We start from the raw sequence: 94,178 nt of genomic DNA, 5'->3' as shown, positions 1-94,178 counted from the left end.
ACAAGATGTGCTGTTTGGTTTGACACCAATCGAACTTCGTCGTGTGGCTGCATAAAAAAACTGAGATATGAACATGTTCATATCCCAGAGAAAAATTTATTTTATTCAACTGTAAACTTAAGTGACATCAGGTCACTCCACATCAGACAATATTTTATTTATTTCTTTTTTTGCTTCTTGGTTATGTCCTACATCACCATTCGTCCACCAAGTCCAACTTGTTGCACCATCTGACTCACTCAAATATTTTTTCAATCTTGGACGTGAATCACCATTAATACCAAACCAAATCCTTCCTTGTTTTCTAAGGTTTACAAATTCTTTTTCACTTATCGCCCAACATCTATTGGAAGGAGGAGATATTATCGTACCGTTTGGGAGTGTGACATTGTAAAATTGGCTTTTAGTTGCATGTCCTGTTTGCCCTGTCATATCTACAGAGACCCAAGGGCCATTTATATCATTATCTGGGTTTTTGTATTCTGAAATCCTCTTTTCTGACAAAGGAACTTTATTAATTGTTGGTTTGAATAAATTAATATCTTTTGCATAGACTAATATATTATCGTGCGCAGCTCCTAAAGAGATTCTAGAATCAGGAGAGGTTCTTTTTTGCCAAACTATATTAGCAACAAAATTGTTTCTACCATATATTTCATCCATCAATATTTTTGCGTAATGTGACTCATTATCATCGATATTAATCCATATAGAACCATCAGGACTCAATAGTTCTTTGGCGGCTTCCAACCGATTTTTCATAAATACCAACCACGTAGAATGGTTGAACTGGTCATTATATTTAAAACTATCTCCACCAGTATTGTAAGGTGGATCTATATAAATTAACTTTACTTTCCCCGCGTAACGTTCTCTCAATGAATATAATCCAATAAGATTATTAGCTTTTAGAATCAAATTATCTTTATCTGAGAATTTATCTAAATTCGTCTCTTCGTTTTTAGCATATTTGATAATATTAGTTAGAATTTTAGGAGCTAAAAGTGTATCAATCTCTTCTTTGGCTAAGGTGTTATGATAATAAACTTCGTCTTTCCCTTTTTCTTCTGTCGTCATTCCTCCTTCTAAAACACCATCTTTGTGCGGAAAATCTAGAACTACATCAGAATTATACTTAAAATACTTATTTTCACTGGTGAGACCAATTTCATTTGTATATTTTGTGTAGCTGTTATCCCAGTAGTTTTTGAAACGTAGCATACTGATGAACTCTTCTATCTTAAAAACTAAGCCCGACGGTAGCTCGAGGGAATATGTATCTCTTATCGATTCGTTCGATAGAAGAGCTTCTATTAATTTTTCATTGTAAGAACGTATATCTTCAATCAACTTATTCTTCAATAATATATCTTCATGCCAATATTCAGGAAATACTTTTAGAACATTATTTATCTCTTGCTGGAGCTTTGTTTCCATAAAATCATTTCTCTCCGATCTTTTTCTCAGACTTGCTATTAATCATGTTATAGATGGTACCTCTTGATACCCCTGTCATCCTGATGATTTCATTTATTGTGTATTTCTCACTCTCATACAGAGAAATGACCATTTCCCTTTTATCTTTCGGAAATTTAGGCCTTCCTCCCATTCTACCTCTTGATCGAGCAGATTCTAAACCCTTTTTCGTTCTTTCACTCAATAGATTTGCTTCGAGCTCTGCAAAAGCACTCATCATAGTGAAGAACATCCTCCCCATTGCATCTTTGGTATTAATATTCATATCTATTATTTCCAAATCTATATTCTTTTCATCGAGGTATTGAGATAGTTCTATTAATTGTTTCGTCGTACGTCCGAGTCGATCTAACTTTGTGATTACTAAAGTATCCCCTTTACGTAGGTAGTCGAGACATTTGTCAAGCTCTGTTCTTTTATATTTCTTGCCACTTACCTTTTCGGAAAATATTCGATTACAACCATATTTATTTAAGACATCAATTTAACTATTTAAATTCTGATCTCTCGTACTGACCCTGGCATAACCAACTTTGCTCATAATTTTTCCTCCTTATGTTTCTCTTAGTGGGGGGTTATATGTATTCTATACTCTAATTAGCATTCATAAGCTTTGGCTATAGTACAAAAACTCAATAAGTTTTTAAAATATTGTACAAAGATAATTGTACGGGTTTTTGTACTTTCAATCTATAGTAAAATCAACTATGTTTGTTCTCTTCCTGATGTTCCAATAAACGGTCGTTTTTTAAACTTAATTTTACATGTAGTTTTTGTCATATTAAATACTCATTTTATGCACGGATTCTCGAAAATTATAATCTAGTCTAATACATAAAGGAATGACAAGTTCTTTATTAAAAGTAGAAAGAAGGGATTGTAAAGTATGAGAAAAAAGAACCTATTGATAAGCTTGTTTTCTCTGATGATGGTCATTGTTTTATCAGCTTGTACAAGCAATGACGGAGAAGCATCTGTAGAAGATACTAACAATGGAAAGGATTCAAATGAACAGATGAATATGAATGAGGACAATGAAAATTCTATGGAAGAAAATATGAATAACTCCTCCAGTGAAGGAGAAATGAATAATGGTTCCATGGGTAATGGTCATATGGATCATGATGATGTGGTAAGTCTAATTGATTCGACAGGAGAGAATGAACTGAATATCCCCCCTGTACTCAAAAGCGACAGCAACAAAGGAACTGAGTATACAATACGCGCGCAAAAAGGAGAAACAGAAATATTTGATGGCGTTCAAACAAAAACATATGGCTATAATGACTCGTTTCTAGGTCCCATGCTTCAATTTGAAAAAGGAGATACTGTGAAAATAAACTTAATCAATGAACTCAATGAAAATACCACTTTTCACTGGCATGGATTGGAAGTGCCAGGGAATGACGATGGTGGTCCACACAATGTATTGGAGCCAGGCGAAGAGAGTACTATTGAATTTGAAGTGACACAGGAAGCTGCCACATTGTGGTTCCATCCCCACCCGGAAGGAAAAACCTCTGAACAAGTGTACAATGGACTTGCTGGGTTAATTTATATCGAGGACCAAAATTCAAAAAATCTCGAATTACCAAGTGAATATGGAGAAAATGACATTCCTCTCATTTTCCAGGACAGAGTCTTTGATGACGAAAAACAGTTGAATTATAAAGCAGCAGCAAATGAAGATGGCACTGTCGGAGATACATCATTAATTAATGGAACATTAAATCCAAAATTAACTGTAGATAAAGAAAAAGTAAGGCTTCGACTTTTAAATAGCTCAAATGCAAGAAACTACACCGTTAAACTAAATACAGAAGATGCTTTTGTACAAATCGCAACGGACGGCGGATTTTTAAATGAACCGGTCTCAATGCAAGAAATCACACTCACGCCTTCAGAACGGGCCGAAATAGTCATTGACTTCTCACAAGTTAAAACTAATGAAGAGATTGCTTTAGTAAACGAAGAAGGTACCACGCTCTTACCTTTTGAAATCACAGATCAAACAGGTAAAACCATAGATATACCTGATGAAATGAATGACTTTTCAGTTACGGAAGAAGAAAAGAATTTACCAGTAACAAAAGAAATTGAACTTTTCGGTATGATGGATCAGGTAACGATAAATGGTAAAAAATTTGACTCTGAAAGAATTGATTTTACGCAGGAACAAGGTGTCACCGAAGTATGGGAAATCTATAATAAACCAGACATGATGGGCGGCATGATTCACCCGTTCCACATCCATGGTGCTCAGTTTAAAATCCTTTCCAGGAATGGAGAAGCACCACCTGAGAACGAAAGAGGCTGGAAAGATAGTTTTTCCGTTGCCCCGGATGAGACTGTGAAAATTGCCATTCAGTTTAAAAATAAAGGCATATATATGTTCCACTGTCACATACTTGAACATGAGGACAATGGGATGATGGGACAGGTTAAAGTAGAATAAGATCCAAATCTTCAATCTAATAATAAAAAAGGAACTATTTTTTGATTTTTCTAGGCGAATTACATTATTGAATAAGTGGAGAAGGACAATCATCATTAAAATTATGTGCATTTTCTATGGAGTTTACCAATATCGGTTTATATGCGAAATGGATGGGAATTCAATTAATGCAAGCGTATTTAAATCTATAGGAGGTATTTACAATGGCTCATGAACAACACCAACAACTGATTCAGACGTTACATGAATGTATGGAAGCCTGTAACCACTGCTACGATGCGTGTTTGAGAGAAGAGGACGTAAATATGATGGCGGAATGCATCCGTCTGGACCGTGAATGTGCAGATATCTGTGCATTTCTGGAACAAGCATTAATGAGAGGTACACCATTTGCTTCTGATTTAGCAGCAGTATGCGCCAAAATTTGCGAAGCTTGCGGAAATGAATGTCAGAAACACGACCACGAACACTGTCAGAGATGTGCAGAAGCGTGCTTTAAATGTGCAGAAGCTTGTAAGGAAATCGCTTAAAATAAAACTTATATAGAAAAAACGCCATGTCAGATAATAATTCTGGCATGGCGTTTCTTATTAATAGAACAAAAGCAATCAGTCTAACGTTCTAATATTGAAAGTGTTTTTTAATTTTTAATCCATTTGTAACCAACGCCCCACACCGTGTGAAAGTAATCATCGATAGGAAAGCCGACTTCCCGAATTTTTTCCCGCATATTTCTAACATGGGAATCCACAGTACGTCCTTCCGTTTCAGAATGCATGCCCCACACTAAATCAATCAATTGATTTCTAGAAAATACCCTTCCTGGATTTTTCATGAGTAATCCAATGATTGCAAATTCTTTTGGTGTTAATTTTACAAGCTGTTTTTTATAGGATAGTTCAAATTGATCTTCGTCCCATAACAGTCTTTCGACTTCAATCCGGTTGACAGGTCTTGTTCTTCTTAGTAATGCATCCATTCTTGCAACCAATTCTTCTTCATTAAAAGGTTTTGTGATATAGTCATCTGCACCCAGCTTGAGTCCTTTTACAATATCTTCTTTCTGCTCACGTGCAGTCACCATGATAATAGGTACATCTGAGTATTGCCGTATTTCTCTGCATACTTCCCATCCATTCATTTCAGGCATCATGATATCCAGTAGAATAAGATCAAACTTCTCTTCTTTAACAAACTTAAGCCCTGCTTTTGCACCTACTGCTTTTCGACAAAAATAAGGGTAAGGTTTCAAGTATAATGTCAACAGTTCGAGCATTCTCTCTTCATCATCGATTAACAGCACTTTATTCATTTACATTCTCCTTCTTTAAAGATATGACGAAAACAGTCCCCTTGCCGAGTGTACTTTCTACTCCAATCTCGCCACCATGCAACGCCACAATTTCTTTAGCGATTGTCAGCCCGAGACCAGACCCTCCGCTTACCCGGGATCTAGACTTTTCAGAACGATACAGTCGATCGTATATAAAGGGTATATCTTCTTCTGGGATTCCTTCTCCTGTATCTGAAATAGTTGTTAAAATTTCATTTTTATTTTGAATCACTTCCATTGTGATATGACCTTTCTCGGGAGTATACTTTATTGCATTATCTAATATATTCAATATAACTTGTTGAATTCTTTCGGGATCTGCCATAACAACCAAGTTGTCCGGACAATGAAAGAAAAGCTCTATCTTTTTTTCATTGAGCGCTGGATAGATTCGTGCTAAAACCGTCTCAATCAAAGCGCTAAATACTACCCTCTCTTTTGTGATGGCAAATTCATTATGATCGATTTTAGCTAATTCAAACAGATTTTTTATCAGGTCTGCTAAATGCTCTGTTTCTTCCTGAATGATTTTAATGTATCTATTCCTGTCCGTCGTGGATATTTCTTTTCTGCTAATAATATCCGTATACCCTTTCATATAGGTTAAAGGTGTTCGTAGCTCATGCGATATACTCCCTAAAAATTCATTTCTCTCGTTTTTTAAACGTTCCAGATCTTGCGACAGCAAAGTAATCGAAGTCGCCAAATCTCCAAGCTCATCTTTTCGATGTGTATACAATTCCACGTTATGATTGCCTCTACCTAATTGTTCTGTCGCTTTTTTCATCCTCAATACCGGTTGGGTAATAACTCTGGAAAGAATAAACACCGTTATAACAGTCAGAAGTAAAGTCAATAGACCCACAAGCCAAAACTTATGGCTGAGATGATCAATAATCCGTTCGATGCTATCACTTTCAGCAAACATAAAAACATGCCCGCTATGAGTTTCGTTAAAAGTTAGGGGGCTGTCTGTAGAGACATATTTTTCTTCTGACCAATTTGATTTCAGGATAACTCCTTCTTGTGGTATTTCACCATAATCAGTATGTTCAATAACAGTTATCATTTCTGGTTCAACCGGATCAGAATTGGTGATTATCTCTCCATTCTCATCTGTTATCACCACAATAAAATCTGATTCTGACTCCATAATCGCAACATGTTCCAATGTCGTGGTTGTATAGTTTTCTTCCAATACGTCTCTGTGTGTATTCCCCCGGGCCAATAAATCCCCCATCACTTCCTCCACACGATCAGCGACCAGATTTGTATATAGGATATAGAATAATATGATTTCAATAATAAGAATCACCAGAAAAAACAAAAGTCCGATTTTTAAAGCTAATTTATTGAACATAAAAGCCTCCTCAGTTTTCTGCAACAGCATAAATCGTAATAGATCATCTTATCATTTTGTTCATTAGTCATATTATATAGAAAAGTAGTATTTTTATTATGAATAATTCAGCTTATTTTACTTTGCCCACAACTAAAATTTTCTTCCACTGTTCTTATGAGCTGTCATTAGACACATAACTATTTCTGCTTATAGTCTAGATTGCTAACTCATCTTCGTTCTGTGGATTGATTGCAACATACAAAATACCATCATCTTTCATCTCCAGTATCTTTCGATAAAAATAATCTAGCAGAGGTAGCAGCTGCAACGAAGTTTTAGTCTGAAAAATGTATGACTAAGTATAACACCTGACCGTCAAAACTTTTTAAATTTAAAGGGTAACTCGAAGTTACATGAGTGATTTTACCGCATCCCGCTAAAAATATAGATGATAATATTATAGTATTAATTATTAATTTTCTTGGTATCATGATTCGCTACTCTCTTTATACATTTTATTATTTAAATATCGATTTTTCGTGCAGATTTGAAGGAAGCGCTGAGATATCATCCACGGTTAATAAACCTTTAAATTGAAATCCAATATGTCGAGTCGGTAATATTATTCTTGATTAAATACATTTATTTTTCATTGAATCTGCACGTAAACTGCAAAAGTTATGGGTAGAGTTATCAGTAGAACTAATAAAATGGAGGGTATATACATGGTTAAAAACAAAATATTATTAGGGCTTCTTTCCATATTCGCTGTATTTTTAATGGCTGCCTGTGGTAATGGGGAAACTCAGCCTAATGAAGATGAAGAAAGCCAAAGCACTGAAACAGAGTCCAGATCTGAGGAGGAAATGGACATGGAATCAGATTCCGGAGGTCATATGGAACATTCAGCTGATGAGATGTCCAGTTCCGGTGAAGTACCTGAAGACTTGAAAGAAGCAGAAAATCCAACTTATGCAGTTGGAAGTCAAGCGATTATTGAAGCAGAACACATGCAAGGTATGGATGGTGCTGAAGCAACAATTTCCGGTGCTTTTGACACCACTGTCTATACTGTCTCATACACACCGACGAACGGCGAAGAACTGGTAGAAGATCATAAATGGGTCATTCATGAAGAATTGGAAGAACCGGGAGAAGCCCCATTAGAACCAGGCGATGAAGCAGTAATGAATGCATCACACATGGAAGGCATGGAAGGTGCAACGGCTACGATTGATTCTGTTGAAGAGACCACTGTCTATATGGTGGATTTCGTTACAACAGATACTGAAGAAGAAGTTCAGAATCATAAGTGGGTTACAGAAAGTGAACTGGCACCTGTGGAATAAATTAGTGAATAGTAATATAGGATAAAAGCATGGATTCCTGATTACAAAGAAAAAATCCGGCAAATCTTGAATTAAGATTTGCCGGATTTTTTATCTTGGTCTCTTTCTACAATTATTATATAGAATCAATATGACATAAAAAAATGATACTCTAAATTCTTAAAATCTTTTGTCATTAACTAGCTGCAGCATGAACACGCAGAACCATCTTCTTTATCAATATCCTCTTTAATCTCGTAGCCGGTATTTTGAATAGCACCTTTGATGTCTGCCAAATTAATTGTACTGTCATTAAATGTTACATCTACTTTACCTTCAGGAATTTGAACTTTAACTGATTCAACGCCATTTAATTGACCGACGCTCTCTTCGACTTTATTAACGCAAGCCCTACATGACATACCTTCTACATTAAGTGTTACTTTTGACATATAAATTTCTCCTTAAAATTTTATTATATTATTTTATACGAAAGTTTCAATATACCCATGGTAGGTATTTTACCCTTTTTCATTTTTTATTTAACAAATCAATTATCTGTCTTAATTTATTAATTTTGTCTACTGCTGATTAACAATTACATTGACCTGGAACACAATTGCATGGCACTACGTCAACTGCATCCTCTTTTTTCATCTCTAACACTTTTTCCAACTCTTCTATATCTATATAGCTTAATGTTGATTTTGAAATTAAATCTGCAATAATTTTTCCAATGTCTTTATTACATATATTATCGAAAGTTTGTTCAAGTGTACTTTTGAGAAAGTCACTTTCTTTTAAATTAGTTGAATAAATGTATTTGTTGCCGTCCTTTTCTGTGTTTAATACACCTTTATCAACAAGTCTCCCAATAAGTGTTTTGGTCGTGGCCGGTTTCCAATTCTTTTTATTTTCTATAATATCTCTAATATCTTTACTCGTAGTTTTGTTTTGTGCCCAAACGACCCGCATCACTTCCCATTCGGAATCTGTGATATTTGAATCAATTGCTTTGGTCATATTTTCACCTCTAATTTTTTCAAGTATTTTTAAGATGTCTTTCATATTTCATACAGTAAAGAATTAAAATACCGACTATCCTTAAGTAAGGATTTGTCGGCATTTATTTTATTCTACTTCAAATCTATGAAGTAACTGCGCATTGATTGCAACGATGATTGTACTGAGACTCATCAAAATCGCACCTACAGCCGGACTGAGTATTATCCCCCAAGGCGCCAGTACTCCTGCTGCCAATGGGAGAGCAATCACGTTATATCCGGTTGCCCAAATCAGATTCTGTACCAGTTTATTATATGTTTTTTTAGATAGGCTGAATATTGCAAGAATATCTTTCGGATTACTGTCAACGAGAACGATGTCTGCACTATCCATCGCGATATCTGTGCCTGCACCCACTGCGATACCAACATCTGCTTTAGTCAATGCCGGTGCGTCATTGATTCCGTCACCTGTCATTGCAACAACCAAACCACGTTCTTGGATTTCTGTCACTTTATCTGCTTTCTCATTGGGCATTACTTCAGCATAGACTTCATCAATCCCAATTTGTTCTGCGACATAATTTGCGACTTTTTTGTTATCTCCGGTCAACATTATAGCTTTAATATTTCTCTTATGCAGCTGTTCTATTGTCTGCTTAGAACTTTCCTTAATCTTATCTGCCAGTGCAATGGCACCTGCTAATTCTTCGTTTACCAAAAGAAAAACTACCGTCTTACCTTGTTCTGACCATTTATTAAAGTTCTTATCGTCAAAATCTATTTTTTGTTTACGTACATATCCCGGACTCACTACTTTGACTTGTTTATCATCAATCGTCCCTTCAATTCCTACACCAGTAATTGAATTGAAATTTGACATTTCAAGCAATTCAAGTTCTTTTAACTTGGCTTCATTGAGTATACCTCTCGCAATAGGGTGTTCCGAGTCATTTTCTATTGTTGCTGCATAACTTAAAAGGATATTTTCGTCAATATTATTGAAAGTCTGTATATCTGTAACACCAAATTTACCCTCAGTCAAAGTACCCGTCTTATCGAAGATCACAGCGTTAATTTTACGAGCCTTTTCAAACTGTGGACGTTTTCGAATTAACAAACCGTGCTTTGCAGCAAGTGATGTAGATACTGAAATAACCAACGGTGCTGCCAGACCTAAAGCATGAGGACAAGCAATAACCAAAACTGTTACCAATCTCATGATAGCAGTATCTATAGTTGCTCCAATACTTATCCAAACGATAAATGTGATAATACCGGCAGCTAAAGCGATATAGAATAACCATTTAGCTGCTTTATTAGTTACATCCTGAGTTTTCGATTTAGTACGTTGTGATTCTCTAACCATATCTATAACTTGTGTCAGATAAGATTCATTCATCAGTTTCTCTACTTCAATAGTGAGAGAACCTTCTCTGTTTATTGAACCTCCAATGACCTCGTCATCAACGGATTTTCCAACTGGAACAGATTCACCCGTTAACATTGATTCATCAACTTGCGACTTTCCTTTAACGATTTTACCATCCAGCGGCATTTTTTCTCCGGGTTTTACTAATAGTAAATCACCCGCTTTAATATCATCAATCTGAACTTCTTCTGTTTCACCATTTTCAGTGATACGGTTTGCCGTATCAGGCATTAATGATGCGAGGGATTCCAGAGCCTTGGAAGCATTGTTAATAGCTCGCATTTCAATCCAATGTCCCAGAAGCATGATTAATACAAGAGTTGCCATCTCCCAGAAAATTTCTTCCCCATTGAATCCAAAAACAACTGCCATACTATAGAAGTAAGCGACAGAAATCGCCATTGCTATTAATGTCATCATGCCTGGTTCTTTGTTTTTCAATTCATCGTAAGCGCCCTTAATGAATGGCCAACCCCCGTAGAAATAAACGAACGTGGCCAACGCTGCCACAATATAACTATCTCCAGTAAATTGCCAATCCACACCTATGAAATTTTGAATCATCGGAGATAGAAGTACAATTGGAATTGTGAATATCAGGATAATGAAGAATTTATTACGAAAATCTGTCACCATATGCGCATGATGATCGTGTCCGCTATGATTATGGGATTCGTGGCTCTCCTCATGGTTATGATGATTTTCTTCATGCTCAGCATGATTATGATTACCTTCTTTATTCATTTTTTCCCCTCCTACATTATAATAAGACTACAACTGTAATCGATTTATTAAATTAAGTTTACGTCTGTAATCGTTATTTGTCAAGCTGTTAATTTACTAAGTTTATTATAAAAAATATATGTGCAGAAACTATCCACTACATGTATTTAAAAACTAAGTAAAAATAAATTAACTGCTACTCTGAGATTTAACATTGAATTAAAAATGCAGATTCCACGACACTAAATAGCATTGGGTAATCTGCATTTAATAATATTATTTAAGCTGTAAATCTGTCAGACAGGTGCTGTCATTCTCAAAAGTTGAAAAATTAGATTCAACTTTTTTTCCATCATAATTAATTTCTAAAGAGTAATTTTTATCTCTTGGCAGCCAAAAATCCAAGAAACCATTCTCAAGGGTAGTCAACTTCTCATCAACGTGAACTTCTCCATCTTCATCTGTAATTTTTACATCCATCTCTTCATTCATCAGCTCTCCCTGACAACCTGTTAAGCTATGAAATTCACAAGGATGTGTATATGAGATGTATGGTGCAATAGATACAAAAAATTCATCGTCTGGCAAAGTATAGACATTCTCATCTCCACTATCTTTAACAATAAGTGTTTTATCATTTATAGATGCTGATTCTACAATATTACTAGCGCTTAATTCCGAAACCATTTCTTTAATATTTGATTCGTTCGATGCTGAGTCATCACTACAACCTGTTAAAATAAAGATTACGCCCATCAAAACTGGCATTAAATATTTTTTCATCCAGATTCCTCCTTGATATTTAATTTTAACAATAATTTTTAAACAAATTTTATAATAATATATCATTTCTATGAAAGTTATATAAACAAGTCATTTAATGTATTCATAATTAGAAGCCTTGAAAATCTCCAAAGTACGGCTGCAGCCAAATGATAATCTGAGTCAATCCATCAAAATACAGAAGTACACCCATTAATATCATGATGACCCCACCAACTTTCATAATCGTATTCGAGTATTTCAGCATCCAGCGTGTACGAGATACGAAAAAGCTCAGTATAAAGAATGGAATTGCAAAGCCCAGACAGTAAATAACCATTAACATTAAAGCATCGTTTGGTGCACTGGCACTCATTGCGAAAATAGCTCCGATAATCGGTCCATTGCACGGCGTCCATCCGGCACCAAAAGCCATACCTATTAAAGTTGAACCTAAAAATCCTGACGGTCTATTTTTGAATTGTATTTTTCTCTCTTTCATCAGGAAATTAAAATTAAGCACACCGGTAATGATAAGCCCGAAGATAATAATCAGGATTGAACCTAGTTGTCTAATCAGGTTCGCATGGTCAATCAATATTCCACCTAAAAAGGCCGTGCCAAACCCTAATGCTATATAGAACAAACTGAATCCCACAAGAAAGAAAATTGTGTGGAATATTGCGCGTGCATTGAATTTTTGATTTTCTACTTCATTATAACTCATTCCTGTTATGTAAGAGATAAAAGCAGGAAATACTGGAAGCACACAAGGTGAGACAAAACTTAAAAAACCAGCTCCAAATGCAAGAAAGAAAGTCATTTCACTACCCAAAAAAACACTCCATTCATATTGCATCTTTTAAATAATCCGAACGAATTTCTTCCACATTTTATTTCTTTCAATCCTATAAACTCTCATCCTATTCAGAAGATGATTGTTCTACAAATCTATAAATATCATCTACAGTTAACTGATATTCTTTCTTCTCCACAACAATGCCGTTTTTATTGATTGCTATTGTCGTTGGCAGTGGGCCTACTTGATACGCTTTAGTCACTTCTCTATTGCGATCCAATGCAACTGGAAAATTAAGTTTTTCATCTAAACTGGATAAGAACTGATTAATCTGCTGCTCATCCTCAGAAACATTTACTGCAATGATTTCATAGTCTTCATGTCCTTCATTATAAATTCGGTTCATATCAGGCATTTCTTCACGACACGGCTTACACCAAGTCCCCCAGAAATTCAAAATAACACCTTTTTCTGAATTGATATCCGATAATTGTATTGAATCACCATTTAACGTCTCCAATTGAAAATCAATTGATTCATCGCCTACTTGTAAGGCTTTTGTATCAGAAGTTAAGTTGAACCATAAGGTCACACCTAACAAAATAATGACACTCAGTATAATACTGATTCTTAGAATCTTCCTTGTTTTTTTCTTCATACTCTTACACCTCCAGTAGCAATTACTTTCATCTTGCACCTCATACATAGTTAATTTTGAAAGATAATTTTCAAACAAACTTACTATTCTATTAGAATAAGAAATCATTCGTACACTAGTCTTATTACCAATTTTAGCTATTAAAAAATTCCCCTCTAATTATTTAGCTTAAATCAAATTTTTAAAGAAACTGTGCATTTTATTAGTATTTAATGTGACATTTCAAATTATGAATAAATTTAAATTCAACACTAAAATAAGCCAGATAAATTTGCTTATGAAAATCGGATGTTTTGAGTAGATCCTTATTATACAAATATTGATTGCTGTGACTTTTGACTTTATTTTGCACTAAAATTAAGCCGATATCTCACATTAAAAGAGAGATATCGGCTTATAAAATTTTCTATTAAAATAGGAATGAGAACAGAGCGTTGAATGTGCCATTTTCAAATAGGATATAAATTCCTAATCCTATAAAGACGATTGGAACGATCCATCGTTCATATTTTTCGATTTTATCTGAAACAAAATTCAAGGAAGCCAATCGATAGCTGATTAGACATAGAACACCAACCATGATCATGAAAACAATGACGGCAATAATGATTTCCATCATATTTAAAGTCGTAAAGTACGGTATATAGATAGCGAAATCATCCGCACTGGAAGCCAGTACAATGAAAGTGACCGTTATGAATAATTGATTGAATCTGCCTGAAGAGAAAAGGGAGAGAATGTTGCCTTCATCTTCGTCTTCTTCACCTTGAATCCATATTTTTATACCCAGGTAAAGGGGCAGGAGCCCAAGCAAACCAATCATCCATTGTTGGGGAACCAGATTGGCAACCCCCAAAGCGACCAGAAGGCTCACACCAATGATAATTGCCGTTCCTATATACTGACCGATCCAAATATGCTTTATCTGATCCTTTTTCACTTGTGAGAACAGAAGAATCAATATAATAAGGTAATCGATGCCTGTTGCTACGTAAACCGCAGCAGCTGTAAATGCCGTTACAATCATTCTTCCATCTCCAATATTTTAAAATTTCGATTCAAAGTGAAGAGATTCAAAACCTATTCATCTTCCTTCACACGCATGAGTCTCAAACCATTGAGTGCGACTAATACCGTGGCACCCATATCTGAGAGGATCGCAATCCAGAGTGTCAACCAGCCTGGAATCACCAACAGCAGAGCAATAAGCTTGATTCCAATGGCAAAGGCGATGTTCGCTTTGATGATGTTCAACGTTTTGCGGCTCAGTTTAACGGTGAATGGCAATTTTTTTAGATCATCGCCCATTAAAGCAACATCTGCTGTTTCAAGGGCTGTATCTGTACCGGCCCCACCCATGGCGATGCCAACTGTGGAAGCTGCCAATGCCGGAGCATCATTAACACCGTCTCCGACCATTCCTACATGATTATATTCGGTTTTCAATTGTTTGATTACATCGAGTTTATCCTGTGGCAGCAATTCAGATCGAACATCTGTGACACCGACATGTTCACCGATGGCATTGGCGGTACTATGGTTGTCACCTGTAAGCATGATCGTTTTTTTAATGCCTGCCTGATGCAGTTTCTGAAGCACTTCTTTACTTGATTCGCGTACTTCATCGGCAACCGCAATGATTGCTTGGACGGCATTCTCTGTGCCCGCAAGCATGACCGTTTTCCCTTGTTTCTGAAGCGTTTTGACATCCTTTTCAATTGTATTGCTGAAATTGGCTGCCTGTATCTCTTTAAACAATGCCGGGCTGCCAATGTAATACATCTTATCATTGATCTTACCCCTTATCCCTTTGCCCGTAATGGAAGAAAAGTCTTCGACGTGTATATCGGAATAGGGAACATTATTGCTATCCGCTTTCTTTATGATTGCTGATGCCAATGGGTGTTGGGAACGATATTCCAATGCTGTGATGACTGCCAGCATTTCCTTTTCATCAATTGCATTGTCGATTAAACGATAATCAGTTACAACCGGGACGCCTTTTGTGAGTGTGCCGGTCTTATCAAATGCAATGGCCTTTAATCCACCCATTTCTTCGAGGTAGACCCCGCCTTTTACAAGGACTCCCTTCTTGGCAGCATTTCCGATTGCTGAAACAATGGATATCGGAGTAGAAATGACCAATGCACAAGGACAACCTACAACGAGAACCGCTAACCCTTGATACACCCAAGTGGACCAGCTCGCACCGAAAAATAACGGCGGTACAATCGCAACCAGCACTGCGACACCCATAATGATGGGTGTATAATATTTTGCGAATTTATCAACGAATGCCTGGGCAGGAGCACGCTCACCTTGTGCTTCTTCCACCAGATGAATGATTTTGGCAATGGTCGTATCTTCAACCAATTTAGTGATTTTAACTTCCAGTAAGCCTTCTTCGTTCAGTGTCCCTGCAAATACTTCATCATCGATCGATTTTTCAACCGGCACTGATTCACCTGTGATTGCTGCCTGGTTGATTGCAGAGTAGCCATTGACAATTACGCCGTCCATAGCAATTTTCTGTCCAGGCTTAACAATCATGATATCGCCCACAGCAATATCATTGACGTGCACTGTCATTTCCTGTCCGTTGCGTCTGACAAGTGCCTCTTTAGGAGCAATATCCATCAATGAACTGATGGATTGCCTTGCTCGATCCATCGAGAAACGCTCCAACGCTTCGCTGATGGCAAACAAGATGACAACAATGGCGACCTCGGCCCATTCTCCGATGATGACACCGCCAATCACTGCGACTGTCATCAGGGTTCGCATATCAAATTCAAACCGGACTAAATTCTGGAGACCCGTTTTCAGCATTGAAGCCCCTCCGACAATCATGGAAGTGATGAATAGCAGTGGTGTAAGAATATTGTCATCACCATTCACCAACATTGAAATGAAGCCAAAAGCGATAAACAGTAGCGAATAGAGCAGAGTGCTGTGCTTTTTATAAAATGGAATGGTTACTTCCTTTTCTTTTTTGTCTTGTCCACTTTCTTCCCGGGATTTCTCAGGCACCACTTTGAGATTTTCAAATGCTCCTGCTTCTTCCAGTTCCTCAACCGTTGCAGAACCATATACAGAAATTTTTGATGCGCCAAAATTCACCTTCGCATCTTGAACTTCAGGTAGTTTCTTCACATTGTTCTCAAATTTCCCTGCACAGTTCGCACAGGAAAACCCCTGAACACGGTAAACTTTTTTTTCTTCTTCAGTCAGCTCTGCAATCCCTTCAGACATTGGTTATCACTTCTTTCCTATGTATTAATGCAATCGTCATGATTTCTTTAATATGCTGATCTTCCAGTGAATAGAACGCGAGTTTCCCTTCTTTCCTGAATGTAACGATGCCTTCTTTGTAGAGCATGCGTAAATGATGAGATGCATTTGCTACAGTCACACCGAGTATATTTGCGATATCACAGACGCATAATTCCTCTTCCTTGCATAAGGAGTAGGTGATTTTTGCCCTATTCACATCGGCAATAGCCTTAAGCATCTGTGATATACCGGCAATATCTACAGTTTGTAAATTCTCTTGCATCCGGTTAACCTTTTCTTCGTCATAACAAAAAACTTCACATGTTTCTTTCTTATTCATACATACACCTCATCATTCAAATATTTGTTTGAATATAGCATAACATCTTGTTTTTCTTTATTCAAGCAGATGTTTGAATAATAATAAATTTGTATAAGTTTTTCTCGACATAGAAAGAATTTTCTGAAATAAAGCTGAAAGAAATTACGATATCGTAAGTGAACTTTATTGTGACTTTCGATGTTATTTTGCACTGATTTAGGCGATAACTTGCACTATAGTTAAAAAGTCCAGAGCTTATCTTTTCAAGAAGACAGCTCGTTTTAAAGTCAGTTATGCAGAATAAAACTTAAAATATATGCAATTTATCTTTAAAAATGACAAACTGAAAATATAACTACCTAAAATGTTTCAATAAACGGTCGTTTATTGGAAGAATAGAATGTATGGTTCTTAGGACGATAAAAGTTGTACTTTTATAAACGCGATGCAATTTCTTGTTACAGAAAAAGGTCAGATAAGTGTACTTCGGTATGTATTGGTGGAATTGAAACACGTATTGTTTTTGGGCAAGATGGATCGAACCGTGTGAACCAGCGGAGTCTAAGTTAATAGGAGTTATTTAAAGTCTCTAAATTCATAATAATTCAAAGGGAAGTTAGACTCGATGCTCTGCTTCCTTAGTAATAGTATGATTACTATTTCTTGAAGTAATCCCGTCAGGAAAATGCAGATTTACAACGCTAAGCTTATTTTCCCGACGGGTTCATTTATGTCACTATTTAAAGGAATAACAAATACAATCAAATGGTGATTTGACTATAATGTTTGAGTAGATCACAATAATAACCAAGTGGAGTTGATAGGCTCCCTTAAAGTACAAGCAAGACACTTGAAGAAGAAAAATGTATTATACTTGACCGCGTACTATGGTACGCGGTTTATTATTATTTAGAGGTGAACTATGTGAGTTATCGTATTACTGCATTTGCAGAAAAATGTGGGGTAAATAAAGAGACGATTAGATATTACGAACAAAAAAATTTATTACAAGAACCTTCCCGAACGAAAGCTGGTTATCGGATATATTCAGATGATGATGTTAAGCGTGTATGGTTTATTAAACGGATGCAAGAGCTTGGTTTTTCTTTAAGTGAAATCCACAAGTTGCTTGGTGTTGTAGATAAGGATGATGTGCGGTGTTCGGATATGTATGAGTTCGTTTCTCAAAAAGTTGATGAAGTACAACAACAAATTAGAGATTTAATGCGTGTTGAGAATATGTTGAATGATTTAAAAGAATGTTGTCCGAATGAAGAATATTTATATTCTTGCCCTATTATTGAGAAAATGTTTGAGGGTTAAAATCAACTTTTTAGCAGGTGATGTAAATTGACTGTACAAAAGCGAAAAAATGTAAAGGATAATGATAAATTATTGTTTTTAGGAATACCAGCATTGTTGGTTCTATGTTGCGCTTTACCAATCCTTTTAATTGCAATTGGATTGAGTTCTATGGGTGCTTTCTTAATAGGAAAAGAAGTTTGGATATTTGGTGCTGTTTTGTTAATTGTCGGACTGATTATGTTGGTAAAAAGAAGAGGTAGTCGTAATACATGTCAGTCGGATTGTTACCATTCTAAATTCAATGAAACAGAAGAAAAAGGGGGAGAGTGATTTGAAATCAGTATTGTTCTTTAAAAAAATTTTATTACCAGCTCTCATTATTGTAAGTCTCTCAGCATGTGGAATATCCAATGGAACCAACACGATAAACAATGAAAAAACACAACCAATAAGTTCCGAGAAAATAAGTTCCGAGAAGCCAACACTCATTTATTTCATGGCATCTTGGTGTCCGACTTGTGTAGCAGGGGAAAAGGTATTTAAACAGATTCATAATAAATATGGAAACAATGTTCAACTTATAACTGTTGATATGGATCCCCAACGAGATACAGAACAAGATTTAAAGGATTTCCAACGTCAATATGGTGGAGAATGGACACATTTAATCGATAAAGAATATGAACTCACTAAAAAGTATCAAGTAAAACAATTGGAAGAAGTTTTTTTGATAGATAGCAATCAAGAAGTTATATATCACGCGGTTAACCCTTCTTTTGATGATTTACAAAAGGAACTAACACGTATTGGAGTGAGTAGTTCATGACGGTTCCCTTTATTTTTATTTTTTCAGCAGGAATGGTTGCTGCGTTTAATCCTTGCGGGATTGTTATGTTGCCTTCATATATTAGTTATTTAATTGGTGAAGGAGAGGTTGAAACGAGGCGTTCCTTAATAAGGACAATCTCAAAGGGGCTATGGTTAGGATTGTCTATGACGTTGGGATTTCTAACTATTTTTGTGATAGCCGGTTTTCTATTATCGTTATTAGGTAGAGCTTTAATCAATGTTTTTCCAATTTGGTCATTTCTAATGGGCGTACTTATCTTTCTTTTAGGACTAGGGATGTTGCTTGGAAAAAAAGTTTCTCTACCTTTAAGAGTTAATATTAAACAAGGTAAACGATCAGTTTATTTCTATGGTATTGCTTATGGAATCACATCATTAAGTTGTACGTTGCCAGCCTTTTTATTTGTACTCACTGAATCTATGCAAGGTAATTCGTTATTGATGGTTATACTTAAATTTATTGTGTACTCAATCGGTATGGGTGTTGTCGTTACTTCCATAACCATTGTTTCTTTGGTTTCAAAAAGATATGTCCAACAATTACTTTCTAAAAATATGGCAATGATCCAATTTATTTCCTCCATTGTTATTTTAATTTCAGGAATTTATATTTCTTATTATTGGGGAATTGGTCCGGGTGGCATATTTCGATAATTAAAAGGAGTGTTAAAAAATGACTAAGAAAATCAGTATGAAAGTTAGTGGCATGACTTGTATGGGTTGTGAAGAACATGTAGCAGTTGCACTTGAAAATATTGGTGCCAAGAATGTAGAAGCTAGTTTTCGTCACGGTGAAGTATTATTTGAATTACCCGATGATATTGGGATTGAAAGTGCAAAAAAGGCTATTGATGAGGCGAAATATCAACCTGGAGAAATAGAAGAAATATCATCACAAGAAAATGTGGTGTTAGGTAATGAAGGCGATTATGACTTACTTATCATTGGTTCCGGTGGTTCGGCTTTTTCAGCTGCGATCAAAGCTGTTGAAAAAGGGGCTAAAGTAGCCATGGTTGAGCGAGGAACCATTGGCGGTACATGTGTCAATATAGGATGTGTACCTTCTAAAACAATGCTTCGTGCCGGCGAAATCAATCACTTGGCAGGAAAAAACCCTTTTGGTGGTTTGAATACAAAAGCCGAATCAGTGGATATGGCTACATTAACTGAGAATAAGGATAAACTCGTTGAGGGTATGAGACAACAAAAATATGTAGATCTTATCGATGAATATGGTATTGATTTGATTCGTGGCGAAGCCTCATTTATTGATGAGAACACGGTTGAAGTGAACGGTCAAAAATATATAGCAAACAAGTTCCTTATTTCAACGGGGGCATCCCCATCTATTCCAAATATTTCTGGACTAAAAGAGGTGAACTTTCTCACAAGCACAACGGCTTTAGAGTTAAAGGAAGTTCCGAAAAAGTTAGCCGTTATCGGTTCTGGATATATTGCGATGGAGTTAGGACAACTGTTTCATAACTTAGGCTCAGAAGTTTCGTTGATGCAACGAAGTGAACGACTTCTAAAAGAATATGATCCTGAAATCTCAGAAGCCGTCGATGAAGCATTAACCAAACAAGGGCTAAATTTTATCACCGGAGTCACCTACAAAAAGGTTGAACAAAACGGTAATATGAAAAAAGTCTATATTGAAGTGAATGGTGAAGAACGAGTCATTGAAGCCGATCAGTTATTGGTTGCTACTGGAAGAAGACCGAACACAGGATCACTCAATTTAAAAGCTGCAGGTGTTGAAATAGGTAAAAGAGGAGAAGTTGTTGTCAATGATTACCTACAAACGAGCAATCCAAACATCTATGCAGCAGGTGATGTGACATTAGGCCCACAATTTGTTTATGTGGCAGCATACGAAGGTGGAATTGTTGTAGAAAACGCACTAGGAGCTGCCAATAAGAAAGTGGATCTACGCTTTGTACCGGGAGTAACATTTACTAACCCATCCATTGCCACAGTTGGTTTAACTGAACAACAAGCCAAGGATCAAGGAAATGATGTAAAGACTTCCGTACTTCCACTAAATAGTGTACCTAGAGCACTAGTAAACCGTGAAACTAATGGAGTCTTTAAACTGGTTGTTGATAACCAAACTAAGAAAATCGTCGGTGCACATGTAGTTGCCGAAAATGCAGGTGAAGTGATTTATGGGGCGACATTAGCTGTTCAGTTCGGTCTAACAGCTGATGATTTAAGAAATACGATGGCTCCTTATCTAACGATGTCTGAAGGCTTGAAACTTGCAGCCTTAACATTGGATAAAGATGTAAGTAAATTATCTTGTTGTGCAGGGTAGAGATTCAGGGAGGGAGAAAATCTCTCCCTTTTTGAATACTGAAAAAAGGTATTATCATGTATGAATTTTTGAATTTCGATAAGTCAATTGCTGTATGATCCACCTTATTTATTCAAGTTCAACAAATAGTCAGAATTATTTTAGTAATTATAGGAATTTTAGATATAATAATGTACGGGTCGTTTAAAAGAAAGGATGATTAACATGGCTGGATGTTGCTCCATTGATCCATATATACATTTTGAGACCATCATTATTGGAGATGGTCCACTTGAAATAGCAACCGCCTTTCATCTTTCGTCATATGGAGAGCTTACTGCATTAGTTCTAAGTGAGTTTTCTCGAAAAAACATTAGACAATTCTTCGATAAGTTCCAGTCTTTTATTGAAGAAAATAGTGAAATGCCTTGGAACATAGAGGAATTGGGAGACGATATGCACCTCATTCTTTTTAATGGACATATCATTTCCAATCATAACAATGTGGTTACAATTGACGATAAAGAAATTTACGGGAAACGAATTTTTTCAGAGTTTGACACGCTGAAAAAAATAGGATTCATAAATAAACCCTTTCATATCGATTCAAAAAAGGAACTGTATACAAAAGCATCAGAAAGATTATGGCTGTTACATCCAATAGATGGTCAAAACCACGAAACAATATGGAGAGGAGCAGAGGATTTTGCAAGAGATTTTGTGAATGGTGAAAGATAGAATAGGCGATTTAAATAAAGATATATTTCCTAGTGTATTCATAAAATTTACACCTCATTAAACTAAAATGGTTTAAAGTATAAAATTATCCTTGACCTTACCCTAAGGTTAAGGTTATATAATCTATTTAGTCCGCTGATGATTTAAAGAAAGGGGGGAGGAAGTGGAGTGTTTTACGATTGGTCAACTAGCCCAACAAACAGGAGTCAGTCGAAAAGCCATTCGATTATATGAAGAAAAGGGATTGATCCTACCTTCCATTAAGCGAAGCGAGGGCAATTACCGCGTCTATAATCAAGAGCATGTATTTTGTATCAATGGAATTAAACAACTCCGTTCATTAGGCGTATCACTAGAGGAAATGAAAGATTTGATCGTGATTTTTGAAAAAAATACGGTAGATGTAGAACCTCATCTTCAACATTTATTAAAAGAGAAACTTATTGAAATAGATGAGCATATCAAGGATCTACAAAAATTACGTCAACATGTTGCATCGTTTCTTGATACACCGAATGAGGTATTCAATCATATGGAGGGAGTTAGACATTAAAGAATTAAACACAATACAAAGGGTTTTACTGAGATCACTTCGTAAAATTCTAACTATAGACAGGAAATTTTTTGAATATAACATCGGGAACAATAATGAAGATTAAACAAAAATGCTAAGGAGGAAAAAGATATGAAAAATGAAATTAAACAAATAGCAACCCGAATAGACCAACAGTCTGACCAAGGGGAAGCAGGCTCCATGAAGTGGCTCTTCCACCCGTTGTTACAAATGCTAGCAGAGGGGGAGCCGGTGACTGTTGAAGATATCGCTTCTGCGACCGGGAAGCCTGTCGAGGAAATGAGAAAGGTTCTTCAGACCCTACCAAGCGTGGAACTAAACGAACAGCGTCGTGTCGTTGGTTTTGGTCTCACCTTGGTCCCTACCCCCCACCGATTCAAGGTAGATGGGAAGGAACTATATACATGGTGTGCCCTTGACACACTTATGTTCCCAAAACTCATCGGACGCAAGGCCCAAATAGAGTCGCCTTGCCACGGCACCGGCAAGCCTGTAAAGTTGACGGTGGAACCTGACCGCGTTATAAGCGTGGAACCTTCCACATCTGTTGTCTCGATAGTTACTCCGGATGATATGTCGTCAATTCGCTCGGCATTCTGCAACGAAGTCCATTTTTTCAGCTCAGCGAGTGAAGCGCAGGACTGGCTTAACCAACATCCAGGGGGAAAGGTGTTATCTGTTGAAGATGCCTTTGAACTTGGAAATCTTATGGGGAAGAGTTACGAGGAAGTCGACCCTACCAATGGGTCTTGCTGTAACATTTGAAAATAGATACGCTTATCGTTATGTTAGCCAAAAAGCCGATGCATCCTAATAGGACATCGGCTTTTTGTATATTGAAAAAAAATTCAACCAAGATAAATTGAAAAAATTATCGTATGCTTAATTTTGGTTAGCATCTTTTTCTTTGAGTAATTATTGTTAACAAATAGGATTGATATACATTGTTAACGACATTAAAAGCACATAAGGCACACATAGTCATCATCATCATCATTTTCATCCAACGAAACATGATTATCACACCTTTATTTGCTGCTCAATATTGTTACAACAACCTTGTATCTCTTTAACTTGATGACTAATTTCTTCAGGCGAATTGGTACTCTCAATCTTATAGCAACATTTATCAATTCTCTTCTCCTGTTGTTTTATTTTATTTGTTGCCATAACATTCACCTCCTTAACCACAACAGCTTTCCTGGTATCCTTTGTCAGCGGAGATGGCAGTACCAATAACGGCTTCTGAAATACTCGGATGAATAGATATAATCTCTGAAAGATCGGTTATAGTCAATTTGCCTTTCATGGCTATGGCAATTTCATGAATCAATTCCTCTGCTCTTGGTCCAACAATGTGAGCACCAACAAGGTGTTTGGACTTCTTGTCACTGATTAACTTAACAAATCCTCTTGTTTCTCCTAATACCACTGCTGGTCCAACATCTGCAAAATCTAACCGGTTCGTATCAATATCCATTCCTTTTTCAATCGCCTCTTGTTCTGTTAAACCTATACTAGAAATAGGCGGGTGAGTGAATGTCGTCCGTGTTACTAAGCTATAATCGACATTTTCAATGTTATTTTCAATGGCATTTTTGGCAGCAACTCTTCCTTCATAAGATGCAACAGGAGTTAACATATATCCTCCAATGCCATCACCGCCAGCATAGATGTGTTCCACTGTTGTCTGAAGATATTCATTTACTTGGATTCCTGTTTTTTCGACTTTAACGCCAATTTGTTCTAAAGCAAGTCCACTGACATTTGGCACACGTCCAGTAGCCAATAACACCTGATCTACTTCAAAAGATTTCTTTCCATCTAGCGTTTCGACCTCAATGATTTTCCCGTCATTACTTTTGAGGACTTTCTGAACTCTACTGTTTAACAAAATTTCTATGCCTATTTCTTTTGAGATTGCTTCAATGGTTTGTGAAGAGTCATGATCTTCACTGGCCAACAAGCGATCTCCCATTTCTATTACAGTCAAGTCCACACCTACACTTGCAAAAATATGAGAAAATTCCATCGCAATAACGCCACCACTAATAATCGCCATTTTCTTCGGCAACTCACGGAGATTTAACGCTTCTGTACTGTTTATCGTGTGTTCGATACCTTCAATTGGGGGTGTGGATGTTTTTGATCCCAAAGCAAGCACAAACTTATCCGCTGAAATCTCCATGTCATTGACCTTGATAGTCGTTGAGGATATAAACGATGCCTCTCCACGAATTAAATCAATTCCTCGCTCTTTTAGACCTTTTTCTTTATCTTCCTCAAAGGACTTAATAATTTTTTCTTTTCGATCGATCACTTTGTCCCAAAGCAAAGATGCGTTTTGCACCACTATTCCAAATTCCTTTGCATTGTTAACTAAATCCCAAACTTCACTAGACCTTACCAAGGCCTTTTTGGGGATGCACCCCCTGTTAAGTCAGGTACCACCAAGAACATCATCTTTTTCAATTAGAGCTACTTTGGCATTGAGTGCAGCCCCTTGTTTCGCAGCTTGAATACCGCACATACCGCCACCGATGACTATAAGATCGTAATTAGTCATTAAGAATTCTCCTTTACAAAATAATGGTTCTACTTATATAAAATGCACACGACGCACTGTTATTATTCGAATAAAATGTTTTAGAAATGAAAATGAATTTCCTATATTTTAGACTTATTATCCTCTTTTATTTCAAAACGGAATGCATTAATCTTCGAATTTTGGTTAACAATAGCTTTGTAAAAAATTTAGATAAAGGAGCTGTTTTTTAAAATGGAACAAGTTAAAGGAAAAGCTTGGTTACGGCCACAAGATTTTACCACTTCTGCCATCTTTCTTACCACTAAATGACATAGTATTTACCACACCCTGCCAACAAGCTTACCAATACATATAAAAATTAATGGTAATCATATGTTGAGAAAGAATTGATGTCTTTTTTAGTCAGTAGTGCCAGACTAGAAACCACCTTCCAAGCCATGACGTTCACGCATAGAGATTTCTCCGTCAATTAATATCTGATAGGAGTCATGGATGATCCGATCTAAAATGGCTTCGGCAATTGTTTCATTACCCAGTTTCAAATGCCAACCACTTGGGTCAATTTGAGAACAGAAAATGGTTGAAGATACCTTATGACGGGCTTCTGTAATTTCCAAAAGCATACTTGCTTCTTCAGGTGTTAAATCAGTGAGTAACCACTCATCCAGTACTAGAACGTCCACTTTTGTATATTTTTTAATACTTCTTCGGTAACTTCCATCTGCGGATAATTTGGCCAGAGATAATTCATCTAATAGCTCGGGTAAACGAATGTACTTCACTTTGTACAATTGACGACATGCCGAAATACCGAATGCGGTGCCTAAAAATGTCTTACCTGACCCTGTGGGTCCTTTTAATATGATGTTGTGCGCGTGATGAATATAAGTGCCACTCGCTAGTTTTAAAATCAAATCTTTATCCAGTCGACGATCTGCATGATACTCAATATCTTCAACACTGGCATTTGAGTTAACGAATGTCGCTGCTTTAATCAAGCGCTGCAGACGATTATTTTTACGACGGGAATGTTCCAAGTCGACCAGTAAAGAAAATCGGTCTTCAAAACTCATCTTTTTAAAATCCTGATTCATCGCTTGTTCCTGGTAGGCTTCAGCCATGCCATTTAATTTCATTTCGTGTAATTTAGTTAAAGTCTGATCATTCATCATTTATCCTCACCTCCATAATAAGATGCGCCACGGGTGAAGCCATAGTTGTTTTCGGTCATTTCTGTATTCTGTTTCAGTGTCTGTTCGGCATCATTCTTCTTATTATTTTTTAAGAGGGTTTGAATGCTTTTGACCGTCGGTCGTTGAGTGAGGGAAATTACCATTTTACACGCTCGTTCAATCTCATACTTTGTATATTTACGTTCTGATCTTTTCAGTGAAAATATCGATTGGAGGGCTTGTTTTTCAATTTGAGCCGTATCCAATATATATTCGATGACCTTCAGAGTACATGAACCAATACTGTTTGCCCACTCAATCGCAGCTTCCGGTGTCTGGTCTACAAATAATTTATGATTATCTGGCATATGGTCCCGCATAGTAGATAGTTGTCCAAATTTCCCATATAATCGTTTGTGAGAGGCCACTCGCATATGATTGAAATAAACTTCTACCAGGGTCTCTGAGAGTCTGATGTCAACTTGCCGATTAATGTACTCATAAGGCACAGAATAAAACATACTTTCGACAGAGACATGGTAGTCTGGACGGACTTTCGCTGTTCTCCATACAGAAAGTTTATACGGTGTGGCAGGCAGAGGGGAAAGCGCAAATTTCTCCTCTGTTTCAAATGCTGACAGTCGGTTCCCTTGTTTACGTGTAAATGCACGTTGATTGAAGTCAGCCAACTTTTGTTCAATTGCTTCATTTAATTCATCGATACTGAAGCACTGAGTATTTCTGAGTGCGGCAATAATCCATGTAGAAACCGTACTGACTGAGCCCTCAACACTCGACTTATCTTTAGGTGCCCGCACACGTGCTGGCATGACGACTGTATTATAATGCTCAGCCATTTCTCTGTATGTTGGGTTTAAAATAAGCTCTTGAGACGTGTGCTTTGTCACGCTCGCTTTCAAATTATCTGGAACAATAATCTGTGTCGTCCCGCCAAAGTAAGCATACGCATGATTGTGTACTCGAATCCATGACTGTAAGTCCATCGACAAGGTCGCCTCTGCATAAGACAATTGACTGCATGGTAGAGTGGCGACAAATACATACGCTTTTAACTTTTCACCCGTATCTCGATCAATGATAAAAGCTGTGGATCCTGCCCAATCCACCTCCATGATTTCCCCTGGTTTTCTACGGATGCGTAAAGTGGCTTTATGCTTATCTGCATACTTACTGTAGTGCCGGACAAAGCTCCGATATGAATACGGTATTTTTTGATTCGTCCGACACTCCGCCTCATATTCATGATGAAGGAGTGAGAGCGTCACATTGGGTTTCGCTAATTCCTGATGAATATAATCAAAATCTAACGGTTGTCTGCCTGATGCCTCCAATGTCTTTTCCGGATATAAAAACGCCTCAATCCATACATCTGTCATTATTTCATCTAATGGACAGACTAATTCTTTCTTCTCCGCCAAATCAATAATTTCTGTCACTTTTTGTCGAGAATGATTCGTACTGGTCGCGATGCCTCTAAGACTGATGCCTTCAGCACGTAATTCTAATATCTTTCGATAATGAATCATAAAAATACCTCCGATATAAAATGTCACACCTATTGGTGTGCGCATTAATTATATCGGAGGTAGTGGTAAACATACTGACATGACTTGGTACATTCCTTGTCATTTAATGGTAAGAAAGATGGCAGAGGTGGTACATTTTTCTGGCCGTAATCACCGCTCGATTTCTTTGGTTTTTTGAACGGTAAAGACGTACATATCTTTACATCTCTCCCCATCTTGATCAACTACACCAAACAACAGGTGGATTTCTTTTAGCGAGAAGTCCAATTCCTTCATTCGTTTAATAAACCGTATCCGATCTGCTGTTTCCTCTGAATATATTCGATACCCTGATTCGTTTCTGGGAGGTCCGGCTATCAATCCTTTCCGCTCGTAATACCGAACGGTTTCTTTATTCACATTACACGCTTTAGCCAATTCACTGATTTTCATCCCCATATTGTCACCTCAATAAAAGTATAAACTCTGTACCATAGTACACGGTTAAGTCATACATTATTTTTCTTTTATAGAATAATCTTATAAAACAGATCAGATAAAAAACCTTATTTATCAATTGTTCACATAAGTTTTTTAGAAGTTTAAGAATAAAGCTATCTGCTCTTCACGCCAAGAAGCCACATTCTTCCGTTGAAAAATGCGGCTGTCAAAAAAGTTATTTTCTTTTTGATTCTAAGATCATATAACAAGATTAGACGATAAAGTGGTTTATAAACATCTCACATTACGTAAACTTACACCATGTGGGCAATGTCCGAAGCTGCCGTTGGATAGGCAAATATCATTTGTTTCAATTCTTTGGTTGAAATTCCAAAACGAATGGCTGTTGCAAAATGATTAATCAGTTCATCGGCTTCATTACTAATCAAATGAGCACCGACAATTTGATCATGATCTTCGTCAATCAGCACTTTAAACGCAGCAAAGTCTTCATTTGTCCGTTTATACGTAAACCAGTCGGAGATGTTTTTCTGCTTTACTTTAATACTCCGGTCAGAGTTTTTGGCTTCCTCCTCGCTCATACCTACCGATGCCATTTTAGGTACGGTAAATACAGCAGATGGAATCACGGGATATTCAATTTTTTTGCTGTTCCCTTTCAATAAATTAGATGCTACGACATGAGAATCTGCACTGGCTACAGGTGTGAGAGGCAAGCCATCCGTTGCTGCAGCATCTCCGGCTGCATAGACATTCGGGTTACTTACACTTTGCAAATACTCATTAACATGGACACCATGTTTTTTCCTTTCTATATTCCCTTTTTCAAGATTCATATCTAAGGCAGGGACCCGTCCAGCTCCATGAATAACAATGTCTGCTTCAAACCGAGTTATATCCTCTTTTTTTCGAGCGTACACATGAAACTTACCTTGTTTTTTTCAATGGATTCAACGGAATGTTGAAGATGTACCTGTATGCCAATCTGTTTCGACTTTTCTAAAAGGATATCTACAAGATCTATATCAAAATTCTCCAAAGGTTTTTGACCTCGATGGATAATATGAACTTCTGATCCAGCACGTGCCGCGATGTGAGCAAATTCAAACGAAATATACCCCCCACCAACAAAGACGATTCTTTGTGGTAATTCATCCAACTCCAAAAACTCATCACTATAAGTAAGATGTTCTTCTCCTTGTATGGGCAAAGGGGTAGGTTTCGCACCACTAGCGATCAAGAAATGACCCCCTTCGAGCACTTCTTTATTCACTTCAAGTTTGTCCTCACTCATGAAAGATGCATTGCCATGATACGTATCGATTCCCTGTTTATTCAATGCTTGCTCTTTTTTTTCCGGGACATGATCTGTAAAGGTTCGTTTAAAGCTCATTAGATCTTTCCAGTTGATGGAGACTTCAGATGGTACTCCGTTCCTAACCATTCGTTTGTTCCAATCAATAAGCTCGGCAGCACCATGTAGAACCTTTTTTGGGTCACATCCACGTAGTGCACACGTGCCCCCAAGCGGCCTGTCATCTACCATAGCTACATTCCAGCCGGCTTTATTACATTTTGCTGCTGTAATGGAACCAGCAGAACCTGAACCAATCACAATAAGATCGTATTTCTTTGTCATCATTATCCTCCTCATAGAAATCACTCTGTAATACGTTTGCCTTGTTTCTATCTAATGAAACCCCGTACCTTGTCCAAGGTTGAAAAAATCCACCGTATTTAACTAAACGGTGGATTCATTTTGTTGTTATCCCGCACAACATTGTTAAATATATAGCAAGACTTTCTTTTAAATCTTCTATGGTTAAGCAAATTAACGGCTAATGTCATCGTGTAAATCACATTTCATGCATTTTCGGATACAAGATGAGCCCCTAACACCTCAATATTTTTGTATCTGCCACTAACTCCATCCTTTTCATGCATTAAAAAATCGGCCCGTGTGTCAAATAAATAAGCAAGTAAACACCGGATAACAAGATGATAAATGCCACCAATGTCTGCATGATTGGCATGAATTTTCGGATTCATTTCTGGGCAAGTGTGCGCGACCCTAAAGGAAATATCGTAATGATAGTAATCGCTAACCTCATATCTATTGAGAAAAGCATAAAATTTATGACTATACTTTAGTATCTAGGCGTCTGTCATGGATTGGGAAACGACTATATAAGTTGAATTAAATATTTTACAGTACCATTAAGGTTCATAAAAGTACACTTTTAAGAACGGTTTAAAAACATTTGAAATAGATCAAAATAAACGTTCTTAAACATATAAAAATAGTTTACGAACGTTCAATATTTTCCATATACTTTTACGAACGTTTTTCATTTATAATTAGAAAAGTAATCTTCTGGTTAAACAATTTGTAGATGTGTGTCATTTTTGACGATAAATTGCATATATTTTAAGTGTTATTTTGCATAACCAACTTTAAAGCCTAGCTGTCTTTGTGAAAAGATTAGCCGGGTTTCTTAACTATAGTACAAATTATCGCCTAAATCAGTGCAAAATAACATCGAAAGTGACAGTTGGAACATAAAAGGCTGTGTTCTACCTTTTTTCAAATGTGTTATAGTGCAAAATAGCGCTTAAAAACAGGCGTAAAATAGCGTCTTAAGTGACATCTGTAACCATAAATATTATTCTCAAATCAAACATGTATCATTCTCCTGTTCAAACTATCATATTTTATATAGCAATGATATCACTTAAACAATTAATACAATGTTTGCTATAAAAGTTGTAATGAAATCGTCAAATATATCGTAATGAAACGTGCTAAAAAAGCTGCCAGAATATAATGACAGCTTTTTTACAATCCAATATATTCTACTGTTTAATGTTCATGCTCCGGATTTTCATCCTTGCACATTACAGAATTTTTATGAGGATGATTTTCACTTTCCATCTGAATAGTTGCATGCCCAATATTCTCGTCTTCCAACTTTTGTTCAATTGTTCTCAGTATTTCTTCGCTTTCCTGAATAGGAATGGTGCCATCCACTACCACATGGCACGAGAGTGCATTTTGACCACTTGTTATACTCCATACATGCAAGTCATGCATGTTATTTACACCGGGAATGCGCTCTATGGTTCTAATCACTGCATCGATCTCAACATTTTTGGGTGTGCCTTCCATCAGTACATGAATGGAATCTTTTGTCACACGCCATCCGCTTATCAATACAAGCACTGCAACAATCACACTCGCCAACGGATCTGCCCAACCCCAGTTGAAGAAGATGATCATCAGCGCCGCAATAATGGCTCCTACTGAACCAAGCAGATCGCCCAGCACATGTAAAAATGCTGCACGTATGTTCAAGTTTTCCTTTGTATCTCCTCCTCGCATGAGGAGCCATGCTACAAGTATATTTACCAATAACCCAATGGTAGCAATTATCAACATGCCAGTAGAGGCCACTTCAGGTGGATTCGCAAAACGTTGATATGCCTCATAAAAAATGTAGATAGCAATCAGTACCAGAGTAACGCCATTAAATACTGCTGCAAGAATTTCAAATCGTTTGTATCCATATGTTTTACTATAATCGGCCGCTTTTTCTCCAAGTATAAAAGCCAACAATCCCACACCCAGCGAAATTGAATCACTTAACATATGTCCCGCATCAGCTAGTAAGGCGAGACTATTTGTCAGGAATCCTCCAATTGCTTCAATAATCATATAAACTGTGATAATTATGAAACTGATCATCAAGGTCTTTTTGTTCGCACCATGTGTATGGTCATGCTCCTGACTCATCCAATCCCCTCCTCTGAATATTTGCAGATCGATATATTAAATCGATTTATATATATAGTTCTTTCATATTTCTTTGGTCAGTGATGACAAGCGTGATCAATTGTTTCTTTCAACATGTTCATTACATGTGCATCGTCATGGGAATAATATAGAGTCGTCCCCGCTCTTCTATATTTGACCAAGCGTAAATTCTTCAAAAACCGTAATTGGTGGGAGACAGTAGATTGTCTTAAATGTAAGTTTTCAGCGATATCATTTACGGAATATTCTTTAAGAAACAGCAAATTTAGTATTCTGATTCGCGTCGGGTCACTTAATGCTTTAAAAGTCTGGGAAACAACAAATAAAGTTTCTTCATCAAGATCTTTATGATTAACCACTGTTTCGTTTTCTTCCATGTCTTTTATGATTACTCACCTCTCCCTATTTAAGTAGGTCTAATATTAATATTGGTATATCTATATATAGTCATATATTAAAAATATCTAGCATTATTGTCAAGCCTCTCATTCTAATTGATACACAATCGCAACTATCTTTTTCCTATCAATTATATTTATATTTTTTGATGTTATGTTATTAACGTCTATTTATGGTAGACCCTAAATAGACATTACAAGGATATTATTTTCACTGGTTTTTCAGTGTATGATTAGGGTGTATTTTAATTATATTCAGAAAAGATGGTTATATGAAAATAGGCTACGCTCGAGTGTCGTCATTGGATCAGAATTTGAATAGACAGATTGAAGTATTAGAAGAATTTGGTGCAGAAAAGGTTTTTAGAGAAAAGAGATCTGGTGCCACCGTAAATGAGCGCAGTGTCTTCAAAGAAGTCTTAGACTTTGTGCGTTCGGAAGACCAACTCATTGTAGAATTTATTGACCGATTAAGAAGAAATTACGATGAAATCATAGATACAGTTAATTTCTTAAAGCAAAAAGATGTTCAATTGGTTATCACAAGTTTGCCTATTATGAGTGAAGCGATCGGCAATCCACTGTTGGATAAGTTCATCAAAGATCTAATCATCCAAATACTAGGCATGATTGCAGAACAGGAGCGTTCGGAATCAAAGCGTAGACAAGCCCAAGGTATTAAATTGGCAAAAAGTAAAGGAATCTATAAAGGCCGACCGATACTTTACTTTCCAAATGCGAAAGATCCTCAAAAGCGACTCGTGTATCATCGTGTCGTTTCTCAGTTGAAAGAAGTCATTGCCATATCCCAAATTGTGAAAGAAGTAGGAATTACACGACAGACTATATATAGAATTAAGAAAGAAATGAAATAGTGTTTATCAACAGAAATGTGACGTATAGTATCAAGATAAGAAGAAATCAAAATTATTTAGGCACAAAATAATAAAAAAGATCTTTCTCAAAATGTTTTTCTAAAAATTCTTTTTGATTCAATACTGTCTCTTTTAGTTTTACAACCTCCATACTTTTTGGTTCAAAACTTACAGTGACATGAGATTCACCATAAACATGACCCATTTGTCTTAATACATAACCTTCTTCATAAACATCTCCAATTTTATTTTCATACGAAACTATTATATAAATGTCAGTATAAAAATTTTTCATCTTACCTTTAAAATAGTGATAAGGAATAGTATTTTTTAATTTTTCATTACTATCTAAATGATATGATCCGTTAGTAGTAAATATTAACCCCAAATCCTTATAACCATTATCTTTATGTTTCATCCAAGTCTCATTTTCTGCATATAAATACAAATAAACCCTCACATTATAAGCAATGTTTTTTGATGTATTTTTAATACTAAAACGATAATCTCCAAAAAGCATAGACACATTCTCAGCAACCCAACTTTCGTTAAAATGAGATTTCTCTTCTGTCATTACATCAGGAAAATACATCACTAAAACAGGTTTAATATTTTCGTTGAATTGCTGTTTTTGTAACTTTAATGTCTCTTCTGAAATTTTCAAAGAATCTAAAGTGATTTCATTACTCTTTTTAGCATTAGAAACAGATTTCCAAGTAATTATTAATAAAATTATTGAGGAAATAAACGCTAATAAATCAGAAATTAAAACAGGTTCATAAGTCACTATTTTTTCGATAAATGATTGTTTATTATCCATCCACTTCTCCATTCATATACTTTTATTTTTTACTAATTATATCAATAATTTTTATTCCAATTTTCTTTTGGTGTGAACCAACGGCAACCCTAAAAACCCAAAAGCTGTAGGTAGGCATTTTTGATACCTCGCGGTATATGCCTACCGGTTTTTTAGTTTATTCAGGGTTGCTTTTCCCACCAAAAGTTTTCTCGGCATAAATGAATCTCCACTGTTTTTTCTAGCACAGGAGAAAAAAGTTATGCAGAAACGTCGATCACAACATATGAGTGCGTCCTCACGGATTATTTTATCCCACACCCCACAATATAACTTTCCTATGATAAAATCAAAAGACGTTTCGGAGAAGCCAGTATATTACGGGCAACCAGTCTAACTGATGCGTCTACATTAAAACACGATCGAATCTTATTGCGGGACATAAAAAATGATACAATATCATAGTCGCCTATACTTCCTGGGCGAACATCGACCAGGAAGGAGGTGAACACCATGGAACTAATTTTTGTTAACATCATTGCCCCAATTATCGTAGGGGGCATTGTTGCGCTCTTTGTCTATTGGTGAGATAAGCGTAACAATAAGTAGGCGACAATAACCACACCAAAAAACCCCCAATCTATACCAGTAGATTGGGGGTTCGGTGATTCCATGGAACTAATTTTTGTTATCTACATTATAACATTCTAATTAATTAAAATCAAAATTCTTGTAATGAAACGTTTTTGATATATTTTTTAGCGATAACTTAAGTATGTTTTGTGGTAATATAAGGAACTATTAATTAGATTATATAGTTGGTATGATGAGAGAAGTGAAAAAGCCAACTTTTTTTATTATAATAAATGGCTATTTGGAGGGAGAGGTTATGGCTTTTAAAAAAGTAGTTGTAGACTTTGATATTGTTTTTGAATTCATAGAAGGTAAGGATTCTAAAGCAGAATACTCAGAAACTGTCGAGTTTCAAGATGGACAGAATAAAAAGGAGTTAGAAGCTATGCTAGAGAGAAAAGCTAAAGAAATTGGAAAAGAGCTAAGAGATACTATTGTAAATAACGACTTTATAAGTGTAGGTAACACTTTTTTTAGAACCAATTTAATTAAATTCGTTTACTGTAAATCCTTAAATTACTAGATTTAGAAAGCTTTTTTTATTTTAATTTTTAAGTGTCTACTTTAGGAGGAGCACATCAGAGATTGAATGAAACATCTTGTGTTTTTTGAATAAACTTTAAGTACTCTAAATAACTGCTATGATTAATTAGGTAATAATACATCGATTCTATACATGACATGCTGCCTTCTTACTTTAAATTAAGTAAGTTTCTTAAATAAGAACCTAGTGGAGTTTTCAGGGCAATAAAAGGGCAAACTATCTGGAAAAGGGCAGATAGTATTGGAATTCTTTTTAAGAAAATAGTTGGAAAACATTGATCTAAAAGGATTTTTATTAACCCTTGTAGGGTGATAATTGGAGTACATCATTGAGTGGGAATAAGAAAGTTGCTTTCAAAGCCGATGTATGTATCTTAAATCATACATCGGTTTTTTTGTTATATAATATTTTATTTTGATAAATCGTAATGATTACGTTATAATGCATTCACTTAGATGAGTTAGAAGATAAAATCAAAAGGAGTGTTTACTTGGCAAAGAAATCTAAAGTAGTTAAAGCACAGAAGCGAGAAAAAATGGTTGCACAGTATGCAGAGTTAAGAAAAGAGTTAAAAGAAAAAGGTGATTATGAAGCACTTCAGAAGTTACCTAGAGATTCATCACCAACACGCGTAAACAACCGTTGTGGTGTAACCGGTAGACCACGTGGTTACATGCGTAAATTTAATATGTCTCGTATTGCCTTTCGTGATCATGCCTATAAAGGGCAGATTCCAGGTGTAAAAAAGGCAAGTTGGTAAAAAGTAGAGCCAGTAATCTTAATTAAAAGATTGCTGGCTCTTTATTGATAAATTATTCATGTCCTATACGATTTTGCAGTACCTGAATTAAAGTCTCAACTGGGTAAAGATGCCAGTCAATATACTCCCCAGTTTTATAATCATTAACAGCCATTTGAACTAGCTTAGCTTCTTCATCTGATAAGCTTTCCATAACAATTTGTCCGGCAGTTTCTTTCGAATAGACCTCACCAGTAGTATAGGTCAGAATCATGCGACAAAAGGTTAAAATGACATTCGTTTCATCACCCTCATAATCACCTATTAATACTCTAGAAGCATCCTCAATCGCTTTTTGTAAGTCGTTCAAAGGAATCTCAGGAACTAGATTTTTGATATTTTTATCCCCGTAAAGTGAAATTGAGTTTGACCTCGCCTGGTAAAGCAAAATAGCGAGATCTGAATTAGTTTTCTTAGTTGGAATTATATTGTTTAAATAATCTTCCCTGAGCCACTCTCCATAAACAAAATCTTCAGTAGGAGGATAGGTCCAAGGGACATTGTCATTGTAATTAAGCACTGTTAACTCGATGTACCTGAGATTACTGTCCGCTCCAATACTTTTGGAAATAGGCATAATTTTAGAAATTAGTTGTTCTTTCTCTTGATATGTCATATCTCTATTTAAAATAACTAAAAAATCAATATCACTATTGGTTTTTAAGCCACTCTCAACATAGGAACCATACAGATAGACCCCTAATAAGTCATTTGTAAACAAGTCTTTCAACTCATTTAAGACATTATCGATTTGAATATTATCCTCTTTCATAATAAGAACACTCCGATTTAAAGCATTATATATAACCTTTATACCATAATGAGACAGTATACTTTTTATGAATAGATTTTAATTTTAATGGTAGATAGAATATAGATAAATATCGTAAGAGGGTGATAAAGTTCTGTTACTAAATGAGAGTCATATAAGAAATGTAGTCAATATGAAAGAGGCGGTTCTGTTGCAAAGTAAAAAAATATAGCTAACCACTAATTTATCATGTCAGTGTTCGCATCAGAGTCAATTAGTGAGACAGAATCAGAAAGCGAATCAATCTCTGAATCAGAGTCAATCAGTGAGACAGAATCAGAAAGCGAATCAATCTCTGAATCAGAGTCAATTAGTGAGACAGAATCAGAAAGCGAATCAATCTCTGAATCAGAATCAATTAGTGAGACAGAATCAGAAAGCGAATCAATCTCTGAATCAGAGTCAATTAGTGAGAAAGAATCAGAAAGCGAATCAATCTTAAATTCCGAATTATTAAGTAGTTCTGAGTCAATCAACGAGGCAGAGTTTGTTTCTGAAGATGATGAGCAAGATATCTTGGAAAATCAATCTGATGTATCGGATAATCACAATGATGGTGACGTTGAGAAATTACCTGATACTGGGGAAGCAAAATCTAGCAGCGGCTTAATCGCAGCTCTACTTGGGTTAAGTGGTTTAGCTTTATTCAGAAGAGGTAAGAATAAAGATGAAGAGTATAATAACAATAACTAGTATAGTAAATTAAAAATAAGCCAAGGATTATCCTTGGCTTATTTTCTATATTATTTAAAAGGTTAGGAGTTTCTAGTATGGTCAATAATAACTATGATCAAGATAATGAATTAGATGAAATCAACAGACAAATTGAAGAGGAATTAAATAATTATAATCCTGAAGAAGATGAAAAACCTAAAAAACAGTTTTTAACAATATCATTTTTAGGTACCCTAATGTTACTAATAATGATACTTTTGGGTATTTTTAAAACAGTGTTTTAAATATGTAAATATGGATGTGATGTATTGACAATTTACAATATTAATTTTGGAATAGGTTGGGCAAGTAGTGGAGTGGAATATGCTCAAGTATATAGAGCTCAAGCTTTAAGAAAGTTAAAAACAGAGTTTAAATTTATTTTCTTAGATTTTATTGGTAAGGAAAATATTCAGACGTTGACAAGTAATATTGGTTTTAAAGATGATGAGATTATATGGATTTATCAATACTTTACAGATATAGAAATTGCTAAAACATCAGTAACAATAGATCAAGTATTGAATTCTCAGGACATAGAGATTAGTCATAAAGAAGTTGACAAAGATAAAGTAAAATATTTTTATGATAACAATAAAAGTTATTTAATATGTTACTTAAAAGATAAGGATGAACCTTATGTAGATAGGGTTGAATATATTTCAAGAGGAAAACTTCTTCGACGAGATTATTATTCCTATACGAAAATATTAAGTGAATATTTTGTCCCAGAAAATAATACTGCCAAATTATATAAACGATGCTTCTTTAACAAGAATGGTTCCATAGCATATCGAGAATTTATAAGTAACAACAATAGTATTTTTGTTTTTAAAGATAGTATTTTTTATTCTAAAGCAGCTTTTGTTGGATATTTTTTAAAATGTTTGTCGTTAAAAGATAACGATATTTTAATTATTGATAGAAACGCCAAGATTGGCCAAGAAATAGTGAAGAATAAGGGAGACGCAAAAGTAGGTGTTGTTATACACGCTGAACATTACAACCACACATACACAACAGAGGATTATATTTTATGGAATAACTACTATGAATATGTTTTTTCTAATGTTGATCTATTTGATTTTTTCATCACTGCGACCGAAGGACAATCAAAAGTGTTAAATAATCAATTTAAAAAGTACTATAATTATTCACCACGAATTTTTACTATCCCAGTTGGGAATTTAAAATCTATTAAATACAGTGAAGAAAGGAAACCATATTCAATAATAACAGCATCGCGTTTAGCTACAGAAAAACATGTAGATTGGCTTATAAAAGCAGTGATTGAAGCGAAAAAAGTTTTACCAGAGCTTACCTTTGATATTTATGGTGAAGGTGGTCAAAAGAAAATATTGAATGATTTAATAGAATCTTATCATGCCAATGATTATATTAAACTTTGTGGACACTTAGACTTAACTGAAATATACAAATATTATGAGTTATTTCTATCAGGATCAAAGAGTGAAGGTTTTGGTCTAACCTTAATGGAAGCAGTAGGATCGGGTCTTGGTATTATTGGTTTTAATGTTAATTATGGCAATCCTACTTTTATTAATCATGGTAGTAATGGTTACCTTGTCGATATAGATTTTAATAACTCTACAGATCAAATGATTATAGAAAAATTGAGGGAAGCGATTATCGATTATTTTAATGATGATTTAGAAAAAATACATGAATCATCATATAGAATTGCTGAAGATTTTAAACTGTCAGATGTAATTAATAAATGGCAAAGACTCACTGAGGAGGTACTATATGATTAATCTTTTTGAGTCATTTAACAAAAAAACAATTCTTTTGTACAAATCATTGAAATACTCGAAAGTAAATAATAAAACTATCATCTTGAAGGATGATGGCTTCCTACCAGATGAAGTCTATAGTCCTTTTTCATTTTTCTCTGAAAATAAAAAGAGTGAAAAAAAACCTCTATTTTTTAATCAAGTTGAAGTTCCTAAAACTTGGGAAATTGAAGGGAATAATAATTTTGCATTAATTAAAGATTCTGGATCTATAAAAGGGAAAATATTTTACAAGGCCAATTATAAAAGAAGAATTGTTGAACGAGTAGAATGGTTTGATTTAAAAGGAAGAGTGCAATTTATAGATTATTATGATAAGAATGGTCTAAAATATGCTGATCTTATAGTGAATCCGGAAACTGGACAAAGAATATTAAAACAATATATTAATGATCGAAATGAAATCTTTTTGACAGAGAATTTAATTACTAATGATATAGAGCTTTTGTTCCAAGGAAAAAGATATCATTTCTATTCAAAGGTTGAATTTTATAAATTTTATTTAATTATGAATGGATGGCAGGACTCTTCTTTCTTTACTAATAGCTATGTATTCACCACTGCAACGATTAATAGTTTAGAGAATGCCACAGGTAACATTATTTTTAATCAACAGCAAATTGATAATAATACAATTAAACATCTAGAGAACCTTCTGAGTAAACCAGGCAACAAATACAGAGCTATGATAAGTGGAGAGAATGATTATAAACAAGTAATGAAATTAATGGAAGATAAATATAGAGATAAAATCTATCAATCTGGATACGTCTATCATTTTGTTCAAGAGAATAAAAAAACAAACAATGTATTAATACTTACCAACTCAGATCAAATTGTAAATGTGAAAGATTTAATCGAAACACATACATCATTAAACTTTCACATCGTTGCGCTAACAGAAATGTCAAATATATTAATGAAGCTAAATCGGAATCCCAATGTGTACCTATATCCAAACGAAAAAATTTCTAAAATAAAAGAACTTTACAAAATAAGTAGTATTTACTTAGACATCAATAAAGGTAATGAAATATTAGATGCCGTTAGAGGGGCATTTGATTATCAGTTACTGATATTAGCCTATAAAGACACCGCTCATAACTTTGATGTCACGGCTTCTGAGAATATCTTTGATATAAATAGAACAGATGAATTAAGCGATGTATTAACAGAACTTAAATCAAAATCAAATCTAATCGATACTCGCCTTCAATTACAACTCATTCAAGGTGCATCTATTACAGAAGAAGTGTTTAGAGATGGTTTTAAAAAAATAAATAATTAGCGATTTCTTCTATAAAAAGCTAAGTTAGAAAAATGCTATGTAATTTTTAAGGTTTTAAATTTTATTGACTTTCCAGTTCAACTTAATACCAATACAAAAAAGAGATAAAATGTGAAGGTTATACTGAATTTAACAAGGCAACAAATTAGGGATTTAAATTCTATAGTAAGCGTTACGGGAGAGAGTTATGAAGAAATATTATTAAGCACTTTTTATGAATATATATAATCCTAATAAAATTATTGAATAGGAGAGACTAAAGGATAATTTAGAAGATTTTGATAGATTTCAAAATTTGCTTAGACATTATATTAATGAAAATATTCGAAACCTAGAGATGTTATCTGATCATGTAGAAATAACTTATAATCCTTATCGATCTATGACGGAAATATATAAAAGATTGTTAAATCATCATTTCTATAGCTCATACATTATCACTGATTTATATAAAGTATCTAATCAAAGCCATAAATATTATTGAATCTAATGAAAAATTTTGAAATTAATGAAATGGATATCAATTTTACTAACATTTTCTTGGAAATCTTTCTTAAAAAAGTTAAAGAATACGGGCTTAAAGGATTTTTTATTTATATTTGCAAAGTGCCAATAGTAGATTTCCATTGAGAGTAAAGAATAGATACATAAATCAATCAATATGTGTATTGTATTGCGTAGATTGTATTTATATATAATTAATTATGAGAATGATATAACGTAAGTATTGGAAGTCATCTAGTTATTGGTATGTCAACAGTATTTTAGACAGTTTTTATAGAGTGCTTCCTTATACTCCTTCGGTGTCATATAACCGAGTGCACCATGTGGTCTAATATTGTTATACCAATTCACATAATCAAATAGTTCAATTTTTAACTGTTGTAGAGATGTAAAATGATACTGTCTAATGAATTCTGTTTTCAGTGCCTTAAATGTCGTTTCAGCAACCGCATTGTCATAGGGGCAGCCTTTCATGCTCAGTGATCTTTTGATACCAAATGTGTCAAGTACATCATCAATCAAATGATTATCAAACTCTTTCCCACGGTCTGTATGGAACATTTGAACCTGTCTTAAATCATGTTTAATGGTACTCAGCGCTGATGACACAAGATGGCTATCTTTATTTGGACCTGCACTATGCCCAACAATCTCACGATTAAACAGGTCAATAAATACACATATGTAATGCCACTTTCCTGACACTTTTACATAGGTTAAATCACTGACGAGCACCTCCATCGGTGCCTGTCTAATGAAATTTCTACTGAGTCTATTCATGATATTCCGTTCATTGTATTGTGAGGAATGCGGTCTATATTTCAATGAAGTATACGATGATACCAATCTTTCTGCTTTCATAATTCGACCGATGCGTCTTCTAGAGACTTTGAGACCAATTTTATTTAACTCATGCTTAATTCTACGTGTGCCAAAACACTGGCGATTCGCATTAAATATCTCAACGACTTTATGACTGATGATATCCTCTGAATTATCAACAGTCTGTTTATTCAATTCATAATAATAGGTACTTCTTGGGATTTGTAGGACTTTACACATTGCTGATACTGAATATTTATCGACATTCTCACGAATGACATCTATTTTCGTCCCATGATCAGCGCTGCTTGCTTTAAAATGTCATTTTCCATCTTAAGTTGCTGGTTTTCTTTTCTGAGTTGTCTCATTTCTCTTTCTTCATCTGTTAAGTTATCTAAATGATTGAAAGAGCCTGTCGCTTGATGATTCTTGACCCACTTATCCAATGATGAGGGGGTTAGATCATACTCACGTACAATTTCAGATTTAGGTTTACCATTTTCAAATAATCGCACCATCTGTAGTTTAAACTCTGGGGTAAATGTTGTTCTTGTCATAAAAAAATCGCCTACTTTCTTTGATTTAACAATAACCTCCCTCATAGGAGTTGTCCAATCAAGTGTAGACGATTCATACAATGCATGTTAAGTGGAGGATTAGAGGTCTTATATACTTAGCTGCAAATGATTTAAAAACAGAACAGGAAATTTATCGGTTACTTAATTTAGAGGAGATATAAAAAATGATATTATACACGGAAGAGTTTGGTGACGGCGAACCTATTATTTTTCTACATACTGGATTGCAGACTGGTCAGACAGAACTCACAGAACAGAAAGATTATTTTATGGAGAAATATAAAGTAATACTGCCAGATTTAAGAGGACATGGTAAATCTGTAGCGGATGATTTAAATGATTATTTTAATTTAACTGCACAAGATTTATTCGAAACTATGAGGCATCTAGAAGTCGAGTCTTCACATATCGTTGGATGTTCTATAGGTGCACTCGTTGGATTGACATTTGCCAAAAGATACCCTAACAACACGAAAAGTCTAACTTTATCTGGAATCATGCCAGAAAAGCCAGATAACTGGGATCAAATCAATGAAGATCAATCAAAGGATACTGCTAAAATTTTAAAAAAACCTACCCTAAAATCCTATTTTGATCAAATACATGAAGGTAATTGGACCAAACTTTTAGGTTTAACAAGAAGTGCTGACTGGTATCCGTTTGAACTTACTAAAGATCTAAATACTATTGGTCCCCCAACACTTTATATTGTTGGTGAAAACAATCCATTAGAAGTATCTGGCGTAATAAAGTACCCTAAAAATAACGAACAAATACATGTGGCAGTGATTCCTTATGCAGGACACAATGTACATTTAGAACAACCTGATATTTATAATGCTATACTGAAATCTTTTTTACATGAGAGGTAAAATTATGGTGAATATTACCATGCACGATAATATTAAAGACCTTGATCTAGACCAGAATTTAAATGGAATTTGCCCATCTACAGGAATGGTGGTAAGTTGCAAAATTAATGATAAATTAATTGCATTATTAACTTATACTAAAAATAATTTCCACCCACATTCTATAATTCTTCATTTTACGTTTTTTAGAGATTTTAATGATAGTGAAATAATGAATACTATGTTTAATAAATTAAAGGCCAAATTACCAACCTCTAATTATATATTGAAACTTGAAACTCAAAGTAGAATATATAATAAATTTATTTCTAATAATAATTTTGCCGAAATAAGAAAAACATATGAACCAGACATATCTATTACTACAATAATAAACTACTTTAAATCTTATGATTCTCAGCATAACTATCATCCATCGAAACTTACTTTGAACAATAACTTACTCACTAAAGTATTTGATGTGTATAAAAGTACTCATAGAGTAAATCCATTAGGGAATATTGATCTAAATACGTGGAGAAACACTGTATCAAAAGACCTAGATCTCAATCATTCCATTGTTATTTACAATGAAAGAAACAAAATTACCGCCTTTTTATTAATTTTTGATTATTTAGAAGATAAAAAAGAAGTAGGATGGATTTATTTTGAAAATGACTCTATGAAAACACAGTTGTTAAACCAATTTGTAAGTATGCTATACCGACTTCAGGAATCTGGTATAACAAGTTTATGTTTTGAAATCGACACTACTGATCTCTACTCTTATGAGTTATTTTCCCCATTTTTGATTAACGAAGCCCCTAGCCTAATTACATATAAAAAAACACATAAATAATGAAGTATAGAGGAGTGAGTTTATGCTTGGATTACCAGATAATAAAGTGCTTCTTGTTAACTATGATAAAGAATGGGAACTTCTGTTTAATCAAGAAAAGCAAAAGATACTTGAAGTCTTTGAAGGTCATAATATTCAAGTTCATCACATTGGCAGTACTGCTGTTAAAAATCTAAAGTCCAAACCTATTTTAGATATTGCTATAGAAGTAGATAGTTTTCAAAATATCAATTACTATATTCATTACTTACAAAAGCTAAACTACACTTCTAAAGGAAGCAACATCCTTCCCGATCGATACTATTTTTTAAAAGGAAACCCAAGAACTCATCAGATCCATCTATATGAGAAAAATAATCACTTTTTAAATCAACAAATAAAGTTTAGAGATATTTTACGAAAACATCCAAACTTAAGGGATGAATATGAATCATTAAAAATTAAGCTTGCCAATGCAAACAAGAATGATAAGCACAATTATACTGATTTGAAAACTGAATACATTAATAGAATACTTAAGTCCTACGACTCACTTAAATAATCAAAAGCAGTCAACATTAGATGATTTTCCAAATACAAAGAATATTAATTTAATCAAAAACTGACACTTGAGTTTTATTCTAAGTGTCAGTTTTTCAATTCTACTCAATACGCCGCAATATGCCCATCTGTTCGATTTTCAGTTCCACCATACAAAATACCCGTCTCTGGATCTCGCCAAATAATTTGGCCACGTCCAAAGCCTGCTGAATCGAGTTTGATTTCTATGTCATGTCCTTTCTTAACCAGTTCTTCAGCGACATGATGTGGAAAGTTTTTCTCTACCCAAATCGTCTTGTCTTTCACCCACTGCCAACGGGGAGCATCAAGAGTGGTTTGCGGATTTAGCTTAAAATCAATCGTATTCATAACGACTTGAACGTGGCCTTGGGGTTGCATGAAACCACCCATGACCCCAAAGGGACCGATGGCATCTTTTCCTTTAGTGATGAAGCCAGGAATAATTGTGTGATAGGAGCGTTTATTGGGTCCAAGTGCATTGGGTGAATCTGGATCTAAACTAAAGTCACAGGCTCTATTTTGTAGTCCAATTCCTGTTCCAGGTACAACTAGCCCTGAGCCAAAGCCCATATAATTACTTTGAATCAGTGACACCATATTCCCCTCTTCATCCGATGTACATAAATACACCGTACCACTTGCTTTTGGTTCACCCGCTTCTGGTTGTTTTGCCTTGTCAGTAATTTCTTCGCTTCTTGTTTTACCATAGGCCGCATCAATTAGTGCTTTACTGCTTACTGTCATATGATCGATATCCGCCACATACTTTTTACCATCAGCAAAAGCGAGTTTCATTGCTTCTATTTGCTTGTGATATGTATCCACTGATTGTTTACCTTCAATATCTAAGTTCTTTAAAATATTTAAGGCTGATAAAGCGATGATACCTTGTGTATTTGGAGGGATTTCCCATATATCATAGCCTCTATAGTTCACAGAAATCGGATCTACCCATTCCGGTTTATATTTTTCCAAATCTTCTTTTCTAATATAGCCATTGTATTGTTTAGAATAGGCATCTATCTTATCTGCAATATTTCCCCTATAAAACGATTCACATTCCGTATCTGCGAGTTCTCTTAAAGAGTTTGCCATGTCTTCGGACTTCCATATCTCACCGACTTTAGGCGCCACGCCATCTGGTGCAAAGGTGTCAAACCAATGATTAAATTCATCTCCATCAAAAGCTTCCTTAAATCGAACTGCAGCCTTCTCCCAAAATCTAGCCAGTACTGGTGAAATTGGATAGCCTTCTTCAGCATATTGAATGGCAGGTTGAAGTAAATCTTTAAAAGGCAATTTCCCAAAACGTCTCGATAATTCAGCCCAAGCTCCTGGTTGGCCTGGAACTGTAACTGGCGTAAAGCCGTATTTTGGAATCTCATCGTAACCTTGTGCCTTTACCTTATCGATAGAAATAGATGCGGGTGATTTACCAGAACCATTCAAGCCATGTAATTCATTGTTCACCCAGACTAAGGCAAAAGCATCCCCACCTATGCCATTGGTCGTTGGTTCTACAACAGTTAAGGCCGCAGCTGTCGCAATCGCTGCATCAATCGCATTGCCCCCCTGCTGCATGATCAAAAGACCCGCCTGTGCAGCTAATGGCTGTGAAGTCGCCACCATCCCCTTTTTACTGACCACAGGATTACGTTGTGAATGATATGGATTAAAAAGTGTGTCGAATTTTATCATGTCTTTTCCCCTTTGTTATGTTGCAATCTTTAATATAAAGATTATCACAGCCTTATCGATGTCACAATTTTTAGATAATATTTTAGTGATACAATTGAAATGATAGATAACACTTTCAAAGTCGTTATGATGAGAAAAAGATTGAGTATAAGAAGGAGGCGTAATTAAAATGAAAAAGAATTATGTAAGATTTCTAGCATTCGGTTACGGCCTCTCTATTGGTGTTTTCTTTTAAAAATTTAAGAATTGGCTCAGTATGTCTAATTTTAAATAATAAAAGAAAATGGAGTGTTTTTATGATAAATACCAATAGACTTGAACTTAGAGTTTTGATTGAACGTGACTTAGAAGATGTTTATGAAATATATAGTGATGAAAAGACGTGTCAGTACTTATTACATGAACCATGGAATGCTAACAACAAAGTGTCAGCTTTTAAAGAAGAGTTGAGTAAAAACGACTTTGATTCAAAAGACGGATTGAATCTAGCCGTGGTTTTAGATAATAAAGTGATCGGTATCCTATCCGCTTGGAAAACTGAAATGAAAGACACTGCTGAGATAGGATTCTCCTTTAACAAAAATTATTCAGGTCAAGGCTATGCTACAGAAGCTGCAAAAGCACTTTTAGACTTTCTTTTTGCCGATAAAAACCTACACAGGGTCACAGCGAATTGTGATGCAAGGAATACCGCTTCAGCGAAGTTGTGTCAAAGAATCAGTATGAGGAAAGAAGCGCATTTCATAAAAGATTTTTGGAATAAAGGCGAATGGACGGATAGTTATATTTTTGCTGTGTTGAAAGCAGAGAGATAAATAATAGCCATATGACCTAATTTAGAGTCATATGGCTATTTCTATTTTATATTCTTTAACACATCATACAGATGGTTTTTAAATAATTCTCTGTCGACCTTTTCACACACTCGAACATTAGGTTTTTTCCCTAATCTTCCATTGATATCAACTAAGCTATAACCCCTAGTTAACTCACCTTTAGTTTCAACGTCTACAAAGTATTTCGTAGACTCACTCATAATTCTTTCGTCAGCGGCTATTGCAACTAACAAGGTATCCGGATGGGTTGTACCCTCTAACTTATGTACTTCCTTATTGAACCTCTTCACTACTCTATTCACATCACTAAAAAACTTAGACCCTTTTGTACCTAGACTTTCAATCTCCTCGTGTTCTTTATCGAACATTAATGAATAATCCGTACACATATCCCAACCGACCATAGTCATGCCCATACCCGATTGTAATACTAATTTAGCCGCTTCAGGATCGACATAAAAATTGTACTCAGCAGCAGGCACAATATTACCGAGGTTGTTATTAGTGCCACCCATAATATATAGATGTTTCACCTTGCTAACAATACTAGGATCTTTCTTGATCGCCATAGCGATATTAGTCAATGGTGCAATCGCCAAAAGTGTAACTTTTCCTGGATTTTCATTAACTGCCTTTATAATAAAATCTATAGCATGAGACGACTCAGCTACACGTTTAGGCTTGGGGAAAAACGAATCCCCCATACCATCTGATCCATGTACATCCTCAACTGTTGTATGTTGTTCTGCATTTCCAAAAATCGGCCCTTCATAACCAGGATAGACAGGTATATTATCAAAACCGGCTACTTCAGTGGTATATAAAGCATTGTCAATCTGTTGGTTGAAATCTACGTTACCACCCGTGATTGTAATACCAAGCACATCAAAATTATGAAGTGCAGTCAAAATTGCAATCGTATCATCCCCAGCAGTATCTGTATCAATGATTACTTTGTTCATTTAATCACTCTCTTTTATGTTATATAATATAAGTATCAGAAATTTTTCTTGAATTAACTTTATCATGAGGACGTGTATTAATGGAAGGTAACGTAAGAAATATCAGCGAATACCTAAGAGGTGCAACGAAGCTGATTATCCCGGTATATCAAAGAAACTATGATTGGAAAAAAGAAAACTGTGAACGATTACTAGATGATTTAGTCACACTACATAAAGATAGTAAGTTAACACATTTTTTCGGAAGCATTGTTGTTAAACCCGGTAACTTTTCACAAGAAGTCATCGTGATTGATGGACAGCAAAGAATCACAACAATCACACTCTTATTCCTTGCTATGAAAAATTATATGCTTGCAGAAGATATCTCTGGCGAAAGAATTAACCCTACCAATATAAATGAAACTTTTTTAATCAATACTTTTTCAAGTGATCCAGATAAACAGAAACTAGTCCCTAACCCTAGAGACTTTGATGCATACAAAAAATTATATGGTGACTCTAGAGTTCATATTCAAACTTCTAATATCACTATGAATTATAACTACTTTTACAACAGACTATCAGAAATTGATATTAGTCTTGATGACTTATTTGAGTCTATTAATAAGTTACAGGTCATGGTTGTTAACTTAAATTCACCGGATGATGATCCACAGCTTATCTTCGAAAGTTTAAACTCAACCGGTGTAGACCTGACTAATGCTGATAAAATTAGAAACTACCTACTTATGAATGAAGATCAAACGACACAAATGGAACTTTTCAGCAATTATTGGGAACCGATTGAAGAACGTACACACTTAAAAATGTCTGAGTTCTTTAAAGACTATTTAACTCTAAAAGAAGGTAAATCCCCTGTTCTTTCTAAAGTTTATGAGTCCTTTGTGAATTTTTATAGTAAACGAGAAGCACAGGCAGAATCGAATGAGATTTTCAAAAAAGAGTTTTTTAAAGAGCTAGCTGAATACTCTATTGTTTACGAACAAATACTTAAGTTTACAACGAATAACAAGAAGATCAATGATTTCTTAAAACGCTTAGAAGAAATTAATATCACTGTAGTTAGACCGTTTATCATGGCGATTTTAAAAGAACTTTCGCTTAATGAATTAGAAGAAAATGAAGTATTGAAGATATTTAATGTCATTGAATCTTACCTAGGTAGAAGAGTAATTGTAGGTATGGCATCGAATGCACTTTATAAGATTTTTGCTAGTCTTTATAAAGATTTAGAGAAACATAGACAAAAAGCAGATGAAACAGTGTCATCTTCAGATATTATTGCCTACTTGATATTACAAAAACAAAGTACTGGTAGAATTCCTTCAAGTATAGAAGTTACGGAAAGTCTGAAATCTAGAAACATGTATAACATCAGCCCTAGAATTCGTACTTATGTGTTTGAAAAACTAGAAAACCATGGGCATGTAGAAAACTTAAATATTTATGAAGGTATCCAAAATCAAGATTATAGTGTAGAACATATTATGCCACAGACACTTACTGCTAAGTGGAAAGAGGATTTAGGAGAAAACTATCAAGAAGTTCATGATTTATATATTAACTCAATAGGTAATCTAACCCTGACTGGCTATAATTCAAAATATAGTAATCGTCCATTTAAAGAAAAACAGACGATAGAAAAAGGATTCATAGATAGTCACTTCTCATTCTTAAATAGATTCCCTGCTCAAAGAGAAAATTGGGGAGAAAAAGAAATCATCGAACGTCGTGAAATAATAATAGATAGAGCTCTTGATATTTGGGAAATGCCTGAGACAAATTACAAACCTGTGACTACTGATCAGGAAATGGTAATTTTTGATGGCACACAAACTTTCATGAGTAAAAAGGTGAAAGGATATACATTCTTGAACGATGAGTATCAATCAGTAAGTACTTGGAAAGAGTTTTTAATCGATATTGTTAGGACTTTAGCTGAGAGAGATATCAATATAATTGTGGACCTGGTAAAATCTATCGAACCCGGCTTGCTAGAGACTAAATTTAGTTCATACCCTAATGACGAAACAAAAGAAATTCTACCTGGTATTCATCTTGTCATTAACTATGATAATTTAACAAAAATGAGGATGATTAATAGACTATTTGAATTGTACGAAATCGATAATGAAGAACTTTCAGTAGATATTTTTAAGAATTAAATGAATAAGCCTGATCCTAATTTTAAGGAACAGGCTTATATCAGTTTTATAATCTTTTATCTAGCTATAAATCAACTTAAATTCTTCAACTACAATCTCTTCATCTTCATTAAATTCATACCCTATTTCCTTGTACAGCCATTCAAAAAAATCAAGGTGAGCCTTTATCCAGTAAGATAAGGTTCGGTCACCTTCACCTTCTTTATACGCAATTTCTTCGTCTACATCAGAAAACTTCATAATGTATACTTTCGTGTTTTCAATAATACACTTCGGTTCATCAGAGTCATTAAGGACAATACTCAGATCACCAACCTCTGGTAATGGTTCATTTTTTACTTTATACTCCCTCAAACTACTACAAGTTAAGGTTTTAGTTCCGTCAATCACAAGCTGAGCCAGTGTATTAGGATCAGCTCCGAATTGGAAAGCTTCGTAAGACTTATTTTTATAGGTGGGATTTTCTTCTATAAATTGGTTCCAATATCTTTCTACACTCATAATATTCCTCATTTCAAAATGTATCTATATCATCATATAACATTTAAATATGAACTGATACAAATGACATGAAAATTTAAAGGATACACTGTACAAAATCACCTTATTAGTTATCATAATTAATACTAATTTTCTTTATTAAACATATATTTACTATAATAAGTGTATTTTGGAAAAAATATATTAAAATAGTATAAATTGCCTGGGAACAGCGACAACTGAATGATGTAGTTAAATTTTCTAAAGGTAAATTTTATAGCAAGAATGATTTAGTCGAGGATGGTAATGAAGTTATCTTATACGGACAACTTTATACAAACTACCAAACTGCAATTAGTTACTCAGATACCAAGGTAATTCCAAAACCAAATTCAGTTTATAGTATAGGGAAAGAAGTGATTATACCATCTTCAGGCGAATCTGCAGAAGACATTTCAATAGCTTCATCCATAATAGCTAGTGGCATAATCATCGCTGGAGATCTTAATATATTAACCCCTTTAAACACCTTAAATAATACTTTTTTGGCTTTAGCTTTATCAAATGGGAAATCAAAAAAGGAGTTATCTAAATACGCACAAGGAAAATCAATTGTACATTTACATGGCAAAGATTTTAGGAAGCTTATATTGAAATATCCAAATTTAAATGAGCAGATAAAGATTAAAGAATTTGTACTTCGCTTAGATAATTTAATTAATCTTCATCAGCGTAAAATTAGCAAACTATTAAAACTCCAACAACAATTTTCAAAATTGCTATTAGTTAAATCATCTCATGATAATTTAAAACTTCGTTTTAAATATTTTAAGTCTAAGTGGGTTTTACACAAATTATCTGAATTAGCCCCTTTAAGGGGAGGATACGCATTTAAAAGTAATGAGTTTCAGCATCAAGGGATACCTATAATTAGAATTTCAAACATTCTCTCAAATGGCAAAATTGATGGTGATTTTGTATATAGTAAAAAACTCTCTAGAGATAATCATGTCACCTTATCAGAAAATGATATTTTAATTGCAATGTCAGGTGCTACGACTGGTAAGACTGCCATTATACAAGAAAATCATAATAGGTTATATTATCAGAATCAACGAGTCGGTTATTTTACAAAACTTGATGGTGTTAGTTATGAATTTATAAATGTATTAGTAAAGTCTGCCCTATTTAATATCCAGCTTAAGAGTGTATTAGTAGCTGGTGCTCAACCTAATATATCTGCAAAAGATATAGATAATTTTGAGTTTTACATTCCTGAGCAGGACGAAGAAAGAAAACTTATCGGTCAATTATATAACAATGTGACTAAAATCATCCAAATATCACAGAAAAGACTAGACTCACTCATGCTACTAAAAAAAGAATATCTAAACAAAATATTTATCTAGAGAGAATTTATCTCTCTAGATTTTTTATTATAAAGTAGCTAGGTGTCTTATAATTTTATCGTTATCCTGGTTATCTAATTCTTTTATAATATGAAGGTATGTTTCTTGAGTAGTTATCATACTAGAATGACCTAAACGACGAGCTACGCTTGCAATAGAGACGCCTGCGAAAAGTAGCATTGATGCGTGAGTATGACGTAAACCATGAATAGTTATTATTGGAATATCTGCTTTTATACACAATGCTCTTAATCGGTTATTTACCATAGAATTATAAATTCTGCCATGAACAAAAATGGGTTTATCTTCATCTAATTCCCTTATCATTTGAGAAAACTGCATAGCAATCTGCCAGTCTAAAATGACCTTTCTATTTGATGATTTATTTTTAGTCTCTTGCATACCACCCTTAGATGATTTGTAATCCCAAGTTTTATTAACAGTTATAGTTTGTTTTGAGAAGTCGAAATCTTTTGGTGTAAGTGCTAATGCTTCCGAGAAACGTAGTCCTGTTTTAGATACTAATAAAATAAACCAGTCCCAATTTAATTCTTCTTTTAAATCTAAATTTTTCAGTAAAGACTGTAACTCAAATTGATTCAGAAATTTAGGCTTCTTTGGTCTAGGCTTTCTCCCTTTTATTATTACCTTTCTAGTCGGATTTTTATCAAGTATCCCCTCATCAACAGCATCCATAATCGCTCCTTTCAATTGATGGTGGAAATCCATCGTCGTTTGCTTCTCATGAGTAAAAGCATAATCATTCAAAATTTGTTGATAACTTTGACGATCCAAATCGTACATTCTTAAGTTCGGTGCTAATAACTCTAGTTTCTGCTGAGTAACATAATACTTGTTCAATGTCACATCACGAACCGCCCCAACTTTGTACAACTCAATCCATTCTTCAAAATACCTGAAAAATAATTGGTTCTCTTTCTTAGATGACTTCATAAAAATACCTCCTAAATAGTTACGTTGATAAAAATCAACATTACTGATTTTAGGAGGTTTACTGTAATTATAAAAACATTTTTTGGAGGTAAGCCTTCTTCAATTTATTTAGTTGATCTACTTTCTTTTTATTAAAAGCAATATAGTTATCTAGTACCATAAACAACTCTGATAATTTAAATTGTTCTTTGAAATCTGAAGGTATGTATATACGTATATTAGACATCGTATTATTCATAAGTTTTGGATTACCTACTTTTGAAACATATTTCCAAGCTACTTTATCTAAAATTTCTGTAATACATTTGTTTGAATAACCTTTTTGAGATAAAAGTACACCATTAACATTAGTACTATAAAATTTACCAGGTCTATAATTAACGGTTCCTGCATTCGCACCATCTGTAGTCCAAGTTATAGCATCCTCAAATAAATAAGAGTCAAAATATCCCATTAACCCGTTATTTTTTGTTTGTGATGAGTATACTGGGTATCTATATTCTTCATTTTTAGTAGTATTGATTAAATTTGAAGATAAAACCTTTCCCCTAGTAATAGTGAAAATTTCATTTATTTTATGTAACTCCCATTCAGAATCAAAATTTTTAAATCTCATTAATGGGTAAGGTAACTCAAGAACTCTAGTTGTCAGACTAATAATGAATTTCCTTAAAGACTGGATTATGATAATTTTTCGCTGATGAAGTTCTGTATAGTTATCTAGGGACTTCAAAAATTCTCCAATTCTTTCTCTCTCGATTTCAATAGGAAGCTTAATCAGAGCACTATTTATGTCTTTTGAGCTAATAGATTCGAAAGTAGAGCCTGTACTCACCTTTCTCCAATAATTATTTAATTGCATTCTTTTTAGTAATTGAAAAACAAATTCATCTCCATCTAATGATGCAATCCCTCGACCAATAACTACTGGGTACAAGGTTTTTCCAACCTGTCCTACTGGTGCACGAACAGACAATAAAATATTACCAGGTTCAATTAATTTTGTTACTTGTGTCGTCCATACACGTGGAGAAACCCAACCATTTGAAATATCTGCGTTACCTTGAACTAGAATGTGATCTTGAGGATTGGATGTATAATTTTCTCCACTGGGGGAGTGCCCCATTGTCACTGAATACTTCGAAGATATTGTACGCTGTTCCCAATCGTCATTAAAGCCTTTAAACCGCAGTTCTGGGACTTTTCTTTCTTCGGTGCTCATCGACGAAACACCTCTTTCGTTGCTTCTATTAACGCCATTCCATCTTCATCGCCTTCTAATTCATCAAGCATTTCCATCAAGCTCTCTTCTGCTTCAGCGATTTCTTTATTGATATCTTTGATTTCAGCATGAAGTGCTTGGATATCGATAGGTTCTTCTTCTTCAAAAGTATCAACATATCTAGGTATATTTAAGTTATACTCATTTTCTTCAATCTCTTCTTTTGAAGCCACATAACTATACTTATCAACTGTTTCACGGTTTCTATATGTTTCTAGAATCTTATTCACATCATCATCTGTTAAGTGGTTCTGATTCTTCCCTTTTTCAAATGACTGAGATGCATCAATAAATAAGACATCTTCTGTCTGTCTTGATTTTTTAAACACTAAAATCGTCGTCGGGATACTCGTACCAAAGAAAATATTTGCAGGTAAGCCAATGATTGCATCGAGATAATTTTTCTCTTCAATAAGATACTTTCTAATCACACCTTCAGCTGCACCTCTAAATAACACACCATGAGGTAGAACAACTGCCATAGTACCTTCTTCATCAAGATGGTGAATCATGTGCTGAACAAATGCAAAGTCAGCCTTAGATTTCGGCGCAAGTTTACCATAATTACTAAAACGTTCGTCTTCTAAAAATGACGGATCAGCGCTCCACTTCGCACTATACGGTGGATTGGCAACTATTGCTTCGAACTTTTGACCCTTGAAAGCAGGTTCTTCCAAAGTATCTCCATTTTCAATAGAAAATGCTTTAAAGTTCACATCATGCAGTAACATATTCATTCGAGCTAAGTTATACGTCGTACTATTATACTCTTGTCCATAGTAATGACGTACATTCGCTAAACGACCCACTCTTAAAAGTAAAGAGCCGGAACCACAAGTCGGGTCATACACACTTCTAATATTTTCACGATTTGTTGTAACTATCTCAGCAAGAAGTTTAGAGACCTGTTGAGGTGTATAGAATTCACCAGCTTTTTTACCAGCAGTAGCGGCAAACTGACCAATCATATACTCATACGCATCACCCAACATATCAATTTCCATATCACTATGTACGAACGGCAATTCAGCCAAGTTAAGCATAACTTTAGAAATTAATTTAGTACGGTTTGCTACGCTATTACCTAATCTATTTGAAGAAAGATCCATGTCAGAGAATAAGTGAATAAAGTCATCCTCACTCTTAGTGCCTAAAGTTGATTCTTCAACTTTACTAATTGCTTTAGATAAATCTTCAATATCAAATTTTCCAGCTTCAATATCCTGCACTAGACTACTGTATAAGTATTTAGGCTCGATAACATATCCTATACGTGTGATCAGCTCATCAGATAGAGCTTCTTGAAACTCTTCATCTTCCCAAGCCTCACTATACGAAATATTATCTTCGGATAGTAACCTCTCCACTTCTTCCTCTATTTTTTCAGATAAGAAACGGTAGAATATTAAACCTAATATGTAGTTACGAAATTCACTCGCATCCATATTTCCACGAAGATCGTTTGCGATACTCCATAATCTTTTTTGTAACTCTGCCTGTTGCTGTCTTTGCTTCTCTGTCACTGTCATCATTGAACTATTTCCTCCAATTTATACGTTTAACAAACCCTCAAGATTTCCTTGAGAGTTTGTTTTACACTCCATATTTCTCATTAACTTCTCGAATGTAGTTTTGAATCTTATCTACCTTTTTACGTCTTATTAAGAATGATCCAGACAAGCCTTCTTCTATGTCTTTTCGATAAATCTGGCCGCTGAATTGGAATTCTGACAGCAATTCATTTAGCTGTTGTTCAGAATAATCATTTGCCTTTGCAAACTCTTTAAGCTCTTTTAACTTTTGTTCTTCTTCAAAGTCTAAATATTCAGCAGCTACATTCGCATTCTTTTCTAGTGTTGGGACAACTGTTGTTAGGAACTCTCTAATCAACTCAGATTTTAGACGTAACTGTTCATCATCAGCACTATCAAGTATATTTCTAATACTCGCAATCTCACGTCGCTGGTTATCCTTATCCTCTAAATCAATGTTTTGAATAAGGTTCACTATATAGCTTACATTGATTTCTTCATTACGTATAATCTCAATCTCGAAGTCAATATCTTCAAGTATAGATACCTTCTCTGGATCTGGTTTTCTAATATATTTGTCATACATATCCACGTATTGACTCTTATAATCTTGATGCTCTTGTTGACTAAGGCCCGTCACTTCTTCTGTAAATTCAAAATCTATGAATGTTTTTAATTTAACTAGAGCTCTAGACAATCTTCTAAACGTTTCAATGAATTTTTTGATTTCTTCTTCTCTTTCAATACTATCCACAGATGCTGGAACGGGTGCAATTCCTTTTAGGGCAAGCAGTGCTTGCTTAAATTCTTTTAGGTATTCTTCATACGGTTTTTGAATAACAATATTCGTATCATCAGTTTTTGAGAATAATCTTATTGCGTCATCAGTCGCTTTTTTCAAGTTTCTGAAGTTGACTATATTACCGTATGGCTTTGTAAGTTTCTCCACCCTATTAGTTCTAGAATACGCCTGTATTAGATCATGATGTTTTAGATTCTTATCAACATATAAGGTATTTAACTTTTTACTGTCAAAACCAGTTAGGAACATACCTACAACAATTAGCACATCAATTTTTTCATCTTTAAGACCTTTTTTAACTCTCTTAGAAATGTCATTGAAGTACCCATCATATGATTCTAATGAGAAATTAGTTCCATATAATGAATTGTAATCTTTTATGACTCTAGCAAGTTGATCTTTAGCTGATTCTCTAATTTCACCATCTCTAGTGTCTTGATTGGCCTCATATGAAAAGATTGTAGCTACTTTTAAGTTCTTACTAGTATTTTCTTCTTCTTTTCTTTTAAAAGCATCATAATACTTCATAGCCATTTCAATACTCTGAGTTGCTAATATTGCCGAGTATTCCTTCTTAACTGTCTTTTTGGAATGAATCTCATATATATGATCTGTAACAAGATTAATTCTCTCATCCGCCAACCATATCTTATTAGCTTCTATTCCAGAGACATACTCATCATCAATTATAGGGTTTTCACCTTTGAATGTATTAATATACTCAACAGAAAAACCAAGTACATTCCCATCTCTGATGGCATCTTTAATTAGATAATAGTGTAGACATTTACCAAAAATATCAGCAGTGGCCCTACCATCTGAACTCTTGTTCTCTTCAAATCTTGGCGTTCCAGTAAAACCAAAGAATTGTGCATTATTAAAATGCTTAGCAATTTGAGTATGCATTTCACCGAATTGCGAACGGTGACACTCATCGATAATGAAAATGACTTTATCAGTCTTGTACTGATCCATCACACTTCTATTTCTCTTCACCGCATTATTCAGTTTTTGAATCGTCGTCACTATCATCGGTTGTGACTTATCAGCTAATTGTCTTTCAAGTTTTGCTGTGTTTTTAGTAAAGTCTACAGAATCCTTTTGGAATTTATTAAACTCAGACATTGTTTGCGCATCTAAATCTTTTCTATCAACTAGGAAAATAACCTTCTGAATTTCCGGTCGTTCAGATAGTAATTGACTAGCTTTGAAAGACGTTAACGTCTTCCCGCTTCCTGTAGTGTGCCAGATATAACCATTGTTATTTGTTTCTAGTGCTTGATTAATCAATGCTTCAGTTGCATACACCTGATAAGGACGCATAACCATTAAATTATGATCCGTTTCATTTACAATCATATAGCGCCCAATCATATTGGCAAGTTGGCACGGTCTACAAAAGCTTTCAAGAAATTCTGATAGGTTATTGATTCTATTATTTTTTTCATCAGACCAATAGAACATCGCACTCTTAAATATTTCCTTATCACTGTTTGCAAAATACCTTGTATTTTGACTGTTACTCACAATGAATAATTGAACGTACTTAAACAAGCCTTTATAGTTATCTCTTCTATAACGTTCGATTTGATTAAACGCTTCATTAATTGCGACACCACTGCGCTTTAACTCAATTTGAGTGACAGGTAGTCCATTTATAAGTATCGTCACGTCATAACGGCCTTTAAATTTGTCGCTTACTGCTACCTGATTAGTGACTTGATAGATGTTATCTCTCCAAGAATCCTTGTTAAAGAATTCTAAATATACCTCAGACTCATCATCTCTTCTAAGGACAAACTTATCCCTTAAAATTTGAGCACTTGTAAATACATTCTTACCATTAATTTGGGTCATTAATCTATCGAATTCACTATCAGTTAATGGTTTTCCATTTAATTTATCAATATGTCGTTCATTCAATATTTTTCTAAAATTTTCTGTTATAGCCTCAATGGAATACAGCTTCACATTTTCAAAACCTTGTCTTCCAAGCTGTTCCATTACTTGATTTTCAAGTGCTGCCTCGCTCTGGTATCCCATATACAACCCTCACTATAAAATATTGGAATTTATACCTATTGTACTATATTCACGCTGAATGTTGGTGATATTTATTCGAATTTAAAATACTCAATTGAATGCTTGTTTACACATAAAAATAATATAGTTTATAAATTTTTACGTAAGAAAACCCCAAAATCTTTCCTGATTTTGGAGCATCTTTTATCTTATTCAAAATCTGTAATTACAAAAGTATTTCCATCTTGAGTCAATGTATAAGTTACTTCTTCTGTTTGTTCACCGTTAGACGTTGCATGAGAATAAGTTCTGTTAGCTGTGATTTGATATTCTGTATCTGAAAGTTGTTCTACATTCGTTATTTCCATGCTGATACTCTGATGATCGGAAAAGTCTCCCGTTTCTCTATTTGCTTGTATTTTCTCTAAGGCATCACCAGTCAAATACCTCATCACATTTTCAGTTTCATTATTATAGTAATCCGCAAGTAATGGTGGATAGGTTTCTTCAATAACTGATATAGCTTCTTCTTCATCCGCTTCAATCATCGCATTATCTTCACCTGGTAATTCATCAAAGATTTCTCTTTTTACAAGTCCAACCATTTCCCCATCTGGTGAGTTATAGGTACTTGCTCCAGTACTATAATAACGACCATCTTCACCCTGACCTTGGTAAACATAAAACGGTAAACCATTCATAGACTCTTCTTCTTCATAAATATCAGGCTCACCTAGAATCTGAGTCAGCTCACCTCCAGTCACACGGGCATAGTACCAAACATACTCTACATAGTTTTCATCTGGATTGATACTAGGATTAGAACTATCATCTTCACCTGTACCATAAGGTGCACGTTCACTATACATTACACCTAAATTCCCGTAGATTGCTGGGCTTCCACCACCTGTTGGAAATGTAAATTCATATGGCCCATATTTCTCTTCTACTTCGGTCTGTGTCATGCCATTGGTGATTAAGTCTTGTTGGAAAGTGCCATCTTCATTACCTTCAGTTGTACTAAACAACTTCTCCTGTACCTCAGCTGAATTCAAATCGAAATATAAATCAGCTTTTGGATCTTCGGAGGCAGTGTCTGTACTTTCTTCGCTTTCACCTTCTGTATCATCCGCTTGTTCTTCGGTTGTTGAATCTTCCTCAGTTGGTTCGTCGGTTGCACTTTCTTCTTCAGTTGATTCATTATCTTCTGTCTCATCGTCTGTTGATTCTGTACTTTCTTCTGTCTGTGTTTCTTCTGCACTATCATTACTTGCTTCTTCATTTTCTTCAGAATTACTGCATGCTGAGAGTACAAAGATCAACACAATAATTTGTAACCACCATAGCCTCTTCAAGTGCTTCACCCCACATTTTTCTATAAAAAAATAATACCACGAATGGTATTATTTTAATCCTTATCTAAATGCTGTACCGAATGGTTTTCCTTTTACAAAGTGTCCCTGACCTTGTTCACCAATATACTTCGCATCTTTAACGACTTGTGTGCCTCGTAAAAAGACTGCATCGCATTCTCCGACTTGGTCAAATCCTTCATAAATAGTGAAATCTACACCATTTAAACTATCTTCTAGTTTTACTTTTTTCTTAACATGAGGGTTATAGATCACAATATCTGCATCATAGCCTGGTGCAAGGTAACCTTTTTTATGGTCAATGCCATTATTTCTTGCAGGTGATGCGGCATAGTACTCAACGAGTTCTGGTCTTGTGATTTTTCCTGTTTCTACACCGTAAGTCCACAGCATCGGAAGTCTATTTTCTAAACCTGGTGAGCCATTCGGGATTTTTCTAAAGTCATCGAGTCCCATCTTCTTCTGTTCTGTTGTAAAACTGCAGTGGTCTGAACTTACTGCATTCAGCCAACCATCTTTAAGTGACTTCCATAGGTATTCTTGGTCATCTTTATCTCTGAGTGCTGGTGAGCATACAAAGTTTGCCCCTTCGAAGTTATCTTTAGCAAGGTATTCTTTATCGAGAAGTAAATACTGTGTACAGGTTTCACCGAATACTGGTAGGCCTTCTTCTTTGGCTTTTTTAATGGCGTCTACTGCACCTTTTGTTGTTACATGGACAATGTAGATGGGTGCTTCTGCAAATCTCGCTAAGTTAATGGCACGTTCTGTCGCTTCTGTTTCGACTATCGGTGGTCTTGTTAAGGCATGATAATACGGATTTGTGTTTCCTTCAGCTATGGCTTTTTTCTGCATCAGTTCAATCAAGTCTGCATTTTCTGCATGGACCATTACAGTGACACCAGCATCTTTTGCCTCAAGTAAGGCATTAGTCACCGCTTCATCATCTGAATGGAAAAACTGTCCCTTATAAGCCATGAATAGTTTTACAGATGGATAGCCCGCTTCGGGGAGATTTTTAATATCTTTAAATGTTTCTTCTGTCGGATTTGTAATGACAGGATGGAAGCTATAATCTACCATTGATATTCCTTCTACCCATTCTTTGTTATAGTCTTCGACTGTTTCAACAAGCCCCTTACCTTGTTCTTGGTTTACAAATTCTATAACAGTTGTTGTCCCACCTATAATCGCTGAATTCGTCGTCTCAAATCCTTTTGTTCTTTCTCCCATAAATTCAAAAGAAAAATGGGCATGCTGATCAACTCCACCAGGTAAGATGTACATCCCTTCAGCATTTATGACTTCATCCGCTTCAACTCTTAAATCTCTGCCAATTGCCTCAATTTTTGTACCTTCGATTAAGATATCTCCTTTAAACTCATGCTCAGATGTGACGATCATGCCATCTTTAATTAGTGTTTTCATGTTTTTCTTCACCCCTAGTTTCTTCAATTAACCAACGCTTGTTCTTATCTTCAAGTGCTTTTGTTTCTCTTTCTTTACGCTCTTTTTTTAATTTTTCAAGCTCTAGTTCCATCGATTTATTCTCTAAAACATAATTCTCTTGTTTGATTTCTTCTAGCTTTCTTCTCTCTTCCATCTCTTTAATTCTAAGCTTTACATCACTCTGATTATACCCTCTTCTCATTGCATACAATGGGATACTTACACCACCAATGGTAAGCACTAGAGCAGTAAAAAATATAAATTCAAAAAATCCCATCTTAACCCTCCGTCTATCGTTCAATTTCTTCCTTCGTCTCTTCAATTAACCAACGCTTATTTTCTTTATTTTCAAGCGCTTCTTGTTTTCTAGCATTTTCTTTTTTAATTCTATCTAATTCAATACGCATAGATTCATTTTCAAGCAAGTAATTTTCCTGTTTAATTTCTTCAAGCTTTCTTTGTTCTTTCATCTTCTTTATTTCTAACTTTTCATCACTCTGATTATAGCCCCTATAGATTGCGTAAATCGGTATTGTTAACGTAAGTATGACTGCTACTAAACCGACAATATCCATACCTGCACCACCTTTATAAATTATCTTCATTTTAACATAAATAGACCGGAACCAATGGTTCCGGTCTATTGCTTAGTTATTCTCTTCATTTCCTTCATTTTCTTCATCAATTTCTGAAGATGTCTTATTGTAATCTTTTAAGTAAGCCACTTGTTTAATGGAATGGTTCTCCACTTCAAGCACTTGCCAGCGGTCAAACTCAGTATCGATATAATCATCTTCTGTGATGTCAGTGTCTTTACTTTGTAGCCAACCACCGATGGTATCGATATCTTCACTTTCATCAAAGACAATATTGAAGTCATCTTCTAAATCATCAAGCAAGACGCGTCCACTAATATGATAGATATTATCGTCTACTTTAACAATATCAAGTTCCTCATCTTCATCGAATTCGTCTCTGATTTCTCCGACGATTTCTTCTAAGATATCTTCCATTGTAATCATACCAGCAGTACCACCATACTCGTCGATGACTAAGGCAATATGGACACTTTCTCTTTGCATCTTAACTAAGGCATCAGAAATACGTGATGATTCAGTAATGACAGGTAGTTCATGAATGTAGTCCTCAGAAGATACATTTTCATCTGACACATGGTTCGTTAAGTATTCTCTAACATTAATGAATCCAATGATGTTATCTTTATCTCCATTACTTTCAGTAACGGGATATCTTGTAAAGTTGTGTTCTTTAATTGTTTCAATGACTTGATCCACAGTAACAGGTTCTTCTAAAGTAATCATTTGAGTACGTGGTACCATGACATCTTTAGCAGTTCGCTCATCAAAAGAGAAAATATTTTGCATATAAGCAAGCTCTGTCTGGTTAATTTCACCACTCTGATAACTTTCCGTCATAATAACTTTAAGTTCCTCTTCAGAGTGTGCTTGTTCTGTTGGCATTTCTTTAATACCGACAATACGTACTATGCCTCTGGCTGCACCGTTCATCGTCCAAATAAATGGTTTTAGAACGACACCAAAGAAGTATAGTGGGCCACTTAGTGATAAGGCCATCTTCTCAGCGTACTGGATTGCAACAGTCTTTGGTGCTAACTCTCCCACTACCACGTGAATAAATGTCACGATGATGAAGGCAGCAGCCACTGTAGCGACTGTTGAAATTGAATCAGGAATGCCAATTAAATGGAATAGTGGATGTAAAATAACTTCAAAAGTCGATTCACCAATCCAACCTAGACCAAGGGCTGTCACTGTAATACCTAACTGACAGGCAGATAAGTAATAGTCAAGATTGTTGATCATTTTCTCGACACGCATTGCCCTCTTATTTCCTTGTTCAACTAGTGCATGTATTCTCGATAATCGGGCTTTAACAAATGCGAATTCTGAACCTACAAATAGCATTGTAAGTAAAATTAATATAATAAATAAAAGTAAATTTCCTATTGTGGATATATCCAATCAGTTCCCCTAGTTTGGGGTTCACCTCCGATAATTTGTGACCGTTAGGGTCGTAAGTTTATGAAATTCAAATTCAGCTGTCAACATATTATTTTTTGCAATTCTTTTCATATACACCTTCCCAAGAACCGTCACCTCCACCAAATTAGTTAAATTAATCATATTATATCACATTAAAAATCGGCTTTCACAGAAATATATCTATGCTATTTATAGAGAATCTTTATATCTATCATAAGCTTCTCTAGTTGGACCAGAATGACTTAGGACCGTATCCACCGAACCTGATTCAATAATCTTTCCATTTTCTAGATAATGAACAAAATCAAATGATTCCAAATGACTCAAATCATGCGTTGCGACAATTAAAGTTTCTTTATTAAATATCGTTTTCCAAACCTTATCTCTAAGTCGTGTGTTTAAACTCGCCGTCGGTTCATCTAAAATCCAAGTACTTTTGTCTTCTAGTATCAGCCGAATCAAATGCATCCGTTTCTTCTCACCCAATGATAGATATTCATTTGAAGTAATATATTCATTAAGTGCAAAATGGTTCAGTTCATATTCCCTTAGTTGTTCGATGGCATTAATCTTATCTAAGGCCCCAAACATTGTTAGGTTTTCTTCCACTGTGGCGTTATAAAAATCGAGGTGTTGAGGCATCACGCCCGCCGAAGATTTCTTAATTAGCTGATTGAGTAAGGTCGTTTTCCCCGAACCACTTGAACCAATAATGACATGTTGCTCTCCCTCATTAATTTCAAGTGAAATATCCTTTACGACATCTCGCTTTGTCTCGGGATATCTGAAGGTCAGCTGGCTTAGACTTAGATCATCTGACCTTTCTCTTTCAATATCTACTTGTTCTGTCGTCACAGCATTGATTCTATCTTTAACAGCCCCATATTTAGAAGCAGGTTTAATGACAGGTATAATCAGTTCAAAGAACGACATAAGTAAGAGAATAATCATCGGTACTAATAATGGCGATTCATCTTTAAATAACAGAATAACGCCTATAATTGCAGCTAATTGAATGAGTAAACTCATCACTTCAATAACCACATCAACTTGACTTTCCTTGTTCTCATTAGCTGTGATTTCCTTATATGTGGCTCTTAGATTATCTTTGGTTTGTTCAGTTTCATTTACAGTATATAAGTTCACATAATCAAAAATATAATGATAGAGTCTACTAAACAAACGGTCTTCACTATCTAATCGGCGATCATTTGATTCTCTTGAAATCCTGCTGATAATCAGCGGCATGATGACTAAGAGCAAGAAAGAAACACCTAAGATTATCATAAGAAGTATTGGGTCCACAATCAGCGACAGGACCGTTAGGATCAAAGCAATAAATACCGCAACAATGTACGGATAGATGATTCTGACATAGTAATCTTCTATATCGTTGAAGTAAGTCGTTAATTTTTGAATATAGCGCACACTGTGAGTGTCCTGATTGCTTTCTACAGAACGCTTAAAATATGCCGCTCTTAAACGACCAATCATCTTAAAAGTCCCATCGTGACTGAGTAAGCGTTCTAGGTACTTGGTCGTTCCTTTTGTCAGACCAAACATTTTAATCACTGCAATAATTAAGATAATTAAAAAGAACGGTGGCTCAAAAAATGACAATGCAATCATGTAACCACTCAGACCAAAGATCGCTGTACCGACCAAGCCACCGATAACACCTAAGACAATACTGTAAAAAACATGGATCTTTTCACCTTTTAAAAACATCATCATCTCTCACCTCGCTTCAAACTTCTTTCACCCATAACATAATGTTCATCTGCAATTTTTAAAAGCTGACGGCGGTGTATTACTGCGATGATGGCATGTTGTTTTTTGAGTTGATTCAAGTGATCCATAACAAGCTGCTCCGTCGTTGCATCTAAAAATTCCGTCGGCTCATCCATAACGATAATAGCAGGAGGATCGATGAGCACTCTTGCCATTTTCAAACGAACAATTTCCCCTCCGGACAATGGAATATTATGATTCACTATCGGTGTATGAATACCTGATTCTAAGTTATCAATACTGTCACTTAGTCTCAGTTTCTCTAGAATTTCTAACACTTTTTCTTCACTTGCTTGTCCCTTAGCTATATAGTCATAGATTGTCGTATCAGAAAAATATACTTGATCGGACACATAACCAATGTCTTCTGTGTAAACTGATAGTTTACCTTGACTCGGTTCATGTAGACCTAAAATTGACCGAAGTAAGGTCGACTTCCCTGCCCCAGATTCACCAGTAATGGCAGTGAGTCCCGTCTTATTAAAAGCGAAATCTATTGGGTCTAGGACTGTTTTATCTCCATGGTTTAATTGAACTTGTTCTGCCAGTACTGCATAACTCGCTGTCGTTTGACGATAATGCGTATTGATATTCTCTTGATTTAACACACTTAAGACACGGTCATAACTGCCCATGGCAAGTTTTCCATTATGAAATTCTGTACCTAACACCTTTAAGGCATTGTAGAATTCTGGGGCAAGAAGTAAGACGAAGAACGCTGTGTAAAAATCAATACTTTGGAAGATAATAATTCGAAGTGCAACTTCAAGTGCGACGAGACCAATACCGAGGATGGTAATGAACTCGAGCATCATCGTCGACTGAAAGGCATACTTTAATATATGCATTGTTTCTTTGACGAATCCCTCATTATCTGACTCCAGACGCTTTGTAACACTTTGTTCTGACTGCGTATTTTTAACAGTATCCTTACCTCTGATTAAATTTAAGAATAGTGTACCGATGTTATCAAAGCGTGTCGCCTGTCTCATCGATTCATCTCTAGTCTGAAGTCCAACTAAGACATAATAGAGGGGGATAAACGGTGCAGTAAATAAGAGTATCAAAGCTGCATATGCATCGATGAAAAATAAAGCACCAATAATTAAAACAACTTTAACAGTCGTCTTTAATATGGTTGGAACAAAGACTGTTTCATAAGAACGATAACTCTCTAAATGCACCATTATGGAGTTGATCATCGTCTCTGAGTCTCGTCTTGATTTGACATCAATTTTTGAAATGAGCGAATTCGCAATGGATTCAATACGCTGATTACCTTTCATAGTCGTATACAACTTATATAACTTGTCGGTGATAATAAAGAGAATGAAAAATACTGCAATATATATCAAACTCTGAGTAAAATTGATTGTCTCACCCATAACAATTGCTTCAAGGATTAGTGACAGGTAATGTCCAAAAGCGATATAAAAACACACACTAACTGTGGCAATTACAACGTATAATAAGACATATTTTTTATCTAGATTTATCTTCATAATCTCTCCTGTAAACAAAAAAACGTGAAGTATCCCCTTCACGTTTTTTATAATTATCCACCAATATATGACATATTAATCTTCTTACGTTTCTGGCGGTTTTCTTCTGTGATTTCAGTTCTGATTTCAGAGTAACGGTCATCACGTTTGTTCCAAACGCCCATAAGCACATCCGTTAACTCTTCGTCGCTGATGCCATCCCGCATCAGATTCTTAATATCAAAACCATCTACTGCAAATAAGCAGCCGTAGAATTTACCATCTGACGACAGTCTCGCACGTGTACAAGTTGAACAGAAACTCTCAGAAACAGACGTAATGAAACCGAGATATGAATCTTCTGTATCCGTGTGTTTGTACACCTTAGCAACCTCTCCGTAATATGACGGTTCCAACGGTTCTAAGTCAAATTCTGTTTCAAGCGTATCGAGTATCTCTTTCTTGCTGACAACCTTATCAAAATTCCAACCATTGTCGTTACCAACGTCCATAAACTCGATAAAACGCAGGGTAACAGGTAGGTTTTTGAAATAACGTGCCATTGGTAAAATTTCTTGTTCATTTAGACCTTTTTGGACCACCATATTGATCTTCATTTGGAAACCGAGCTCAACTGCATACTCAATTTGCTCTAAAATTCTTGATGTACCAATACCACGGTCATTGATTTTACCGAACAATTCATCATCCATCGCATCTAAGCTGATGTTGATACGGCGTAAGCCAGCATCATATAAGTTTTTACCATGCTTTTTAAGCAATAAGCCGTTGGTTGTTAAACCAATATCTTCAATGCCATCAATTGCGTTAAGACGTTCGATTAACTGGTAGAGATCCTTTCTTAAAAGTGGTTCTCCTCCTGTTAAGCGGAGCTTCTTCACACCTAAACCTGCATAGATGCGAGCGAGCCTCTCAATCTCATCAAACGATAGCAATTGCTCACGCTTCATGAATTCAAAATCGTCACCGAAGATTTCTTTCGGCATACAATAACGGCATCTGAAGTTACATTTGTCCGTCACCGAAATACGTAAGTCACGAATTGGGCGGCCAAATTTATCTGTAACAGTTTGCGCCATGTAACTCCTCCTTATTTAATATCAGTCTTACGATTGATATTAACAAGCGTCGTATTATCGAGATTATAGTCATCGATATTTATAACATTCACATCGATGTTCTCAAAAAACGCTCTCAAGCTTAATCTCTCTGTTTCCAGCTGTCGCTTAAGCATGTCTACCAGACCTTCATCTTGGTAAACACCAATGAGCGGATGTTGCCGATCATCGTCAGCTGTTATTGTCGTTTGACCTGTCTTTAATGCTTCTTCTACAAGAATATTCAACCATCTCACATCAACATACGGTGTATCACATGAAATAATCAAAAGTGCTTCATTAGGATAGGCTTTCGCCACTCTATATAGTCCACTGAGTGGACCCATATCCTTGTAGTCTGGGTCATCAACAATCACCTTATAATCTTTAAATCTATTCTCTAGTTTATCATTTGTGTTAATAACAATCTCGTCAATTGCTTGAACATTTTTCATCTTTTCAATGACATGTTCATACATTGGTTTGCCATTTAACTCATAGAGTGATTTATCTTCACCGAAGCGAGTGGATTTACCCCCAGCTAAGACGACACCAATCATGTAATCACCCTCCACTTACTGGTGGAATTAATGCGATTGTATCTTCTGAAGTTAGCACTTCATCATCCTTCACGAAAGCTTCGTTCTTAGCAACTTGAAACACTTCACCATCGAGCTCTGGATAGTCAACAAAGATATGACTTTTTAGCTCACCTGCAGTAATGCTATCACCGACAAATAAGTCGATTGTGTCACTACCAATTTTTTCTTTAATACTTGCAAATACCTTAACTTCCATTTATTTCTCCTCCACACTCGGGTGACATTTTCGGGAATCGCCTATCCACTGTTCCCCGTCTTCCCATATTTCTTTTTTCCATATTGGGACGATTTCTTTAAGTCTCTCCACAGCGTATTCATTCGCACGATAACTATCTGTTCGGTGCGGTGAACTTGTCACGATAACGACGGCAATATCTGATATCTCGAGCTTACCGATGCGATGTCCAATGGCTGTAATGACACCTGGCCAACGTGCTTCAATTTCATCGCCGATTTGTGCGAGCATTTTTTCAGCCATTGGTATATATGCTTCATATTCTAAGTGCACGGTTCGTGTACCTTTAGTCCATTCTCTAACATGACCCGTAAAGGTACAGACTGCACCTTGATGTTCATTGACAGTCATTTGGTGATACTTATTTATATCCAGTTCGTCATTGACGACTTCAAACATTTTCATTTATAGATTGCCCCATTCCTTAAACCATTCTAGCGCTCTTTTATTATCATAACGCATATCAAAATAGTTTAATACGTTCTTAAGACCGATTTGATTAATATCCGTCTCACCGTCATCGAAGGAGAATGTCAGTAATATTTTTGAATAGTTTTCCTGTTTAAACCCCTCGACTAGAACAAAGTCGACGGCTTCATTTTGAAATCTTTCTAAGAGCCTTGTTAGGGTCACCTGTCGGTTTTCTAAAAGCATGACATGACCCGGAGTCGTTAAGACTGTATAGTCAGAGCCCGCTTCAAAAAATTTACCTGTATCAGTAGAATCATCGACTTTTTCTTCTAAATGATGATTCTTAATGACAGCAACAGTTTTATCATTGGCTTTAATAAGGTGTACTAGATCCGTAATCAGTGTTGTTTTACCAGTATTTTTATAGCCGACAACCTGTAAGATTTTCATGTTATTCTACACCAAAGCTATCTGTACCTGTTGTAACATCTGTCAGCATGACCTTCACCGCGTCACCTGTCGTAAATCCACGACTACCACCTGGTAAGACAATCACACCATTACTTCTCGCAATTGAAGTGACTGCATTTGATTTGTTAAAGCCTGAAGGTCTCGCTTTAATCTTCCCTTCCTCAAAGAACAGTTCCGCTCTTATGAAGCGTGAAAATGGATTTGCCTTAGTGAAATCTTCATCTAAGATTGCATCCACTATGGGTGCGAATGGCTTAGATGCACCTTGAGTTAAATTTAAGCTCGGTCGAACAAAGAGTTCAAAACCAGAATAACAAGCGGATGGATTCCCGCTTAAACCGAAGAGGAATTTACCATCCAGAACGCTTACTGTGGTCACACTACCTGGTCTCATCGCAACCTTATTAAAGAGCACCTCTGCGCCGAGTTTTTCGTAAATTTTAGGTAGTAAGTCATAATCCCCAACAGACACACCGCCTGTCGTAATGACTGCATCCACTTCATTTAACATATTTTCAATTCGCTCGTACAAGACATCAAACTCATCCGTCTGTAATTTATAATGCTTACCTTTAATACCCATTCGATCTAACTGTGCTAAGATCATTGGCGTATTAGAGTTTCTAATCTTACCGCGTTCAAGTTCATCACCGACATCTAATAACTCTGTCCCCGTCGATAACACACCCACAACCGGCTGTTTGTAAACTTCAACTTCAGTGTAGCCAAAAGTTGCAAATGTTGCGATAGCACCTGGATTTATAGTGGTTCCTTTTTCTACAATCACATCGCCAACCTTACATTCTTCACCTTGAAGTGCAATGTTTTCATCTGGCTTAAATTCACGACGGATGGTAAAACCATCCTCAGTCTCCTTAGTTTGCTCAAACATGACAACCGTATCTGCCGATTTCGGAATTTCGGCGCCAGTCATAATGCGAAAAGCTTCATTTTCTTTTAATTCATAATCACTTGTCGATCCTGCAGGTACTTCTTCGACAACCTTAAAGGCAATTCGATTATCACCCGATGCACCTTTAGTATGGCTACTGTGCACTGCAAAACCGTCCATTGCTGACTTATTAAACAAGGGCACATCTGAAGTTGCCGTTAAATCCTCAGCCAATACTCTTCCATTCGCCTGATCATATGCAATCGTTTCTTTACTTGAAGGCACCACGTTTTCCATTACTTTTTCAACTGCATCATTCACATGTATTGGTGTTCGATTTAAAGTCATTATATCCACTCCATAATTATGATATTTAGTGTTTATCTTATATTTTGTTATAATTTATGATGATTGTTAGTTGGTTGTGGTCGTTGCAACTGTTTATCCTTTGGATGGCACTCGTTGTTTTTTCGACTTTGTGATAATCAACCTAAAACGACAAATAAACAGGAGGTACTCTCATGTCCGAATTTACTCATTTTAATGATGAAGGCCGTGCCCAAATGGTCGACATCTCAAATAAATCAGAAACGAAACGTGTCGCTCTGGCACAAACACTGATGGCTGTGCCTGAATCGATTTACACTGCGATCACAGAGGGCACTGTAAAAAAAGGTGATGTACTCGGTGTTGCCCAGGTCGCTGGCATCATGGCTGCGAAAAATACACATCAAATCATCCCGATGTGCCATCCGCTTTCTCTAAATGGCATCGATATTTCATTTACCTGGGACGATAAAACACCCTTTACGCTAATCATTCAAGCTACTGTTAAAACGACCGGTAAAACGGGTGTTGAGATGGAAGCACTCACTGCTTCAAGTGCCGCTGCACTCACTGTATACGATATGTGTAAAGCAATCGATAAAGGCATGATCATCAAAGAAACGAAACTGCTAGAAAAATCTGGCGGTAAGTCTGGTGATTATAAAGCCTAACTGTAATCTATGCAGAACTCACATGGGTTCTGCATTTTTTAATTGTCTTTAGTCACTTCAAAAACTAAGTGATTGAGTTCCGGTATAATCAATTTCTCCATGGCGAGCTTGACTGCACCGCTCGACCCAGGTAGAGAAATGATTAATTGATTACCATGCGTGCCTGCAGCAGCTCTAGATAACAGGCTTCTTGAGCCAATGTCTTCGGTGTAAGATAACATTCTAAACAATTCTCCAAAGCCTTCGATTTCCTTATCGAACAAGGGTCTGACTGCCTCGATGGTAACGTCTCTTGTAGCAATGCCAGTTCCACCAGTGGTAATCACCACATCGACACCTGTGTTTAAGTGATTGGTTACTGCATCTTGAATATCATTCGCTTCATCTTTTACTATCTCATAATTTTCTTCATCGACAATCGCATTCAGCTCAGTTAAGTATTCGATAATGAGTTTCCCACCCTTATCTGTCGACTTATCCCTAGTATCACTAACAGTCAGAACTGCTACTTTGATGTCTCTATCAATTCTTTCTACTATACTCAAAAGAAATCTCCCCTAACCAAATAATTGATTGACGATAGTTCTCGCCTTATTTAAATTCAAAACATTATGCATGAGTAATCTGCCGTTTGAAAAACTGACAATCCGTGAGTCTGAATAAGTAAATTCAATAAAATATGGCGTTTCTTTGTAGTTAATATTCGCTTGATTCAAGGTCTGTTTAACAAGATCTTCCGTTAAACGTTGGTCGATCACTTGAATCATATCTCTACCACAAAACTTCAAGGCGTGATGTGTTTCTTTATTAAATTCAGGAAAGGTTTTTAACTGACATGTCGGACACGTCGTTTCAGTCATGTTACTGATATCAGCCTTCATATAATCACTGTCCCACACATTACCGATATGGAGATGAAAGGGCTTAGTGTACTGCTCTGTTAAAATCTTAAGTGCTGTTGTTACTTGAAGACTGACTGCCATATGAACAGCTGGTGCGATAATTCCAGCCGTATCACAAGTTAGAGTTGTCGACGGTAAAACTGGTGTCAAACATCTAAAGCACGGCGTCTCACCTGGAATGAAAGCTGCACTCGAGTACGAAGCTTCTATACATGCTGCATATACCCAAGGTATACCTTTTTTAAAAGCGACGTCATTCATCATTAACCGCGTATCAAAGTTGTCTGTTCCGTCTAAAATAATGTCAGCCTCACTTGCTAAACTATCCAGTAAAGCTGCGTCACAGTGGGCTACATGCGTTTCTATGGTGACATCACTATTAATGTGTTCGAGCTTTAGTTTTGCTGCGATTGCCTTTGGAATTTTCTCTTTAGCATCCGCTTCAGTATAGAGTGTTTGACGCTGTAGATTACTCATTTCCACATAGTCTCGGTCAATTAAAATCAGCTTCCCTATGCCGCCGCGAACAAGCATTTCAGATGATAAAGACCCGAGGGCTCCTAAACCAACGATCACAGCAGTTTTTGCTGAGATGAGGTCTTGGCCACTCTCCCCAATATTGCGATATAACAACTGTCTAGAATATCTATTGTCCATTTATTTTCACTCATTAATTTCATTAATTTAAAGTAAATACTTTACAATTAATTTTATCATATCGATATGGCGAAATCATTTTATTGATTTTTAACCATTAGGAATCCACCCTATTGTTAAGAACATGTAAAAATACCGATTAAATATATGAATTATGCTAAAATATAGTTGTTAAAATATTAATTATTAGACGGAGGGCCACAAAATGAAGAAGTTGCTTGTTGTCGATGATGAACCTTCAATTCTCACCCTATTGAAATTCAACTTAGAGCAAAGTGGTTTTGAAGTACTGACCGCTGAAAATGGTAATGATGCATTAGAGATTGCGACGACTGAAGATTTAACCATGATTGTCCTGGACTTAATGCTGCCCGGCATGGATGGAATGGACGTCTGTAAGACCCTCAGACAAGAAAAAATCAATACACCGATACTGATGCTTACTGCTAAAGATGATGAGTTCGATAAGATCCTCGGCTTAGAACTTGGTGCAGATGATTATATGACTAAACCATTTAGTCCAAGAGAAGTTGTCGCACGAGTAAAAGCAATTTTACGACGTACAAGTGTCATCACAGCAGAAGTCAAAGAGGAAGTCATTAAGATTGGTGAGATTGAAATCCACCCAGAGAAGTATATGGTGCTCTTTAAAGGTGAACAACTTGTATTGACACCTAAAGAGTTTGAACTCTTACTCTACTTGGCAAACCACCGAGGTAAAGTATTGAGTCGAGATCAGTTATTAAATGGTGTTTGGGATTTCCACTATGACGGTGATACCCGTATCGTCGATGTACATATCAGCCATTTAAGAGAAAAAATCGAAGCCGATACTAAACAACCAACGTATATTAGAACGATTCGCGGCTTTGGTTACAAGATGGACGGACAAGACTAAATGCAACGGCTGTGGCTAAAAATCACAGGTTCTTATTTCATCTTATCTATTGCCTTCATATTAGTACTGTGGTTTTTTATCAGCTCGATTATAAAAAATACATATACAGACATGACAGAAGACCATTTGATTGAAAACGCTCAAATGGTCTCTGAAGTTATTGAGCTCGGTGGTTTAGACAAAGATACAGAACAATTGGATTTATGGATGAATCAATTAAATGAAGAAATTGAGCTAAGATATACCGTTATTGATCTTGATGGAGAGGTCCTGGCGGATTCAGAGTCCCGAATCGAGGATATGGATAATCACTTGAACCGACCAGAAATTAAAGCAGTTCTCGTTGATAATCAAGAGCTAGGTACATCGACTCGTCTCAGCGATACTAGAGAAGCTCAAATGATGTATGTTGCCATCCCTGTATATTCTGGTGACGAGTTAATTGGGGCTGTGAGAACTTCTATATTCACGACTTCAATTGATAATGCGATTGGTACAATTTGGAAAACGCTTGGTGCTGTATTAGTCGTTATACTATTAATTTCTATAATTTCAGCAGCCTTACTTTCCTATAATATTACCAATCCAATCAATGATGTCATCAACGTGACAAAAAGACTAAAAAACCAAGACTACAGCGCTCGCATTCACTCAAAATATAAGGGTGAGATTGGTGATCTTAATGAATCCATCAATATTCTGGCACAGAGTTTACAGTCTCATGTGAACGAAATCGAAGAGAGTGAAAAGCAATTAAATAGTATACTATCGAACTTAGTATCCGGTGTTATTTTAATTAATGACAAAGGCATCGTTGAATTGACCAACCAAGCGACAGAACGGTTTTTATCGAAACATAGTTCTAAAATCAAGGGACGAGATTATAAATTTGTACTTGGACCTTTAGGCGTCGATAACTTAGTCGAAACAACGATTGATGATAATGTTAAACAGCATGATGAAGCACACATCTATTTCCCTGAAGAGAGCATACTAGATGTGCACATTGCACCTTATTACACACAAGGTTGGCTACAACGTGGGGCCATTGTTGTTCTCCATGATATTACAGCAATTCGAAAACTCGAAAAAATGCGCAGTGACTTCGTTGCTAACGTTTCCCATGAGCTAAAAACACCGATAACTTCTGTTAAAGGCTTTGCCGAAACATTGATTAGTGGTGACGTTCCTGATCCCGATACTGCCCAACAATTCTTAAAGATTATATATGATGAAAGTGAACGCTTAAATCGCTTGATTACTGATCTGTTGAATCTTTCTAAGATTGAAAAGCAAGCAATGCCACTGCAGATTGAAACAGTCGACGTCAATAAGATTATCAGGGAGACAGGTAAAACTGTGTTAAAACTTGCTAAGGATAAGCATATTTCCATTCATCTACCAGATGAAGCACAAAGTGTGGAAATTGAAGCTGACAAAGATAGATTGAGTCAAATTATCTTGAATCTCGTTGCAAATGCAGTAACCTATACTTCGGATGAAGGTCATATCTACATCGATCTTGAAGAACGAACGACAGATATAATGATTAATATCAGAGATACTGGTATGGGTATTCCTCCAGAAAGCCTTGACCGACTCTTCGAAAGATTCTACCGAGTCGATAAGGCACGTACCAGAAACTCAGGCGGTACAGGTTTAGGACTTGCTATCGTTAAGCACTTGGTCGAGTCCCATGAAGGTGAAATCTACGTTAATAGTGAAGAAGGCGTCGGTTCAACCTTCTCCGTTAGGTTACCGAAGATCCATGACGGTGATTTTAAAGATTAGTATGTATATATAGGGCACGTGACTTAGTGTATTTAAGTCACGTGTCTTTTTGTGTGTTCAAAGCCGAGCTCGGTCGGTAGGTGCGCTTCGTTTTTATTTCGAAGCGGAGCTAGATCCATTCATCAGCTTCGTTTTAATAGATTAAAAACCCGCCAGCTGGAAAGTATCCAACCGACGGGCGAACATGATTCTATCTAAATGGAGTAAATAGAAGATTGTTTTCTAAGTGTAATAACATCATAATATTTTCTTCGTTTTCTTCAAGCTTTCTTAAGACAAAGACATTGAGCGGTTCATTGGCGTCTATTGGTGTGTAACCATTCGTCAGCTTATTAATCTGCTCGAACCAATTGACGATATTCTTATGTGCATCGATTAGTCTTGTGATATGTGGCTTCAGCGCCTCAAATGCTACTTTACTGTCATCTTCATAGTAGGTTTTAAGCAGTGGATAAACGTCTGATCTCTCAAGTTCGATATGCACAATCATTTCTCGGTAAATATTATAGAATAGTTCACTGACTTTTTCATACTCAGGATGATTTTTCTTATATTTCTTTCCTAGTTTTTCAACATAGTCATTTAAGACTGGAAATTCATCAAGTAGGTCATCGTAATATTTACGCTCGATATATTTAATGATGCTCACTTGATCCATAAATGATACGTCTATACCTTCTTTAGGTTGTTTTTTTAAGTTGTTTAATTCATAAAGAATATTTTCTAAGTCAAACTGTCCTTCTTCATGTGCTTCTTTTAAAGTGCGATCTCCTTCGGTGACAAAGTCAATATTAAGTTCTCTAAATATAGTTCCTGCTGCAGGCACTTTAAAACAAATATCTTTTAGTTTCATTGTTTCATTAATATTTGACATGCTGAATCCTCCTCATCTATTCTTTATATTCATACCTTTATTAATCTTAATTTAAACCTATGAGTTCGTTTAATTCATTCTTTAGATGGGTAATGTATAATTAATCTTGAAACAGCTATTAAGATGGAGGTCAATCCAGTGAATAAAAATATTAAAGCTTTGGCTACAATCATTCCTTTAGTTGTAGTCCCACTAATTAATGAACGTAAAAAAATTAAAGAACATCCTGATATGAAGAAATTAGGTGCAGTATCAAACTCAGTTTATACTAGAGTGAAAGATTCTAGTAAAGAAACAGCTACAAATGTTTATCATACGACTAAGGATACTGCGAGCAATATTTCAGAAAAGGTGTCTGACAGACTTGATTCAAGAAGCTATAACAAGGAACAAAAAGGCTATATGAAGAGTCAGGCTAAAGAAGAATCTTTAGAGAAAAAATTCGAGAAAGAAAAAGCTAATCACAGAGAGAAAAGATTGTCTCAAAAGAGTAATGATCAGTCGTCTTTCGTACCTAAGATTTTTCAATCTCAACAGGATAAAACCGACGACGAAAAGGTTGACGGTATGACTGTGTCTGAAGATGTCACTGTAGATAACTCACAGTCACCTGAAGTAAATGCAGAAAAGTTAACTCACCCTGATAATCAAGAACCGGATTATGGTGAGTCTTATATGTTCGAAGACATAGAGGATGAAAACCAAAGAAATGATATTGTCCCTTACAAAATGAATGAATTACAAACTATAGAAACGAGTGACGACATGACAAACATCCAAGAATTAAATGAAGAGAAAGTATTAAATACAGAGTTTACTAGAAAGAACAATGAAGATAATGAAAATGATATTCCACTACGTCAAAAACATAAAAACATTTTAGACCCACGTAGTGCTGCTAGAGATAAATATATTAGTGAAAAGAAAGCAGAAAAAGAAGAATTAAAACAGGATAATAGTCTATTTAACAAACACCGTCGTATGAATTTTGAGCATTCGAACAAGAGACAAAGAAAAATAACAGATGGTACGCCTTATGTTAAAGACCAATCCATCAAAAATTACGAATCGCTCATGTTCAATAAATAAGGTAAACAACTAGGAGTTATGCATATGGACATTAACAAGATTACTGTATTTTGCGGCGCAAGATCTGGTGATAATCCAAAATTTGAAGCGGCAGCCTATAAACTCGGTGAAGATGCAGCAAAAAATGATATGACAATTATCTACGGTGGTGGCGCGACTGGGCTCATGGGCGCTGTTGCTAATGGTGCTTTAAGTGTTGGTGGTGACGTCATCGGTGTGATGCCTCAGTTTTTAATTGACCGTGAAATTGCGCATACTGGTGTTTCTGATATGCGTGTGGTACAAAACATGCACGAAAGAAAGCTAGAATTAGAGTCTTTAGGTGATGCTATTATTATGATGCCTGGTGGCGCAGGTACTCTTGAAGAATTCTTCGAGGTATTCACTTGGGGACAACTTGGACTACATGAAAAGCCGATTGGCATTTTAAATATTGATGGTTATTTCGATCCTTTAAAGGAAGTCATATACAACGCTATAAATCAAGGTTTCCTCGAGGAAAGATATTTAGACATGTTATTTGTCAGTGATAACTTAACAGATATAGTTGAAGGATTTAAAAATTATACCCCTGTTGCGATTAGAAATTATAAGGATTTAAAATAATAGAGCGAAGTCCAAGATGAATTTACATCTTGAGTCTTCGCCCTTTTTTTGTGCTTACTTTATATAAAATATGTGGTTTTAAGGAATGGCCATCCATAATGCTTGGATGTTCAAACTCCGTAACAACCTCCATACCAAGTTTCTCCATAATGTTAATGGATGGAATATTTTTCTTTGCAGTAAAAGCGTAGACTTCTTTAATATCCGTCTGCCTCTCTACAAACTTCATTACACCTCGTGCTGCCTCTGTTGCAAAACCTTGATTCCAATGTTTTTTTGCTAGGCGCCAACCAATCTCAATACAAGGTAAAAATTCAAAGTCCAAACTACCATCAGCCTCTAGTACACGGATACCTGTAAAACCAATGAATTCTCCAGTATCTTTTCTTTCCACTGCAAAAAGACCAAAGCCTCTATCCAAAATTGACTTTTGGCTCGCTTTGGCATAATTGACAGATTCCTCTGGCGTTTGCAGATTAGGAAAATAACGCCGCACATCAGGATCTAAATTCATCTTGATAAAAGGCTTCAAATCACTTTCCTGCCAATCTCTTAGTATCAGTCTTTTAGTTTTGATGTATTTCATTTAGCTTCAGCCTAACATATTATAGTTCTGATTCATTCTGTATGGGTGCTTCTTTTCTAACATAAGAAATTAAACGCACAGTGAATACACCATTTTCTAAATCATATTCAGCTAAACGTTTTTTAGTATTATTTGTAGTCACAACAGCATCGATTAAATCGACGGTATGCTTGAGTTTAAAAGTAACAGTAAATGCTTCAAAACCACGCTCTGGCGCAGGTTTCTTTACGACAACTCGATTGATTGAACCTTCAACGTCTTCAAGCTCAGTACCAGTCGCTGCTTCTAACTCTTTAGCAAGTTCCTTTATTGTCATTTCTTTTCCTTCTATTAAATAGAACTTTTCTTCATACATTACGCTCATCCTCACTCTTCTGAATCAGTATTTTCTTCTGTTTCTTCGTTTTCTTCAGATGCTTTACTTTCATCCGGTTCTTCTTGGTTGTTTGATTCTAACTCGTCTAACTCAGATTCTTTGGCATCTACTTGTTGTTCTAGTGCTTCATTATCCCCTTGGACATCATTAATCTGATCTTCAAGTTCTGCAATTTCTGATTTCACCTTATCTAAATCTTTTTCAGCCTGGCTAGCCTCACCACTACAAGCAGCAAGCATTAACACACTGAATAACAAAATCATTTTTTTCATATCAGTCACCTATACTTATTCTTACCCGATATTATACCATTCAAGAGCTATTTTTGAAATTTATCGTAAAAAAGTTATAAAAAAACATACACAGTAAAATTTACTGTGTATGCTTTGAGAAACTTTAGTTTTCGATTGTAACTTCATTTAAGTGATAAATACCCTGAGCGTCGACGTTGAATCCTTGGACACTAGAGTTTAAACCTGTTAGGTAACTCTGGTGGTGGATGTAAGCCATTGGCGCTGTTTCAACGAGTTTATCTTGTAATTCTGAATAGATTTCTAGACGTGCTTCCTCATCAGATTCACGACGACCCGCTTCTAGGAGTTCATCAACTTCATCATCTGAGAAGAATGAACGGTTACCTGGGTCACCATGCATTGATGAGTGGAACAATGGATAAGTTCCGTAGTCCGCATCACCTGTAGTTGTTGACCAACCTAGGATGAACATATCATGTTCACCAGCAGCAGTTTGTTCTAAGTACGCACCCCATTCAAGCTGCTCAACAGTTAAGTTAATGCCAATTTCCTGAAGTGATTCTTGTAGATAGACTGCTGTATTCACGCGTTCTGGGCTATCGTTAGTCCAAATTGAAAGGTCAATTCCATCTTCATAACCCGCTTCAGCTAATAATTCTTTAGCACGTTCTGGGTCATATGAAATACCTTCAACGTTTTCATCATATCCGAATACACCTGGTGCTAATGGTCCTTTTGCAGGTGTACCCACACCGTCATAAACCCCTTCGATAATTGATTCACGGTCAATCGCGTATGAAATCGCCTGACGTACTTTTGGATCATTAAGTGGTTCTTTTTCAGTATTGAAACCGATGTATGAAAGTGACATAGATTCAGTTTCTTCTAAAGCAGTGTTTTCACCATTTTCTACACGGTCAACATTACTTGATTCAATTGTTCCAGCAACATGAGATGAGCCGGATTCAATTTCAGCTAAACGTGAAGCTGTTTCTGGTACAACTTTGAAAGTTACAGTATCTAATTGAGCAGGTTCACCAAAGTAATCATCATTTCTTTCAAGCACAACATTTTCACCTGGTGCACGAGATTGTAATTTAAATGCACCTGTACCAACTGGGTTATCCGTCACGTATTGACCAAGGTGTTCAGAAATCGAATCTTGTACTTCTTCTGCCTCACCACTGTCTCTTAACTCATAGTACTCTTCAGCTGTCATATCTTCACCAGCTTCATCAAGAGCAGCTTGGTAGTCAGCATCGATTACATCTTTACTGATCATGCCCCCACCATCGTGAGCAAGGTGTGCGAGTAATGGCGCAAATGGATATTCAGTCGTAATTTCAACTGTATACTCATCTACCGCTTCAACATCAGTAATCATTTCGTAAAGGAACATACGTGGTGACGCCATTGCTGGGTCTAGAACACGGTCTAAGTTTGCAACAACAACATCAGCATTAAAGTCTGTGCCGTCGTGGAAAGTCACATCATCACGAAGTGTAAAACTCCATGTAGTGTCATCAACTTGTTCCCATTCTGTTGCTAAGTTCGGTTCAACTTCCATATCTTCGTTTAACTGAGTTAAACCATCGTAAAGATTGTAACGAACGTTCGATGATGGAACATCGTTATTACCATGTGGATCCATTGATACAATGTCACTCATTTCAGAGATGACAAGATCTTGTCCACCTGCAGGTGTACCTTCGCTAGCGCCCTCTTCACCCTCAGGATCCACGTCGCTATCGCTTGTACAAGCAACTAAAACTAAAGCAAACATTGCTGCAATCCCAATTGTCAGCAGTTGTTTTAAATGCTTCATTATGTAATTCCCCCTCAAAAATTTTAAATTTTAAGATAATTTTCAATCTTAAAATTACACTCTTAACATATTACATGATAAGAATATTTCATACAAGATGGAATTTTGAGAATATTTACCCTTCTATTAACAAAAATCCAATCAGTAGTTAGCATACCATTATTTTCTTGTTAGATGAAGCGCTTTCAAATATTTTATTAGTTTTTATTCATAAAGAGGGTTAACTGTGCATTTATGATAGAGATATTTTATTTTGTTTTTTACTCGTTAATTTCTCATGTTACAGCTAAGCCCTATTTCCAATCTAGTCCCAACAAAAAAACAACCCTCACACTAATGAGGGTTGTCCTTAAGCTCATTATCTCTATTGAATTGTTGTTTCTTTGAAGTTGAAGATGTTGTAAGAGTCGCCTTCAAATTTTTGTACGTTGTTGTTATGTGCATTTAGGTTTTCACCATGTCTAATAAAGATGGCTGGTGCTTCGTCGACTAGAATTTGCTGTGCTTCTTCATACATGCCAGCACGCGTATCCTCATCTGTTTCTTGACGGGCTTCATCTAGTAAAGCATCAAGTTCTGGATTATTGTAGAATGAGCGGTTACCGTCTGGTCCAATGTTATCACTATGGAACAGTGGTGAAATACCGTTATCAGGGTCACCCGTTGAGTTACTCCATCCTAGGATGAACATGTCATGTTCTCCGGCACCTGTTGCTTCTAGGTATGCACCCCATTCAACTTGCTCAACATTGACTGTAATACCTAAGTTACTCAGTGATTCTTGTAGCCATAGTGCGACATCGACACGTTCTGGGTTATCATCATTTACCATCAAGTTAATTGTTAGATCTTCAACGCCAGCTTCGTCTAATAATTCTTGTGCTTTGTCCATATCGTATTCTAAGCCCTCAAGGTCTTCAGAATAGCCAAGTACACCTGGTGCGAGTGGTGCAAATGCTGGAGTACCTGATCCATTATAAACACCATCTAATACTGCTTGGCTATCAAAGGCATGTGTAATCGCTTGACGGACTTTCGGATCATTGAAAGGTTCTTTTTCGGTATTGAAACCGATATAGTCAATCGATACTGATTCATTTCTTAGTAATGTAACATCCGAATTTCCTTCAACTCGTTCAATATTACTAGATAAAGTTGCAAGAATTGCATCTGATGTACCTGACTCTAACTCGGCAAGTCTTGAACCTGGTTCTGAGACAACTTTGAAATCTACACCATCAAGTAGTGCAGGTTCCCCATCCCAATAGTCATCATATCTGACAACAGAAGTCACTTCACCCGGACTACGACTTTCAAATTGGAAGTAGTTCGTACCAACTGGCTCACTTTCAACGAGTTGACCAACGTATGAACTAATTTCATTGGCAACAGCTTCATGCTCTTCCCCACCTGAATCTCTTAGTTCATAATATTCTTCAAGTGTAAGATCACTACCCGCTTCGTCCAGTGCATTTTGATAATCTGCATCAATTAAATCTTTTGAAATCATTTTACCTGCACCGTGTGTTAAGTTATTTGCTAATGGGGCAAATGGATATTCAGTGACTAATTGTACTGTGTAATCATCAATCACATTAACTTCAGTAACCATGTCTAGTAGGAACGCTCTTGGTGATGCTTTTGCAGGATCTATTAAACGTTCGATATTTGCCTTAACAACTTCTGCATTAAACTCAGAGCCGTCGTGGAATGTTACACCTTCACGTAGTTTGAACTCCCAAGTCGTATCATCTACTTGTTCAAATTCCTCTGCAAGCGCTGGAACAACCTCTAAGTTCTCATCTTGTTTTAATAATGGTTCATAAATAGTGTCACGAATTTGTTCTGATGGTACATCATTACTACCATGTGGATCCATAGACACTGCATCAGCAGGAATAGCCAAGGTCATTGTACCGCCTTCTGCTCCTCCTTCTTCACCGCCACCTGTTGCTTCATCAACATTACTGTCATCACTACAAGCAGCTAGAATAAGTATTAAAGCTCCCAATATGGTCAAAAAACTAAATTTTTTCATTTGAAACCCCCTATTTCTCGAGAAGTTAAATACTTCTTTTAATATTCTGAATTTTACACTACTACTTAAAATTATACAACATTTATTTCAGAAAATTATAATTATTGGATGCGTTTTCTTCTTACTCCCTAAAAAGAGACCCTGAATTATAGGATCTCCTTTCTTAGGTCTATTAAAATATCACCAATCATCCGCCTAGCTTCTATACCCTCTTTAACGGGATACAAGGGGAAAACGTGATTTTGCTCTTCGAACTCAAAGTATTCAAAATCCGCACCTTCATCCTCGAGTCGATCGACATATTTTCTAATATCAGGTACTAAAATTTCTCGTGTACCTGCAAAAATATATACCTTCGGTAGGTCTATGACGTTCCCATACACTGGAGACACTTTATAATTATTATAGTCCGTGTCTCCTCTCCAAAGCTTACCAATAACTTGTAGTTTTTCTCTTTTAAGCATCGGTTCCACTTCGATAAAGTTCTCAATCTCAGGATTATTCAAAGATACGTCCATCCACGGACAAATGACGATCTGTGCTTTTGGTAGTGTTTTACTTTGTTGATATAAATACTGTACTAGACCCAAGGTTAAACCGCCACCTGCTGAATCGCCCATGATAATTAAGTCATCGTTCTCACTAATCAATTGTTCATAGAGTACTTGCACTTGTTCATAAGCTTTTTCATATGTATGCACTGGTACTTTCGGATATATTGGGACAATAAATTCTAAGCCGGTTTCTTTAACTAGTTTATTGATGAAGCGCCAGTGAAATGGTGAGGGTTGATTGATGTAACCTCCACCATGTAAATATAGTACACGCGTATGAGACTCTACTTCGTCCGGAGATACTGTGTAAACTTTCATATCTGAAACAAAATAATGGTCAATATTTGATCTGAATAAACTCGCTGGTATCTCATATTCCTCACTATTTTCTTTTTCTTTTCTTTCGAGTAATTCTTCATCCGCTGTCGTATTATCAAAGGTTGCCACTCTGATGACATCCTCTGCGAGCTCACTCCCCACACTACGGTGATTGACGAATATGGCACGGTAAATATAAGTGAGCACACCAAATATCGCTGTTATTGTTGTAATCGTCCTCAGTAAGATCTTCATGCATTCACGCCTTTCAATATTTTATAAATGAAACCGTCTCATTAGTTGAGTCATAAAGCTTTCGTTGGCAATTAAGAGCATCAGTATAAAAGACACTGTGCCCAGTGATGCAGCTGATACTGCTGGCCAAAGAACGTGTGACACGCCTGTAAAATAGAGAATCAATGGCAGATAACCCAATCCAATCATCATCAACAGGAAACTAATATAGCCTGTCCACTTCATTCTTACCTTTATAATCAGCATACAAATTAACACGATACCTGCCAGTATTATCAGTGGCATAACATAGTCAACAGACCACTGTAAGGAACCGGTCATGGCATCAATGACCAAAAGTAAAATCGTCAAGCTGACGACTTGGGCAATAATCTTACCACCCAAATGCGAAGGTGATAAGATGGTGTGATTTAAAGACACAAGTAAGTAGAACACCGCCACTGCTACATAGAATACCCATAAGAACCGAGGCATAACGATAATATTGACTAAGAGACAAATAATCGACGCTAGGATGCCACCGAAAACTGCAAATTTTGCGAGTCGGTCTTTAACTTTAAATCTTTTCTGATCATAAGCAGGATAGGCGCGTTCTTCTTTTGGTAAGTCTGTCGTTGAAAGCAACTGATGACAGAGCGGACATGCTCGTTGTTTCGTATTAATCTCACATTCTGAACAGCGATTCATCTTACTCTCCCCATCCATTGGAATGAACGGTTACTTCTAGTCCCGTCATTCGCGTAAGGTTTTTAAAAAATGCTTTTATAAATTCATTTTCGTCAATAGACCTTGCAAAAGTCATTGTTAACTTATTATTAATTGTTGCCGCCCCACAATTGATTGGACTCTTTTTAGTTGGGTATAAAACGATATCCATCCAATCGATAAAGGGACGCATTTCATCTGGTACTTTTACATTTCCTAAGTTCGTCAGAGTCAATGTCTTTCGATTTTCGCCCACACTATTAAAGGCAAAACGCATAATAGGATACTTTATAAAGACTGGAACAATTCTTAGTAGTAAATTTTTCTGGAAGGAGACAAAGTGATTAATCACCCTCTGTAGAAAAGATTTTTCCGTTTTCTTAATAAGTTCTCTTGTGACAGCTTCTATAATTTCATCCATTGTCATATCTTTTTTTACTTGAACTCCGATGTTTGAGACAGAAAAGAAATTTCTCATGGTCTTAGAAGGGAACACTTTCCTAAGGTTCACCGGTATTGCCACACTAATATAAGCGTCACTATTTTTCTTTCTTTCTTCATAGATCGTCAGAATCAATACACTGGTTAGAAGCCCGGTTAAAGAGGTCCCCTGACTTTTGGCAAAGGTATTGAGTGCACCAGCATCCATAATACCCTGCACAAGATTAATACCTCTTGGGCTTAACTCAGTACCGGATAATTGGTAGGCTTTTTGATCTTTGTCTTGGCTTTTAGCTGGTTCACTATGATTGACATAGCGAACAAAGCTGTCTTCTGACTCTTCTTGGTCTACCTCATCTTCAGGTAACAGAATTGTGCCGTCCGTCATTATGTTTTTACCCATCAAATTTAAGTACTGATAGACGAGTGTTTTTAAAAATTCCTGGGCACCTCCGCCATCTGTTACAGAATGAAATACTTCTACAGATATTCTCTTGTTGAAATATAGGACACGAATTAAAAAGGCATTATTTTCCTTTCGATCAATCGGTGCACATGGATAATCTGTTTCTTCTTTGACTAACAGGCTGTCATCGTTTGCCTCTAGAAAATCCCAAAATAAACCTTTTCTTACCCTGACCATTAAAGTTGGAAAGCGTATTGCGACGATGTCGAGCGCTTCTTGCAGCACTTCTGGATTAATCATTTCATATAGAGTGGCTGAAACTCTGTAGACAGCAGAATTAGACGAACTTGAAACAGCATGAAAAATCTTACCTGTATTATCAATCTTATACCACTGACTCATCTTTTAACCCTCCATTTTCTCTTATACAAATTGTATATCTTAGAGCAATAAAAAAGAAGTAAAACCGTCAAAGGTTCTACTTCTTACTATAATATAGGTAAATTTATTCACTCTCTAAAGTGACGTTTCTGAAGTCTGGTTTGTTAAAGTTATTAATTTCTAATCCCTGTACTTCAGTTCGAGCTGCATTGGCACTTTGTGCTTGTCGAATTGAAACAAATGGTTGATCTTCGATTAAAATCTCATCCACTCTTTGGTAAATTTCTTCACGTTTACCTTCATCTAGCTCTTGTCGGCCTTGTTCAAGTAGACTATCCACTTCTTCATTTTCATAGAATGAACGGTTACCACTCGCACCTTGCATTGAAGAATGCACTAATGGCCAGAATGATTGGTCTGGATCTCCAACTGGGTTCGGCCAACCTAGAATGAAGAGGTCGTGTTCTCCGTTAGACACAGCTTCTAGATACGCACCCCACTCTAATTGCTCAATTTCTAAATTAATACCTATCTCTTTTAGTTTTTCTTGCATCAATACAGCAAGGTCTACACGTTCTGGTGAATCATTCGTCATGACAGTTAAATCAAAGCCGTCCTCATATCCTGCTTCACTAAGCAATTCCTTGGCACGTTCTGGGTCATAATCTAGATCTTCTAAGTCTTTGTTATAGCCAAGTAATTCTTGTTGAATCGCACCTTTCATCTCGCGACCGACACCGAAGTAAATACCTTCCATAATTTCTTCCTTATCTACCATGTGTGCAATCGCCTGACGGACACGCTTATCTTCAAGTGGACCTTCTTGAGTGTTCATACCGATGTATTCATTCGACAGATTATAAACTGGATATGTTTCCATCTCTGGATGATTTTCTATACGTTCCCACTGACCATTATCAAATCCTTGGATGAAGTGAGATTGTCCACTTTCAAGTTCTGCAATTCTTGATGCATCCTCAACGACAACTTTAAAGGTCACAGTATCTAGTTTTGCAGGCTCATCCCAATAATCATCAAAGCGTTCGACAACAATCTCTTCCCCTGGTGTTCTCGATTGGAATTGCATATAGCCTGTACCAATTGGCTTTTGCTCAATAATCTCACCGGTATTATTACCTACTGCTTGAGAAACCGCTTCGTATTCCCCACCACCAGCTTCTCTTAGTTCATAAAATTCTTCTAAGCTGATATCTTGGTCACTTTGATCAATTGCATTTTGATAATCTTCATCTATTACTTCTTTTGATACAATACCTGCACCATCATGTGCTAAGTAATTTAAAAATGGTGCGAAAGGATATTCAGTTACAATTTCAATCGTGTAGTCATCGATTACATTGATTTCTGAAATCATTTCAAAAATGTTGGCACGCGCTGATGCGACTGCCGGATCCATAATTCTTTCAAAGCTTGCTTTTACGGCGTCAGCATTGAAGTCTGTCCCATCATGGAATTTTACACCTTCTCTTAAGTTAAAAACCCAAGTCGTATCATCTGTTTGTTCATAATCAGTCACAAGTCTAGGCTGTGGGTTTAGGTCCTCATCTAAATAAAAGAGGCCTTCGTAGATGACATTTCTTCGCTGGTCAGACGGTAAATCATTTTGACCTGCGGGGTCAAGTGATGAAGCATCACTTGCATAAGATGCGACTAGGTCTCCACCCGATGAATCTGAAGCTGCATTTTCACTCTCCATTACTTCAGAATCATCTGTACATGCTGCGAGCATTAGTAGGGTCATGGCAAATATTATGTATTTAAATTTTTTCATTACTATCCTCCATTTACAATTCATATTACTACACTATGTTTTAGCGTAAATCATATTATACCACTCGGGATTGATTAATCAAGATGCTTGCTCATACAAAAATCAAATGACCTAATATTTAATTGATCATTAAATTTAAACCCTAGTCATAAACTACGAATTAGAAGTTATCATTAACAAATTTCTGAATAATAGCAAATAAAGCCTGTCATATGGGTGTTACCGTTTTCAATTGTGTACAATTTTAGGAATCTTGGCAGTAAAAAGTATAGACTTATTCACTATCTTCTTGTTATAGTCGAGACGTCGATGTATTATTAAAAGGTATTTATCAAAATACAGTGACTTATCTTAATATTTTGTCTTAGAGGGGGTTTATACTAAATGTCTAACATTCAACCTAGTCAGGTTCCAGCAAAGAAACCCGCTAATCGCCGTGTTGAGAACTTTAAAGATTTCTTTACAAAATTAAAGAAAAATAAAGCAGCACTCACTGGTTTCTACGTATTGGTGTTTTTCTTACTTGTCTCAATCTTTGGGGCACTGGATTCTAACTATAATTTTTTAGGGGTGAATTCTAACGCCACAAACCTTACCGATAAATTACTTGGTCCTTCTGGACAGTATTGGTTCGGTACAGATCACCTTGGGCGCGATATCTTTTATCGTATCCTACATGGTATGTACATAACCTTAGGAGTCGGTTTCGCAGCAACATTTATGGCTGCATTGGTCGGTGTACCAATCGGTATTATTGCCGGCTATTACGGTGGATGGGTCGACACTGTAATTATGCGTCTCATGGACGTTTTACTTGCTTTCCCTGGTATCCTACTTGCACTTGCAATTGTCAGTGTACTAGGTGGTAGTACAATCAACGTTACAATCGCCATCGCAATCGGTGCCCTACCGCAATTTGCACGTATTGTCCGTGGGTCCACATTGACGACTAAGAAACTTGAGTACGTCGATGCTGTAAGGGCTTTAGGTGCGCGTGATGGTAAGATTATTTTCCAGCATATTCTACCTAACATAATGTCACCAATTATCGTTAATACGACAATCTTTGTTGCGACAGCGATTCTTTCTGCAGCGGGTCTATCATTCCTAGGTCTTGGTGTTCAGCCACCTACGCCTGAATGGGGTGCCATGCTAAATGATGGTCGTAACTATATGTATCAAGCAGCTCACATTACATTCTTCCCAGGTATCATGATTGTAATTGTCGTTCTTGCGTTTAACTTATTTGGGGACGGCTTAAGAGATGCGCTTGATCCGAAGTCTAAAAAATAGGAGGGGGATTTCATGACACAGTTTATTATACGAAGATTACTTCAGCTTATCCCGGTGCTACTCGGTGTTACAGTTCTCGTCTTCAGTCTGATGCATCTCACTCCTGGTAACCCAGCGGTTATCATGGCCGGAGAAAGTGCACCTGAAGCAACGGTAAAAGCGATTGAAGCAAGATTAGGATTAAATGATCCACTATATGAACAATACTTTCGTTTCTTAGGTAATGTTGTTCAGTTGGACTTCGGTTCTTCTATTCGAGACAACATTCCAGTATTCGATCACATTAAAGCACGTTTTGCAATCACACTAGAATTATCAGTGATTTCTATGATCTTCTCTATCTTCTGGGGTCTCCTTGTTGGGATTATTTCAGCAGTTAGAAAATATTCATTCGAAGATGTTGCAATGATGGTTATCGCTTTATTTGGTTTATCAATGCCAAATTTCTGGTTAGGTCTCATGCTCATCCAGTGGTTTGCAATCGAATTCCCAATCTTTAAACCTACTGGTTGGGGGAGCTTGGAACAAAACGTCTTACCAGTTATTACACTCGGTACTGCAGGTGCTGCGATTATCGCGCGTATGACACGTAGTTCTATGCTCGACGTTATCGACCAAGATTACATCCGTACCGCTCGTGCCAAGGGCGTTAAAGAGGGTACTGTAATTCTCCGCCACGCACTGAAAAATGCTTTGATTCCTGTTATAACTGTTGTTGGTATTCAGTTCGGTAGCTTCTTAGCCGGTTCAGTACTAACAGAGAGTGTATTTGCAATCAACGGACTCGGTCGACTGATTATCGATTCAATCTTACAACGTGACTTCCCTGTCGTTCAGGGTGCAATACTTGTTATCGCAGTTGTTTTCGTTATCGTTAACCTCATTGTCGATATTTCATACAGATTGCTCAACAAGCGCGTAGACTTAAACTAAGGAGGAGAGGAATTCATGTCAGAAGATATAATTCTCGATATAAACGATCTCCGCACTTCCTTCTTTGTTGGTGACAATGAAGTAAAGGCAGTAGATGGAGTAACATTCCAAGTACCTAAGGGTAAAACTTTAGGTATCGTTGGTGAGAGTGGTTCTGGTAAAAGTATTACTGCTCTATCGATTTTAAGACTGATTGAAGAACCAGGTAAGATCAAGAGTGGGAGTATCAAATATAAAGACGAAGAACTAACAGAAGCAAAAAATGCACGTATGCGTCAAGTACGTGGTAATGAAATATCTATGATTTTCCAGGAACCAATGACATCACTAAACCCGACATTTACAATCGGTCAACAGCTGAGAGAATCATTTAAGATACACCAAGGCTTAGGTAAAAAAGAAGGTACAAAACGTGCGATTGAAATGCTCGAACTTGTCGGTATTCCTTCACCTGAAAAACGTGTGAATCAGTATCCTTTCGAACTATCAGGCGGGATGAGACAACGTGTCATGATTGCCATGGCACTTGCTTGTAAACCTGAATTACTTATTGCCGATGAGCCAACAACCGCTCTAGACGTAACAATTCAAGCTCAAATTTTAGAGCTCATCAAAGAACTGCAAGAAGAAATCGGTATGAGTGTTGTAATGATTACTCATGACCTTGGTGTCGTAGCAGAAACTTGTGACTACGTTGCCGTAATGTATGCAGGTAAGGTTGTAGAATACGCAGATATCTATACCTTGTTTGAGAATCCTAAACATCCTTATACAGTCGGTCTCTTAAACTCACTACCACGACATGACAAAACACAAGATGAACTCATTCCAATCAAGGGTAACGTCCCTGCTCCAGACGAAATGCCAACAGGTTGCCGTTTCGCACCACGTTGTCCATTCGCATCAGACATTTGTAACACACTCCCTGAATTAGAAAGTGTTGGAGAGGGTAACGAAGTGAGATGCTGGATTCATACAGATCAATGGGACGGAGATAAGGAGGTGCAACTGAATGCCAAGTAAAACTTTATTAAATGTCGAGAATTTAGAACAGCATTTCCCTATTAAAGGGGGCTTTCTCGGTAGAACAATCAACCATGTTAAAGCAGTAGATGGTATTACCTTCCAAATCAAAGAAGGTGAAACAGTTGCAGTTGTTGGTGAATCAGGTTGTGGTAAATCCACAACTGGCCGTGCAATCCTACGCCTTGATGAGCCAACTAATGGTAAGGTTGAATTCTTAGGTCAAGATGTTTTATCAATGTCTAAAGATGAAATGCGTAAGATGAGAAAAGATATGCAAATTATCTTCCAGGACCCATACGCGTCACTTAACCCACGTAAAACGGTTAGACAAACACTATGGGAAGCAATGGACATTCAAAAAGTTGTGCCTCGTAAAGAACGCACACAAAAAATTATTGAACTGATGGAAACAGTTGGTTTACAGAGACACCAAATCGACCGTTATCCACACGAATTCTCAGGTGGTCAGCGTCAACGTATCGGTATTGCAAGAGCTTTATCTGTTAATCCTAAGCTCATCATCTGTGATGAGGCAGTATCCGCACTTGACGTATCAATTCAGGCGCAGGTTTTAAACTTATTAAAACGCCTGCAAAAAGAATTCGGTCTTACTTACCTATTTATCTCACATGACTTAGGTGTTGTCAGACACATTGCAGACCGTATCGTTGTTATGTATTTAGGTAAAATCGTTGAAATTGGGGATACGGATGCGATTTTTGAAAATCCACAGCACCCATACACAAAAGCCTTATTATCAGCGATTCCTGTACCCGATCCGAGAAATAAATCACAGCGTATCTTCTTACGTGGTGATGTGCCTTCTCCAATCGATCCACCAACAGGTTGCCGCTTCCACACACGTTGTCCTTTCGCGACGGATCACTGTCGTACTGCTGATCCTGCTCTAGAGCAAAAAGGTGAAGGCTACGAAGGTCATCATGAAGTCGCTTGTCACTACGCCTTAGATATCGAAAGTGGTAAACACGAGGCTCAGTACGAAATGTACAATGTACGTGAAATACTGGATGATGAAAGTGAAGAAGCAGTTCATTCTGAACAAGACGAATATACTAAGTCATAAGATATATGATTATCCCGCAAAGCCCTAAAGGCTTTGCGGTTTTTTGTATTTTAAAGATATTTACTTAAGGGGCTGGTGATAAGTCCTTGGTTTCATCACCACTTATCACTGCCCAACGCCACACCACCATAAAAAAGACGTGCACCATAAAGGTACACGCCTTAACCGAAAACTTAATATACAAACACATCGAGTACGAAGAATAGTACTAGGAAGATGTAGATAATCACATCAAACACTGCACTGGATATGAAGGCTAAGAATGACCCTATTGCTGCCTTAAAGGCTTTTGACATATCCTTTATCTGCACGAATTCGACGATAAATACAAAGACAAATGGTACGAATAATACACCAAATGGTGGGTAAATAAACATTCCGACGATGGCACCAATAATGGCTGCAAGTTCGCCTCGCTTACTTCCCCCAAACTTTTTAACAAAGTAAGAGTTGGCTGCAATGTCACTGATGAAAGTCACAATGGTTAGGGCACTAGCGATCAGCCAGAACATCCACGATAACTCGTCTCCGATGAAGAAAGTATAGACTAAAAAGCCGACCCAAAACATAATAACAGACGGGATGACCGGGTAAATGACGCCTAGAAAGCCTAAGATGAAGCTGACTATGACGATTATCCATAAAATAATATCCATCAAATATCTCCTTTTCTAACTTCTTTTTTAGTAAAGAAGAATAGAATAAATGCTGTAAACAAGAATGCTGCACTGATGTAGAATGAATTTTCAACGCCTAGAAGGTCATTTGCAAATCCACCCAGTAGGTTACCAAGTAACTGCCCGACAATCATTGCATTGGCAAATAGCGTCGATGCATAACCAGGAAATTGTGGTAATAGGTCTTGGAAGTATGAAATCCCGAGCCCTAGTAAAATTGCTAAAAATAAAGCTAAGGGAAGTTGTCCAATTAACATCATCGTATAGCTTTCAAAAATACCGATTGATAAGAAATACATACTGCCGATAAAACCAGCAATGATTAACAGTGTTTTAGATGATACTCTCGATACGACATAGCCCATTAAAATCATCAAGGGAACTTCTAA

90 protein-coding genes and 3 pseudogenes (1 of these 93 only partly in view) are annotated in these 94,178 nt (G+C 36.1%); 34 read left to right on the top strand and 59 right to left on the bottom strand.

The window, feature by feature from the left end; translation table 11 throughout:
- Positions 1–132: 132 nt before the first annotated feature.
- Complete coding sequence (locus EYB29_RS00785) at positions 133–1,437, bottom strand: site-specific DNA-methyltransferase (protein ID WP_035856809.1); 1,305 nt, start codon at positions 1,435–1,437, stop codon at positions 133–135.
- Between the two features lie 4 nt (positions 1,438–1,441).
- Complete coding sequence (locus EYB29_RS00780) at positions 1,442–1,960, bottom strand: recombinase family protein (protein ID WP_240921803.1); 519 nt, start codon at positions 1,958–1,960, stop codon at positions 1,442–1,444.
- Between the two features lie 402 nt (positions 1,961–2,362).
- Between EYB29_RS00780 and EYB29_RS00775 the strand changes: the two genes are divergently transcribed.
- Complete coding sequence (locus tag EYB29_RS00775) at positions 2,363–3,931, top strand: multicopper oxidase family protein (RefSeq protein WP_166626276.1); 1,569 nt, start codon at positions 2,363–2,365, stop codon at positions 3,929–3,931.
- A gap of 203 nt (positions 3,932–4,134) precedes the next feature.
- A complete protein-coding gene (locus tag EYB29_RS00770) occupies positions 4,135–4,461 on the top strand; it encodes a four-helix bundle copper-binding protein (RefSeq protein ID WP_026867195.1) in 327 nt (108 codons plus the stop codon).
- A 110-nt stretch (positions 4,462–4,571) separates the two neighbouring features.
- Here the strand turns inward: EYB29_RS00770 and EYB29_RS00765 are convergent, their stop codons facing one another.
- Both EYB29_RS00765 and EYB29_RS00760 read right to left on the bottom strand, forming a co-directional pair.
- Positions 4,572–5,243: a response regulator transcription factor gene (locus EYB29_RS00765; protein WP_026867194.1), complete on the bottom strand. Its 672-nt coding sequence runs from the start codon at positions 5,241–5,243 to the stop codon at positions 4,572–4,574.
- Positions 5,236–6,624 (bottom strand): sensor histidine kinase, encoded by a 1,389-nt coding sequence (locus EYB29_RS00760; protein WP_026867193.1) that lies wholly within the window; start codon positions 6,622–6,624, stop codon positions 5,236–5,238. The genes EYB29_RS00765 and EYB29_RS00760 overlap by 8 nt, the downstream gene beginning before the upstream one ends.
- 707 nt (positions 6,625–7,331) lie before the next feature.
- Between EYB29_RS00760 and EYB29_RS00755 the strand changes: the two genes are divergently transcribed.
- A complete protein-coding gene (locus tag EYB29_RS00755) occupies positions 7,332–7,955 on the top strand; it encodes a YdhK family protein (protein WP_166626275.1) in 624 nt (207 codons plus the stop codon).
- A gap of 179 nt (positions 7,956–8,134) precedes the next feature.
- On the opposite strand, the gene EYB29_RS00750 is transcribed toward EYB29_RS00755, so the two are convergent.
- The 9 genes from EYB29_RS00750 to EYB29_RS00710 all read right to left on the bottom strand — a co-directional run bounded on the left by EYB29_RS00750 (position 8,135) and on the right by EYB29_RS00710 (position 16,925).
- Complete coding sequence (locus tag EYB29_RS00750) at positions 8,135–8,386, bottom strand: copper ion binding protein (protein ID WP_051220549.1); 252 nt, start codon at positions 8,384–8,386, stop codon at positions 8,135–8,137.
- A 139-nt stretch (positions 8,387–8,525) separates the two neighbouring features.
- Positions 8,526–9,002, bottom strand: coding sequence for a CopY/TcrY family copper transport repressor (locus EYB29_RS00745; RefSeq protein ID WP_371807486.1), 477 nt, complete (start codon positions 9,000–9,002; stop codon positions 8,526–8,528).
- Positions 9,003–9,065: 63 nt separating this feature from the next.
- The gene (locus tag EYB29_RS00740; RefSeq protein ID WP_166626274.1) at positions 9,066–11,114 is read right to left on the bottom strand and encodes a copper-translocating P-type ATPase; all 2,049 of its coding nucleotides are present in this window, start codon (positions 11,112–11,114) and stop codon (positions 9,066–9,068) included.
- Between the two features lie 255 nt (positions 11,115–11,369).
- Positions 11,370–11,876, bottom strand: coding sequence for a CueP family metal-binding protein (locus EYB29_RS00735; RefSeq protein WP_026859513.1), 507 nt, complete (start codon positions 11,874–11,876; stop codon positions 11,370–11,372).
- Positions 11,877–11,985: 109 nt separating this feature from the next.
- Complete coding sequence (locus tag EYB29_RS00730) at positions 11,986–12,690, bottom strand: cytochrome c biogenesis protein CcdA (protein ID WP_026859514.1); 705 nt, start codon at positions 12,688–12,690, stop codon at positions 11,986–11,988.
- An 88-nt stretch (positions 12,691–12,778) separates the two neighbouring features.
- Positions 12,779–13,312: a thiol-disulfide oxidoreductase ResA gene (gene resA / locus EYB29_RS00725; protein WP_026867188.1), complete on the bottom strand. Its 534-nt coding sequence runs from the start codon at positions 13,310–13,312 to the stop codon at positions 12,779–12,781.
- Between the two features lie 409 nt (positions 13,313–13,721).
- Positions 13,722–14,339: a CadD family cadmium resistance transporter gene (locus EYB29_RS00720; RefSeq protein ID WP_135098321.1), complete on the bottom strand. Its 618-nt coding sequence runs from the start codon at positions 14,337–14,339 to the stop codon at positions 13,722–13,724.
- Positions 14,340–14,392: 53 nt separating this feature from the next.
- A complete protein-coding gene (locus tag EYB29_RS00715; protein WP_166626273.1) occupies positions 14,393–16,564 on the bottom strand; it encodes a heavy metal translocating P-type ATPase in 2,172 nt (723 codons plus the stop codon).
- Positions 16,557–16,925 (bottom strand): ArsR/SmtB family transcription factor, encoded by a 369-nt coding sequence (locus EYB29_RS00710; RefSeq protein WP_026867185.1) that lies wholly within the window; start codon positions 16,923–16,925, stop codon positions 16,557–16,559. The genes EYB29_RS00715 and EYB29_RS00710 overlap by 8 nt, the downstream gene beginning before the upstream one ends.
- A 906-nt stretch (positions 16,926–17,831) precedes the next feature.
- Here EYB29_RS00710 and merR (EYB29_RS00705) point away from each other — a divergent pair.
- The 8 genes from merR (EYB29_RS00705) (at position 17,832) to merB (ending at position 23,434) form a co-directional block, all read left to right on the top strand.
- Positions 17,832–18,230, top strand: coding sequence for a mercury resistance transcriptional regulator MerR (gene merR / locus EYB29_RS00705; RefSeq protein ID WP_026867184.1), 399 nt, complete (start codon positions 17,832–17,834; stop codon positions 18,228–18,230).
- Between the two features lie 27 nt (positions 18,231–18,257).
- On the top strand, positions 18,258–18,542 hold the full coding sequence (locus tag EYB29_RS00700) for a hypothetical protein (RefSeq protein ID WP_166626272.1): 285 nt from the start codon (positions 18,258–18,260) through the stop codon (positions 18,540–18,542).
- Between the two features lies 1 nt (position 18,543).
- Complete coding sequence (locus EYB29_RS00695) at positions 18,544–19,038, top strand: TlpA family protein disulfide reductase (RefSeq protein WP_026867182.1); 495 nt, start codon at positions 18,544–18,546, stop codon at positions 19,036–19,038.
- Positions 19,035–19,715 (top strand): cytochrome c biogenesis CcdA family protein, encoded by a 681-nt coding sequence (locus EYB29_RS00690; RefSeq protein ID WP_026867181.1) that lies wholly within the window; start codon positions 19,035–19,037, stop codon positions 19,713–19,715. The genes EYB29_RS00695 and EYB29_RS00690 overlap by 4 nt, the downstream gene beginning before the upstream one ends.
- 19 nt (positions 19,716–19,734) lie before the next feature.
- Complete coding sequence (gene merA, locus EYB29_RS00685; protein ID WP_026867180.1) at positions 19,735–21,378, top strand: mercury(II) reductase; 1,644 nt, start codon at positions 19,735–19,737, stop codon at positions 21,376–21,378.
- 195 nt (positions 21,379–21,573) lie between these two features.
- Positions 21,574–22,095 carry a hypothetical protein gene (locus EYB29_RS00680; RefSeq protein WP_166626271.1) on the top strand — a complete coding sequence of 174 codons (522 nt, stop codon included), beginning with the start codon at positions 21,574–21,576 and terminating at the stop codon, positions 22,093–22,095.
- 163 nt (positions 22,096–22,258) lie between these two features.
- On the top strand, positions 22,259–22,648 hold the full coding sequence (gene merR2 / locus EYB29_RS00675) for a mercury resistance transcriptional regulator MerR2 (RefSeq protein WP_051220548.1): 390 nt from the start codon (positions 22,259–22,261) through the stop codon (positions 22,646–22,648).
- A 132-nt stretch (positions 22,649–22,780) separates the two neighbouring features.
- Positions 22,781–23,434 (top strand): organomercurial lyase MerB, encoded by a 654-nt coding sequence (gene merB, locus EYB29_RS00670; protein WP_026867179.1) that lies wholly within the window; start codon positions 22,781–22,783, stop codon positions 23,432–23,434.
- A gap of 255 nt (positions 23,435–23,689) precedes the next feature.
- On the opposite strand, the gene EYB29_RS00665 is transcribed toward merB, so the two are convergent.
- The 9 genes and pseudogenes from EYB29_RS00665 to EYB29_RS00625 form a co-directional block, all read right to left on the bottom strand.
- Positions 23,690–23,839, bottom strand: coding sequence for a hypothetical protein (locus EYB29_RS00665; RefSeq protein WP_156889175.1), 150 nt, complete (start codon positions 23,837–23,839; stop codon positions 23,690–23,692).
- A gap of 13 nt (positions 23,840–23,852) precedes the next feature.
- Positions 23,853–24,311 (bottom strand): hypothetical protein, encoded by a 459-nt coding sequence (locus tag EYB29_RS11540; RefSeq protein WP_235678970.1) that lies wholly within the window; start codon positions 24,309–24,311, stop codon positions 23,853–23,855.
- Positions 24,294–25,235: pseudogene (locus EYB29_RS11535) on the bottom strand (dihydrolipoyl dehydrogenase family protein); the annotation flags it as partial. The pseudogene EYB29_RS11535 and the gene EYB29_RS11540, both read right to left, overlap by 18 nt.
- A 398-nt stretch (positions 25,236–25,633) precedes the next feature.
- A complete protein-coding gene (gene istB, locus EYB29_RS00650; RefSeq protein WP_026867177.1) occupies positions 25,634–26,389 on the bottom strand; it encodes an IS21-like element helper ATPase IstB in 756 nt (251 codons plus the stop codon).
- On the bottom strand, positions 26,386–27,936 hold the full coding sequence (istA, locus tag EYB29_RS00645) for an IS21 family transposase (protein ID WP_026867176.1): 1,551 nt from the start codon (positions 27,934–27,936) through the stop codon (positions 26,386–26,388). Before istA ends, istB begins: the two co-directional genes overlap by 4 nt.
- Positions 27,937–28,089: 153 nt before the next feature.
- Positions 28,090–28,374 (bottom strand): annotated as a pseudogene (gene merR / locus EYB29_RS00640) (Hg(II)-responsive transcriptional regulator MerR); the annotation flags it as partial.
- A gap of 296 nt (positions 28,375–28,670) precedes the next feature.
- Positions 28,671–30,016, bottom strand: a pseudogene (locus EYB29_RS00635) (dihydrolipoyl dehydrogenase family protein).
- Between the two features lie 1,221 nt (positions 30,017–31,237).
- A complete protein-coding gene (locus tag EYB29_RS00630; RefSeq protein ID WP_026867174.1) occupies positions 31,238–32,167 on the bottom strand; it encodes a cation diffusion facilitator family transporter in 930 nt (309 codons plus the stop codon).
- Positions 32,168–32,244: 77 nt separating this feature from the next.
- Complete coding sequence (locus tag EYB29_RS00625; RefSeq protein WP_026867173.1) at positions 32,245–32,565, bottom strand: ArsR/SmtB family transcription factor; 321 nt, start codon at positions 32,563–32,565, stop codon at positions 32,245–32,247.
- 293 nt (positions 32,566–32,858) lie between these two features.
- On the opposite strand from EYB29_RS00625, the gene EYB29_RS00620 reads away from it, so the two are divergent.
- A complete protein-coding gene (locus tag EYB29_RS00620; RefSeq protein WP_166626269.1) occupies positions 32,859–33,461 on the top strand; it encodes a recombinase family protein in 603 nt (200 codons plus the stop codon).
- A gap of 52 nt (positions 33,462–33,513) precedes the next feature.
- On the opposite strand, the gene EYB29_RS00615 is transcribed toward EYB29_RS00620, so the two are convergent.
- On the bottom strand, positions 33,514–34,281 hold the full coding sequence (locus EYB29_RS00615; protein ID WP_166626268.1) for a hypothetical protein: 768 nt from the start codon (positions 34,279–34,281) through the stop codon (positions 33,514–33,516).
- A 492-nt stretch (positions 34,282–34,773) separates the two neighbouring features.
- Here EYB29_RS00615 and EYB29_RS11680 point away from each other — a divergent pair, with 492 nt between their 5' ends.
- From EYB29_RS11680 to rpsN, 3 genes are all read left to right on the top strand, one after another.
- Positions 34,774–34,848: a type I toxin-antitoxin system Fst family toxin gene (locus tag EYB29_RS11680; RefSeq protein ID WP_156889177.1), complete on the top strand. Its 75-nt coding sequence runs from the start codon at positions 34,774–34,776 to the stop codon at positions 34,846–34,848.
- A 301-nt stretch (positions 34,849–35,149) separates the two neighbouring features.
- A complete protein-coding gene (locus EYB29_RS00605) occupies positions 35,150–35,416 on the top strand; it encodes a hypothetical protein (RefSeq protein WP_166626267.1) in 267 nt (88 codons plus the stop codon).
- Positions 35,417–35,927: 511 nt separating this feature from the next.
- Positions 35,928–36,197: a 30S ribosomal protein S14 gene (rpsN, locus tag EYB29_RS00600; RefSeq protein ID WP_026867169.1), complete on the top strand. Its 270-nt coding sequence runs from the start codon at positions 35,928–35,930 to the stop codon at positions 36,195–36,197.
- A 52-nt stretch (positions 36,198–36,249) separates the two neighbouring features.
- Here the strand turns inward: rpsN and EYB29_RS00595 are convergent, their stop codons facing one another.
- Positions 36,250–37,008 carry an aminoglycoside adenylyltransferase domain-containing protein gene (locus EYB29_RS00595; protein WP_051220547.1) on the bottom strand — a complete coding sequence of 253 codons (759 nt, stop codon included), beginning with the start codon at positions 37,006–37,008 and terminating at the stop codon, positions 36,250–36,252.
- Positions 37,009–37,236: 228 nt separating this feature from the next.
- Between EYB29_RS00595 and EYB29_RS11665 the strand changes: the two genes are divergently transcribed.
- The 4 genes from EYB29_RS11665 to gtfB all read left to right on the top strand — a co-directional run bounded on the left by EYB29_RS11665 (position 37,237) and on the right by gtfB (position 40,863).
- A complete protein-coding gene (locus EYB29_RS11665) occupies positions 37,237–37,740 on the top strand; it encodes an LPXTG cell wall anchor domain-containing protein (RefSeq protein ID WP_166626266.1) in 504 nt (167 codons plus the stop codon).
- A gap of 77 nt (positions 37,741–37,817) precedes the next feature.
- Positions 37,818–38,006: a hypothetical protein gene (locus EYB29_RS00585; protein ID WP_166626265.1), complete on the top strand. Its 189-nt coding sequence runs from the start codon at positions 37,818–37,820 to the stop codon at positions 38,004–38,006.
- Between the two features lie 24 nt (positions 38,007–38,030).
- A complete protein-coding gene (gene gtfA / locus EYB29_RS00580; protein WP_166626264.1) occupies positions 38,031–39,536 on the top strand; it encodes an accessory Sec system glycosyltransferase GtfA in 1,506 nt (501 codons plus the stop codon).
- Positions 39,529–40,863 (top strand): accessory Sec system glycosylation chaperone GtfB, encoded by a 1,335-nt coding sequence (gtfB, locus tag EYB29_RS00575; RefSeq protein WP_166626263.1) that lies wholly within the window; start codon positions 39,529–39,531, stop codon positions 40,861–40,863. Before gtfA ends, gtfB begins: the two co-directional genes overlap by 8 nt.
- A 753-nt stretch (positions 40,864–41,616) precedes the next feature.
- Here gtfB and EYB29_RS00570 read toward each other — a convergent pair.
- A protein-coding gene (locus EYB29_RS00570) for an IS3 family transposase (protein ID WP_205710580.1) occupies positions 41,617–42,746 on the bottom strand; the annotation gives its coding sequence in 2 pieces (ribosomal slippage) (positions 41,617–42,506 and positions 42,506–42,746; 1,131 coding nt in all).
- Between the two features lie 185 nt (positions 42,747–42,931).
- Between EYB29_RS00570 and EYB29_RS00565 the strand changes: the two genes are divergently transcribed.
- Genes EYB29_RS00565 through EYB29_RS00555 form a run of 3 tightly spaced genes read left to right on the top strand, consistent with a single transcriptional unit; the run spans position 42,932 to position 45,018 of the window.
- The gene (locus EYB29_RS00565; RefSeq protein ID WP_166626261.1) at positions 42,932–43,639 is read left to right on the top strand and encodes an alpha/beta fold hydrolase; all 708 of its coding nucleotides are present in this window, start codon (positions 42,932–42,934) and stop codon (positions 43,637–43,639) included.
- Positions 43,640–43,643: 4 nt separating this feature from the next.
- Positions 43,644–44,477 carry a hypothetical protein gene (locus tag EYB29_RS00560; protein WP_166626260.1) on the top strand — a complete coding sequence of 278 codons (834 nt, stop codon included), beginning with the start codon at positions 43,644–43,646 and terminating at the stop codon, positions 44,475–44,477.
- 22 nt (positions 44,478–44,499) lie between these two features.
- A complete protein-coding gene (locus EYB29_RS00555; RefSeq protein WP_026866902.1) occupies positions 44,500–45,018 on the top strand; it encodes a GrpB family protein in 519 nt (172 codons plus the stop codon).
- 104 nt (positions 45,019–45,122) lie between these two features.
- On the opposite strand, the gene EYB29_RS00550 is transcribed toward EYB29_RS00555, so the two are convergent.
- Positions 45,123–46,736 (bottom strand): gamma-glutamyltransferase family protein, encoded by a 1,614-nt coding sequence (locus EYB29_RS00550; RefSeq protein WP_166626259.1) that lies wholly within the window; start codon positions 46,734–46,736, stop codon positions 45,123–45,125.
- Between the two features lie 296 nt (positions 46,737–47,032).
- On the opposite strand from EYB29_RS00550, the gene EYB29_RS00545 reads away from it, so the two are divergent.
- Positions 47,033–47,551, top strand: coding sequence for a GNAT family N-acetyltransferase (locus EYB29_RS00545; protein WP_166626258.1), 519 nt, complete (start codon positions 47,033–47,035; stop codon positions 47,549–47,551).
- Between the two features lie 41 nt (positions 47,552–47,592).
- Here the strand turns inward: EYB29_RS00545 and EYB29_RS00540 are convergent, their stop codons facing one another.
- The gene (locus EYB29_RS00540; protein WP_166626257.1) at positions 47,593–48,534 is read right to left on the bottom strand and encodes a nucleoside hydrolase; all 942 of its coding nucleotides are present in this window, start codon (positions 48,532–48,534) and stop codon (positions 47,593–47,595) included.
- A gap of 80 nt (positions 48,535–48,614) precedes the next feature.
- Between EYB29_RS00540 and EYB29_RS00535 the strand changes: the two genes are divergently transcribed.
- Positions 48,615–50,702: a DUF262 domain-containing protein gene (locus EYB29_RS00535; protein ID WP_166626256.1), complete on the top strand. Its 2,088-nt coding sequence runs from the start codon at positions 48,615–48,617 to the stop codon at positions 50,700–50,702.
- 60 nt (positions 50,703–50,762) lie between these two features.
- On the opposite strand, the gene EYB29_RS00530 is transcribed toward EYB29_RS00535, so the two are convergent.
- Positions 50,763–51,203: an ASCH domain-containing protein gene (locus EYB29_RS00530; protein WP_166626255.1), complete on the bottom strand. Its 441-nt coding sequence runs from the start codon at positions 51,201–51,203 to the stop codon at positions 50,763–50,765.
- A gap of 197 nt (positions 51,204–51,400) precedes the next feature.
- Between EYB29_RS00530 and EYB29_RS00525 the strand changes: the two genes are divergently transcribed.
- Positions 51,401–52,591 carry a restriction endonuclease subunit S gene (locus tag EYB29_RS00525; protein WP_256370642.1) on the top strand — a complete coding sequence of 397 codons (1,191 nt, stop codon included), beginning with the start codon at positions 51,401–51,403 and terminating at the stop codon, positions 52,589–52,591.
- Between the two features lie 27 nt (positions 52,592–52,618).
- Here the strand turns inward: EYB29_RS00525 and EYB29_RS00520 are convergent, their stop codons facing one another.
- The 17 genes from EYB29_RS00520 to EYB29_RS00440 all read right to left on the bottom strand — a co-directional run bounded on the left by EYB29_RS00520 (position 52,619) and on the right by EYB29_RS00440 (position 71,378).
- A complete protein-coding gene (locus EYB29_RS00520; RefSeq protein WP_166626253.1) occupies positions 52,619–53,545 on the bottom strand; it encodes a site-specific integrase in 927 nt (308 codons plus the stop codon).
- A 67-nt stretch (positions 53,546–53,612) separates the two neighbouring features.
- Positions 53,613–54,767: a restriction endonuclease subunit S gene (locus EYB29_RS00515; protein WP_166626252.1), complete on the bottom strand. Its 1,155-nt coding sequence runs from the start codon at positions 54,765–54,767 to the stop codon at positions 53,613–53,615.
- Positions 54,764–56,356: a type I restriction-modification system subunit M gene (locus EYB29_RS00510; RefSeq protein ID WP_166626278.1), complete on the bottom strand. Its 1,593-nt coding sequence runs from the start codon at positions 56,354–56,356 to the stop codon at positions 54,764–54,766. The genes EYB29_RS00515 and EYB29_RS00510 overlap by 4 nt, the downstream gene beginning before the upstream one ends.
- Positions 56,357–56,420: 64 nt before the next feature.
- Positions 56,421–59,204 (bottom strand): type I restriction endonuclease subunit R, encoded by a 2,784-nt coding sequence (locus EYB29_RS00505; protein WP_166626251.1) that lies wholly within the window; start codon positions 59,202–59,204, stop codon positions 56,421–56,423.
- 188 nt (positions 59,205–59,392) lie between these two features.
- Positions 59,393–60,538 (bottom strand): hypothetical protein, encoded by a 1,146-nt coding sequence (locus tag EYB29_RS00500; RefSeq protein ID WP_166626250.1) that lies wholly within the window; start codon positions 60,536–60,538, stop codon positions 59,393–59,395.
- A gap of 60 nt (positions 60,539–60,598) precedes the next feature.
- Positions 60,599–61,984 (bottom strand): dihydropyrimidinase, encoded by a 1,386-nt coding sequence (hydA, locus tag EYB29_RS00495; protein WP_166626249.1) that lies wholly within the window; start codon positions 61,982–61,984, stop codon positions 60,599–60,601.
- A complete protein-coding gene (locus EYB29_RS00490; RefSeq protein ID WP_166626248.1) occupies positions 61,968–62,282 on the bottom strand; it encodes a hypothetical protein in 315 nt (104 codons plus the stop codon). The genes hydA and EYB29_RS00490 overlap by 17 nt, the downstream gene beginning before the upstream one ends.
- Positions 62,283–62,295: 13 nt before the next feature.
- Positions 62,296–62,610 carry a hypothetical protein gene (locus tag EYB29_RS00485; protein WP_240921799.1) on the bottom strand — a complete coding sequence of 105 codons (315 nt, stop codon included), beginning with the start codon at positions 62,608–62,610 and terminating at the stop codon, positions 62,296–62,298.
- A 42-nt stretch (positions 62,611–62,652) separates the two neighbouring features.
- Positions 62,653–64,008 carry a hemolysin family protein gene (locus EYB29_RS00480; RefSeq protein WP_166626247.1) on the bottom strand — a complete coding sequence of 452 codons (1,356 nt, stop codon included), beginning with the start codon at positions 64,006–64,008 and terminating at the stop codon, positions 62,653–62,655.
- A gap of 210 nt (positions 64,009–64,218) precedes the next feature.
- On the bottom strand, positions 64,219–65,763 hold the full coding sequence (locus EYB29_RS00475) for an ATP-binding cassette domain-containing protein (protein WP_166626246.1): 1,545 nt from the start codon (positions 65,761–65,763) through the stop codon (positions 64,219–64,221).
- Positions 65,760–67,322, bottom strand: a complete 1,563-nt coding sequence (locus EYB29_RS00470) for an ATP-binding cassette domain-containing protein (protein ID WP_166626245.1) — start codon at positions 67,320–67,322, stop codon at positions 65,760–65,762. Before EYB29_RS00470 ends, EYB29_RS00475 begins: the two co-directional genes overlap by 4 nt.
- A 53-nt stretch (positions 67,323–67,375) precedes the next feature.
- Positions 67,376–68,401, bottom strand: coding sequence for a GTP 3',8-cyclase MoaA (gene moaA, locus EYB29_RS00465; RefSeq protein WP_166626244.1), 1,026 nt, complete (start codon positions 68,399–68,401; stop codon positions 67,376–67,378).
- Between the two features lie 11 nt (positions 68,402–68,412).
- Positions 68,413–68,979: a molybdenum cofactor guanylyltransferase MobA gene (gene mobA / locus EYB29_RS00460; protein ID WP_166626243.1), complete on the bottom strand. Its 567-nt coding sequence runs from the start codon at positions 68,977–68,979 to the stop codon at positions 68,413–68,415.
- A 4-nt stretch (positions 68,980–68,983) separates the two neighbouring features.
- Positions 68,984–69,217 carry a MoaD/ThiS family protein gene (locus EYB29_RS00455; protein ID WP_026866916.1) on the bottom strand — a complete coding sequence of 78 codons (234 nt, stop codon included), beginning with the start codon at positions 69,215–69,217 and terminating at the stop codon, positions 68,984–68,986.
- Positions 69,218–69,661 carry a molybdenum cofactor biosynthesis protein MoaE gene (locus EYB29_RS00450; protein ID WP_166626242.1) on the bottom strand — a complete coding sequence of 148 codons (444 nt, stop codon included), beginning with the start codon at positions 69,659–69,661 and terminating at the stop codon, positions 69,218–69,220.
- Entirely contained in the window at positions 69,662–70,117 is a 456-nt protein-coding gene (gene mobB, locus EYB29_RS00445) for a molybdopterin-guanine dinucleotide biosynthesis protein B (protein ID WP_026866918.1), read from the bottom strand. It abuts the gene before it with no gap.
- Position 70,118: 1 nt separating this feature from the next.
- Positions 70,119–71,378, bottom strand: coding sequence for a molybdopterin molybdotransferase MoeA (locus tag EYB29_RS00440; protein WP_035856328.1), 1,260 nt, complete (start codon positions 71,376–71,378; stop codon positions 70,119–70,121).
- A 173-nt stretch (positions 71,379–71,551) separates the two neighbouring features.
- Between EYB29_RS00440 and moaC the strand changes: the two genes are divergently transcribed.
- On the top strand, positions 71,552–72,028 hold the full coding sequence (gene moaC, locus EYB29_RS00435) for a cyclic pyranopterin monophosphate synthase MoaC (RefSeq protein WP_166626241.1): 477 nt from the start codon (positions 71,552–71,554) through the stop codon (positions 72,026–72,028).
- A gap of 38 nt (positions 72,029–72,066) precedes the next feature.
- On the opposite strand, the gene EYB29_RS00430 is transcribed toward moaC, so the two are convergent.
- Positions 72,067–72,573 carry a MogA/MoaB family molybdenum cofactor biosynthesis protein gene (locus EYB29_RS00430; RefSeq protein ID WP_166626240.1) on the bottom strand — a complete coding sequence of 169 codons (507 nt, stop codon included), beginning with the start codon at positions 72,571–72,573 and terminating at the stop codon, positions 72,067–72,069.
- A 12-nt stretch (positions 72,574–72,585) separates the two neighbouring features.
- The gene (locus EYB29_RS00425) at positions 72,586–73,587 is read right to left on the bottom strand and encodes a ThiF family adenylyltransferase (RefSeq protein WP_166626239.1); all 1,002 of its coding nucleotides are present in this window, start codon (positions 73,585–73,587) and stop codon (positions 72,586–72,588) included.
- Positions 73,588–73,792: 205 nt separating this feature from the next.
- Between EYB29_RS00425 and EYB29_RS00420 the strand changes: the two genes are divergently transcribed.
- Both EYB29_RS00420 and pnpS read left to right on the top strand, forming a co-directional pair.
- Positions 73,793–74,485 carry a response regulator transcription factor gene (locus tag EYB29_RS00420; protein ID WP_026866923.1) on the top strand — a complete coding sequence of 231 codons (693 nt, stop codon included), beginning with the start codon at positions 73,793–73,795 and terminating at the stop codon, positions 74,483–74,485.
- Positions 74,486–76,276, top strand: a complete 1,791-nt coding sequence (pnpS, locus tag EYB29_RS00415) for a two-component system histidine kinase PnpS (RefSeq protein WP_166626238.1) — start codon at positions 74,486–74,488, stop codon at positions 76,274–76,276.
- 190 nt (positions 76,277–76,466) lie between these two features.
- Here pnpS and EYB29_RS00410 read toward each other — a convergent pair whose 3' ends face one another.
- Positions 76,467–77,150 (bottom strand): hemerythrin domain-containing protein, encoded by a 684-nt coding sequence (locus EYB29_RS00410; protein ID WP_166626237.1) that lies wholly within the window; start codon positions 77,148–77,150, stop codon positions 76,467–76,469.
- 138 nt (positions 77,151–77,288) lie between these two features.
- Between EYB29_RS00410 and EYB29_RS00405 the strand changes: the two genes are divergently transcribed.
- Both EYB29_RS00405 and EYB29_RS00400 read left to right on the top strand, forming a co-directional pair.
- Entirely contained in the window at positions 77,289–78,239 is a 951-nt protein-coding gene (locus EYB29_RS00405; RefSeq protein WP_166626236.1) for a hypothetical protein, read from the top strand.
- 24 nt (positions 78,240–78,263) lie between these two features.
- Positions 78,264–78,845, top strand: a complete 582-nt coding sequence (locus tag EYB29_RS00400) for an LOG family protein (protein ID WP_051220512.1) — start codon at positions 78,264–78,266, stop codon at positions 78,843–78,845.
- A 22-nt stretch (positions 78,846–78,867) separates the two neighbouring features.
- Here EYB29_RS00400 and EYB29_RS00395 read toward each other — a convergent pair whose 3' ends face one another.
- The 9 genes from EYB29_RS00395 to EYB29_RS00355 form a co-directional block, all read right to left on the bottom strand.
- Positions 78,868–79,431 (bottom strand): GNAT family N-acetyltransferase, encoded by a 564-nt coding sequence (locus EYB29_RS00395; protein ID WP_166626235.1) that lies wholly within the window; start codon positions 79,429–79,431, stop codon positions 78,868–78,870.
- Positions 79,432–79,450: 19 nt separating this feature from the next.
- Positions 79,451–79,786 (bottom strand): hypothetical protein, encoded by a 336-nt coding sequence (locus EYB29_RS00390; protein WP_205710579.1) that lies wholly within the window; start codon positions 79,784–79,786, stop codon positions 79,451–79,453.
- Between the two features lie 11 nt (positions 79,787–79,797).
- The gene (locus tag EYB29_RS00385) at positions 79,798–80,079 is read right to left on the bottom strand and encodes a hypothetical protein (protein WP_166626233.1); all 282 of its coding nucleotides are present in this window, start codon (positions 80,077–80,079) and stop codon (positions 79,798–79,800) included.
- A gap of 124 nt (positions 80,080–80,203) precedes the next feature.
- Positions 80,204–81,886 (bottom strand): glutathione ABC transporter substrate-binding protein, encoded by a 1,683-nt coding sequence (locus EYB29_RS00380; RefSeq protein WP_026866930.1) that lies wholly within the window; start codon positions 81,884–81,886, stop codon positions 80,204–80,206.
- A 364-nt stretch (positions 81,887–82,250) separates the two neighbouring features.
- The gene (locus EYB29_RS00375; RefSeq protein WP_166626232.1) at positions 82,251–83,924 is read right to left on the bottom strand and encodes a glutathione ABC transporter substrate-binding protein; all 1,674 of its coding nucleotides are present in this window, start codon (positions 83,922–83,924) and stop codon (positions 82,251–82,253) included.
- 146 nt (positions 83,925–84,070) lie between these two features.
- Positions 84,071–85,051: an alpha/beta hydrolase fold domain-containing protein gene (locus EYB29_RS00370; RefSeq protein WP_166626231.1), complete on the bottom strand. Its 981-nt coding sequence runs from the start codon at positions 85,049–85,051 to the stop codon at positions 84,071–84,073.
- A 21-nt stretch (positions 85,052–85,072) separates the two neighbouring features.
- Positions 85,073–85,738, bottom strand: coding sequence for a DUF6320 domain-containing protein (locus EYB29_RS00365; protein WP_166626230.1), 666 nt, complete (start codon positions 85,736–85,738; stop codon positions 85,073–85,075).
- A 1-nt stretch (position 85,739) separates the two neighbouring features.
- On the bottom strand, positions 85,740–87,005 hold the full coding sequence (locus tag EYB29_RS00360) for an alcohol acetyltransferase (protein WP_166626229.1): 1,266 nt from the start codon (positions 87,003–87,005) through the stop codon (positions 85,740–85,742).
- Positions 87,006–87,108: 103 nt separating this feature from the next.
- Positions 87,109–88,776 (bottom strand): glutathione ABC transporter substrate-binding protein, encoded by a 1,668-nt coding sequence (locus tag EYB29_RS00355; protein ID WP_166626228.1) that lies wholly within the window; start codon positions 88,774–88,776, stop codon positions 87,109–87,111.
- Between the two features lie 384 nt (positions 88,777–89,160).
- Here EYB29_RS00355 and EYB29_RS00350 point away from each other — a divergent pair, with 384 nt between their 5' ends.
- Genes EYB29_RS00350 through EYB29_RS00335 form a run of 4 tightly spaced genes read left to right on the top strand, consistent with a single transcriptional unit; the run spans position 89,161 to position 93,112 of the window.
- Positions 89,161–90,069: an ABC transporter permease gene (locus EYB29_RS00350; protein WP_026866935.1), complete on the top strand. Its 909-nt coding sequence runs from the start codon at positions 89,161–89,163 to the stop codon at positions 90,067–90,069.
- A 12-nt stretch (positions 90,070–90,081) separates the two neighbouring features.
- Positions 90,082–91,002 (top strand): ABC transporter permease, encoded by a 921-nt coding sequence (locus EYB29_RS00345; RefSeq protein ID WP_026866936.1) that lies wholly within the window; start codon positions 90,082–90,084, stop codon positions 91,000–91,002.
- 15 nt (positions 91,003–91,017) lie between these two features.
- On the top strand, positions 91,018–92,025 hold the full coding sequence (locus EYB29_RS00340; RefSeq protein WP_026866937.1) for an ABC transporter ATP-binding protein: 1,008 nt from the start codon (positions 91,018–91,020) through the stop codon (positions 92,023–92,025).
- A complete protein-coding gene (locus tag EYB29_RS00335) occupies positions 92,015–93,112 on the top strand; it encodes an ABC transporter ATP-binding protein (protein ID WP_051220515.1) in 1,098 nt (365 codons plus the stop codon). Before EYB29_RS00340 ends, EYB29_RS00335 begins: the two co-directional genes overlap by 11 nt.
- A gap of 173 nt (positions 93,113–93,285) precedes the next feature.
- Here EYB29_RS00335 and EYB29_RS00330 read toward each other — a convergent pair whose 3' ends face one another.
- Positions 93,286–93,768, bottom strand: coding sequence for a DUF456 domain-containing protein (locus EYB29_RS00330; protein ID WP_026866938.1), 483 nt, complete (start codon positions 93,766–93,768; stop codon positions 93,286–93,288).
- Positions 93,768–94,178 carry the final stretch of an MFS transporter gene (locus EYB29_RS00325; protein ID WP_166626227.1) on the bottom strand. The gene runs 795 nt beyond the window's last position, so only the last 411 of its 1,206 coding nucleotides appear in the window; its start codon lies beyond the right edge, outside the window; its stop codon occupies positions 93,768–93,770. Before EYB29_RS00325 ends, EYB29_RS00330 begins: the two co-directional genes overlap by 1 nt.

This window comes from Jeotgalicoccus sp. S0W5, assembly GCF_011634875.1.
Lineage (GTDB): Bacteria > Bacillota > Bacilli > Staphylococcales > Salinicoccaceae > Jeotgalicoccus > Jeotgalicoccus marinus.
The sequence above is the reverse complement of the archived record's forward strand: the minus strand, read 5'-3'. Positions and strand labels throughout refer to the sequence as shown.

What these genes read in the sequence shown, in the direction of transcription:
- EYB29_RS00615 (WP_166626268.1), bottom strand. Translation starts at nt 34,281, where the DNA reads ATGGATAATAAACAATCATTTATCGAAAAAATAGTGACTTATGAACCT.
- EYB29_RS00425 (WP_166626239.1), bottom strand. Translation starts at nt 73,587, where the DNA reads ATGGACAATAGATATTCTAGACAGTTGTTATATCGCAATATTGGGGAG.
- EYB29_RS00690 (WP_026867181.1), top strand. Translation starts at nt 19,035, where the DNA reads ATGACGGTTCCCTTTATTTTTATTTTTTCAGCAGGAATGGTTGCTGCG.
- EYB29_RS00455 (WP_026866916.1), bottom strand. Translation starts at nt 69,217, where the DNA reads ATGGAAGTTAAGGTATTTGCAAGTATTAAAGAAAAAATTGGTAGTGAC.
- EYB29_RS00335 (WP_051220515.1), top strand. Translation starts at nt 92,015, where the DNA reads ATGCCAAGTAAAACTTTATTAAATGTCGAGAATTTAGAACAGCATTTC.
- EYB29_RS00760 (WP_026867193.1), bottom strand. Translation starts at nt 6,624, where the DNA reads ATGTTCAATAAATTAGCTTTAAAAATCGGACTTTTGTTTTTTCTGGTG.
- EYB29_RS00520 (WP_166626253.1), bottom strand. Translation starts at nt 53,545, where the DNA reads ATGAAGTCATCTAAGAAAGAGAACCAATTATTTTTCAGGTATTTTGAA.
- EYB29_RS00595 (WP_051220547.1), bottom strand. Translation starts at nt 37,008, where the DNA reads ATGAAAGAGGATAATATTCAAATCGATAATGTCTTAAATGAGTTGAAA.
- EYB29_RS00350 (WP_026866935.1), top strand. Translation starts at nt 89,161, where the DNA reads ATGTCTAACATTCAACCTAGTCAGGTTCCAGCAAAGAAACCCGCTAAT.
- EYB29_RS00770 (WP_026867195.1), top strand. Translation starts at nt 4,135, where the DNA reads ATGGCTCATGAACAACACCAACAACTGATTCAGACGTTACATGAATGT.
- EYB29_RS00410 (WP_166626237.1), bottom strand. Translation starts at nt 77,150, where the DNA reads ATGTCAAATATTAATGAAACAATGAAACTAAAAGATATTTGTTTTAAA.
- EYB29_RS00375 (WP_166626232.1), bottom strand. Translation starts at nt 83,924, where the DNA reads ATGAAAAAATTTAGTTTTTTGACCATATTGGGAGCTTTAATACTTATT.
- EYB29_RS00715 (WP_166626273.1), bottom strand. Translation starts at nt 16,564, where the DNA reads ATGTCTGAAGGGATTGCAGAGCTGACTGAAGAAGAAAAAAAAGTTTAC.
- EYB29_RS00735 (WP_026859513.1), bottom strand. Translation starts at nt 11,876, where the DNA reads ATGAAAAAATATTTAATGCCAGTTTTGATGGGCGTAATCTTTATTTTA.
- EYB29_RS00630 (WP_026867174.1), bottom strand. Translation starts at nt 32,167, where the DNA reads ATGAGTCAGGAGCATGACCATACACATGGTGCGAACAAAAAGACCTTG.
- EYB29_RS00485 (WP_240921799.1), bottom strand. Translation starts at nt 62,610, where the DNA reads ATGAAGATAATTTATAAAGGTGGTGCAGGTATGGATATTGTCGGTTTA.
- resA (WP_026867188.1), bottom strand. Translation starts at nt 13,312, where the DNA reads ATGAAGAAAAAAACAAGGAAGATTCTAAGAATCAGTATTATACTGAGT.
- EYB29_RS11540 (WP_235678970.1), bottom strand. Translation starts at nt 24,311, where the DNA reads ATGTTAACTCCTGTTGCATCTTATGAAGGAAGAGTTGCTGCCAAAAAT.
- EYB29_RS00470 (WP_166626245.1), bottom strand. Translation starts at nt 67,322, where the DNA reads ATGAAGATAAATCTAGATAAAAAATATGTCTTATTATACGTTGTAATT.
- EYB29_RS00605 (WP_166626267.1), top strand. Translation starts at nt 35,150, where the DNA reads ATGGCTTTTAAAAAAGTAGTTGTAGACTTTGATATTGTTTTTGAATTC.
- EYB29_RS00330 (WP_026866938.1), bottom strand. Translation starts at nt 93,768, where the DNA reads ATGGATATTATTTTATGGATAATCGTCATAGTCAGCTTCATCTTAGGC.
- moaC (WP_166626241.1), top strand. Translation starts at nt 71,552, where the DNA reads ATGTCCGAATTTACTCATTTTAATGATGAAGGCCGTGCCCAAATGGTC.
- EYB29_RS00390 (WP_205710579.1), bottom strand. Translation starts at nt 79,786, where the DNA reads ATGTATGAAGAAAAGTTCTATTTAATAGAAGGAAAAGAAATGACAATA.
- EYB29_RS00370 (WP_166626231.1), bottom strand. Translation starts at nt 85,051, where the DNA reads ATGAAGATCTTACTGAGGACGATTACAACAATAACAGCGATATTTGGT.
- EYB29_RS00775 (WP_166626276.1), top strand. Translation starts at nt 2,363, where the DNA reads ATGAGAAAAAAGAACCTATTGATAAGCTTGTTTTCTCTGATGATGGTC.
- EYB29_RS11665 (WP_166626266.1), top strand. Translation starts at nt 37,237, where the DNA reads ATGTCAGTGTTCGCATCAGAGTCAATTAGTGAGACAGAATCAGAAAGC.
- EYB29_RS00345 (WP_026866936.1), top strand. Translation starts at nt 90,082, where the DNA reads ATGACACAGTTTATTATACGAAGATTACTTCAGCTTATCCCGGTGCTA.
- EYB29_RS00740 (WP_166626274.1), bottom strand. Translation starts at nt 11,114, where the DNA reads ATGAATAAAGAAGGTAATCATAATCATGCTGAGCATGAAGAAAATCAT.
- EYB29_RS00440 (WP_035856328.1), bottom strand. Translation starts at nt 71,378, where the DNA reads ATGACTTTAAATCGAACACCAATACATGTGAATGATGCAGTTGAAAAA.
- EYB29_RS00765 (WP_026867194.1), bottom strand. Translation starts at nt 5,243, where the DNA reads ATGAATAAAGTGCTGTTAATCGATGATGAAGAGAGAATGCTCGAACTG.
- EYB29_RS00475 (WP_166626246.1), bottom strand. Translation starts at nt 65,763, where the DNA reads ATGATGATGTTTTTAAAAGGTGAAAAGATCCATGTTTTTTACAGTATT.
- EYB29_RS00545 (WP_166626258.1), top strand. Translation starts at nt 47,033, where the DNA reads ATGATAAATACCAATAGACTTGAACTTAGAGTTTTGATTGAACGTGAC.
- gtfB (WP_166626263.1), top strand. Translation starts at nt 39,529, where the DNA reads ATGATTAATCTTTTTGAGTCATTTAACAAAAAAACAATTCTTTTGTAC.
- EYB29_RS00340 (WP_026866937.1), top strand. Translation starts at nt 91,018, where the DNA reads ATGTCAGAAGATATAATTCTCGATATAAACGATCTCCGCACTTCCTTC.
- EYB29_RS00490 (WP_166626248.1), bottom strand. Translation starts at nt 62,282, where the DNA reads ATGGGATTTTTTGAATTTATATTTTTTACTGCTCTAGTGCTTACCATT.
- EYB29_RS00565 (WP_166626261.1), top strand. Translation starts at nt 42,932, where the DNA reads ATGATATTATACACGGAAGAGTTTGGTGACGGCGAACCTATTATTTTT.
- EYB29_RS00395 (WP_166626235.1), bottom strand. Translation starts at nt 79,431, where the DNA reads ATGAAATACATCAAAACTAAAAGACTGATACTAAGAGATTGGCAGGAA.
- moaA (WP_166626244.1), bottom strand. Translation starts at nt 68,401, where the DNA reads ATGGCGCAAACTGTTACAGATAAATTTGGCCGCCCAATTCGTGACTTA.
- EYB29_RS00680 (WP_166626271.1), top strand. Translation starts at nt 21,574, where the DNA reads ATGATTAACATGGCTGGATGTTGCTCCATTGATCCATATATACATTTT.
- istB (WP_026867177.1), bottom strand. Translation starts at nt 26,389, where the DNA reads ATGATGAATGATCAGACTTTAACTAAATTACACGAAATGAAATTAAAT.
- pnpS (WP_166626238.1), top strand. Translation starts at nt 74,486, where the DNA reads ATGCAACGGCTGTGGCTAAAAATCACAGGTTCTTATTTCATCTTATCT.
- merA (WP_026867180.1), top strand. Translation starts at nt 19,735, where the DNA reads ATGACTAAGAAAATCAGTATGAAAGTTAGTGGCATGACTTGTATGGGT.
- EYB29_RS00380 (WP_026866930.1), bottom strand. Translation starts at nt 81,886, where the DNA reads ATGAAGCATTTAAAACAACTGCTGACAATTGGGATTGCAGCAATGTTT.
- mobB (WP_026866918.1), bottom strand. Translation starts at nt 70,117, where the DNA reads ATGAAAATCTTACAGGTTGTCGGCTATAAAAATACTGGTAAAACAACA.
- EYB29_RS00420 (WP_026866923.1), top strand. Translation starts at nt 73,793, where the DNA reads ATGAAGAAGTTGCTTGTTGTCGATGATGAACCTTCAATTCTCACCCTA.
- merB (WP_026867179.1), top strand. Translation starts at nt 22,781, where the DNA reads ATGAAAAATGAAATTAAACAAATAGCAACCCGAATAGACCAACAGTCT.
- EYB29_RS00550 (WP_166626259.1), bottom strand. Translation starts at nt 46,736, where the DNA reads ATGATAAAATTCGACACACTTTTTAATCCATATCATTCACAACGTAAT.
- EYB29_RS00385 (WP_166626233.1), bottom strand. Translation starts at nt 80,079, where the DNA reads ATGAAAAAAATGATTTTGTTATTCAGTGTGTTAATGCTTGCTGCTTGT.
- EYB29_RS00535 (WP_166626256.1), top strand. Translation starts at nt 48,615, where the DNA reads ATGGAAGGTAACGTAAGAAATATCAGCGAATACCTAAGAGGTGCAACG.
- EYB29_RS00540 (WP_166626257.1), bottom strand. Translation starts at nt 48,534, where the DNA reads ATGAACAAAGTAATCATTGATACAGATACTGCTGGGGATGATACGATT.
- istA (WP_026867176.1), bottom strand. Translation starts at nt 27,936, where the DNA reads ATGATTCATTATCGAAAGATATTAGAATTACGTGCTGAAGGCATCAGT.
- EYB29_RS00560 (WP_166626260.1), top strand. Translation starts at nt 43,644, where the DNA reads ATGGTGAATATTACCATGCACGATAATATTAAAGACCTTGATCTAGAC.
- EYB29_RS00625 (WP_026867173.1), bottom strand. Translation starts at nt 32,565, where the DNA reads ATGGAAGAAAACGAAACAGTGGTTAATCATAAAGATCTTGATGAAGAA.
- EYB29_RS00745 (WP_371807486.1), bottom strand. Translation starts at nt 9,002, where the DNA reads ATGAAAGACATCTTAAAAATACTTGAAAAAATTAGAGGTGAAAATATG.
- EYB29_RS00720 (WP_135098321.1), bottom strand. Translation starts at nt 14,339, where the DNA reads ATGATTGTAACGGCATTTACAGCTGCTGCGGTTTACGTAGCAACAGGC.
- EYB29_RS00530 (WP_166626255.1), bottom strand. Translation starts at nt 51,203, where the DNA reads ATGAGTGTAGAAAGATATTGGAACCAATTTATAGAAGAAAATCCCACC.
- EYB29_RS00400 (WP_051220512.1), top strand. Translation starts at nt 78,264, where the DNA reads ATGGACATTAACAAGATTACTGTATTTTGCGGCGCAAGATCTGGTGAT.
- EYB29_RS00665 (WP_156889175.1), bottom strand. Translation starts at nt 23,839, where the DNA reads ATGGCAACAAATAAAATAAAACAACAGGAGAAGAGAATTGATAAATGT.
- EYB29_RS00785 (WP_035856809.1), bottom strand. Translation starts at nt 1,437, where the DNA reads ATGGAAACAAAGCTCCAGCAAGAGATAAATAATGTTCTAAAAGTATTT.
- EYB29_RS00450 (WP_166626242.1), bottom strand. Translation starts at nt 69,661, where the DNA reads ATGAAAATGTTTGAAGTCGTCAATGACGAACTGGATATAAATAAGTAT.
- EYB29_RS00620 (WP_166626269.1), top strand. Translation starts at nt 32,859, where the DNA reads ATGAAAATAGGCTACGCTCGAGTGTCGTCATTGGATCAGAATTTGAAT.
- EYB29_RS00515 (WP_166626252.1), bottom strand. Translation starts at nt 54,767, where the DNA reads ATGAGCACCGAAGAAAGAAAAGTCCCAGAACTGCGGTTTAAAGGCTTT.
- EYB29_RS00555 (WP_026866902.1), top strand. Translation starts at nt 44,500, where the DNA reads ATGCTTGGATTACCAGATAATAAAGTGCTTCTTGTTAACTATGATAAA.
- EYB29_RS00750 (WP_051220549.1), bottom strand. Translation starts at nt 8,386, where the DNA reads ATGTCAAAAGTAACACTTAATGTAGAAGGTATGTCATGTAGGGCTTGC.
- EYB29_RS00510 (WP_166626278.1), bottom strand. Translation starts at nt 56,356, where the DNA reads ATGACAGTGACAGAGAAGCAAAGACAGCAACAGGCAGAGTTACAAAAA.
- EYB29_RS00355 (WP_166626228.1), bottom strand. Translation starts at nt 88,776, where the DNA reads ATGAAAAAATTTAAATACATAATATTTGCCATGACCCTACTAATGCTC.
- EYB29_RS00505 (WP_166626251.1), bottom strand. Translation starts at nt 59,204, where the DNA reads ATGGGATACCAGAGCGAGGCAGCACTTGAAAATCAAGTAATGGAACAG.
- EYB29_RS00585 (WP_166626265.1), top strand. Translation starts at nt 37,818, where the DNA reads ATGGTCAATAATAACTATGATCAAGATAATGAATTAGATGAAATCAAC.
- EYB29_RS00365 (WP_166626230.1), bottom strand. Translation starts at nt 85,738, where the DNA reads ATGAATCGCTGTTCAGAATGTGAGATTAATACGAAACAACGAGCATGT.
- mobA (WP_166626243.1), bottom strand. Translation starts at nt 68,979, where the DNA reads ATGATTGGTGTCGTCTTAGCTGGGGGTAAATCCACTCGCTTCGGTGAA.
- EYB29_RS00755 (WP_166626275.1), top strand. Translation starts at nt 7,332, where the DNA reads ATGGTTAAAAACAAAATATTATTAGGGCTTCTTTCCATATTCGCTGTA.
- hydA (WP_166626249.1), bottom strand. Translation starts at nt 61,984, where the DNA reads ATGAAAACACTAATTAAAGATGGCATGATCGTCACATCTGAGCATGAG.
- EYB29_RS00360 (WP_166626229.1), bottom strand. Translation starts at nt 87,005, where the DNA reads ATGAGTCAGTGGTATAAGATTGATAATACAGGTAAGATTTTTCATGCT.
- EYB29_RS00710 (WP_026867185.1), bottom strand. Translation starts at nt 16,925, where the DNA reads ATGAATAAGAAAGAAACATGTGAAGTTTTTTGTTATGACGAAGAAAAG.